The following is an 87,628-nucleotide window of genomic DNA, read 5'->3' as shown; positions in this document are numbered from 1 at the left end:
CCCGGATCCGCTCCTACATCTCCACCGTCCGCAAACACGGCATCAACCCCCTCACCGCCCTACGCGACCTCTTCGCCGGACGGCCATGGATGCTGCCCACAACCAGCGGAAACCCCTAAACAGTTACTACCAGGTAGAGGCCGATCTATTTGCGGCCAATACCTCAGTCGTGTCTATCCCTACCAAGGACCCTCTGATCAGCGTGGGCGAAGGCGTATTCGAGCATGCAGGCAACCTGTCCATGACGGAGATGCTCTCTGTGCAGGAGCTGTACCAGAGCGCATGGGCCGACCAGGCAGTCTCTTACACAGTCAATGTCGACCCCAGTAAGTATTCAGTTGACGAACTCATTGACGCGCTTCGACCATACCTAGCGCAGCTCAAGGGAACCACGGTCTTCCCCGAGATGAGCTTTCGGCAGCCGCCATATGAGCGAATTGATAAGGCTACCTACGACGAGATGATAGCAATGGTGGGAACAGAGACCTCTGATACCTCCTACGACGAAGTTTGCTCGTCGGGAGCCTGTCCTATTTAGCCTTGCCCAAAAAGTTGCTTTTCGGTCCACGCCGAAACGCACCAACCCTGAAGGACGGTACGGATGAGTTTTCCGAGCCCCTTTGACGGCGCCTCCCCGTGGGGCGAAACCGCAGAACCAACCACTTCCAAGGAGAAGCCTATGACTGAGATCAACGACGTCCCCACTGCCCCCTTTGAGGCGGGGGTCACCATCAAGTTTGGTGCTGGCTTTGACGCCCCATGGTGGACGCCTCGGGTGCACGGCAACACTCCGGACGAGGTGGCCAAGGGCACCGTTGCGCTTCTGAAGGCCTTCGTGGATAACGGCGGACCTGAGGCTCTTGTGTTCGTGGCCAACAAGGCGCAGGCAGCCTACGGCCCGCCTGCGGGAGGCTCCGCCCCGAAGACGTTCCAGGGGGGCCGAGTTCAGTCCGCCCCACAGGCGCCGGCCGCTGCGGGGGGAGCTGGCGATAGCTGCCCGCACGGGCGTACACACCGCAAGGGAACGAGTGCGCGGGGCGAGTGGGAAGCGATGTTCTGCTCTGCCCCTCAGAAGCACGAGCAGTGTAAGGCGCTGTTCCTTCAGAAGGACGGTTCTTGGGCCTAGCCAAGTAGTTAGTGACCAGGAGAGGGGCCGGGGAAACTCGGCCCCTCCGCTTTAGGAGGCCAACAGTGCCAATGCAGTTGCGCAGTGACGTGACAGTCAAGCTCATCAAGTCGTCCGCGAATGACATCGACGTTGCCCGAGCGGCGCGAGTCTCCACCCAAGGAGGTCAGTCACTTGGTGACGGAGGTAAAAGCGAAGGGCTTATCAACTATCTGGTTCGAGATCGGCACGGCAGCCCTTTCGAACACAACTCGTTCACCTTCCTGGTGGAAGCGCCGATCTTCGTAGCCCGAGAGCACATGCGCCATCGGGCCGGCTGGTCCTACAACGAAGAATCGGGGCGGTACAAGGAACTCGAAGGAGTCTTCTACATGCCGGACGGAGACCGCCCGCTAGTACAAGTAGGCAAGCCCGGCGCCTACGAGTTCCAGGCGGGTACGCCGGTGCAAAAGCGGGCAGTGGTGGAGAGCTTCTACTCGGCATACACCTGGTCCTATCAGGCGTATCTGTCACTTCTGAAACGTGGTGTAGCTCGGGAGGTAGCGCGAATGGTGCTGCCAGTCGGTCTCTTTACGTCCTACTACGCAACCTGCAACGCGCGCTCGCTCATGCACTTCCTTTCCCTGCGCACCCGCTCCGAAGAATCCACCTACCCGTCATTTCCTCAGCGCGAGATTGAGATGGTGGCTGAGCAGATGGAGGAGTCATTTCGGGATCTCATGCCAAGCACTCACGCCGCATTCCTAAAACACGGAAGGGTCGCCCCGTAGGCCCAGCCGAACGCCGACGAAACTTCTTCTGCTTCTGCTTCGGTGTCACAGCCTCTAACTGCGTCTATATCGGGGTGATGGTTCTTACTCGAAAATTCTAGGAGGGCCCTTGCGCCACATCACTTACCGACTCAAAGGCGAACCAATCAGCATCCGGGTGGTGGAAGACCCTGCGGACATCAGGGCCTTCGCTGACTGGATCTCACGGCAACGGATCGCCGGATTCGACACCGAGACAACCGGACTGGACTGGTGGAACGCAGATAGAGGTTTCAGGTGCCGGCTAGCGCAGTTCGGTACTGGATCTGAAGCGTGGGTGATCCCCGTTGAGAGAGGCTCCGTTTATGTTGAAGCGGTCAGGACAGCCCTCCTTAGTCTTGAGTGGCTTGTAGCGCACAACGGGACGTTTGATCTGCACGTTGCTGAAGCCTGCCTAGGCATTCCGATGGAAGACCTTGCTCAGAAGATGTGGGATACGAGCCTGTTGGCGCATCTCGTTGACCCGAGGGGCGTCAAGGAAAAGGGGCCTGGGCTCAAGCTCGAAGAGCTGACCAAGCACTACATCTGTCCTGTGACAGCCCAAGAGGTCAAGGGCTCCATGACAGAGATAGCCAAGAGGTACAAGACGACCAAGGAGAAGATATGGGCACTCGTTGATTTGCAAGACGAGGAATACAACCGCTACGCGGGCATGGATCCGGCGCTTGCTTATCGGTTGTTCCAAATCCTTTACCGTCTTGTACCGTACCGCTCCAAGGAACGTGGGCTCATCGGGTGGGAACACCGCCTAGCCCACGTCACAGCAAAGCTTGAGCGGTCCGGATACCTGTTGGATGTTCAGTACGCCGAGACGCGGTGTGCGGAGCTGGTCCAGGAACAGCAAAAGTGGGAGTCAGTAGCCCTCTCCTTCGGAGTCGAGAACCCCAACTCAAATCAGCAGCTCATTGAAGCCTTCGCGGGCTTCGGGTTGACTCTGACCAAACGAACGAAGCCCACCAAGAACCATCCAAAGGGCCAGTTGGCCATGGATGACGATGTCCTGTCGTCCCTCAAACACCCCTTGGCTGATGCGGTAATCAGGGCTAAGAAGGCCGGCAAGTGGCGCAAGACCTGGTTTGAGCGGGCCTTGAATGGCCGCGACTCGAATGATCGGGTACACGGAAGTATAAATAGTCTCCAGGCCAGAACATCCCGGATGTCAATTTCGGGGAGCATCCCAGCCCAGACGTTCCCCTCGGGGGACGGTTACGTGAGGCACATGTTCCTTGCTGACGAGGGTCACGTCTCATGCTCCATCGACTTCGGAAACATGGAGCTCCGCTATCTAGCTGCGTTCTCGCGTGACCCCACGATGTTGAACGCCTTCCTCAACAATATGGACCTGCACCAGATTACGGCTGATGCCGCTGGTGTGAGTCGCAAAGTTGGGAAGATGGCGAACTTCCTAACGGTATTTGGTGGCGGTTGGGCAGCCCTTATGGAGCAGGCTGCTGTAGACGAGGCAACCGCTCGCAAGGTATTGGAGGCCTTCGCCGCTACCTATCCCGGCGTAGGTGCCTTCGGTAAGCGTCTGGCGGAAGAGGCAAAGAAGACCGGCTACGTCTGGACAGCAACAGGCCGGCGACTTCCTGTCGACCCCGGTAAGTGGTTCCGCGCACTCAACTACTTCATTCAGGGCGGTTCCCGGGATGTCACTGCCAGGGCAATCTTGGAACTCGACGGAGCAGGCTTCACGCCATACATGAGGCTGCCGATTCACGACGAGATCGTTTTCAGTTTCCCCGAGAAGGAAGCTTCCGAGATGGCTCGCGAAGCGGCCCGCCTCATGCAGTTCCCCGTACAGGGTTTGCTGATTCCGGCTGATGCCGAGATCGGTAAGCGTTCATGGGGAAGCGTTTTGGAACTCGAAGACAGCAAACACTAGGAGAGCTGATGGACGACAATGCGTTTGAAGAGCTTGTAAGTGGCATTGAGGTTCAGATGAACTCGGAGCTGCTTCAGAAGAAGGGGGCCTATGCAGTTACGGCCGCCAAGATTTCCGGACTCGTCTTAACCGAGGCCGTAGCCACTGGTGTGCCGGCTTCCGTGGCGCAGGAGATGGCTTCCGACACCTGGATAGGCCTCATGGGCTTTCCCGTCCTCACCGAGACTGATTCGGAGGACTCGGAGTGAGCCCATTCCCGCGCTTTGACTACGAGGGCGATCCCCAGTATCTCGACCTCAAGAACATCCCTAAGTCGGCAGTCACGGTGACAGTAAATATCAACGACGAGAAACTTCGCACAGCGGTCAATGAACGAATTCGCATGTACGAGGCATCCCGAGAGCAGGCGATCAAGGATGAGTCCTACGGTGTGGCCTTCAGGGTGGAACTCAAGCTGAAGGCTCTCCGGGATGTTCTTCAGGACGCAGGTGTTTCCTGATGTGGGACGACGAGGCTTCGGAAATGGAGAACGACTGTGAGTGACATGCCCACACACCTTATCGAGTCAAGCCGATACGGATACAACAGCGGCCGGCACCGACTGGCCTACGGACATCAGCATGTGAGGAACAGCCTAAAGGGGCTGCGTGCACGTTATCCAAGTGCCGATATGCGGGTTCTCGACCTTGCTGAGCTTGTCGATGTGACGGAGGATTTTATGCTGGGGGTATCCGATGGCTGACGCTCGATGGCGAAACTTCAGTGATGCCGAGATCAAGGAATTGTGTTGGCTCGTCGGACAGGGCGCAGAAGAGTATTACGCCGATGACTACGAACTAGCTTGCTCACTCTCCTACAGCCTGCATGAGGAGTACACGATCCGTGAAGGAAAGTGACCCCAGCCGGCTTCGCTGGGAGGAATTGTTTCCCTCAACCACGAAGCGGCCCCGTTGGGACGAGTGGGCGCTAGGAGTTGCGGACGCTGTGGCAGTTAGGGGGGACTGCACCCGATCACAAGTCGGTGCGGTCCTCCTGGACCGCCGGCGCCGGCTCTGTGCCGCCGGCTACAACGGCACGCCTCCGGGAGAGAAGTCCTGCCTTGCAGACAGCTGGTGCCCACGTGGCCGGCTGACCTATGAACAGATTCCAAGGGGTTCTGATTATGGCAACTGCATCAGCATCCATGCTGAGGAGAACCTACTAATCCATGCAAACCGGGAGGACCTGATGGGCGGCACGGTCTATGTCACCCGGGCTCCCTGCTCCAGATGCAGAACACGCCTTCAGGCGGCCGGGGTATTCCGGGTGGTCTGGCGGACTGAAACTGAGTGGGATGCGAAAGTTTTGAACTAAGAGAGGTAGGGGAGTTGGGAGGGGCATGCTTGGTCGACTTGGAAGAGTGGATTGAAGAGAAAGTGAAAGCTGCCCCTCCTTTGGGGGAGGGGCAGCTAGAAGAGATCAGGAAGCTACTGGGCTAGTGCGGGCGCCTGTAGACAACCTCAATTAGGTTGGGATCGAAAGGCGCACTCCGGGACCGTCCTTCAGGGTATGGGTGAACAATCACCGCCTGAAGGACGGTCTCTATTGCTTTGCCCTTTTGTTTGATGTCGAACGCCCCCCACTTCTCTCGTGTAAACCCAGCCAGGAAGTTTCGAGCAGCCTGCTCTTCCAGGAAGTGCCTTTGATCCTGCTCGGAATCCGAAATCTTGGCGTCGATGTCATCGCGAAACTCAATGTACTCAGCCATGTTGAGAGCCTCGCTCTTGAGGAGAGCCTTCAGCTCCTGCTTGCGAAGTCGCAACTTTTCTAGGGTGGCTAGCCCATACCACTGTTTTTCTTCAGGCTGGGCAGCAGCGTATTGCTGCTCAAGAGTACGGATGACGATCTCTTCTACGATGTAGTCGATCTTATCCATTCGCCGGGACACCCTTCTACAGTCTGTCCCGTTGCAGACGTAGTTTCCAAAGAGGTGGCGCCCGTGTGCCTTTCTTCCGATCATTCCGTGTAGGCAGAGTTCTCCATCCTCTTTCAGCCAACCGCATCTGAGGATTCCGGAGGAAACGTGCTTCCGCAGACTCTTGGCTTTCTTGGCAGGCTTCTCGCCAGGCTCGCCATTCGGGTTGTAGGACTTCCAGAGCCTGACCCACTCTTCCGGTGTTGCAACTGTCTCCCAGCTACCAACAACCGGTTGCCCTGTTATAGGGTCTGTTATCAACTCGCCGTTGAGAATCCTGTATCCGCAAATGGCAGGATTAGTGAGCATGCCCCGTACCGCAATGGCCGTCCACGCAGCAGCACCGCTGACGGTAGGGACGTTTTCCTTTATGTACCAAGTAGCGATGGTGTTCCAGCCCTGACCTGCTAGCCGGCGTTCAATGCCAGCCCGAAGGTACGGCGCCTCGTAGGGGTCCAGCTTCTCATTGCTGAGCCGACCGAACCTGATGTCCTTCCCCAGCCAACCGAAGCGCCGGGGGCCGCCATGAGACTTGCCCTCGATGGCGCGGTCACGCGTGTTGCGAGTGACGCGGCGCTTGACCCTGCGAACTTCGCCTTCGCCAGTAGAGGCCATGACAAGGCCTCGTGTCTGCTCAGACTCGGCATGTACGTCTACAAGCTGCCGCTTGTCTGTGTAGTAGAGGCAGCCCTCCTCATCTACGGTGAGAGCGCGGTAGAGCCTCAGGTAGTCCTCAGGTAGCCGGTAGACGCGCTCATCCTCTACGGCAATGAGCCCCTTGATCGGATAGCCGGCCTCCACGCTTCGTGCCCTGAGGTCACGGACCATCTGTACGAAGGCTGGCCGGGTGATGTCCGGATCGGCTGCTGTGATGTGGTTGTCCGTGTACCGGTAGACCACAGCCCATCCGAGCTTCTCCGCAGCCGGGTCGCAGTGATGCCCGTGCTGCCTCCCCACCCCGATCTGCTCTTTGCCATGCTGCTGCCTGTCCTTGGTTATACGTGCGTAGGAGCAGACAGGCACCCGTCCACCTAGCCACTCTTCGAAGGTCAGACCCTCCTTGAGTGCAGCGGCAAGGCTGGGGTGTATCTCCCACTGTGAGTGTGCTGCCACCGTCCCCCCTCATGTTGTGCGTCTTAGAGATAATGACGTACACGCGCTCCTCGACGAGTACGCCGGGGACGGCGACGGCGAGCGGATCGGCCGCGCGCTCGGCCCGTACAAGGCGCTGATCCTGCGCAACCAGGGGCTGCTGACGGTCGGGGACTCCGTGGACGCGGCGGCCTGGTGGTTCATCGCGGCGGAGCGGGCCGCGCAGGTGCAGTTGATCGCCCGGGCGGCCGGGAAGCCGGTGCCCGTCGACCACCGCGCCGCGGTCGCCACCAGGGAGCGGTTCGGGACGGACCTCGCGGCCTGGGTGAGCTACCAGCCGCTGTGGCAGACCGTCGCGCCGTAGGCCCGTCCCCGCGCCCCCGGACGGGTGACGTCAACATCATGAACGGTTAATCACCTGCTCTGACATCGTGCGCAATCCGGAGCACTGTCGCAGTGGTGCACAATTCGCTGGCATTGCACCGGAGTTCAGAGAGGCGGCACGCACGTGGCTGTCCAAGAGATCCCCAGAAGTACCCACGGCGGCGCCTGCACCTGCGACGACTGCCCCCACGGAGCCCGGGAGGAACACCGCCGGGCGGTGGCCGCCTTCCTGGAGAAGCGCGAGGAGTTCGCCGCCGGCCAAGGCCTGCCCGCCGCACTGTCCCGATCCGCCGGCGCCTCCCGCCAGTGGGTCTCCGACGAGCTGACCCTGTCCGCCCGGGCGGTCGCCGACCGGGGCCGCGAGGCCGGGCACTCCTGGCTGTACCTGCTGTCCCGGCGGGCCGTCCTCGCCCTGTGGATCGCCGCCGGGGTGCTGCTGCTGGTCCAGGTCGGCACCGCGCTGGGCGCCGGCTGGTCGTCGGCGCGCACCGCCGGACTGCTGGCCGCGCTCGTGCTGGTGGCGCTGCTCACCGTCGGGTCCCGCGCCCAGTCGCTGCGCGGCGGACTGCTGGCCCCGCTGGTCGGCGAGGACAACCGGCTGTCCACCTCCAAGGCCGTGCCGAGCGCCTGGCTGGTCCTGATCGCCTTCTCCGCCCTGCTGCCCGCGCTGCGGCTCGCCGTCTCCGCGCCGGGGCCCGAACGCGAGGCCCTGTACGCGGGGCTGGCGCTCGGGCGGGCGCTGCCGCTGCTGGCGGTGCTCGCGCTGACGTCGGGGGTGGCGGTGCTGGTGCGCCGGGTGGTCTCCGTACGGATCATGGGGCAGCGGCTCCAGAAGCTGCCCGCCGACCGACCCTCGGGCGCCGACCTGCTGACGGACGACGCCGGCCGGGGAAGCCTCGCGGACGCCCAGTACGTGCTGGTCTCCACGGTGGTGCTGGCCTTCGCGGCGGTGTCGCTGGCCCGGTTCCCCGACCGGCTGCCCCGACTGCCGTGGGCGCTGGCCCTGCTGGTGGCCCTGTCGGCCGCCGTGTACCTCGCGGCGAAGTACGCGGAGGGCAGCCGTCCGCTGGTGCTGTCTGTGGTGCGCAGACGGGAGCCCGGGGACCTGGACTCGGCCGTCCGCCCCGGGGACGACATCGAGATCCGCGGCGTCGGCTTCGTGCCGCCCGGCGCGCAGACGCCGGAGATGCTGGCCCGGCTGGTGGTGCGGATCGGAACGGTCCACGTGCACGTGCCGTTGGTGCCGGTCGCCGGCGGGTTCACCAACCCGTCCGACGCGGTGCTGACCGTGCCGGTGCCGGCGGAGGTGGAACCGGGGCGCGTCGACGTCCAGGTGGTGACCGCCGCCGGAGTGGAGTCGAACCGCTGCGGCATCGACGTGGCGGAGTGAACGGCGACGGGGTAGACATGGGGCGTGACCCGAACTGACGTCCTTTCCGGTGCCGCCCCCGGGCTGCGGGAACGCGCCGCCCGGCACGCCCTCCTCCCCCTGCGGATCTTCCTCGGCGTGACCTTCGTGTACGCGGGTCTGGACAAGCTGACCGACTCGGCGTTCCTCTCCGCCGCGGGCGACGGCTCCATCGGCGACCTGATGCGCGGGGTCCGCGACACCTCCGCGATCCCCGCCCTGGTCGACCTGGCGCTCAAGGCGCCCGTCGGCTTCGCCGTCACCCTGGCCGTCGGGGAACTCCTGGTGGGCCTCGGGCTCCTGGCCGGACTGCTGACCCGGATCGCCGCCCTGGGCGGTGCGTTGATCGCGCTCAGCCTGTGGCTCACGGTCTCCTGGGCGGTCACCCCGTACTACTACGGCAACGACCTGATCTACCTGATGGCCTGCACCCCGCTGATCCTCGCGGGGGCGCCCTACCTGTCGCTGGACTCCGTGATCCGCTCGCGCCGGTCCCGACGCACCGCGTAGGTCACCACCCCGACGACGGCCGCGAGCGCGAGGCCGCCCGCGGCCATCGGGACCACGGCGAACCAGGGCAGGTCCACCTCGCCTGCCGCGTCCAGCAGGCAGAGCGTGCCCGCGGCGAGCAGCACCAGCCCCGCGATCAGCCGTCCCGGCTGGAACTCATGACGCCGCACGGGCCACCTCCACCTGTCCCACGCCCGCTTCGAGGCGCAGCTCGATCGTTCCCCCGGCCTCGGTGCCGCCGGCGGGGGGCAAGGTCTCCGACCGGTGCTCGCCGCCCCTCTTCACGCGCACCTGCCCGCCCGGCTCACCGGGCAGCCGCAGGTCGCCCCACCGGACCGTCATGTCCGACCGCGCGGTGACCTCGCGGGGCACGACCACCTTCAGCCGGCCCGCGTCGATGGAGGCCCGGACGGACAGCGTGGTGCCCCTCGGCACGTCCAGCCGGCTCAGGTCCAAGGTCGCCAGCCCCGTGCCCGCCTCGTACGAGGGCCGTACGTCGGCCACCGCGGCGGGCCGCCACGAGACGTCCCGCCAGTCCGTGCCGATCTCCTTCGGCAGGGCGCTCGCCCCCGCCAGGAGCCCGGCGGTGATCAGCGACAGCAGGACGGTGCCGAAGCCGGTGCGGCCCTTGACCGAACTGACGGCCAGCCCCAGCCCGAAGACGGCCAGCGCGGCGGCCAGCCCGACCGTGAGGGCGTGCGAGAGGGTGCTGCCCTCCCACACCGAGGCGGTGGCGACGGCCCCGCCGAGCAGCGCCAGCACGAAGACCCGCCCGCCGATGCCACCGCGCCCGACCGCCCGGGAAACCGGCGCGGCGGGCTTCGGCGCCCGGTCCGCGGGGGCCTCCACGTCCGCCGGACCCCACAGGTACCCGGTGGCCCCCACCGGACCGGTCGTGCCGTCCTTGACCAGCGGGTCCCGCCACCAGGAGGGGCTGCCGGGCGCGGGCGGCGCCTGCGTCTCCGGCGGCGGCACCGCCCGGGACGCCGGTGGGGGCTGCGCCTGCGGCGCGGCGCCGGCCCGCCGCCGGGACCAGTACGAGGCCCCGCCGAGCGCCAGGATCACCAGGATCGAGAACACCCCGAGCCCGCCGTTGTCCACCATCGTCAGGAACAGCGCGCAGCCCACCAGCGCCGCGAACAACGCCGCGAGCGTCGCCCCCTCCACCCGGCCCGTCAGCAGCTTCTTCGCCTCGGACTCCTCGTCGCCGTCCTGGGGGAGCAGCAGCCAGGCGAACCCGTAGAAGATCAGACCGACGCCACCGGTGACGGCGAGGACGGCCAGCACGATCCGGAACACCACCGGGTCCAGGTCGAAGTACCGGCCGAGTCCCGCGCACACGCCGGCGAGCACCTTGTCGCGCCTGCCGCGGCGCAGGGGAGGGTGTTCGGGAGGGGCGGGAGCCCCGGAGTCCGCCGGCGGGGCCTCGTGTACGTCGGTCATGGGTCCATGGTGACGGGCCGTCGGCCCCCGAGGCATCCGGCCCGACCCTGGGACAACCCTGATATCCCCCCGATCGAAGTGGGGGGCTGCCCTGATGCCGCGCGACCGCCGACCGTGTGACCATCGGTGCCATGCCCGCAGCAGCAGCCGCCCCCCGCATCCCGCACGTACAGGAGTCCCCGCCGGGCTCCGAGGCACCGCACCGCAAGCTCTACCGCAGCGCCGACGGCCGGATGCTCGGCGGGGTCGCGCGCGGGCTCGCCGGGCACCTCGGGCTGCCCGTCGTCTGGGTCCGCCTCGCGTTCCTCGGCCTGTTCCTGTGGGGGGACGGCCTCGGCGTGCTGCTGTACGCCGCGTTCTGGGTCTTCGTACCGCTCGGCATCGGCGGTCGCACCGGACACCGCTCCTACTTCGAGACCCTCGCCGACGGCAGCCGGCGCCTGCGCAAACCCGACGGGGGGCAGGTCACCGCGCTGATCGCGCTGTGCGTGGGCGCCGGCATCTTCTTCTCCCAGCTGCGGGTCGGCGGCGCCAACGGCCGCTACGTCTGGCCCACGCTGCTCGTCGGCGCCGGCGTGGTGCTGGTCTGGCGGCAGGCCGACAACGCCCGCCGCGCCCACTGGAGCGCCGCCGCCGGACGGCACGGCCGGCTGCTCCAGGCGGCCAGGGCGCTCGCCGGGGTGGCCCTGGTCTGCGTGGGCCTGACCGTGTTCATCGTCGTACGGGGCTCCGCCGCCCAACTGGGCAACGTCCTCACCGCCACCCTCGCCGTCCTCGTCGGCGTCGCCCTGCTCGCCGGCCCCTGGCTGATCCGGATGACCCAGGACCTCTCCGAGGAACGCCTGATGCGCATCCGCGCCCAGGAACGCGCCGAGGTCGCCGCCCACGTCCACGACTCGGTGCTGCACACCCTCACCCTGATCCAACGCAACGCCGAGGACGTCGGCGAGGTCCGCCGGCTCGCCCGCGCCCAGGAACGCGAACTGCGGAACTGGCTCTACAAGCCCGAGGGCACCGGCAAGGACGAGGCCGAGGAACCCACCACGCTCGCCGACGCCGTGAAGCGGACCGCCGCCGAGGTCGAGGACCACCACGGCGTCCCCATCGAGGTCGTCGTCGTCGGCGACTGCCCGCTCGACGAGAAGCTGGCCGCCCAGATCCAGGCCGCACGCGAGGCAATGGTCAACGCCGCCAAGTACGGTGGCGAGGGCGGACCGGTACAGGTGTACGCGGAGGTCGAGGGCCGCACCGTGTTCGTGTCCGTTCGGGACCGCGGCCCCGGATTCGACATCGACGCGGTACCGGACGACCGGATGGGCGTACGAGAATCGATCATCGGCCGGATGCAGCGCAACGGCGGGACCGCGCGGCTGCGGTCCGCGCCCGACGGCGGCACGGAAGTCGAGCTGGAGATGGAGAGGGCGGCGAACGCAGCATGACCGAGGACAACGCGAACACCGGCGCGCCGACCGGGGGAGCCCCCGACGCCGGCCCGGGGAGGGTCCGGGTGGTGCTCGTCGACGACCACCGGATGTTCCGCACCGGCGTACAGGCCGAGATCGGCGAGACCGCGCGGACCGGCGTCGAGGTCGTCGGCGAGGCCGCGGACGTGGACCAGGCCGTCACCGTCATCACCGCCACCCGCCCCGAGGTGGTGCTCCTCGACGTGCACCTGCCCGGCGGCGGCGGGGTCGAGGTGCTGCGGCGCTGCGCCCCCCTGATGTCGGCCGCCGAGAACCCGGTGCGGTTCCTGGCCCTGTCGGTGTCGGACGCCGCCGAGGACGTCATCGGGGTCATCCGCGGCGGGGCGCGCGGCTACGTCACCAAGACCATCACCGGCACCGACCTGGTGAACTCGATCTTCCGGGTGCAGGACGGGGACGCGGTGTTCTCCCCCCGGCTCGCCGGTTTCGTGCTCGACGCCTTCGCCTCCACGGACGCGCCGCCCGTCGACGAGGACCTCGACCGGCTCACCCAGCGCGAGCGCGAGGTGCTGCGGCTGATCGCGCGCGGGTACGCGTACAAGGAGATCGCCAAGCAGCTCTTCATCTCGGTCAAGACGGTCGAGTCGCACGTGTCGGCGGTGCTCAGGAAGCTCCAGCTCTCCAACCGGCACGAGCTGACCCGCTGGGCCACGGCCCGCCGCCTGGTGTGACCCCGAGGGGGCCGCGGGCCGCTGGGTCCGGGCCTACGCGGGTCGGGAGGCGCCCGCCCAGGGCATCGAGTCCACGGGGGCCACCCGGACCGTCGAGCCGGGGCGCGGGGCGTGGATCATCTGGCCGTTCCCGATGTACAGGCCGACGTGGGTCACCCCGGAGTAGAAGAAGAGCAGGTCACCCGGGGCCAGTTGGTCACGGGCGACCCGGCGCCCGGCGTTGATCTGGGTGTAGGTGGTGCGGGGCAGCGAGACCCCGGCGGCCCGCCAGGCGGCCTGCGTCAGGCCCGAGCAGTCGAACGAACCCGGTCCGGTGGCACCCCACACGTACGGCTTGCCGATCGCCCCGTGCGCGAAGGCGATGGCCCGCGCGGCGCGCGAACCGTCGGCCGGCGCCGGCGCGGCGGTCCGCAGGCCGGCCGGTGACGCCACGCCCGCCGGCGATGCCGCCGCGGCGGCGGTGGTCGGCGCCGAGCGGGCCTCGTACGCCGCCCGCTCCTGCGCGGTGAGCCTCGCCAACAGCCGCTTGGCGCCGGCAAGCTTGCCCTCGACGAGGGCCTTGGTCTCGGCGAGCTCGTCCCGCCGCCCGCGCAGGTCCGCCAGCCGCCCGGAGGCCTTCTCGCGCACCTTCGCGACCTGATCCAACTGCGCCCGTACGGAGGCCACCTCGGCGGCGGTGCGGTCACCGGCCCGGCTCAGGAACGCGGCCCGCTCCAGGTACTCCTGCGGGTCCTCGGCCATCGCCAGCTGGACCGCGGGCCCCAGGCTCCCGCTGCGGTACTGGCCGGCGGCGAGGGAACCCAGCGCGCCGCGCGCGGTGTTGAGCCGGTCCGTCCGGCGGGCGGCCTCGTCACGCAGGCCGGTCAGCTCCCGTTCGGCCTCGTCGGCCTTCTCCTTCGCCCCGTTGTACCGCTCCGTCGCCGCCTCGGCCTCCTCGTAGAGCCGGTCCACGTCCGCCGCGACCTGGGCGGGAGTCTGGCGGGGCTCGGCCTGGGAGACGCCTTCGAAGGTGGTGGCGGTGGCAGCGCCCGCGAGGGCGAGGGTGGTGGCCGCCGTTCGTACGGCGGGGCCGGAGAGCGGGCGCTGCCTGGGCTTTCGATGACTTGCCACGGGGGCGTCACGTCCTTCCGTTGGTCTTGGGGGAGGACGTTAAACCTGAAGGTAACGGGCCGATGACGAGATGACCCGAATCGACCGCAGTTGACCGGTCAGTGCCAGAGCAGGGCGATAAAGATATTGGCGATGGTCAGTCCGCCGACCGCGCCGAAGAGGGCCTTGTCCACCCGCTCCTCGTCCCGCTTCACGTAGACCAGCGCCAGGATCACGAAGAGGACGGCGAGCTTCACGCCTATCTTCACCTGGTTGATCGTGCCGCCGTCCATCTCCCGGAAGCCGACCAGCAGCACACCGGTCACGAGCATGGTCAGCGCGCCGTGCAGCATCGCCGGGACGAAGCGGGCGGTGCCCGCTGCCATGGCCTTCATCTGGGTGAGGAACCCGCCGAGGAGCGAGGCGATCCCGATGATGTGCAGGCCGACGAAGACCTTGATCAGTACGTCCATGCCGTCGAGCGTACGGGGCGCCCCCCGAGCCGAATCCGGCAGGTCGACAGGGCGCCGCACAGCCCGGTGAGGCCCGTCCGGGCCTGCGTAGAGTGAGGACATGGCCGCCACTCCCGCCGCTGAACCACCCCACCCCGACGCCGACCGACCGCACGTCGACCACCCCGACGCCGACCGGCCGGAGGTCGACCGGCTGGAACTCGTCGAGGTCCTCGCGGCGCTCGGTCACCCCGTCCGGCTGGAGATCGTGCGCAGGCTCGCCTCCGGCGCGGAGGCGTTCTGCGGCGAGGTGGTCCCCGACCTGCCGCGCTCCAGCGTCACGCACCACCTCAAGACGCTGTACGAGAGCGGAGTGATCACCCGCCGCCCCGCCGGACGCCGGCTCTACCTGGCCCTGCGGCGCGAGGACCTGGAGCTGCGCTTCCCCGGCCTGCTGGCGCTGGTACTGGGCTGACCTGCCCCGGAAGGGCCCCGGAGCCGGGCCGGCAGGGCATGGCGGGCCGGGTGTGGGCGGGCCGGATACGGGCATATGCCGCCGATTTTTCGGGGCCGGGACCGGCTGTCGGTCCGGCCCCCTAAACTCGGAAGGCGATGAGCAGCCTCTTTGACGACAGTTTCCTGGCGGACCTCTCCCCCTCCGACGAGGTCCAGCCGCCGCCCGAGGATCACGCCGCCCCGGAAACGGGCGCGGACGACCTCTTCGGCGGCCGGTTCGACGTACCCATGAGCGGGGACTCCCACTACCGCGACGGGGCGCCCAAACCCGTCATCGACCCGGCGGCGCTCCTGGACGGGCTCAACACCGAGCAGCGCGCCGCCGTGGTCCACGCGGGTTCCCCGCTGCTCATCGTGGCCGGCGCCGGCTCCGGCAAGACCCGGGTCCTGACCCACCGCATCGGCCACCTGCTGGCCGCGCGCGGGGTCCACCCGGGGCAGATCCTGGCGATCACCTTCACCAACAAGGCCGCCGGCGAGATGAAGGAACGCGTCGAGAACCTGGTGGGCCCGCGCGCGAACGCGATGTGGGTCTCGACGTTCCACAGCGCGTGCGTGCGCATCCTGCGCCGCGAGTCGAAGCGCCTCGGCTTCACCTCCTCGTTCTCGATCTACGACGCGGCCGACTCGAAGCGCCTGATGGCGCTCGTCTGCCGCGACCTGGACCTGGACCCGAAGAAGTTCCCGCCGAAGTCCTTCAACGCCAAGATCTCGAACCTCAAGAACGAGCTCATCGACGAGGACGCGTTCGCGGGCCAGGCGGCGGACGGGTTCGAGAAGACGCTGGCCCAGGCGTACGCGATGTACCAGGGACGGCTGCGCGAGGCCAATGCCCTCGACTTCGACGACATCATCATGACCACGGTGCACCTGCTCCAGGCGTTCCCGGAGGTCGCCGAGCACTACCGGCGCCGCTTCCGGCACGTCCTCGTCGACGAGTACCAGGACACCAACCACGCCCAGTACACCCTGGTGCGCGAGCTGGTCGGCACCGGCTACCCGGACCTGCCGCCCGCCGAACTGTGCGTGGTGGGCGACGCCGACCAGTCGATCTACGCCTTCCGCGGCGCGACCATCCGCAACATCCTCCAGTTCGAAGAGGACTACGCGGACGCGACGACGATCCTGCTGGAGCAGAACTACCGCTCCACGCAGACCATCCTGTCCGCCGCCAACGCCGTCATCGAGCGCAACGAGAACCGCCGGGCGAAGAACCTGTGGACCGAGGCCGGCACCGGCGCGGTCATCACCGGCTACGTCTCGGACACCGAGCACGACGAGGCGCAGTTCGTCGCCGACGAGATCGACCGGCTGACCGACGCCGGCGACGCCAAGGCGGGCGACGTCGCGATCTTCTACCGCACGAACGCGCAGTCCCGCGTCTTCGAGGAGATCTTCATCCGCGTCGGCCTGCCCTACAAGGTCGTCGGCGGTGTCCGCTTCTACGAGCGCAAGGAGGTCCGCGACGTCCTCGCGTACCTGCGCGTGCTGGCGAACCCGGAGGACAACGTCCCCCTGCGCCGCATCCTGAACGTACCCAAGCGCGGCATCGGCGAGCGGGCCGAGGCGATGATCGACGCCCTCGCTATGCGCGAGAAGATCACGTTCCCGCAGGCGCTGCGGCGCGTGGACGAGGCCTTCGGCATGGCCGCGCGCTCGACCAACGCCGTGAAGCGGTTCAACGTGCTGATGGAGGAACTGCGGACCATCGTGGAGTCGGGCGCGGGCCCGGCGGTGGTGCTGGAAGCGGTGCTGGAGCGGACGGGCTACCTCGCGGAGCTCCAGGCCTCGACCGACCCGCAGGACGAGACGCGGATCGAGAACCTCCAGGAACTCGCGGCGGTGGCGCTGGAGTTCGAGCAGGCGCGCGCGGCCGGCCCGCAGACCCCGGCGGCCGACGCCGACGCCGGTACTGAGGGCGAGGGCGGTGCCGACGCCGACGCTGATGCCGACGCCCCCGCGGCCGGTCCGGGTCCCGGCACGCTGGCGGAGTTCCTGGAGCAGGTCGCGCTCGTCGCGGACTCCGACCAGATCCCCGACGAGGACACCGACGGCAGCGGGGTCATCACCCTGATGACCCTGCACACCGCCAAGGGCCTGGAGTTCCCGGTGGTCTTCCTGACCGGCATGGAGGACGGGGTCTTCCCGCACATGCGCGCGCTGGGACAGACCAAGGAACTGGAGGAGGAGCGACGCCTCGCGTACGTCGGCATCACGCGGGCGCGCGAGCGGCTCTACCTGACGCGTTCCTCGATGCGCAGCGCCTGGGGCACGCCCTCGTACAACCCGCCGTCACGCTTCCTGGAGGAGATCCCGACCGAGTACCTCCAGTGGAAGCGCACGGGCGCGACCCAGAAGCCGGCCGGACCGATGCGCAGTTCGGGCTACGGCTCGGGCTCCTCGGGCGGCTCCGGTTCCAGGAACTCGTTCGGGACCTCGCCGGAGTCGTTCCTGTCCTCGTCACGCACCAAGTCGGGCCCCTCGGGGTTCGCCACGCGGCGCGCCTCCGACAAGCCCGTCATCACGCTGGTGGTCGGGGACCGGGTCACGCACGACCAGTTCGGTCTGGGCACGGTCATGGAGGTCAAGGGCGCCGGCGCGGACGCCCAGGCCACCATCGACTTCGGGGACGACAAGCCGAAGCGGCTGCTGCTGCGGTACGCGCCGGTACAGAAGCTCTAGCGCGGACGGCGGGGCGGGTCGCCTGCGAGGGGGCGGCCTTCGCCGGACGGCGCGCGGCGGGGCGGCCTGTGGAGGGGGGCCGCTCGCCGGGTGGGAGGGGGCTCGCTCAGCTCGGGTCCAGGCCGTGGCTGCGCAGCCACGCCTGGGGGTCGATCGGGGAGCCGCCGCCGGGCCTGACCTCGAAGTGCAGGTGCGGGCCGGTGGAGTTGCCGGAGTTGCCGGAGTAGGCGATCACCTCACCGGCCTTGACCTTGCCGGACCGGATCTTGGTGCTGCTGAGGTGGCAGTACCAGGTCTCGGTGCCGTCGGGCGAGGTCAATATGGCCATGTTCCCGTAGGCGCTGTTGAACTGGGTGCGCACGGTGCCGTCGGTGGCGGCCATGACCGGAGTGCCGTACGAGACCGGGAAGTCGATGCCGGTGTGCACCGACATCCACATGCCGCCGGCCTGGCCGAAGCCGGCGCTCAACCCGTGCTGGGCGACCGGAACGGCGAACTTGGGGCGGGCGGCCTCCTTGGCCGCAGCCTCCTCGGCGCGCTTCTTCTTCTCTTCCAACTGGCGTTCGCGAAGGTCGATGCGCTCCTGGGTACGGCTCGCCCGGTCGGCGAAGTCGCCCGCGTCGGCGCTGAGCGCGGCCAACTGCGTGTCGAGCTTGTTGTTCGCGGCGACCGGCTTCACCGAGGCCGGGTCGGGTGCCGCCATCGTGACGGGTTCCTCGGCGGGCTTCTCCACACCGCCGGTGAGTCCGCCGACGGAGGCGGCCGCGACTCCCGCGACGCCCATCACGCAGGCGGAGGGAACGGCCACCGTCAACAGGGCGGAACGCTTCGCCGGAGTGCGCCGGCGACTGCTGCCGCCCGCCCTCGCGGAACTCTTGACCGCGCCCTTGGCGGGAGCGCCGGCGCGGCGCGTGGGCCGCGGTTCGTTCTCCGCGCGGGGGGTCACGGGCATGGCCTGGGTGGGCATGTCGTGCACGGCGCCCCGCGGTTGCGGCTCGTCGTCCGGGAGCGCGTCGGTGACGGCCTCGAAGACGGCGGTTTCGGCGGCGTGCAGGTCGTTGTTCGCGTACGGATCGGCGCTCGGGTAAGGATCGGCGACGGTGATCGGGACGACGGTCGTCGCCTCGTACGCGGGCTCGTAGGAGGCCTCGTACGAAAGGGAGTCGGCGGGGGCGGCCTGCATGGTGTCGTACCCGTACGCGTATCCGCCGTCGGGCTGCGACGGGTAGTCCTGGACACTCGCGGTGACCGTCGTCGCGCCGGTGAGGTCGTTCGTGGCGGCCCCGCCGTTCCACGCGGTGGCGTCGTACGCGCCGGTGCCCTGGGGGTAACCGGTGAAAGTGGACCACTGGCCGGTCTGCTCCGCGCCGCCGGACTCGTAACCGAAGGACGACGGTTGGGAGTCGGAGCCGGCGGAGTTCCAGGCGCTCGCGTCCCACTGCCCGGTCGTGTCCTCGGGGGCGCCCTGGGTGGGGACGGTCGACAGGTAACTCTCCTGCGAGGCCCAGGCGGTGGCGTCGTGCGTACCGGTGGACTCGTACGAGCCGTAGGCGTCGTAGGTGCCGGATACACCGTAGTTGTAGCCCTGACCCTGCGTTTCGTAGGAAACGTAGGCCTGGTCACCAGCGAAATTGGTGGTGGAAAGGCCGTCGTACCCGGTTTCGGGGTACTGGCCCGACGGGGGGCGGTCGTTCACCAACTTCTCTTTCGCCTCGGCAGTGGGGGGCCTGGGTGGCCGGTGAACTCGAGATTCACCGGAGGAGAGCAGTGGCGTGACTGTACCCGTCGGTCACAGGCAACGACAATCTTCGGCGGAGGTCGGTATCGCGGGAACCGGGCATTCGGCCGCCTTTCGGTCGCACAAAGACGCAGCCTTGGCCTTGAGTTCGAAATGTGTTCGACTCCAAGGGCGGAATGTGCAAGTCGTCCGCCTCGGCGAAACCGCCCGGTGGGGCGGGCGCCGCGAGGATCGCGACGCCCGCCGTCACCGTGCGTCAGAGCGGACTTACCAGTTCCGGCGGTTGGTGCTCACGGTCCGCCGGTTTCGTCCCGGATCCCGGTGTGTCGTGACCTTGTTCGCCGGAGTTTCAGACGGCCAGGCTCCGACCCTCGGGTCCCGAGTCGGCGGTCCGATCGGCCGCGCGGTCGGTGGTTCGGTCGCCGGCTCGATCGTCGGCTCGCGCGTGGGCGGTGGTGAGGTCGTCGAGGGCTCGACGCACCGCGGCGATCACCGCGGGGTGGACCGCGAGGGCCAGATGTCCGATGCCGGTGACCAGCACGTTCTCCGCGTCGAGGTCCGGATGCTCGATACGGGCGGTCCCGGTCGGCGCCATGATCGCGTCGAACTCGCTCCAGAACGCCACGCACCGGGTCCGGCAGCCGGGCGAGGGCGCGGCCAGTTCGACCATCACGTCGGAGTCGGGTCGCATCTGGCGGACCAGCGGGTGCGCGTCCATGAAGGGGGCCACGCGGGTGCCGGCGTGCGGGGTGCCCAACGTGACGAGGGTCCGCACCCGGGCATCACCGCCGAGCCGCTGGACGTAGTACCGCGCGACCAGCCCACCGAGGCTGTGCCCCACGAGGTCCACGCGCTCCTGCCCGCTGCGCTCGCACAGGTCCTCGACGCGACGGGCGAGATGCCGGGCGGCGGCTCGCAGATCCCGGGTGAAGGGGGAGTAGTTGTACGTCTCCACGCGCCGCAGGCCGTCCGCCCCGAGGGCGCGCCGCAGCAGGACGAAGATCGATCGGTTGTCGTTGAAGCCGTGCAGCAGCAGGACGGGAGGCCGCTGCCCGCAGGCCCCGGCGGCCGGCCTGGCGGCCGGACGCTCCTCCCGCACCCCGGTGGGATACAGCAGCAGGTGCCCCGTGAACACCACGGCCTCCAGCGCGGCGGCGCGCAGGGCGGCCCCGGAGGCGATCAGGGACAGGGGTAAGGACAGGGATGACGGCAGGGGTGGGGACGGGCGTGGGGACGGGGTCGGCGCGGACGGGCGGTTCGGAGCGGATTCCGGGGCCACGTCCGGCGCGGACCCCGCAACGGCGCTCGCGACGGGCCTCGGAGCGGGACTCGTAACCGGCCTCGGCCCGGGAAGTGGGAGGGACGGCGGCGTGCTCGACAGCCCCATGAACGGCCTCCCCTGGGCCTTTTGGGTGGGTGGCTGGGTACGCGGCCGTGATGCCGAGGTGGCCCCACCGCCGCGCCGGGCGGCTGACGGCGCGGTGGCGGGGCGACTCGGTGCGGTGAATCAATGGCGTCCCACGTGTGATTTCCCCCTCCTGGTTGACCGCGAAACGGCGGCGTGCGCGATGCTGTACTTAACGTTCGTTCACTCGGGAGGCAGTGCGATGGGTGTGACCGGTCCGATCCGTGTGGTGGTGGCCAAGCCGGGTCTCGACGGCCACGACCGCGGCGCCAAGGTGATCGCGCGTGCGCTGCGGGACGCGGGCATGGAGGTCATCTACACGGGCCTCCACCAAACCCCCGAGCAGATCGTCGACACCGCGATCCAGGAAGACGCCGACGCGATCGGCCTGTCGATCCTCTCGGGCGCGCACAACACGCTGTTCGCGCGCGTGCTGGAGCTCCTCAAGGAGCGCGACGCGGAAGACATCAAGGTCTTCGGCGGCGGGATCATCCCGGAGGACGACATCGCCCCCCTCAAGGCGAAGGGCGTCGCCGAGATCTTCACCCCCGGCGCCACCACGACGGCGATCGTGGACTGGGTCAACGGCAACGTACGCCAGGCCTAGGCCGGCCCTTTCGGCGTCCGCCGGGTCGCTCGGGTGGTGCCGGACCCGGCACCGCGCCTGCCCGCGCGTTGCCGGACGCCCGTGCACGTCTCCAGGTGCGCCGCGTACGTTCCGTGCGCGGCGCACCGCTCCGCCTTGCCCGGCACGGCGCCGGACCCCGTGGGTCCCCCGGCCCCGGCCGGTGCGACCGGGGGAGCGGGCCCTCGCGGCTCCCCGGCGGACACGACCTCGGGGAGCGGCCCGGCCGACTGCGCTCCGAAAGGCGCCGGGTCCTGCCCGGCCGGCGACCGCCAGGCCCGCCGACCGGCCAGGGAATGCGGATCGGCCGGCGGGGCTTCGCCTGACCCGTTTCGCTGCGCCGTCACCAAGAGGCGTCCGGCGAGGGCCCGGAGAGTCAGTCGGGCGGGGTGAGTTCCGCGAGCATGGCCGCGCGTACGCGCAAGGTGGCGACCAGGCGCTGAAAGGCCTCCGCCCAGTAGGCGGCGGCTCCCGGCGACGTGTCCGGCGGGTCCTGTGACGCCGAGGTGAGCGCCTCCAGCCGACCCGCTTCCGCCGGATCCAGGCAGCGCTCGGCCAGACCCATCACCCCGCTGAAGCTCCACGGATAGCTCCCGGCCTCCCGTGCGGTGTCCAACGCGTCGACCACCGCCCGCCCCAGCGTCCCCGCCCACGGCACCACGCAGACCCCCAGCAGCTGGAACGCCTCCGACAACCCGTGGGCCCGGACGAACTCCGCGACCCACGCGGCCCGTTCCCCGTCGGGCAGGATCGACAGCAGCTTCGCCCGCTCCGCCAGGGACGCCGTACCCGGTCCCGCCGCAGGTGGCGCGGAGGCCGAACCGAGCAGGGCCTTCGACCACGCGGGGTCACGCTGGCGCACGGCCGCCCGGCACCAGGCCGCGTGCAGTTCCTCCGCCCAGCCCTCGGCGACCGGCAAGGCCACGATCCGCGCCGGGGTCAGCCCCCCGAACCTCTCCCGCCAACAGGACAGCGGCGCGGCCTCCACGAGTTGCCCCAGCCACCAGGCCCGCTCCCCGCGTCCGGCCGGCGGTCGTCTCACCACCCCGTCCCGGAGCATGCCCGCGTCGCAGTCGGCCGGTGGTTCCACCCCCTCGGGCCCCACGCAGGCCAGTGCCCGCCGCGCCATCCGGCCGGCCAGCGCCGAACCCGTCAGCGCGGACAGCAGCTCGGCCGCCGTCGCCCGGACGTTGCGGCTCCGATCATCCAGCGCCGACTCCAGAAACGCCTCGTCCGCCGGCGACAGCCCCACCCGCAGCGAATCGAGGAACATCAGCCGGTCCTCGGCCCGCTCGGTGGCCCAGGTGGTCGACAGCAGCCGGGTCGCCGCCGCCGGCTCATGAGCCCGTACGGCGCCCAACAGGGCCACCCGCTCGGCGAACAGGCCCTCTTCCCAGAGGAGTTCCACGCCGGCTCGATCCGTCGCGTCGGGCAGCTCGCCGGCGCCCCCCGCCGCGCCCCGCAGCGCGAACCGCCAGTCCGGGTTCAGTCGGGCCAGCCACAGGCCCCGCGCGCCGGCGAGGGCCAGGGCCGGTGGCCGTAGATCGGTCCGGGCCCGGGCCGCGTCCAGCAATGCCGGTACGAGCGCCGCCGGCGCGCGGTAGCCGTGACGTCCGGCCGCCGCCAGCCATTGCGGCAGCAACTCCGTCAGGTCCGGGGCGGCCCCCCGCCGCCCGCCGGATCCGCCCGCCGCGGTCCGGCCCGCCAGCAGCTGCGCGAGCCGCCGGCGGGCCGCGTCCGGCGGCTCGGGCCGCGGATCGTGCACCGCCGGCTCCGGTCTCGGGGCCGCCTCGGCCGGCCGCAGCCCGGCCCGGCGCCGTACCGTCTGCACAGCCGCCGCGTCCAGCAGGGCTTCCGGCGAGCCGCCCCGGCGCCGACCCGTGCCCAGCAGCGCGGCGCCGACCAGCTCGTCCCAGTCCTCGTGTGCCGTGTCCATGCGACCCCCTCCCTCGTGAATGTCCCCGTGCTCCGGTCCCGCCCCCTCCACGGGACCGGAGCAGTATGTGGATTTGTCGTGTCAATTCATGCTTCAGCTGGCGTGGTTGTCGTCCATCAAAGCCCCCCGGCTTTCTCGTTCACACACGGCGGCGCCCCCGCGCCGCCATTCCCTCCCCGGCGCCGACGCTCCCCCGCGTCGGTCGCCTCCTGCTCTTCCCGCCGGTCCGACCCGGGCCCCCCGGCCCGGTCAGACCAGCGGTATCGGCTCGGCCGATCCCGGCTGCCAGGCCGTCAGGGGCGTGAACCCGCGATGGCCGACCTCGCCGAACACCGTCACCGGCCCCCCGCCCGACAACGCGGCCAACCGCCACAGGCCCGCCCGGGACCCGCTGTCCGACCCCGACAGGGGCACCGGCAGGGCGGACGTCCCCTCCGAGTCCGCCAGTTGCCAGCCCACCTCACCCGGTATCGGCACCACCGGGCCCAGCACCACCGGCCAGGACTCCAGCCAGGGATCCTCCCGCAGAGCGGTCCCGTACGCCTCCAGCGCGGCCGCCGTACCGATCCCGGCCGGCGCCCCGGCGCCCGGCGCCGCCGCCGAGAGACGTTCCCCGAGGTCGACCCGCAACCCCGCGGAACCCGGGCGGAAGCGGGCTTCCGCCTCCCACACCAGGCCGATCGGCAACGCCAACCCCGGAGGCCGCCCCGGCGGACCGAAGTCCAACACCAGTGCCGGACGACCGCTCTCCTGCCCCCGCAGCCAGATCCGGCGGGTGGTGAGCCGCCCGTCCGGGGAAACCGAGTCGTACTGGGCCAGCACGAGCCAGCGATCCCGTACGACCTCGCCCTCCGCGGACACCGGCACGCCCACCCGGCTCCTCGTCGTCGCGGCCAACTGCCCCGGCAGCCCGGACACCCCCAACCAGGCCCTGTTCAGCAGGTGCAGCAGCGCGAACTCCTCAAGCATCCGGGCGGGCCAGCCGGGGCCGCAACCGGGTATTGTCCCCAACTCCCGCACCCGCGCAGCCAGTCCGGGCGCCTGCGCGTCGACCATCCGGGCCGCGGTCTCCTCCCAGCCCGCGTACCCCGCCTGTTCCTGCCCGGCCAGACCGCCGTGCACCAGATCGCCGAGCCGCCGCTCCAACTCGACGACACCCGCGCCCACCCGGGCCGCCCTCCGTTCGGCCCGCCGGCGCGCCCCCTCCTCGTCCACCGGTCCGGCCGTCCCGGCGGACGGCCGCGCGGCCTTCTCCGCCCGCCCGGTCAACCACTCCTGCGCCCAGTCCGGCGCCGGCGCCGGGTCCCCCACCCCTTCCGCTGCCCAGAGCAGCAGCAGTCCCAGAGCGTGCTTGCACGGGAACTTCCGGCTCGGACACGAGCACTTGTACGCGGGTCCCGTCAGATCCACGACCGTCCGGTACGGCCGACTGCCGCTGCCCTTGCACAACCCCCACAGAGAACCGGAAGCGGAACCTCCGATCTGCGACCACGGAGCCGCCTCTCCCAGCCTTCCCCCCGCCTTTCTCGACACGTCGTCAGGAGCCAGAGCCAGTACCTGTTCCGCCGTCCAGCGGACCTCCTGCTCAGTCATGTGTCCCACCGTAGAGACCCCCACTGACAATCGCCCTGACCTGCAACAACCGTCTTCGCGAAGGCCGTTGTCAGTGGTGTGGTGCACCGTGGTCACAGCAGTCCGACGCGGCTGCCGAGCATTGGAGGGGGACCATGACCATGCCCGAGAACGGCACCGGTACCGACGTGCTGCGCCCGCACGCCGAAGACGCCTTCGCGCACGAACTGAAAGCCTTGGCCGCAGCCGACGACCGGCCCCGACCGAGCCGCTGGAAGCTCTCCCCGTGGGCCGTCGCGACGTACCTCCTCGGCGGGGAACTGCCCGGCGGCACGGTCGTCACACCCAAGTACGTCGGACCCCGGCGCATCGTCGAGGTCGCCGTCACCACGCTCGCCACCGACCGCGCCCTGCTCCTCCTCGGTGTCCCCGGCACCGCCAAGACCTGGATGTCCGAACACCTCGCCGCCGCCGTCAGCGGCGACTCCACCCTCCTCGTCCAGGGCACCGCGGGCACCCCCGAGGAGGCCATCCGGTACGGCTGGAACTACGCCCGCCTCCTGGCACACGGCCCCAGCAGGGAAGCCCTCGTCCCCAGCCCCGTCATGCGCGCCATGGCCGACGGCATGACCGCCCGCGTCGAGGAACTCACCCGCATCCCCGCCGACGTCCAGGACACCCTGATCACCGTCCTGTCCGAGAAGACGCTGCCCATACCCGAACTCGGCCAGGAAGTGCAGGCCGTGGGCGGCTTCAACCTCATCGCCACCGCCAACGACCGCGACCGCGGCGTCAACGAGCTCTCCAGCGCCCTCCGTCGCCGCTTCAACACCGTCGTCCTCCCGCTGCCCGCCACCGCCGAGGCCGAGGTCGAGATCGTCGCCCGCCGCGTCGACCAGATGGGCCGCGCCCTCGACCTGCCGGCCGTGCCCGAGGGACTGGAGGAGATCCGCCGCGTGGTCACCGTCTTCCGCGAGCTGCGCGACGGGATCACCGGCGACGGCCGCACCAAGGTCAAGTCGCCCAGCGGCACCCTCTCCACCGCCGAGGCCATCTCCGTCGTCACCGGCGGCCTGGCACTCGCCGCCCACTTCGGCGACGGCGTCCTGCGCTCCTCCGACGTGGCCGCCGGCATCCTCGGCGCCGTCGTCCGCGACTCGGCCGCCGACCGTGTCGTCTGGCAGGAGTACCTGGAGACCGTCGTCCGCGAACGCGACGGCTGGAAGGACTTCTACCGCGCCTGCCGGGAGGTGTCCGCATGAGCCCCGAGGCCGCGGGGCCCCTGCTGTTGGGCGTCCGGCACCACGGGCCGGGCTCCGCCCGCGCGGTGCGGGCCGCGCTCGACGCCGCGACCCCGCGCGCGGTCCTCATCGAGGGACCACCCGAGGGCGACGCCCTGCTGCCCCTGGCCGCGGAGCCGGGGATGAGACCGCCGGTCGCGCTCCTCGCGCACGCCGCGGACGACCCGGGCAGGGCCGCGTTCTGGCCGCTCGCCGGGTTCTCCCCGGAGTGGGTCGCCCTGCGCTGGGCACAGGAACGCGACGTCCCCGTCCGGTTCATCGACCTGCCCGCCGCGCACACGCTCGCCGCCCCCCGGGATCCGCAGGCGTCCGACCCCGACGCCGTACGGATCGACCCGCTCGCGGTGCTCGCCGAGACCGCCGGGTACGACGACCCCGAACGCTGGTGGGAGGACGTCGTCGAGCACCGGGGCAGCGGAGCCGTCCGGGACCCCCGGGCGACCTTCGAGGTCCTCGGCGAGGCCATGGGGGCCCTGCGCGAGGCGTACGGGGACGGCGGACACCCGACCGACCGGGTGCGCGAGGCCCACATGCGGCAGCGTATGCGCGCCGCCCGCAAGGAGTACGGAGACGCCTACGCGGTGGTCTGCGGCGCCTGGCACGTCCCGGCCCTGCGCGCGAGGACCACCGCCGCCGCCGACAAGGCCCTGCTCACCGGGCTGCCCAAGGTCAAGGTGGAGACCACCTGGGTGCCCTGGACCCACCGCCGGCTCGCCCGGGCGGACGGGTACGGGGCCGGCATCACCTCACCCGGTTGGTACGCCCACCTCTTCGAGTCCCGGGACCGGCCCCTCGAACGCTGGCTGACCCGGGCCGCCGGGCTGCTGCGGGCCGAGGACCGGCAGGTCGGCCCGGCCCACGTCATCGAGGCGGTCCGGCTCGCCGAGACCCTGGCCGTCGTGCGGGGACGCCCCGTCCCGGGCCTCGCCGAGACCCTCGAAGCGGTGCGGGCGGTGATGTGCGACGGCTCCGACGTCCCCCTCGCGCTGATCGAGGACCGCCTCGTCGTCGGGGACGTCCTCGGCGAGGTCCCCGACTCGGCGCCCGTCGTCCCGCTCCAACGGGACCTCACCCGATACCAGCGCGGCCTGCGGCTCAAGGTCGAGGCGCAGGAACGGGACCTGGAACTCGACCTCCGCAAGGACACCGACACGGCCAAGTCCCTGCTGCTGCACCGGCTGCGGCTGCTCGGGATCGACTGGGGGACACCCACCGCCTCCCGGGGCAGCACCGGAACCTTCCGCGAGACCTGGCGGCTCCGCTGGGAACCGGAGCTGTCCGTGCGGGTCGCGGAAGCCGGCATCTGGGGCACCACCGTCGTCGGCGCCGCCACGGCCAAGGTCGAGGCCGACGCGCTCGCGGCAACGGAGTTGGGCGAGGTCACGGCCCTGGCAGAGCGGTGCCTGTCGGCCGGGCTGTCCGAGGCGCTGCCCGTCGTGCTGCGGGCCCTCGCCGACCGGGCGGCGCTCGCCACCGATGTGGCGCGGCTCGCCGAGGCACTGCCCGCGCTCGCCCGTTCGCTGCGGTACGGGGACGTGCGCGGCACCGACGCCAAAGCCCTCGGCACGGTCGCGGCCGGGCTCGCGGACCGGATCTGCGTGGCCCTGCCGCCCGCCTGCGCGGCGGGCTTGGACGCCGACGGCGCGGCCGAACTGCGCGGGCACGTGGACGGGGTGCACGGTGCGATCGCGCTGTTGGAGGTGGACGGCCTGCCGGAGCGCTGGGCGGCGGTGCTGCGGACGCTCGCCGGCCGGGACGGCGTGCCCGGGACGATACGCGGCCGCGCCACACGACTGCTGCTCGACGACGGGCGGTTGCCGCCCGAGGAGACGGCGCGGCTCATGGGGCTGGCGCTCTCGCCGGCGGTCGCCCCGGCCGACGCGGCGGGCTGGATCGAGGGCTTCGCGGGCGGCGGCGCGGGCGGCGGGACCCTGCTGATCCACGACGACCGGCTGCTGGGCCTGATCGACGCCTGGCTGGTGTCGGTGCCGGAAGGGGCGTTCATCGACGTCCTGCCCCTGCTGCGCCGGACGTTCGGGGCGTACGAGTCGGGCGTGAAGCGCACGCTGGGCGAACTGGTCCGCCGCGGCCCCGGAGACCGGACCGGGAGGCGCCGGGCCGGTGCGGGCCCCGAGGGCTTCGCCGCCGAGCCGGACCCGATACGGGCCGACGCGGCGGCGGAGCTGGTCCGGCTGATCCTCGCGGCTCCGGCGGGATGACGGCGCCGACGGGACGGGTGGGGCGGCGGGGAACGGGACGGCAGTAGGGGACGGGGACATGGGGGACGGGACGGCAGTGGGGGACAGGGGCATGGAGAGGGCGGGGAACATGACGGCAACGGAGACCGGCACCACGGACACCGGCACGGCGGACGCGGAGCGGCTGCGCCGCTGGCGGTTGGTGCTCGGCGGGGGCGAGGGCGACGGGACGGGCCGCGCCCTCGCCGGGCGGGACGCCGCGATGGACGCCGCGCTCGGCGCCCTGTACGGCAGCACCGGCGGCGCCGGCGACGGCAGGCCGCCGGGCGAGCGGTCCGCCGGTCTCGGCGGGTCGGCGCCCCGGGTGGCCCGCTGGCTCGGGGACATCCGGACGTACTTCCCCGCCTCCGTCGTCCAGGTGATGCAGCGCGACGCGATCGAGCGGCTCGGTCTGGCGTCCCTGCTGATGGAGCCGGAGATGCTGGAGGCCGTCGAGCCGGACGTCCACTTGGTCGGCACCCTCCTCTCCCTGAACAAGGCGATGCCGGAGACGACCCGGGAGACGGCGCGGGCCGTGGTCCGCAAGGTGGTCGAGCAACTGGAGAAGCGGCTGGCGGCCCGCACCAGGGCCACGCTCACGGGCGCCCTGAACCGTTCGGCGCGGATCAGCCGCCCCCGCCACCAGGACATCGACTGGGACCGGACGATCCGCGCCAACCTCAAGAACTACCTTCCCGAGCACCGCACGATCGTCCCCGAGCGACTGATCGGATACGGCCGGGCCGCCCGGTCCGTGAAGAAGGAGGTGATCCTCTGCATCGACCAGTCCGGCTCGATGGCCGCCTCCGTCGTCTACGCCTCCGTCTTCGGCGCGGTGCTCGCCTCGATGCGCTCGATCGCCACCCGCCTCGTCGTCTTCGACACCTCCGTCGTGGATCTGACCGACCGGCTCACCGATCCGGTGGACGTCCTCTTCGGCACCCAACTCGGCGGCGGCACGGACATCAACCGCGCCCTCGCCCACTGCCAGTCCAAGATCACCCGGCCCGCCGACACCGTCGTCGTCCTCATCAGCGACCTCTACGAGGGCGGCATCCGCGACGAGATGCTCAAGCGGGTCGCGTCCATGAAGGCGTCCGGAGTGGAGTTCGTGACCCTGTTGGCGCTGTCCGACGAGGGCGCCCCCGCCTACGACCACCAGCACGCGGCGGCGCTCGCCGCGCTCGGCGCGCCCGCCTTCGCCTGCACCCCCGACCTGTTCCCGGACGTGATGGCCGCCGCGCTGGAGAAACGGCCCCTGCCGATCCCCTGAAGCCCCTGACCGCCGGTGGTCAGGCGGCACACCGGCGGTCCACCGTCCGCCCCACCCGCCGTCCACCCCCGGCGAACACCGCCCGCTCATCCCCGGCCCATCGCGTCCGCACATCGGCAGATCACACGAACGCGCAGTTCAACCGTCAGGCGATCTGTGACAGGTATCACCGCTCAGGTGTGATCTGCGATTTAGGGACCCACGGCCCACGGGGATAACCTGCGGGACGGACATGCCGCGTCCACGGTCACCGTGTGCGCCTTCCTTGTGACAGCGCCGTCACGTTGCCCTCCGCGGCACGCCCACGCAGATAGCAGACAACCGCGAATCACTGCGAATCTTTGAAGACAAGGGACGGACGCGCGTGGACCTGTTCGAGTACCAGGCGAGGGACCTCTTCGCCAAGCACGGTGTACCGGTGCTGGCCGGTGAAGTGATCGACACGCCTGAGGCGGCGCGCGAGGCCACCGAGCGGCTGGGCGGCAAGTCGGTCGTCAAGGCGCAGGTGAAGGTCGGTGGCCGAGGCAAGGCCGGCGGCGTGAAGCTTGCCGCGACCCCGGACGAGGCCGTGGCCCGGGCGACGGACATCCTCGGGATGGACATCAAGGGCCACACGGTCCACAAGGTGATGATCGCCGAGACCGCTCCCGAGATCCTCGAGGAGTACTACGTCTCGTACCTCCTCGACCGCACCAACCGCACCTTCCTGGCCATGGCCTCGGTGCAGGGCGGCATGGACATCGAGGAGGTCGCGGAGAAGACCCCCGAGGCCCTCGCGAAGGTCCCGGTCAACGCCAACGAAGGCGTGACCATCGAGAAGGCCCGCGAGATCGTCGCGCTGGCGAAGTTCCCGGCCGAGGTCGCCGAGAAGGTCGCCGAGGTCCTCGTGACCCTGTGGGACACCTTCATCGCCGAGGACGCGCTCCTCGTCGAGGTCAACCCGCTCGCGAAGGTCGCCAACGGCGACGTCATCGCGCTCGACGGCAAGGTCTCGCTCGACGAGAACGCCGAGTTCCGCCAGCCGGGTCACGAGGAGTTCGTGGACCACGCTGCCGCGAACCCGCTGGAGGCCGCCGCCAAGGCGAAGAACCTCAACTACGTGAAGCTCGACGGCGAGGTCGGCATCATCGGCAACGGCGCGGGTCTCGTCATGAGCACCCTCGACGTCGTCGCGTACGCCGGCGAGGCGTACACGTCGGTGAATGGCGGCGGCGTCAAGCCCGCCAACTTCCTGGACATCGGTGGTGGCGCCTCCGCCGCCGTCATGGCCAACGGCCTGGAGATCATCCTCGGCGACCCGGACGTCAAGTCCGTGTTCGTCAACGTCTTCGGTGGCATCACCGCGTGTGACGAGGTCGCCAACGGCATCGTCCAGGCACTCCAGCTGCTGGCGGACAAGGGCGAGGCGGTCACCAAGCCGCTCGTCGTCCGCCTCGACGGCAACAACGCCGAGCTGGGTCGCAAGATCCTGTCGGACGCCAACCACCCGCTGGTGCAGCGCGTGGACACCATGGACGGCGCGGCCGACAAGGCCGCCGAGCTCGCGGCTGCGAAGTAAGGGCAGAGGTCACAGACTCACATGGCTATCTTCCTCAACAAGGACAGCAAGGTCATCGTCCAGGGCATGACCGGTGCCACGGGCATGAAGCACACCAAGTTGATGCTGGCTGACGGCACCAACATCGTCGGCGGCGTGAACCCGCGCAAGGCCGGCACCACCGTCGACTTCGACGGCACCGAGGTGCCGGTCTTCGGCTCCGTCGCCGAGGCGATGGAGAAGACGGGCGCCAACGTCTCCGTCCTCTTCGTCCCGCCGGCCTTCGCCAAGGCCGCCGTCGTCGAGGCCATCGACGCCGAGATCCCGCTGGCCGTCATCATCACCGAGGGCATCGCGGTGCACGACTCCGCCGCCTTCTGGGCGTACGCGACCGCCAAGGGCAACACCACGCGGATCATCGGCCCGAACTGCCCGGGTCTGATCACCCCCGGCCAGTCCAACGCCGGCATCATCCCGGGCGACATCACCAAGCCCGGCCGGATCGGTCTCGTGTCCAAGTCCGGCACGCTGACCTACCAGATGATGTACGAACTCCGTGACATCGGCTTCTCCTCCGCCGTCGGCATCGGTGGCGACCCGGTCATCGGCACCACGCACATCGACGCCCTCGCGGCGTTCGAGGCGGACCCCGACACCGACCTGATCGTCATGATCGGCGAGATCGGCGGCGACGCCGAGGAGCGTGCGGCGGACTTCATCGCGAAGAACGTCACCAAGCCGGTCGTCGGTTACGTCGCGGGCTTCACCGCTCCCGAGGGCAAGACCATGGGCCACGCCGGCGCCATCGTCTCCGGTTCTTCCGGCACCGCACAGGCCAAGAAGGAAGCCCTCGAGGCCGCGGGCGTGAAGGTCGGCAAGACGCCGACCGAGACCGCCAAGCTGGCGCGCGAGATCCTGAACGCCGCCCAGTAGGCAGTGGCTGTACGCGTGTACGGGCGTGGCCCGCACCCTTCGGGGCGCGGGCCACGCCCGTTTCACGTGTCGGCGCCGGCCGTCACCCCACCGTGGGCGCGAGGCGGTCGGGTCGGGCGGCCGGGTGGAAGCGCAGCGTGTCGTGGAGTTCCTTGCTCCGCTCGGTGAGCGCCTGCGGACCGCTGTGCGGGGGCACCCCGGAGACGTTCGCGCCGGGGGAGACCGGGGGCTCGTACCGGGTGGGCGCGGTCGTCAGCGTGTACGCCGTCGCCACCGCGATCACGGCGGTCAGGCCGATCGCGGCGCGGGACCACAACCGGGCCCGGCGCTCGCACGCCACGCGCACGACGGACGCCTCGCGCGGGTCCAGCCGTACGGGCGGGCGTACCGCGCCCAGGCGCTCGCGCAGCAGGGCGGAGTGCCGCTCGGCCGGTACGGCGGCCAACTCGGGGATCCGGTCGGCGAGGTCGGCGTGCGCGTGGAGCAACCGGACGCCGGCGGTGGGGGTGCTGGCCTCCGTCTCGGCGGCCGTGTCGGGCAGGTCGAGGCCGACACCGTCGTAGAGCAGCACCGTGCGCCGGTGCGTGGGGGGCAGCGCCAGCATCGCGTCCATCAGGATCCGGTCCGCGGGCTCGGCCGGGGCCTGGTCGGGGTTGCGGTGGGCGCGCCGCAGCCGCTGCCAGGGGGACAGGGCGTGCTCGTACGCGGTCGCGCGCACCCAGCCGACCGGATCCGGGTCGGTGGCGACCTCGGGCCAGCGCTCCCAGGCGTTCTGGAACGCCCGCTCGACGGCCTCCAGGGAGAGGGCGCGGCGGCCGGTGAGCAGGTACGTCTGGCGTGCCAGGGCGGGTGCGGCGTACGCGTAGAGCGCGTCGAAGGCCTGGGCGGGGGTGAGGGCGGCGCCCGGGGCCGGGGCCGCCTCGTCCGCGGGGTCCTTCCCGGTCCTGTCCTCCTCGGCCCGCTCGCCCTCGGCCCGCTCGCCCTCGGCCCGCTCGCCCTCGGCCCGCTCGCCCTCGGCCCGCTCGCCCTCGGCCCGCTCGTCCGCGGCCCGATCGTCCTCGGACTTGCCTGCCTCGGCCGTGTCGGGCTCGGCCGTCTCCGGCTCGGGCCTGTCGGTTCCGGTCGTGTCCGGGGTGGCCTGGCCCGTCGTCGTCCCGTCGACCTCGGCCCCGGCCACGGCCTGGCTCGCGGGGGCCGTCGCGACGTCCTCGGCGGGGGCGTCGGGACGGTTCCGGCCCCCCGACGCGGGGGCGTAGGGCGGTTCGGCGCGGCCGGCGCCCCCGGAGCCGGATTTCACCGGGGTCTTGGACTCGTGGCGCGCCAAGGAGGCCGGGGGCTTCGCGGCGCGCTTCGCGGCGACCTTGGGCCGGTGCGAGGGGTTCGCGGGACGCCCCTGACCGCCGGCAGCGAAGGCGCGCACGGCACCGGCCATGCGCCGGGCGGCCCCGGATGCGGGCGTGGCGCCCGCCTCGGTATCCGCTTCCGCGTCGGACCCGGGGTCCGCCTCCGGGGGCGCGGCGGGGGCGGCGCCCCCGGCGGTCGCGGTGGCGATAGTGGTCGCGGCCTCGGCCGTCGGGTGCTCGGCCGTCGCCGCTGCGGGAGCCGCAGGTTCGGTCTGTTCGGTCGGCTCGGCCTGCTCGCTCGGTTCGACCGGGGGGTCGGCGGTCGCGCCCTGCTCGGCGGCGAGGTGGGCGAGCAGCTTGGCGTACGCCTCGCGCTTGCGGCCGCGCGGGCCCGTACGGCCGTTCTCCCAGGAGCGCGCCGTGTTCGTGGTGACGCCCAGGGCCGACGCGAGGTCCTCGTGCGTCAGCTCGGCGGTCTCACGCAGCCTGCGGCGCTCCTTGGGGGAGGGGAGGTCGGTCTCCCCGGTGGCGGAGGCCGTCTCGACGTCCTGTGTCATGCCACACTCCCCGCGACCCGGCAGCCCTGCGCGAAAAAGTACATAAACGTATATTGAGCGACACCACGGACATTCGCCTGTTACCCGCCCATAGCGCGTGTCGTTGGCACCATGGCGGGGTGACCCAAGTGACCGAACGCGGGACCCTGTTGCCGACTGCCCCGCGGGCCGCCGCGCGGCGCCGTTCACCGGCCGCCGCCGCCTGTGTGCTGGGCGGCGCGGTGGCCGCCGGACTGGGGCTCGGCTTCCTGGCCGTGCTCGTGATCGTGCTGTGGATCAGCTCCCCCTACCCCGACAGCGGCCCCGGCGGCGCGCTGCACCTCGCCGCGGGCCTGTGGCTGCTGGCCCACGGGACGGAACTCGTCCGCTACGACACTCTTTCCGGTGTACCGGCGCCCGTCGGAGTGACCCCGCTGCTCCTGGTGGCGCTGCCGGTGCTGTTGATGCGGCGGGCCGCGCGCCTCGGCAGCGCCTCGGGCGACGGCTCCATGGACGACGAGGTACTGCCGCCGAGCGTGGTCTTCTCGGCCGTGACCTGCGGATATCTGACCGTCGGAGCGATGGCCACGGTGTACGCGGCGGGCGGCCCGATGCCGGCCGATCCGCTGAGCGCGGCCTGGCACGTACCGCTGGTCGCCGTACTGGCCGCCGCCGGCGGAGTGTGGGACGCCCGGGGGAGGCCGCCGGTGACGCTCCCGCCCTGGGCGCCGGGATGGGCGGTCGGGGGCGTACGAACGGCAATCGCGCGCCCCCGTTACGCGCTGGCCCTGCGCTCCGGCGCGGCCGGGGCGCTCGTGCTCCTGGGCGGGGGCATCCTGCTCGTCGGCGCCTCGCTGGCGTGGCACGGGCCGGAGGTCCAGGGATCCTTCCTGGCGCTGACCGGGGTGTGGTCGGGACGGTTCGCGGTCCTGCTGCTCGCGCTGACCCTGATCCCCAACGCGATGGTGTGGGGCGCGGCGTACGGGCTCGGGCCCGGCTTCGCGCTGGGCACCGGCGCGACCGCGACACCGCTCGGCTTCGGGGGAACGCCGGCGCTGCCGAGGTTCCCGCTGCTCGCGGCCCTGCCGCCGGAGGGCTCCGGAACACCCCTGACCTGGGCGGCGGTCGCGGTGCCGGTGGCTGCGGGGCTGGGCGTCGGATGGTTCGCCGTGCGGCGGGCGCGGGAGGTCTCGTACGGGGAGACCGCGCTCACCGCAGCGCTGGGATCGGTGGTGTGCGGGCTCGCGATGGCCGGACTCGCGGCGGCGGCGGCCGGACCGATGGGCGCGGCGGCACTGGCGAGCTTCGGACCGGTCTGGTGGCAGGTCGGGGCAGCGGCCACGGGATGGACGCTGGGGCTGGCCGTGCCGCTGGCCGTGGCGGTGCACGCGTGGCGGACGCGGCCTGCGCGGGGGGCCGCGTCCGCGGCCGACGAATGGCACGACTCCGGGGTACGGGAACTGCGCTGGGCGGCGCTGAGGCGGGCGGCCACGCCGATGGTTCCCGTGGCGGTGGCTCCGCCGGTGGCTCCGCCGGTGGCTCCGCCGGTGGTGGCGGTGACGGGGGCGGGGCTCTCGTCACCGCCCGTGCCGGTGGCTCCGCCGGTGGTCTCCGTGGAGCCGGGGGTGCCCGTGGCGCCGGTGGTGCCCGTGGTGGCGCCGGTTGTGGCGGTGGGGCCGGGGGCCGGGCCGGAGGTGCCTGCGGCCGTTGCGGAAGGGGTCGCACCGCTGCTTCCCGGGGTGTCCGGGGCCCGTGTCCTGTCGCGGAAGCCGTCGGAGTAGTCGTCGCGGTGACGGCGCCGTCGCTGCCGGCCCCGGCTGCGCCGGGCGCCTCAAACGCCGGCGGGGCTGGGAGGGCGGGGGTGGCCGGTGCGGTGGGGCCGGGATGGTGTCGCCGGGGCCGGCCGATGGCGTACCCCGGCTGCGCCGGGCGCCTCCAACGCCGGCGCGGCTGGTGTGGTGCGGCGGGGCTGAGATGGCGCGCCCCGGCTGGGATGGCGGGGGTGGCTGCGTCGGAGCCGGATGGTCCGGCCCGGCCGGGATGGTGCGCCGTGGGGGCCCTGACCGCCCCGGTGGGGTGGTCAGGGGGTGGGGTCAGCGTTGGACCTTGAGGACCTTGCCCAGGAAGTTGTCCGGCAGCAGGGTGTTGCACTGGAGTTCCGCGGTCTTCGTCAGCGCGTCCTCGCGGCACACGTAGAAGTCCTTGTAGGCCAGTTGCAGGGCGTACGAGCTCATCGCCAGCAGCAGTGCCAGCGACGCCGTGACCAGGCCGCTGATCGCGGCCGTGCGCTGGGGGCGGGCCGCCGGGCCGAGGGCCGCGAGGCCGCCGGGGGTCGGGGTGGTGGCCGGCGCCGGGGTGGTCGGGGTCGCCGCGGTGGGGTCGGCGGCCGGGGACGCGGTCGCGGCCGGCTCGGCCGGGCGGCCGCGCAGGGCGCTGATGCCCCAGTACATGGCCAGCGCGCCGAGCAGGAGCCCCACCGACGGGATCCCGAAGATCCCGAAGAAGAACCCCCACATGCCCGCCAGCAGGGCGTACCGCGCACGCCGCTGGATCGGGTCGGTGGGGTCCCAGCGGGCCGGACCGTCGGGGCCGGAGGGGTTCGCGTCCCGCTCCCGGTCCTGACCCTGGCCGGGGCCGCCGCCGCGCGGCTGCCACGGCTGGTCGGGCCGGCCCTCCGGGGGAGCCGCGAAGGGGTTGTCGTCGGTCGAGGGGTCGGGCTGACGGCGGTCCGGCATCGAGTGCGTTACTTCCCCTGCTGTCATGCGGCCCAAGGCGTCGCGCCGCGTCGTTTGTGGCTTGTATGCCAGACGCTACCGCCCGGCCGTCCCCCCGTCCCTCGGGGGCGGTCCCGTGTGCCGGTATCGTTGCAGGCGGTCGGTGGCTTCGTATGGTTCCCCGTATACCGGTGCCCCGTAGTTTCATGCGATCGCACAAGACGAACGCCGTATTCACGTGAGAAAGGGCCGTACATGGCCGCCTCCCGCCTGGTCGTGCTGGTCTCAGGGTCCGGCACCAACCTCCAGGCCCTGCTCGACGCCATCGACGCCCACCCCGAAGGCCCCGAGGGTTTCGGTGCCCGCGTGGTCGCCGTCGGGGCCGACCGAGACGGCATCACCGGGTTGGAGCGTGCCGAGAAGGCCGGCATCCCCACCTTCGTGTGCCCGGTCAAGGCGTACGCCACCCGCGCGGAGTGGGACGTCGCCCTCACCGAGGCGACCGCCGCCCACGCGCCCGACCTGGTGGTCTCCGCCGGGTTCATGAAGATCGTGGGCCGGGAGTTCGTCGACCGCTTCGGCGGCCGGTTCATCAACACCCATCCCGCGCTGCTCCCCGCGTTCCCGGGCGCGCACGGCGTGCGCGACGCCCTCGCCTACGGCGCGAAGGTCACCGGCTGCACGGTCCACTTCGTGGACGGCGGCGTGGACACCGGTCCGATCATCGCCCAGGGTGTCGTCGAGATCCGGGACGGGGAAGACGAAGCCGCTCTCCATGAGCGCATCAAGGAAGTCGAGCGCACGCTGCTCGTCGACGTCGTGGGGCGCCTGGCCCGGCACGGCTATCGCATTGAGGGACGAAAGGTAACAATCCAGTGACCGCCGCAGACAGCAGCAGCAACGACCCGACCACGACCCAGCGGCCGATCCGTCGTGCGCTCATCAGCGTCTACGACAAGACGGGACTGGAAGACCTGGCCCGCGGCCTGCACGAGGCGGGCGTCGCGCTCGTCTCGACCGGCTCCACCGCCTCGAAGATCGCCGCGGCCGGGGTGCCCGTCACCAAGGTCGAGGAGCTCACCGGCTTCCCCGAGTGCCTCGACGGCCGCGTCAAGACCCTGCACCCGCGCGTGCACGCCGGCATCCTCGCCGACCTGCGGCTGGAGGACCACCGCAACCAGCTGGCCGAGCTGGGCGTCGAGCCGTTCGACCTGGTGATCGTCAACCTCTACCCCTTCCTGGCGACCGTCCAGTCGGGCGCGACCCCGGACGAGTGCGTCGAGCAGATCGACATCGGCGGTCCGTCGATGGTCCGCGCGGCCGCCAAGAACCACCCGTCGGTCGCCGTGGTCACCAGCCCCGAGCGTTACGCCGACGTCCTCACCGCGGCCCGGGGCGGCGGCTTCGACCTGACCGCCCGCAAGCGGCTCGCGGCCGAGGCGTTCCAGCACACCGCGGCCTACGACGTGGCCGTCGCCTCCTGGTTCACCAACGCCTACGCCCCGGAGCCCGAGGCCGTCCTGCCCGAGTTCCTGGCCGAGGCCTGGGAGCGCAAGTCGACCCTGCGCTACGGCGAGAACCCCCACCAGGCCGCCGCCCTCTACACCGACGGTCAGCCGGGCGGGCTCGCCAACGCCGAGCAGCTGCACGGCAAGGAGATGTCCTTCAACAACTACGTGGACACCGAGGCCGCGCGCCGCGCCGCCCACGACCACGAAGAGCCCTGCGTCGCGATCATCAAGCACGCCAACCCGTGCGGCATCGCCGTCGACAAGGACGTGGCCGCGGCCCACCGCAAGGCGCACGCCTGCGACCCGCTGTCCGCCTTCGGCGGCGTCATCGCCGTCAACCGCCCGGTGACCGTCGAGCTCGCCGAGCAGGTCGCGGAGATCTTCACCGAGGTCATCGCCGCCCCCGACTACGAGGCCGGCGCGGTGGAGATCCTGGCGAAGAAGAAGAACATCCGGATCCTGAAGGTGGCCGGCTCCCCGCACCAGCCCGGGGACCTCAAGCTGATCTCCGGCGGCGCGCTGCTCCAGCAGAGCGACACGTTCGCCGAGGGCGCGGGCCGAGCCGAGGGTGACGACCCGGCGAACTGGACCCTCGCCACCGGCGAGGCCCTCTCCGCCGACGAGCTCGCCGAGCTGTCCTTCGCGTGGAAGGCCTGCCGCGCCGTCAAGTCCAACGCGATCCTGCTCGCCAAGGACGGCGCCTCCGTCGGCGTCGGCATGGGGCAGGTCAACCGCGTCGACTCCGCGAAGCTCGCCGTCGAGCGGGCGGGCGCCGAGCGCGCGCGGGGCTCGTACGCCGCGTCCGACGCCTTCTTCCCCTTCCCCGACGGGCTGGAGATCCTGACCGCCGCGGGCATCAAGGCCGTGGTCCAGCCGGGCGGTTCGATGCGTGACGAGCTGGTCATCGAGGCCGCCAAGGCCGCGGGCGTGACGATGTACTTCACCGGTACCCGTCACTTCTTCCACTGACCGGACCCCGTCCGCACACGACGAAGGCCGCGCCCCGGAAAGGGGCGCGGCCTTCGTCGTGCGGTGTGCGTCAGACGTTGCGCTGACGGTTGAACCAGGCCGAGCCGTCGGACTTGGCGACGAACACGATGACGAGGATCAGCAGCACCAGGTGCACGAGGCTGAGCGGGAAGAACGGGTACAGGCTCAGGACGATGCCCAGACCGGCGTAGACCATGATGCCGATGCGGGCACCGTTGCCGCCCTTGCCGCACTGGATGGCCAGCACGATGGACGCGACCAGGTAGACCACGGCCAGGGCGATGAGCCCGTACAGCACGCCGGAGCCCAGCTTGGCCATGTCCTCGAACTGCGCGTTGCCCTGGAGGTCGGGCTCCTGCTTCAGCCGCTCGATCAGGGCGAGGGCGGCGAAGAGCACGCCGACGCCGACGACCTGGAGACCGGCGATCACGTACAGCATGACGCGGGCGGCCTTCACGCCACCGGGCATCGTCTGCGGAACGCCCGGGTAACCGCCCGGGTAGGCCGGGGCGCCGCCCGGGTATCCGTAGCCGCCCTGGGGCGGGACGCCCTGCGGGGCCTGCTGCGGGTAGCCGTAGCCGGGCTGGCCCTGCGGCTGCTGCTGCTGCTGTCCGTACGGGTTGTTCGGGTCGCCGAAGCTCATCTTGGGGTGTTCCTCCGTGGAAGTGCGGGGACGCACGGCACTATCGGAGGAACTCTGCACTTCTCTGCGGTCCGCCCCCCGGCACTGCCCGCGGCACTCATTGCCCGTCATCGTGGTCCGGCCGACCCCGCGTTGTCCAGCCAGGGCGCGAACGGCGTGCCACTTGTTGTGCAAGTGCAATGAAGCACGTCACCCGCGTGCAACCGACGGTCCACCGGAGAGCCCTTGACTGGAACCCGGGCCACTCCATCCGGGAGGATGGGGGGCATGACCGCCCAGATTCTCGATGGCAAGGCCACCGCAGCCGCGATCAAGTCCGAACTGACCGCCCGCGTGGCGGCGCTGAAGGCCCGGGGCATCACCCCAGGCCTCGGCACCCTGCTGGTCGGTGACGATCCGGGCAGCCGCTGGTACGTCAACGGCAAGCACAAGGACTGCGCCGAGGTCGGCATCGCCTCCATCCAGCGCGAACTGCCCGCGACGGCCTCCCAGGAGGACATCGAGGAGGTCGTGCGGGAACTCAACGCCAACCCCGAGTGCACCGGCTACATCGTCCAACTCCCGCTCCCCAAGGGCATCGACACCAACCGCGTGCTGGAACTGATGGACCCGACCAAGGACGCCGACGGCCTGCACCCCATGTCGCTCGGCCGGCTGGTGCTGAACGAGCCGGGCCCGCTGCCCTGCACCCCGTACGGGATCGTCGAACTGCTCCGCCACCACGGTGTCGAGATCAACGGCGCGCACGTCGTGGTCCTGGGTCGTGGCATCACCGTGGGCCGCTCGATCGGCCTGCTCCTGACCCGCAAGTCCGAGAACGCGACCGTGACCCTGTGCCACACCGGCACGCGCGACCTGTCCGGGCTGCTGCGCCAGGCCGACATCGTCGTGGCGGCGGCCGGTGTCCCGCACCTGGTCAAGCCGGAGGACGTGAAGCCGGGCGCGGCCGTCCTCGACGTCGGCGTGAGCCGCGACGAGAGCGGGAAGATCGTCGGCGACGTGCACCCCGGTGTCGCCGAGGTGGCCGGCTGGATCTCGCCGAACCCGGGCGGTGTCGGCCCGATGACCCGCGCCCAGCTGCTCGTCAACGTCGTCGAGGCGGCGGAGCGGACGACCAGTGCGGGCTGAGCGCGACACGGAACCGGCGGAACCGGCGGAGGCCCCGGCGCCGCGGGCGCCCGAGGACGCCGTCGAGCCGACGAAGGGGCGGCAGCCGCAGCCGCCCCCCGTCGAGAACGAGGCGGACGAGGCGGTGGCCGCCGGTGACGAGAGCGACGGGAGCGGCGAGAGTGATGCGGACGAGGTCGACGGCGACGGGTCGGAGGCGGCGGCGAAGTCCCGGCGCTTCCCCTCCGTCACCCGGGACACCGCCCGCCCCGAGGGCGGCGGCCGGGCCGCGCCCGGGGGCGCGCCCGCCCCGGCGCGTCAGTGGCCGATGCTCAGCGTGTTGGCCGCCACCGCGATCGGGCTGCTCACCACGGCGATCGGATTCCCCCGCATCGGCTGCCTGATCATCGGGGCCGCGCTGATCGCGGGCGCGGTGATGCGCCGGATCCTGCCGTCGGTGGGGATGCTCGCCGTGCGGTCCCGGTTCACGGACATGGTCACGTACGGCCTGCTGGGCGTGTCGATCACGTTGCTCGCGCTGGTCGTGCAGGCGCCCAAGGCGTGGCTGGAGATCCCCTTCCTGACGGACGTGGTCCGCTTCACCGTCCGCTAGGGCCTGTCTCAGGTCCTGGTTCAGCTCCTGTCTCAGGTCCTGTCTTTGGGATCAGGCCGGAGACCGCCCCGTCAGATGCGGCCGCCGAGCGGCGCGCGTACGCCGCTCGGCGCGCCCCGCCCGGTCAGGCACGCCAGCACCGCCGCGACGGCCGGCTGGGCCTCGGTGCCCGCCCGGACCACCGCGTCCAGGGTCCGGCCCCGGCCCGGCAGCTCCACCACGGCGACGCCGGGCGGCGGGGCGTCGCACAGCAGCCTCGGCAGGATCGACACCGTCCGACCGGTGGCCACCAGCGACAGCCCGGCCCGCAGGTCGGCGCACTCGTGCGCGATGTGCGGGGGGAAACCGGCGTTCCGGCAGGCGGGCAGCGTCCCGTGGCGCCCCCTGGGCGAGCTGACCGCGCAGGACGTGCGCGACGGCCTTGAAGGCAAGGCCGTCAGCCGGATCGAGCTGGTCCGCCAGGGAGCGGCGCGGCTGCCCGCGCACGCCCCGTACACGCTGATCACCGGGATCCTGGCCCGCGAACCCCTGCTGACCGGCTCGGTCGCCTCCCTCGTCAACGGCGCGGTCGAGGCCTTCGTGAAGGCGGCCGCCATCGAACTGCCGGGCCGGCAGCGGATCAACGCGGTCAGTCCGACCGTGTTCGTCGAGTCCCTCGACGCGTACGGGGACACGTTCGCGGGCTTCGACGCCGTCCCGGTGGCGCGCGCCGCGCACGCCTACGTCACGTCCGTGGAAGGGCACCGCACCGGCGAGGTCTTCCGGGTGGAATGAGGGCCCCGTCCTCGCCGCCGCCTTCGAACGCCCGGGTCCGTGTGCCCTGCACCACACGGACCCGGGGGTTGGGCGCCCCCCGGGTCGGATAGCCTGATCGACGGATGTCTCTTCACGTCAAGATGTACAGGGTCGGGGAGCGGCGTCCTCCCAGCACAGGGGGCAGGGACGCCCCATCGCCAGCTGTCTAACGGAGAAGGCCATGACCCGCACTCCCGTGAATGTCACCGTCACCGGCGCCGCCGGACAGATCGGCTACGCGCTGCTCTTCCGCATCGCGTCCGGTCACCTCCTCGGCGCGGACGTGCCGGTCAGGCTCCGCCTCCTGGAGATCCCGCAGGGCATGAAGGCCGCTGAGGGCACCGCCATGGAGCTTGACGACTGCGCCTTCCCGCTGCTCGCCGGCATCGACATCTTCGACGACCCGAACAAGGGCTTCGAGGGTGCGAACGTCGCGCTGCTCGTGGGCGCCCGCCCGCGTACCAAGGGCATGGAGCGCGGTGACCTGCTCTCCGCCAACGGCGGCATCTTCAAGCCGCAGGGCGCCGCGATCAACGCGCACGCCGCGGACGACATCAAGGTCCTGGTCGTGGGCAACCCGGCCAACACCAACGCGCTCATCGCGCAGGCCGCCGCCCCGGACGTACCGGCCGAGCGCTTCACCGCGATGACCCGCCTGGACCACAACCGAGCGATCTCGCAGCTGGCCGCCAAGACCGGCGCCGCCGTCTCCGACATCAAGCGCCTGACCATCTGGGGCAACCACTCGGCGACCCAGTACCCGGACATCTTCCACGCGGAGATCGCCGGCAAGAACGCCGCCGAGGTCGTCAGCGACGAGCAGTGGCTGGCCGACACCTTCATCCCGACCGTCGCCAAGCGCGGCGCCGCGATCATCGAGGCGCGTGGCGCGTCCTCGGCCGCCTCGGCCGCCAACGCCGCCATCGACCACGTGCACACCTGGGTCAACGGCACCGCCGCGGGCGACTGGACCTCGATGGGCATCCCGTCGGACGGCTCCTACGGCGTCCCCGAGGGCATCATCTCGTCCTTCCCCGTCACCACCAAGGACGGCAAGTACGAGATCGTCCAGGGCCTGGACATCAACGAGTTCTCCCGTGCGCGCATCGACGCGTCCGTGGCGGAGCTCGTCGAGGAGCGCGACGCGGTGCGCGAGCTCGGCCTGATCTGATCGAACCCGTACGCACGCCAAAGCGCCCCGGCCACACCAGGCCGGGGCGCTTTGGCGTGGATCCGGCGCCGGGCCGCGACCGGCGGGCTCAGTGCTTGAACATGCCCGGCGTGTAGTGCCCCGGCGCGAGGCGGCAGGTCACGCCGAACCGGTTCCAGGCGTTGATCGCCGTGATCACGGCGATCAACTGGGCCAGTTCGGTCTCGTCGAACAGCTCGGCGGCCTTCCCGTAGACCGCGTCCGGGACGAACCCGTCCGTCAGGACGGTCACCGCCTCGGTCAGCTCGATCGCCGCCAACTCCCGCTCGGTGTAGAAGTGCCGGGACTCCTCCCAGGCGCCGAGCTGGATCAGACGCTCGACGCTCTCGCCGGCGGCCAACGCGTCCTTGGTGTGCATGTCCAGGCAGAACGCGCAGTGGTTGATCTGCGAGGCGCGCACCTTGACCAGCTCGACCAGCGTCGGGTCCAGGCCCTTGCGGGCGGCGACCTCCAGGGACACCAGGGCCTTGTAGACGTCGGGGACCAGCTTCGCCCACTGCAGGCGGGCGGGGTGCTCGGGGGCGTACGCGGGGGTTTCGTTCGTCGTCGTCATGTCTCCACCGTAGGAGGCCGGCGGCCCGCCGATATGGTCCATTCCCATGACGGAATCCCGGGCCACTTTCGGCGCCGACCTGCATCTCGACCTCACCGCCGGGCGCGGGCTGAGAGCCGGACTCACCGAGGCGCTGCGCGAGGCCGCGCGCAGCGGTCGACTCGCCCCGGGAACCCGACTGCCCTCCTCCCGGTCCCTGGCCGTCGACCTCGGCATCGCCCGCAACACGGTCGCCGAGGCGTACGGCGAACTCGTCGCCGAGGGCTGGCTGACCGCCCGTCACGGCTCGGGCACCAGGGTGGCTGAACGGGCCGTGCCGCGCCATCCCGCGCGGGCCGCCCGGGTCCGGCCACCGGCCCGGCGGGGGCCCGCGTACAGCTTCAAGCCGGGCTCCCCGGACCTCGGCAGTTTCCCGCGCACCGCCTGGTCGGCGGCGGCCCGGCGGGCCCTCGCGGCCGCCCCGAACGACGCCTTCGGGTACGCCGCGGACGCGCGCGGCCGGATCGAGCTGCGCGAGGCGCTGGCCGACTACCTGGCCCGCGCCCGGGGGGTGGACGCCGATCCCGACCGGATCGTGCTGTGCGCCGGGTTCGTGCACGGGCTGTCGCTGCTCGCCCGGGTGCTGCGGGCGCGCCGGGTCCGCGAGGTGGCCGTGGAGGGGTGGAGCCTCGACGTGCACCGGGACCTGCTCACCGGGGCCGGGCTGCGGACCCGCCCCTTGTGGCTGGACGGCGCGGGCGCCCGTACGGAGGACCTGACGTCGACGTCGGGGGCGGTGCTCCTCACGCCGGCGCACCAGTTCCCGACGGGTGTCGCGCTGACCCCGGCACGGCGGGCGGCGGCCGTGGACTGGGCCAGGACCACGGGCGGGCTCATCCTGGAGGACGACTACGACGGGGAGTTCCGCTACGACCGCCAGCCGGTCGGGGCGCTCCAGGGACTGGACCCGGACCGCGTCGTGTACCTCGGCACCGCGAGCAAGTCGCTGGCGCCGGGGCTGCGCACGGGCTGGATGGTGGTGCCGGCCGGGCTGGTGGACGAGGTACTGGCGGCGAAGGGCCACACCGACTGGATGTCGGGCGCGCCGGACCAGTTGACGCTGGCGGAGTTCATCCGGTCCGGGGCGTACGACCGGCACGTCCGGAGCATGCGGCTGCGCTACCGGCGCCGGCGCGACGCCCTGGTGGAGGCCCTGGCCCCGCGGACGGCGGTGACCGTCTCCGGCATCGCGGCGGGCCTGCACGCGGTGCTCGACCTCCCGGCCGGCACCGAACGCCCCCTGATCCAGGCGGCGCCCTGGCACGACCTGGCCTTGGAGGGGCTGTCCCGCTTCCGGCACCCGGATTCGGCCATGCCCGCGCGGGACGCGGTGGTGCTCGGGTACGGGACCCCGTCGGAGAGCGCGTGGTCGGGCGCGCTGGCGGCGTTGGAGGCGGCCCTCCCGTAGGAGGCGCGTGGGGCGCGGGTCAGGGAACCGGACCGGCCACCGGACCGGCGGGGTCCGCGGGGTCCGCCGGGTCCGCGGGGTCCGCCGGGTCAGTGGAGTCCGCCGGGTCCGCCGGGGGTTCGCCGAAGCGGGCCAGGGCCAGCGAACCTGCCACGGCCACGACGAAACCGAGCACCGCCAACCAGGCGAGCCCCTCGCGGGTGCGGTCCCCGAGCCACACCACCCCCACCACCGCCGGCCCGATCGTCTCGCCCAGCACCATGCCGGCCGTGGCGGCCGTCACCGAGCCGCGCTGCAGGGCCGAGGTGAGCAGCAGGAAGGCGGCGCCGCCGCCCAGCAGGAGCGCGTACAGGGCCGGGTCGGTCAGCGCCGACCAGGAGACCCCGTCGATCAGGCGGACCGCGACCTCCACCACCCCGAAGCCCGTCCCGGCCGCGAAGCCGAGCACCAGCGGCCGGGAGCGGTCCGGCAGGCCACCGGCCGCCGCCCCCACCAGCAGCACCAGGACCGCCACCGCCAACAACCCCCACTCCAGGGCGGGCGGACCGGTCCCGGAGCCCTCCTCCCCGGAGGCGAGCCCCAGCATCAGCAGCCCCGCGCTCACCACCGCGACGGCCGCCCACTCCCTCCGGTTCAGCCGTACGCGCAGCAGCCGGGCCGCGACCACCGCCGTCACCGCCAGGCTGGCCGCCAGCGCGGCCCCCACCGCGTAGATCGGGATGTGCCGCAGGGCGATGATCTGGAGGACGAAGCCGACCCCGTCCAGGCCGAGCCCCGCCAGGTACCGCCACTGGCGCAGGGCCCGCAGCAGGAGTGCGGCGTCCACGCCGGACCCGGTTCCCGGCTCCGCCGCCCGCGCCGCCATGGCCTGGAGGACCGAGGCAGTACCGAAACAGACCGCCGCACCGAGTGCGCAAATCATCCCAACAAGCACGAACCGACTCTAGGTCACCGTCGTGACAAGGGTGTGACGACGGCTGGATTCCATCCCCCGGTCACCCCGCTCTAGTCTGTCGGGAGCACGCCACCCAGGGGGAGCGAACTCACATGGACACCAGCAACACCAATCGGCGCCGGATGCGCTCGGGCGCCGTCGCGCTCGGCGGCATGGGCCTGCTCGCCGCGACCCTCGTCGCCTGCGGCAGCAGCGACGAGCCCGACAAGCGGTGCGCCTCCCGCTCCACGCTGAACCACCTGAACAACAAGGAATGCAAGAGCGGCGGCACCGGCGCCTACTACTACGGCGGCAGCGTCGCCAACGGCAAGGTCGGCGGTGGCAGCTTCGACAAGTCCGCCGTCACCCGCGGCGGCATCGGCAAGAGCCACTCCGGCTCCAGCGGCGGCTGATCCCCGGTGGAGCGGCACACGATCGAGCCACGCCCGAACTGGCAGCGGACCGTCGAGGAGCAGGGGCTGATCTACCCCCTGACCCGGTACCCCGACGACACCCTGCGCCCCTACTGGGACGAGAGCGCGTACTACTCGTTCTCCCTCCCGGAGGTCGAGGCGCTGGAGAACGTCGTCGAGGAACTGCACGCCATGTGCCTCGCGGCGGCGGCCCACATCGTCGAGCACGACCGCTTCGCCGACCTCGGCATCACCGACCCGAAACTGGCCGCCCGCATCGCCGAGTCCTGGCGCCGGCGCGCCGAGCAGCCCTCCCTGTACGGCCGCTTCGACCTGCGCTACGACGGCTCCGGCGGCCCGGCCAAGATGCTGGAGTACAACGCCGACACCCCCACCTCCCTGGTGGAGGCGGCGAGCCCGCAGTGGTTCTGGATGGAGGAGCGGTTCCCCGGCGCCGACCAGTGGAACTCCCTCCACGAGCGGCTCGTCGACGCCTGGCGCCGGCAGGCCGAACTGCTGCCGCCCGGTCCGGTGCACTTCGCGCACTCCGAGACCGACGAACTCGGCGAGGACCTGATGACGGTCGCCTACCTCCAGGAGACCGCGGAGCAGGCCGGCCTGGACACCGTCGCCATGTCCGTCGAGCAGATCGGCTGGGACAGTCTCTCCGGCCGGTTCGTCGACGAGAAGCTCCGCTTCATCCGCGGCATCTTCAAGCTCTACCCGTGGGAGTGGCTGGCCACGGACGAGTTCGGGCCCCAGGTGCTGGGCACCTACGACCACGGCGGCGGCTCCGGCACCACGGCCTGGATCGAGCCGCTGTGGAAGATGCTGCTCTCCAACAAGGCGCTGCTGGCGGTCCTGTGGGAGCTGTTCCCCGAACACCCGAACCTGCTGCCCGCCTACCTCGACGGCCCGCGCGAGCTCGCGGACACCACCGGCTACGTCGCCAAGCCCCTGCTGGGCCGCGAGGGCGCCGGGGTGACCCTGCACGAGGCGGGGGAGGACGGGGAGCCGTTCACCCCGGTGGACGACGAGACGTACGTCTTCCAGGCCCTGGCCCCGCTGCCCGACTTCGACGGCAACCGGGTGGTGCTCGGCGCGTGGGTCGTCGAGGAGGAGGCCGCGGGGCTGGGCATCCGGGAATCGGCGGGGCCGGTCACGGACGAGTACGCCCGCTTCCTGCCCCACGTCATCCTCCAGCCCGCCGGCCCGTGAGGCCGGCGGCGCCCGTCAGGCCGACAGCACCGCCCGCAGCCGGTCCAGGCCCCAGTCCAGGTCCTCCTTGCTGATCACCAGCGGCGGTGCGATGCGGATCGTGGATCCGTGGGTGTCCTTCACCAGCACCCCGAGCCCCATCAGCTTCTCGGAGATCTCCCGGCCGGTGCCGCGCGACGGGTCGATGTCGACGCCCGCCCACAGTCCGCGCCCCCGAACGGCGGTCACCGCGCCGCCGCCGACCAGCAGGTTCAGCTCGTGGTGCAGGTGGTCGCCGAGTTCGGCGGCCCGCTGCTGGTACTCGCCGGAGCGGAGCATCGCGATGACCTCCAGCGCGACCGCGCAGGCGAGCGGGTTGCCGCCGAAGGTGGACCCGTGTTCGCCCGGCCGGAACACGCCGAGCACGTCCCGGTCGGCGACCACCGCGGAGACGGGCACGACCCCGCCGCCGAGCGCCTTCCCCAGGATGTACATGTCGGGGACGACGCCCTCGTGCTCCAGGGCGAAGGTCCTGCCCGTGCGGCCCAGGCCCGACTGGATCTCGTCGGCGAGGAAGAGGACGTTCCGCTCGCGGGTGAGCTCCCGTACGCCCTGGAGGTAGCCGGCGGGCGGCACGAGGACCCCCGCCTCGCCCTGGATCGGCTCCAGCAGCACGGCCACGGTGTTCTCCGTGACGGCGTGGGAGAGCGCGGTGAGATCGCCGTACGGGACGATCTCGAAGCCCGGTGTGTAGGGGCCGAAGTGGTCGCGGGCGTCGTGGTCCGTGGAGAAGGACACGATGGTCGTGGTCCGGCCGTGGAAGTTGTCGGCCGCGACCACGATCTTGGCGTGGCCGTCCGGGACGCCCTTGACCTCGTACCCCCACTTGCGGGCCGTCTTCACCGCCGTCTCCACGGCCTCCGCGCCCGTGTTCATCGGCAGCACCATCTCCTTGCCGCACAGCGCGGCGAGTTCGGTACAGAAGTCCGCGAAGCGGTCGTGGTGGAAGGCGCGGGAGGTCAGCGTGACCCGCTCCAACTGGGCGCGTGCGGCGTCGATCAGACGCCGGTTGCCGTGACCGAAGTTGAGGGCGGAGTATCCGGCGAGCATGTCGAGATACCTGCGGCCCTCCACATCGGTCATCCACGCGCCCTCCGCCGACGCGACGACGACGGGCAGGGGGTGGTAGTTGTGCGCGCTGTGCGCGTCGGCGGAGCGGATGGCATCAGCAGTATTCGACACGGGGTCTCCGATCGTCCGTCAGGCCTGTGACGAGGGTGGCGTCACTGTCCATCCTCGCTCGTACGGTGGACGGAGAAACCTTTCTCGTGGCGCGCCCGCTAAGGTGGGCCCCACGCACGGCGACTGGCGCACGGAGAACGGACTCCGGGGAAGTCGTGCGCGCACGACCGCACACAGGGCCGCTCGCCTGGGCCTCGCGGGGACGAGAGACGACATCGACCCCGGAGGAGCCGCCATGACCGCGCGCCGCCATCCCGCCCTTTTCGCGACCGACCCCGAGTTGGCGTCCTTCGTCGAGGCGGAAGAGGCACTGCAGGCCGAGACCCTGCGCCTGATCCCCAGCGAGAACTACGTGTCCGCCGCCGTGCTGGAAGCCTCCGGCACCGTCCTGCAGAACAAGTACAGCGAGGGCTACCCGGGCCGCCGCTACTACGAGGGCCAGCAGAACATCGACCGCGTCGAGGCACTGGCCGTCGAGCGGGCGAAGGGCCTGTTCGGCGTCGACCACGCCAACGTGCAGCCGTACTCCGGCTCCCCGGCCAACCTCGCCGTGTACCTCGCCTTCGCGAAGCCGGGCGACACCGTGATGGGCATGGCCCTGCCGATGGGCGGCCACCTCACCCACGGCTGGGGCGTGTCCGCGACCGGCTCCTGGTTCCGGGGCGTGCAGTACGGGGTCTCCGCCGACACCGGCCTGATCGACTACGACGCGGTGCGCGACCTGGCCCTGGCCGAGCGCCCGAAGATCATGTTCTGTGGCGGCACGGCCCTGCCCCGCACGATCGACTTCGAGGCCTTCGCGTCGATCGCCAAGGAGGCGGGCTCGATCCTCGTCGCCGACGTCGCCCACATCGCCGGCCTGATCGCGGGCGGCGCGCACCCGTCGCCGGCCGGGCACGTGGACGTGATCTCCACGACCACCCACAAGACCCTGCGCGGTCCGCGCGGCGCGATGCTGATGTGCCGCGAGGAGCACGCGAAGGCCATCGACAAGGCGGTCTTCCCCGGTCTCCAGGGCGGCCCGCACAACCAGACGACGGCCGGCATCGCGGTCGCGCTGCACGAGGCGGCGCAGCCGGCGTTCGTCGCGTACGCCCACGCGGTCGTCGCCAACGCCAAGGCGCTGGCGACGGCCCTGCTGGAGCGGGGCTTCGACCTGGTGTCGGGCGGCACGGACAACCACCTGATCCTGATGGACCTGACCTCGCGCGGGGTCCCGGGCAAGATCGCGGCCAAGGCGTTGGACCGGGCGGGCATCGTCGTGAACTACAACACGGTCCCGTTCGACCCGCGCAAGCCGTTCGACCCCTCGGGCATCCGGATCGGCACGCCGTCGCTGACCTCGCGGGGCCTGACGGTGGACCACATGCCGGTGGTGGCGGACTGGATCTCCCGCGCGGTCGACGCCGCGGCCGCGTCCGACGAGGCGGCCCTGTCCGTGATCCGCGCCGAGGTCACCGACCTCATGTCGGTCCACCCGGCCCCGGGCCTGCCCCTGTCCTGACCAGGTCCCCCGCGGCGCCGCCCCGGTCCCCGACGGCCGGGGCGGCGCCGCGGGTTCCGCTTTCCGGCCGGCCGGAAAGCGGTCGCTCGCTCCGGGCGGGATCCGGCCGGCCGGCTACGCGCGGGTACGGCCGGACACCGCCCGCCGAGAGCGGGGCCGGGATGTGATCCCGCGCTCATCCGGCACCGGATCCGGCCGGCGCAAGGCCCGAGACGGCCATCGCACCTGAGAGAATGGGGCCATGGCTTCTGATCGTCCTCGCGCGCTCTCCGGCATCCAGCCCACCTCCGGTTCGTTCCACCTCGGGAACTACCTCGGGGCCATTCGTCAGTACGTCGCCCTCCAGGAAACGCACGACGCCTTCTACATGGTCGTCGACCTGCACGCGATCACCATGCCGCAGGATCCCCGGGAACTGCGCGCGAACACCCGTCTGTCCGCCGCCCAACTGCTCGCGGCCGGCCTGGACCCCGAGCGCTGCACGCTCTTCATCCAGAGCCACGTGCCCGAGCACGCGCAGCTCGGCTGGGTCATGAACTGCATCACCGGTTTCGGCGAGGCGAGCCGGATGACCCAGTTCAAGGACAAGTCCGCCAAGCAGGGCGCGAACAACGCCACCGTCGGCCTGTTCACGTACCCGATCCTCCAGGTCGCGGACATCCTGCTCTACCAGGCCAACGCCGTCCCCGTGGGCGAGGACCAGCGCCAGCACATCGAGCTGACCCGCGACCTGGCCGAGCGCTTCAACACGCGCTTCGGTCAGACCTTCACGCTGCCCGCCGCGCACATCGTCAAGGAGGTCGCGAAGATCTACGACCTCCAGGACCCCGCGATCAAGATGTCGAAGTCCGCGTCCTCGCCCAAGGGTCTGGTCAACCTCCTCGACGAGCCCAAGGTCACCGAGAAGAAGATCAAGAGCGCGGTCACCGACACCGAGGCGGAGATCCGCTTCGACACCGGGAAGAAGCCCGGCGTCAGCAACCTGCTCACGATCTACTCCACCCTCACGGGCGAGACGATCCCCGAGCTGGAGGCCCGGTACGAGGGCAAGGGGTACGGCGCGCTGAAGACCGACCTGGCCGGCGTGATGGTCGATTTCGTCACACCCTTCAAGAAGCGCACCCAGGAGTACCTGGACGACCCCGAGACCCTGGACGCCGTGCTGGCCAAGGGCGCGGAGAAGGCGCGCGCGGTCGCCGCCGAGACCCTGGCGCAGGCGTACGACCGCCTCGGGTTCCTGCCCGCCAAGCACTGACCGACAAGGACCCTGGCGGTTCGGGGGGTGCTGCCATCACACTGGGCGGCAGCACCCGATCACGGGACAGACGGACGAGACAGACGGAGGAGACAGACGTGGGGACCGTAACGCTCGGCGTTTCGATCGCGGTCCCGGAGCCGTACGGCAGCAGCCTTCAAGAGCTGCGGGTCGGCTTCGGGGACGCCGCCGCGCTCGGCATCCCCACGCACGTCACCCTCGTGCCGCCCACCGAGGTGGACGCGGAGCGGCTGCCGGCGATCCAGGCCCACCTGGCCGAGGTCGCGGCGACGTTCCGCGCCTTCGCGATGCGGCTGGCCGGAACCGGCACCTTCCGCCCCCTCTCGCCGGTCGTCTTCGTCCGGCTCGTCGAGGGAGGCGCCGGCTGCACCCGCCTCCAGGCCCTGCTCCGGGACCCGGACGGGCCGATCGACCGCGAGTTGGCCTTCCCGTACCACCCGCACGTCACGGTCGCCCACGGGATCTCCGAAGAGGCGATGGACCTGGCGTTCACCACCCTCTCCGGGTACGCCGCCGACTGGCTGTGCGAGGGCTTCGCACTCTACGAACAGGGCTCCGACGGGGTCTGGCGCAAGTTGCGTGAATACCCTTTCGGCACGGGCCCGACCGGCGTTCCGGCACAACTGGGCTCACCCACCGATGAGGCGGCCGGCACGCGCGGGCGTCGCTCGTAGCGAAGCGGCCGCAGGGCCTGGAACGTGCGGAATCTGAGCCTTCGCAGGACCAGGGCGTGAAACGGGCGAGCCGTCGGGCGAAAAGTCACAATCGACGACCGTAGCCTTCGAAACCGACAATCCCGGCTATTTCCGGCAGCTCATTTACGGTGACCCCATGGACTGGCTGACGAAACTCCCGGTGATCGGACCCCTGGCGGCCGCGGCGATGCGCACGCACGCGTGGCGGTCGTACCAGCGGCTCGACCGGGTGCACTGGACCCGGCTGGCCGCCGCGATCACCTTCATCAGCTTCCTCGCCCTCTTCCCCCTCATCACCGTCGCCGCCGCCGTCGGCGCGGCGCTGCTGAGCAAGGAACAGCTCGACCGGCTGCAGAAGAGCCTCGCCGAGCAGGTCCCCGGCATCTCCGATCAGCTCGACCTCAACGCGCTGGTCGCCAACGCGGGCACCATCGGGCTCGTCGCGGGCGCCCTGCTGCTCTTCACCGGCATCGGCTGGGTGGGCGCCATGCGGGACTGCCTGCGCGCCGTGTGGGACAAGGACGACGAGGACCTCGGCAACCCGATCGCCCGCAAGGGCAAGGACGCGCTGGTGCTCATCGGCCTCGGCGGCGCCGCGCTGTGCTCGGCGGCCGCCTCGATCCTCGGATCCAGCGCCGTGGGCAAGTTCGGCGGCTGGCTCGGCATCCCGCGCGACGGCGCGGGCGGCGCCCTGCTGAGGTCCGGAGCCTTCGCGGTCGGTGTGGTCGCCGCCTTCCTGCTCCTGCTGTACCTGCTGACCCTGCTGCCCGGGGTGGAGCCGCCGCGCGGCCGCCTGATCCAGGCCGCCCTCATCGGCGCCGCCGGCTTCGAACTGCTGAAGCTCCTGCTGAGCGGCTACATGCGGGAGGTCGCCGCGAAGAGCATGTACGGGGCCTTCGGCGTGCCGATCGCCCTGCTGCTCTGGATCAACTTCACGGCGAAGCTGCTGCTGTTCTGCGCCGCCTGGACGGCGACCCGCGACGACGCGGACGGCGACGGTGTCGAGGACCCCCAGGAACCGCAGGACTCTCAGGACGCGCAGGGGCCGCAGGATGCGCGGGACCCCCGGAACCCGCAGGATCGGTCGGCCGCCCAGCAGACCCCGCGGCGCGGCCGGGACGAGGGCGGCGACACGGGCCCCTCCGCGGGATCCGCGCGCACCGCCTGACCCGCGCCCGCGCCGGCCCCGCGGGGGGTGGCGTCAGCTCTGTACGGTGTCGTCGCCCGTTCCGGAGCCCTCGGTCACGCCCGCCTTCTCGCGCATCCTGCGCACCAGCTCCGCCTTCTGGTCGGCCGCACCCTGGCGGTCGAGGTTGCGGTGCGGGCCGTTGTTCTGCCGTTCGGCGCGCGACTGCCGCTTGCGCTGGCCGCCGCCCTGACCCACGGGGTTGTTGATGTTCTTGCTGACGGTCACGGGTTCTCCCGGTCGTGGTGAAGTGCTCTACGGATTCATCGGTGGGGGACGGGCGGCGACGTCGAAGGACGCCGGCCGAGGCCCGTCACGCGCTCACTCGTGGATCGGCGTCTGGTAGAGCATGACAAAGACGTTACCCGGTTCCGTCGGCCCCGCTCACCACCCTTTCGCCGCACGGGCGCCCGCCGCCCGCCCGGTGCGGGCCCCGGAAGGGGCGGCGGGCCGCCGCGGGCGCATCGGCGGCGCGAGGGATCGTCCCGCCCGCGCCCCGCCGTCAGGGGACGACCGTCAGACCAGGTCCTCGTCGCCCCGGCGACCGCGGCGCGGCCACCGCCGGTTCACCACGAACGCCCCGCCCGCCAGCACGGCCAGCGCCCCGCCCGCGATGCCGAGCGCGGTGCCGACGCCGCTGCTGCCGGAGTCGTCGCCGCCCGCCGACGTCTCCTTCTCGTGCGTCTGGGCGGGGGCGCCGTGCGACTTGGTGTCGGCGCTCTTGGGCGGCACCAGCTCACCGACCGGCTTCACCTTCCCGGCGGCCGAGAAAGCCCAGTCGAAGAGCGCGGCGGTCTCCTCGTACACCGAGTTGGCCCCGTCCGAGCCCGGGTTCATCACCGTGACCAGCAGCTTCTTGTTGCCCTGCTGGGCCGCGCCGGTGAAGGTCGAGCCGGCCATGCTGGTGTTGCCGTTCTTGACGCCGGCGATGCCCTTGTAGGGGGAGAGCCCGTACGCACCCGTCATCAGCCGGTTGGTGTTCTGGATCTCGAAGTAGTCGCGGGGCTTGCCCGCCTCCTGGAGGCCCGGGAACTTCGCGCTCGCCGTGCCGCAGTACTCCCGGAAGTCGGCCTTCTGCAGCCCGGAGCGGGCGATCAGGGTGAGGTCGTAGGCGCTGGAGACCTGCCCCGGCGCGTCGTACCCGTCCGGGGACACCACGTGCGTGTCGAGGGCCTGGAGCTCCTCCGCGTGCGCCTGCATGTCCTTGACGGACTTCTCGATGCCGCCGTTCATGGCCGAAAGCACGTGAACGGCGTCGTTCCCCGACCGGAGGAACACGCCGAGCCACAGGTCGTGGACGGTGTACTCGTGGTCCTCCTTCACCCCGACCAGGCTGCTCCCCGCGCCGACGCCGTCCATCTCCTGCTCGGTGACCTTGTGCACCTGGTCCTTGGGCAGGCTCGGCAGCACGGTGTCCGCGAACAGCATCTTCATGGTGGAGGCCGGGGGGAGCCGCCAGTGCGCGTTGTGTGCCGCCAGCACGGCGCCCGTCTCCGCGTCCGCGACGATCCACGACCGCCCCGTGAGATTGGTGGGCAGTGCGGGCGCGCCCGGCAGCAGGTTCACCTGGGTGCCCGGTTGGCCGAGCGTCGTGCCGCCGACGGTGGACATCGACGCGGGCGGGCCGCCGTCCATCGGCGGGCGCCCCTTCCCGTCGGCGGGCGGGGCCGGGGCGGCGTGCGCGGGGGCGCCGAACATCGCGGGGACCAGCAGTGCGGCGGAAAGGACCGTCAGCGCGGTCTTCTTGGCATACACGCAGGTGAAAGTACAACCCGATGTGCTGTCCACCGTCGCTGAGCGGCCAACCCGCCGCAACCACCGCCGGTCTAGCCCACCCTGGCGCGTCCGTCCCGGGGACGAATCCGATACTGGGGACATGAAACTCAGCCGCACCGCCTCCTGGTTCCTGCTCGCCTTCGGAGTGTGGAGCTGGATCATCTGGGTGTCCTTCGTCCGGAACCTGTGGAAGAACGGCAGCGGTCTGGCCTTCGACACCGCCGGTGACCCTACGACTTACTTCTGGGTCCACTGTGGACTGGCGGTGGCGTCCTTTCTCCTGGGGACGGCCATTGGTGTGATCGGGTTGCGTTCCGTGCGCGCGCTGCGGCGTGAATCACGATGACCGTAATCGTGGTCGCGCTCGTCGCGCTCGCCGTATTGGGCCTGTTGGCCCTGGTCCACCGCTGGCTGTGGGTCCGCCTGGTCCGTGACACCACCCGGCCGGGTGGTCTGCCGCGCCGGGCGGGGACCGCCCTGGCCTTCGTCCTGCCGCTCACGGCCGTCGCGGCCCTGGTCGCCGGGCGCGCCGGGGCGCCGTTCCGGCTCCAGCAGGCGGTGGCGTGGCCGGGGTTCATGTGGCTGGCGGTGCTGCTGTACCTGACCCTGGCGATGCTCGTCGGGGAAGTGGTCCGGGCCGTCTGGCTCCGCCGGGTCACGCCGCGGGCCGGGCCGGCCCCCGTCCCGGTCCCCGCGTCTGCCTCCGCCCATGCCTCCACCCCGGCCTCCACCCCGGCCTCCGCCCCGGTGGATCCGACGGCGGAGCCCGACCCGCCCGCCCCGGCGCCGGCGGACCGGGCCCCGGCCGCCGATCCCGCCACCGCCCCCGAACCCGCCTTCGACGCCGCCGTCCTCACCCGGCGCCGGTTCGTCGCGCGGACCGTCGGCGGCGCCGCGGCCGCGGCCGCCCTCGCGACGGTCGGGTACGGGACGTACGGCGTGCTGCGCGGGCCCCGCGTGAAGCGGGTGCGGGTACCGCTCGCCAAGCTGCCCCGCGCCGCGCACGGCTTCCGGATCGCCGTCGTCAGCGACGTCCACCTCGGGCCGATCCTCGGCAGCGCCCACACCCGGCGCGTCGTCGACGCCGTCAACGGCACCCAGCCCGACCTGATCGCCGTCGTCGGCGACCTGGTCGACGGGAGCGTGCCCGACCTGGGGCGGGCCGCCGAACCGCTGCGCGACCTCCGGGCCCGGCACGGCTCGTTCTTCGTCACCGGCAACCACGAGTACTTCTCGGGGGCCGAGCAGTGGGTCGAGCACGTCCGGGAACTGGGGATGCAGCCCCTGGAGAACGCGCGCCGCGCCCTGCCGTACTTCGACCTCGCCGGGGTCAACGACGTCGCGGGCGAGAGCGAGGGCCACGGCCCCGACTTCCGCGCGGCCCTCGGTGACCGCGACCGGTCCCGGACCGCCGTCCTCCTCGCGCACCAGCCGATCGTCATCCACGACGCCGTCCGGCACGGGGTCGACCTCCAACTGTCCGGGCACACCCACGGCGGTCAGCTCTGGCCCGGCAATCACCTCGCCGAGCTCGCCAACCCGACCGTCGCCGGCCTGGAACGGTACGGCGACACACAGCTGTACGTGTCCCGCGGCGCGGGCGCCTGGGGGCCGCCTGTTCGCGTCGGCGCGCCGTCCGACATCACCGTGGTCGAACTCGCCTCATATCAGGCCTGACCAGGCATAACAGGTCTTCCCGTGGCCGAATTTCCATGATTGAGTGCCCGATAGTCGGATACCGGGTTCGAATATCGGGGTGCAGGGGATGCGGTCAGTCCGCTCGAAGGTGATCGCGGCCGCTCTGGTCCTCGCGGCGGGCGGCGGTGTCGCCGCCTGGCAACTGCTCCCCGCCGAGGGCAACGGCCGGGGCACCGCCATCCGGGTCGGGACGAGCGACGTCGTCTCCGACCTGGACCCCGCCGGTGCCTACGACGCCGGTTCCTGGGCCCTGTTCGGCAACGTCTACCAGTCGCTGCTGACCGTCAAGCCGGGCTCGGAGGCCCCCGTCCCGGACGCGGCCTCCGCCTGCCGGTTCATCGGCGGCAAGCTGACCACGTACCAGTGCGAGCTGCGCCCGGACGCGAAGTTCTCCAACGGCCGCGCGATCACGGCGCAGGACGTCAAGCACTCCTTCGACCGGATCAAGAAGGTCAACTCCGAGCAGGGCCCGGCGCCGCTCTTCAACACCCTGGAGTCGGTCAAGGCCGAGGGGCGGACGGTCACCTTCAACCTGTCCGGGCGCGACGCCACGTTCCCCTTCAAGATCGCCACGGGCGCCGCGTCGATCGTCGACCGGGAGAAGTACCCGGCCGGGGCGCTGCGCCGGGACGGCAAGGTGGACGGCTCGGGCCCGTACGTGCTCGGCGCGTACACGGCCGGCGAGAGCGCCGAGCTGAAGCCGAACCCCGCCTACACGGGGCAGGCGAAACCGGCCCGCACGCCCGTCACGGTGAAGTACTTCGCGGACTCCGTCGGGCTCGACCGGGCGTGGCGCGACCACCGGATCGAGGTCGCCCACCGGGACATGCCGCCCGAGGTGCTCGCGGCCCTCAACCCGGGCCTCGAGGACACCCGGTACCAGGCCTCCGGGGGCACCGAGACCCGCAACCTCGTCTTCAACGTCCGCCCCGGTTCCACCACGGCGAAGCCGGCCGTCCGGCAGGCCGTGGCGGCCGTCCTGGACCGCTCGCAGTTGGCGAGCGAGGTCCACCACGGCACGGTGACCCCGCTCTACTCCCTGGTCCCGGCCGGTGTCGCCTCGCACAGCACGCCGTTCTTCGACACCTGGCCGGCTCCGAACACGGCGACGGCCAGGAAGATCCTCAAGGCGGCGGGCGTCGCCACCCCCGTCCCGATCAGCCTGGGAGCCAACGAGCGCGGCGCGAACCTCGCGGAGGCCGACGCGATCGCCAAGCAGCTCACGGCCACCGGTCTCTTCCGGGTGGACGTCAAGGCGGTCGCCAAGTGGGAGGACTTCCAGAAGCGGTACGCGGCCGGGGACTTCGACGCTTACACCGTCGGGTGGATCGCCGACTTCCCCGACGCGGACAACTTCCTCGCGCCCCTCGTCGGCGCCGGTTCCACGATGAACAACGGCTTCTCCGACAAGGCCGTGGACGCGCTGATCACCCGTACGCAGGCGCACTCCGACCGGGGCGAGGCGGCGGACGACTTCCGCGCGCTCCAGCGGATCGTCGCGCAGCAGGTCCCGATGCTGCCGATCTGGCAGAAGAAGGACTACGTGATGTCCCGCGAGGCCGTCACCGGCGCGCAGTACCTCTCCGACGGCACCGGCGTCTGGCGCCTGTGGGACCTCGACTGGCTGTAGCGCCCCGTTCCGGGGCGACGCCCCGAACGGCGTCGGACCCCTACCCCTTCCCGGAGTCGGGAGCGGGGTCGGGGTCCGAGGCGCGCTTGCGGGACACCGCCGTCTGGGCCATGCCGGGCAGGAAGTCCGCGAACAGCTCGTGCACCTCCCGCACCAGCGGCCGCAGCACCCGGAACCGCGCCAGGATGATGCCGCGGGTCGTCAGCTGCGCGCCGCGCTCGGCGAGCCGGCGGGTCTTCTCGCTGTCCGGCGAGCGGTCGAAGACCCAGTACAGGACCAGCCCCATCTGCGAGAGCCACATCAGCTCCGGCAGCACGTCGGCCAGTTCGTCCGGCACCTTCGTCTTCGCGCCCGCCAGCACCTCGCGGTGCATGTCGATCGCGGCCTTGCGGGCCGGTTCCGATTCGGGGGAGAAGGGGCTGAGGGGGCTCTCCGGATCGGCCGCGTTCTTGAAGAACTGCGAGGCGAACTCGTGGTACGGCGCGGCGATGTCCAGCCAGCTCGTCAGTACGCCCGCGAGCCGCTTCTGCAAGTCGCTCTCGTTGTCCAGGATGGGCCGGACCGCCGCCTGGTGTGCGGCGCCGATCCGGTCGTAGAACCCCTGGACCAGGTGTTCCTTCGAGGCGAAGTAGTAGTACGCGTTGCCGACCGAGACCCCCGCCTCCTTGGCGATGACCCGCATGGTCGTCTTGTCGAAGCCGCGCTCCTGGAAGAGTCGGAGCGCGGTTTCGAGGATGAGCGTGCGGGTTTGCTCGCTCTTGGGAGCCTTCTGATCAGTCACGGTGTCCGACCTTATCGGGGTACGGCGCATCGGTCGTCACAGGCCGCATCCCCGGGCTCCGCTTCGCCGTTGGTACGGACCGCGGATCGCCAGGCGGACGCGGTGTGCATCGCCGCCCGGGCGAAGGGCCGGCCGGCCGGGGTGGCCAGCCAGTTCGCCTTGGGCCGGTGCTCGGCCAGGGCCCACAGGCACACGATGAAGGCGTCGGTGTCGGTCCACACCTGGCCCCGGTCGCCGATCACGGTGATCCGGCGGAGCGTCTCCTGGTGGTCGAGACCGGGGAACAGGCGCCGGGCCTCGTAGGACCCGGCCGGGACGAGCCACAGGGGCGTGAGCCACCGCTGTCCCAGCAGCCAGTGCCGGATGTGGACGCAGAGCGGGCAACCGGCGTCGTACAGCACCGTCAGGTGCTTGGTCGGGGCGGTCGTCTCGGTCATCGGGATCAGGCCCGGGCGGGCGCGGTCCAGCCCTGGGGGGCGACGGGCGGGGTCTGCTGACGCTCCATGATGCCCCGGCGGCGCATCTTGTTGAGGACCCACACGTTGCCGAGGTGCATCACGCCGAGGACGAGCAGGACCACGCCGAGCTTCACCGACAGGGCCTCGAAGAGGCCGCGGGCCTCGGTGATGGTCTCGGCCGAGCGGAGGTAGAGCGTCACGAAACCGATGTTCAGGAGGTAGAAGCCGACCACCAGAAGGTGGTTCACGGCATCCGCGAGCTTCTCGTTGCCCTGGAGGACATCGGCGATGAAGACCCGGCCGTTGCGGGTGAGCGTACGGGCGACCCAGATGGTGAGCCCGATGCTGATGACCAGGTAGATGACGTACGCGACCACGGTGAGGTCCATTGCCCTCAGCCCCCTTGAACGTGTTCAACTGCTGACGTCCATGACTGTAGACCCATTTTTGAACAGGTTCAAGCCTTCGGCCGGGTCCGCCCCCGGCCGTGCGTCAGGACCGGAGCGCCGCCCACCCCAGCAGCAGCGCCGCCGTCTCCTCGGGCCGCTCCAGCGAGGGCAGATGACCCGCCCAGGACAGCTCCACGTGCTCGGCACCCGGGACCAGGGAGGGCAGTTCGGCGGGGAAGTCGCGGAAGTCGGGGATGTCGTGGGCGCCGCCCACGGCGAGGACGGGTGCCGTGATGCCGGCGAGATCGACGGGCGGCTCGGGGAGTTCGAGTTCCCCGTCGGCGGACAGCCCGGCCCCGAGGATGGCGAGCTGCATGTCCCGCACCAGGGCGTGCGCCGCCCCGTCGGCGTCCGGGCCGAGCCACTGGCGGGCGTTCAGCTCGGCCGCGCCCTCCAGGTCACCGGCCTCCAACAGGGCCGCCTCGGCGGCGTTGAAGGCCGTCAGGGCCGCTCCCCGCCGGTGCGCCGGCCGGGCCGGACAGAGCAGGGCCAGGGCGCGGACCCGCTCGGGCGCGTGCGCGGCGAGCCGCAGGGCGACCCGGCCGCCGTACGAGGAGCCGACGAAGGCGGCCCGCCGGATGCCGAGCGCGTCCAACAGGGCGAGCACGTCGCCGTCGTCGCTGTACGGGGCCGTGGCGGCGGGGGACTCGCCACAGGTGCGGAAGTCGGGCCGGACCACCCGGAACCCGGCCTCGACCAGGGGGGCCCACTGCCCTTCCCACATGCGTCGGTCACAGACGGAGGAGTGCAACAACACCAAGGCCGGCCCGTCTTGGGGGCCGGCCACATCATGCGCGAGGATCATGCCCCGATCCTCGCGCCCCCGCCCGCCGCGCCACCACCGGATATCGGGCGCCGGGCGAGCGGCCGTCCCGGGGCGCGGGGCCCCGGGCGTCGCGTCACATGCTGAGCGAGCGCGCGTAGTTGAGCTGGCCCATGACCCACTGGAAGGTGTACGCGTCCGTCGCCGGGATCATCGTGGAGTGGTGGCGGCCGCCGCTGGTGACGGTGACCTGCACGTAGCCCGTGGTCACTTTCTCCTTCATCAGCAGGAACAACAGGCCGACGAGGCAGAACAGCGCGAAGCAGATCGCCAGCACGATCGCGTGCGTCGGGATCTTCTCCTCGGTGCGGGACATGTCCATGGCGTTCCACACCGCGCCCCTGAGCGGCATCGTGCCCGCCGGGGTGATGATCTGGTCGCCCGAGACGGTGATGTCGCCGAGGGACAGGGTCCCCCCGCCGGCGCCGTAACCGGGGGCGCCCATCGGTATCCCGCCCCCGATGGTGGGCTGGTACGCCGAGTAGGGCTGCGGGTAGCCGTAACCGGGGTTCCCGGGGCCCCACCTGTAGTCGTCCTGCGGGCCCTCGGCGCCCGGGTCGTCGGAGTACGGGTTCGGCTGCTGCTCGCTCATGCGCACGATCCTTCCACAGCCGGCCGGCGGCCCGCGCCCCCCTGTCCGCGAAACGGTGCCCGAACGCCGCGGGCCCGCACCCCCGGAGAGGGGGTACGGGCCCGCGGCGGCAGGGCGTCGGATCAGAAGCGGCGCGTGATCAGGGCACGCTTGACTTCCTGGATCGCCTTCGTGACCTCGATGCCACGGGGGCACGCGTCCGTGCAGTTGAACGTCGTGCGGCAACGCCACACGCCGTCCTTGTCGTTCAGGATCTCCAGCCGCTGCTCACCGGCCTCGTCGCGCGAGTCGAAGATGAAGCGGTGCGCGTTGACGATCGCCGCCGGGCCGAAGTACTGGCCGTCGTTCCAGAACACCGGGCACGAGGACGTGCACGCGGCGCACAGGATGCACTTGGTGGTGTCGTCGAAACGCTCGCGGTCCTCCGCGGACTGCAGGCGCTCGCGCGTCGGCTCGTTGCCCTTGGTGACCAGGAACGGCATGACGTCCCGGTACGCCTGGAAGAAGGGCTCCATGTCGACGATGAGGTCCTTCATCACCGTGAGGCCCTTGATGGCCTCGACCGTGATGGGCTTCTCCGGGTTGATGTCCTTGATCAGCGTCTTGCAGGCGAGCCTGTTCTTGCCGTTGATCCGCATCGCGTCGGAGCCGCAGATGCCGTGCGCGCACGAGCGACGGAAGGTCAGCGTGCCGTCGAGGTCCCACTTGATCTTGTGGAGACCGTCGAGCACGCGCTCCTTCGGGTCGATCTCGATCTGGAAGTCCTGCCACTGCGACTCGTCCGAGATCTCGGGGTTGAAGCGGCGGATCCGGAAGGTGACCGTGATGAACGGCGAGGCGGCGGCCGCCGCCTCCATCTCGTCCGTCTTGGACAGGGTGGGGGTGGCCATCAGTACTTACGCTCCATCGGCTGGTAGCGGGTGACGACGACGGGCTTGTAGTCGAGACGGACCGAGTCCGTGCCGTTGTCGTCGACCTCGCGGTACGCCATGGTGTGGCGCATGAAGTTGACGTCGTCGCGGTTCGGGTAGTCCTCGCGGTAGTGACCGCCGCGGGACTCCTTGCGCGCGAGCGCGGACACGGCCATGACCTCGGCCAGGTCGAGCAGGTTGCCCAGCTCGATGGCCTCCAGCAGGTCCGTGTTGAAGCGCTTGCCCTTGTCCTGCACGGACACGTTCTTGTAGCGCTCGCGCAGCTCGGCGATCTTGTCGACCGCGGTCTTGATGGTCTGCTCCGTGCGGAACACCATCACACAGGCGTCCATCGTCTCCTGGAGCTCCAGACGCAGGTCGGCGACCCGCTCGTGGCCCGTGGAGTTGCGCAGGTGCTCGACCAGCTCGACGACCTGCTGCGCCGGGTTCTCCGGCAGCTCGACGTAGTCGTGCGCGTGGGCGTACGCGGCCGCCGCGATGCCCGAGCGCTTGCCGAAGACGTTGATGTCCAGCAGCGAGTTGGTGCCGAGGCGGTTCGCGCCGTGCACGGAGACACAGGCGACCTCGCCGGCCGCGTACAGGCCCGGCACGACGGTGGTGTTGTCGGCCAGCACCTCACCCTCGACGTTGGTCGGGATGCCGCCCATGGCGTAGTGCGCGGTGGGCTGGATCGGGATCGGGTCCGTGTACGGCTCGATGCCCAGGTAGGTGCGCGCGAACTCCGTGATGTCCGGGAGCTTCGCGTCGAGCTGCTCCGGCGGGAGGTGCGTGAGGTCCAGGTACACGTGGTCCCCGGCGGGACCGCAGCCGCGGCCCTCGCGGATCTCCGTGTAGATGGAGCGCGAGACGACGTCACGGGACGCGAGGTCCTTCATGACCGGCGCGTACTTCTCCATGAAGCGCTCGCCGTCCTTGTTGCGGAGGATGCCGCCCTCACCGCGGGCGCCCTCCGTCAGCAGGATGCCCATGCGCCAGATGCCCGTCGGGTGGAACTGGAAGAACTCCATGTCCTCCAGCGGAAGGCCGCGGCGGTAGCAGGCCGCCTGGCCGTCACCCGTGAGGGTGTGCGCGTTGGAGGTCACCTTGAAGAACTTGCCGGTGCCGCCGGAGGCGTAGATGACGGACTTCGCCTGGAACACGTGGATCTCGCCGGTGGCGAGCTCGTACGCGACCACGCCGGCCGACTTCTTGACGCCGTCCTCCTCGACCAGGAGCTGGTCCAGGACGTAGAACTCGTTGAAGAACTCCACGCCCTCCTTGACGCAGTTCTGGTAGAGCGTCTGGAGGATCATGTGACCCGTGCGGTCCGCGGCGTAGCAGGACCGGCGGACCGGCGCCTCGCCGTGGTTACGGGAGTGCCCGCCGAAGCGGCGCTGGTCGATGGTGCCGTCCGGGGTGCGGTTGAACGGCAGGCCCATCTTCTCCAGGTCGAGGACCGCGTCGATGGCCTCCTTCGCCAGGATCTCGGCGGCGTCCTGGTCGACCAGGTAGTCACCGCCCTTGACCGTGTCGAAGGTGTGCCACTCCCAGTTGTCGTCCTCCACGTTGGCCAGCGCGGCGGCCATGCCGCCCTGCGCGGCGCCCGTGTGGGAGCGGGTGGGGTAGAGCTTCGTCAGCACCGCGGTGCGGCTGCGCTTCGTCGACTCGATGGCGGCGCGCATGCCCGCGCCGCCCGCTCCGACGATGACGGTGTCGTACTTGTGGATCTTCATTGGTTTCGCCTCAGCCCCGTTGCCTAGCGGATGTTCGGGTCGAAGGTGAAGATCACCAGCGTGCCCAGAAGGATGGTGAACACCGTGGCGGTGTAGAGCAGGCCCTTCAGCCACAGCCGCGTGTTGGCGCGCTCCGCGTAGTCGTTGATGACCGTGCGCAGGCCGTTGGAGCCGTGCAGCATGGCCAGCCACAGCATCAGCAGGTCCCAGACCTGCCAGAACGGGGACGCCCAGCGGCCCGCCACGAAGGCGAAGCCGATCTTGGAGACGCCGCCGTCCAGCACCAGCTGGAGGAGCAGGTGGCCGATGACGAGCACGACCAGGACGATGCCCGAGAGGCGCATGAAGAGCCACGCGGCCATCTCGAAGTTGCCGCGGGTCGAGCGCGGCGTCTTGCCGGTGCGCTTGCGCGGGGCCTCGATGTACGGCGCCGGGTTCTCGACGTCGTAGAGGGACACGCCCTCCACGTCACCGATGACCTTGGGCGAAGAAGTGTCAGAAGACATGCGCGTCACTTCCCGAACAGTTCGGCTGCGGCGTGACCCAGGACGGGGTACAGGGCCCCGACCATCAGGACGACCCAGATGCCCACGACGGACCAGAGCATCTGCTTCTGGTAGCGCGGGCCCTTGGCCCAGAAGTCCACGGCGATCACACGGAGACCGTTGAGCGCGTGGAACAGGATTGCGGCCACGAGGCCGTACTCCAGCAGCGCGACGATCGGAGTCTTGTAGGTAGCCACGACATCGTCGTACGCCTCAGGGGAGACGCGGACGAGAGCGGTGTCGAGGACGTGTACGAACAGGAAGAAGAAGATGAGGACGCCGGTGACTCGATGAGCCACCCAGGACCACATTCCTTCCCGGCCGCGGTACAACGTTCCAGCCGGCACGGAAAACCCTCCGGAAGTGGGGCGGGGGCCAGCCGGCTTCTTTGTCGGTCGGGCCCGGCCGGGTACGGTCCTCCGGCCCCGGACATCGTAGCGACGCTTTGTCGGTTCCCTTGCGCCGGGTCCATCGGTGTGATCAAACAGGCACGGACGGACTATCCCACAGGGGCGAATAGCCCGAAATCGGCCGCAGACAGCCCATCGGTCGAGGTCAGTCGGTCCAACAGGGCGGGCAGTCGGTCCAACAGACCGGCGAGTCGGGCCCGGGAGAGCCGGCGAAGCTCGTCGGCGGAGATCGAGCGTTCCTCGTCCACCTCGTGAGCCATCCTCCGGCGGATCGCCGCCAACAGCTGGTCCGCCTGCTCCTCCGGGGGGTGCCCGTCCAGGCAGATCACGAAGGCGTGCCCGAAGGTTCGTTCGTACTCCGCCCGGGCCGCGTCGAGGGCGAGCCGGGCGGCGTAGGAGGCCCCGTGGCCGAGTTCCGCCGAGGCCTCGCCGGCCAGGGCCTCGGTCAGGTCGGCCTGGGAGAGGTCGTACGAGGCCTCGTCGGCCGCGGCCAACAGCGACGCGATGTCCGGATACGGTCGGTGCGCGGTCATCCGGTGCGCCCAGCGCCGGCTTCCGCAGCAGAACGACAGCGCCGCGTGCGCCGCTTCGGGCGAGAGGGCGTTGAACCGCGTCAGCCCGGATCCGTGGGAAGGGTCGGAGCCGCCACGAACCTGTGCCGGAAGGTGGCTGGACAGCGGGGGGCTCCTCGGGGCGTGGCGTGGGTGTGTCGCCACGCTAGCGAGGCAAGGCAGGGTGTGTCGTGCCCATTCGGGGATTTCACCCGTAAGTGAGCCGAAAGGATGACATCCGGCGTGTATGACCAGCCCGAAGAGGGGAAGGCGACCGAGGCCGCCACCCCCGGCCGCACTAGTGCGGCGAGGGGCCTCTGACCAGGCATTTTCCTGCTGGTTGGAGGCTCCCCGGCTTCCGTCGGCTGATGCCCCGATCACAGCGTTTCTGGCTGTTTCTGGGTGCTGTTGGTCACGCGTTGGTCATGTGCCCAACGCGTGACCTCGACCTTCGTTTCCTGCATCGATACTGGTCAGCGTGGTGGCCATCGGCGCGAGGGGGAGACCCCCTTCACTCGTCCGTGTGACCTTAGTCACCGACCTCATGCTCGGTGGCATGCGCCAGAGCCCCGGTTCGCGTAGCTCGGGCGAGGGGCGGGCCGGGGCTCTGGCGCCTAGGGCTTTCGGTGTCTGCCCTTTCCGCGGGCTAGCGGCTGGCCTACGGGGTCGGCGGTGGGAGTCGTAGGGGCATTCGCCTCCGGGTGCAGGGCGAATTTGGCCTCGGCCAGGTTGAGCGCGAACCCATGGAGCTCCCAGACGTGCCCGTTCCACCGCTCGATGGCGCGCGGCGCATCAGGGTTTATGTGCGAGCCCTTCGGGTTGTCGCCCGAGGTGATCGGAATGGCCCGCAGTCGGCCGATTCTCGCGTCTCGGCGCTCCGCCCACTTCGACAGAGGTTCCTCGTCGTCCATGAGTCAACCCTAGCGTCGCCGTCATGATCAGTGAGAGACGTCGAGGCGGTGTTCCCAGCGCAGGTCAGGGTGATCGCCGATCCAGTAGGTATGGGCCCTGTCCGTGATCCGGAGTTGGACGGTGGCGATGTCGGGGCTACCTGCTTCCTGCCACGCGATGAGGGACCGTTCAACGTTGTCCCACAGGGCCACGGGGCCGCCCTGCCGGACGACCCCACCCTCGTCGCCGGCCGCGAACTCGGCGAAGGATTCGCGCGCAGGGTCGAAGAGATACAGGAGGCGCGCACCGTTGCTCGTGGATGCGCGGACAAGCTGTGCGCCCGGTGCGGCGAGCTGCGCGAGGAAGGCGGGCATCCACTCCTCCAGCAGAAGGGGTGACACCTTGGCCTCTCGCTTGCTGTCGGCGTACGCGGTGCGAGCTGACAGGTCACCAGCCACGGGGGTCACCGCCTGCGCGCGCGCCTGCATGAAGGAGGAGCGTCCCGTGATGGTGCCCTCGGCGGTTCCGTCGTCACCTACGGTGACCTTTGCGAGGCCCGTTCCCCAGGGCCATGACCCCACCGTGCTTAGGATGATCCCGCCGGGCTTCGTCTGCCTGACCCAGGCGTACGGGATGCGGCGGACCGCACAGGTGGCGATGGTCCGGTCATATGGTGCCCGGCGCGGATGCCCCAGGAGTCCATCGCCCGTCACGGTCCATGTTGAGTAGCCGACACCTTCCAGCGCAGAATCCGCACGTGCCGCTACCTGCGGATCGACCTCGATCGTGGTGACGTTGTCCTCACCGAGGAAGTGGCACATCAGGGCTGTGGAGTAGCCGGTGCCCGTGCCGATCTCCAGGACGCGGTGCCCCGCCTCAAGGTCCAGGGCCTCGATCATGCCGATGACGGTCGTCGGGTCGGTCGAGGAAGAGGTCGGTACGCCGGCGAGGGGCTCGACGACCTGATCGGCAGTGAGGCGGCCGTCGAGCTGCGTGGTGAGGGTATCGACGCTGTATGCGATCTTCAGCCACTCATCGGGTTCGGTGCCGAGGGCCGTGACAGGCCGCCAGGCCCGCCCCTCGTCGATGAAGACCCCAGGGTGAAGGAACTGCTCGCGCGGCACGGTCTCCACGGCCGCGCGCAGCCAGGGGGACGTCAGGACGCCCTTGGCCGAAAGCAGGACTGCCATGCGGCGCCGCTCGGACTGGGAGTGGGTCATCGGCTGTCTCCTTGCGTAAGTAGGTCGGCGAAGGCTGCGGACATCGGCAGGCCGGTCTCCGTCTCCAGCCACCCCCATTGACCGTTGGGGTTCAGCTCCAGCCACCAGTAGTCCCCTGCCCGGTCCACCGCGAGGTCGAAGCTTCCCGATACAAGCCCCAAGTGGTGCAGGTAGGCGTGTAGCCCCTGGTGCACCCGATGCGGGAGGTGTTCGACGCTGTAGGTGAGGGCGCTGTAGTCCTTGCGCCAGTCCAACAGATCGGACTCGATGCGCACAGCGAAGGTGTGCCGACCCACGATGAGAACGCGGAGGTCGGCGACTTTGTCCACCCGGGCCTGGAACAGATGCGGGGTGATGCGAATGCTGTCGTCAATCTCGTCGGCGGTGACGGGGTCAGCCCACCCGGTCACAGGCACGCCTTCACGCGCGTAGGGGGTCCACCGAAGTGTCTTGAAGATTGCGTCCCCTTGGGCGCGGATGAATTTGCGCGCCTCATCCGGATCGTTGGTGACGACGGTGGGAGGGATGATGAAGCCGAGCTGCTGGGCAAGAGCGAGCTGGGCCGGTTTGTAGTCGGCCGCGGCGACCCGCAACGGGTGATTGACCCAGAGCGGCCCGTCCAGGGCGTAGAGCGTGCCTCCAAGCCCGTACCGGACTTGCGCAGCCGCGAACCGGGAGTCGTCCGGAGGCAGGTGGGAGAACGTGGGCCATTCCGGGCGGCGCCAGTACACCGATCGCACGACGGCAAGATCAGCGGTCCTCGACGGGGTACGCACCTGCCCGGCCACTGGGGCCGGGCAGGTGCCGAACCGAGCCGAGACCGTGAGGCCCTCGCCGATGTCGGCGGGATTGAACCTGACCACCGGCACCTTCCGCCGGTTGAGTTCGGTGATCACCATGTCGGCGGTGATGTCGTCCGCCTCGGTGACAACGAGTACCGGCCTCTTCTCGGTCTTGGTCATCAGTCCTGGTTGCTGTCCTGGTCGTGGCCCTGGTCGTTCTTCGAGTCCGAGTTCGTCGTCGTGGACGTCTCGGTCCCGGAGCTCGTGCCGTGCTTGCCCATCTCGACCACGCGGCCGGCACGGTCGCGGTACACACCGACCTGGGTGTCAGGGTCAATGGTGATCGTGGAGTGCGGGCGGTGGCTGGTGGTCGGGTACGGCGCGAGTCGGCCGGCACCCCACGGGCGGGCGGGGGAGAGCTGTGCAATGGAGACGGTCACGAAAGCTCCTCTGAATCGGTTCGAATAATGGGTGGAACGCTGTGAACTACGCGACGAGCAACGCGTAGCCGTCGAGCGGCTCGGCGACGTCGTGGCCGCTCTCATCCCCGGCAGGGGTGTCGCCGTTCGGCTCTTCGGCAAGCTCGGTGTCGCTCATGGTCTCGGGCTCCTCGGGCTTGGATTCGACCTTGGTGGCCATGGGCCCCCTTTCGGTTGACGCTCCAGCGACCGGTTGATCGCGGGACTGCCCGCCCGTCCGTCACGCCGGAGCGGGCATCCGCCCCCGGTTGAGCTGCCGGCCGTAGTGAGTACCGGCGCCCCAGGAAGCCCCTGCCGGGGGGCGGAAGTTCGATGCGGACGGCCCGCTACGGTGTAAGGAAGCGGGCGAGGAGAAGGGCGGAGAGCACGCTAAGGACGGCCAGGTAGGTATAGAGAACGTGGACCAGGACCGGGTTGTCCTTGCGGATGATCCTCAGCGCGGCGAAACCGGTCTTGCCTTGAGCCTCCGCGCGGAAGCCGAACCCGGAGATTCGCAGGTGCGCTCCCTCGGGCGGCAGGTCGGCGGCACCTGCCTCCTCGGCCAAGGAGTCGACGAAGTCGTACGGCTCGAAGCGCCTGTGCATCGCCAGGTAGGCATAGACGCGCCGCGGATTCCAGAATGCCGGCATGGCTGACTGTCCCTCCTTGTACGGAATGAATCGACGCCCCCAGGAGCGGGAGCAGATTCAGGGGTTCTCGGACCTGGTGCTCTCGTCGATGGCCGCTCGTTCGGCGTCACGCTTGTCGGTCTCTACCACCGACTGTCGGATCAGCTCGCGCTGCGCGTCCTTGGCGATGGCGAGTCGAAGGCGCTGAAGACTGCGGGCCTCGTGTTCTGGCGTCCGCCAGTCGGGAGGCATAGTGGCCTCCACATGGGCTCTCATGCCGTCCAGCATCCGGTGCAGCTTCCGGTGACGGACGTGGCGGCTCCAGAGCTCCTCGGTCCACCAGACGGGCCGCATGGCGCGATCCCGTAGCCGAGGGCGCGGAGGGTTCAGGATGCGCTCCAGGTTGCGCTTCACGTTGCGCTGAGCCTCGGTCAGCGGGGGCCCTTCCCGCCCGAACCTCACCGGTCGGTCCGCGGCTCGTACGGCGCATGATGGTCGCCTCGCCACCCCTCGCGCTCCAGAAGGAACAGAAGATCGCGTGCGGTCGCAGCCGCGTCCTGAAGGCAGCCGCAGCCCTCGCTTCGGTCCTCGGTCATCGCATGGGCGCGCTGAACCAGCTCCCGCACCACGATGCGCCCGGTGTCCAGCAGTGCTTCGGCCTCCTGCGCCAGAGCTCCGAGAAAGCCCCGCAGGATCGCATAGGTGTTGGCCAGCTCGGCGACATCGACTTCGTCGAGGTGACCACTCAGCACGTACGCGGTCGTCTGCTCTACAGCCTCAGGGGTAAAGCGCAGGGGCTCGTCAGACTGCTCGGCTAAGAGCTGTCGCTTGAGGCCTTCAAGGCAGCGTTGGAGGATGGCAACTTCCGGGGCCGTCTCGCCCGCGAGGGCAAAGCCAGCTTCCGGGAGCGGTCGTTCCCATGCGGAACCGGGCGCCCGCCGCTCGCTGAAGCTACCTTCGGATCGCGTAGCTCGGGGGAGAATGAGGAACCGCCGTCGCTGCGCCGCATGCTTGCTCATCAGGCCGCCACCGCTCCAGTCGACACGGTGCACCAAGTGCTCGTCTTCGCCCGTCCCCAGTTTTGAGCGAATAAGGCGACGAGCAGCATGCCTCGGCCGTTCTCGGCTTCCGGATCTAGGTGCCGGACCTCAGGGGTGCCGGCCGAATGGTCGTCGACCTCGATGCGTAACTGATCGGACTGCTCGAAGGAGAGCCGGAAGCCGACCTCGGCCGTCTCGCCGTGCACGATGGCATTGGTAACCAGCTCGCTGACAAGGAGCTGTACGACTTCGATCATCTCCGGGCTGAACGTTCCGAAGCAGCCGAGGTAGGCACCTGCGAGGCGGCGCATCTGTTGGACGCGGTGGGGCTCAGCGGAGAACGAGACCGCCATCGGAGCCGGTAGGGAAGCGGCCGTCCTCATGATTCGACCTGGCTGGCGTCACAATCGGTCAGACCCGAGGCGTCGGACCCGTCCAGGTAGATCGCGAACTTGGCGAGGGTCGCGAGCCAAGCGAGGAACTCGTCCCGCTCGACGGGCCCATGGGCGATCTGACTCAGTGACGGCGCGATGAGTCCCTCGACCGCGCCCTCCCGGAGGAGGGCCGAGGCCTTGAACCAGTTCGGCCGCTCGCGGCGATGGCGTGTCGCGGAACCGATGTCGATGAGAACGGCACCCTCCGAGACGACCCAGTCTCGGGCTTCGGCGTACGCCCGGAGCCGGGCGATTACGGGCTCCGGGTCGTCGCAGTCGTCGACGATGGCGTACAGCACCACGCGGGTTCGGTCAGGAAATCCGCTAGCGGCGTCAGCGATGTTACGGCGGCGCTGGTTACTCGCGGGGGTCCGGTTCATGCACCCACCGTGGCGGAGCAGTCGCAGAGCCGGAAGTAACGAGGCGTATCACTCTGGAAAGTTGTCGGCCGCTCGGTGATACGGCGCGTATCACTTCAAGCTGTCAGCGCGGAAAAGTGATACGAGACGTGTTACTTCGGTGCTCACCGAACGCGTCATATGCCATTCTACAGAGCGGTTTTGGCCGTCGCAGGCGCGAAACCGTCGATCGGAACGGCTGGCACACCGATCATCTTCGAGACCCGCCGCAAGCGAGCTGTGGAAGCGCTTCCGATCTTTTGGACGATAACCGCCGGGAGGGCCTGGTGCCGAGACCACTGGGGAGCGTCGTGGAGGACATCCTCCAGTGTGTCGAGCGCCTTGTCGTAGAGCTTGGCGTCTGCCTGAGCCAAGGCCACGTCGAGCCGATACCGGTTACGGGCGGCGTCAGCGAGCCCATCAAGGTGCGACGGCTTCACTGACTCGATCAACTGGAGGGCCTTGCCGGGCTTGCCGATGGTGACGTTGATCCCGACAGCTTGCGTCGTGGCCGTGTGCGGCCCGAAGCGGGCACCGTGGAAGTCCCGTTCGCGGCCGAGGCGGGCGCCGACCGCGTGGAGTTGGGACAGAAAGTCCCCGGTGCGGACCTCGTCCTCCAAACGCGCAGCGGTTACGGCACAGTGGTTCAGCAGGTTGCCGTAGACGGTGAGTCGCTCAGGACTGTGGTCGGAATAGCGGGGCTCGATCGCGGTCGCGGCCTCTTCGGCGACTGCCATCGAGCGCTGTAGCCGGCCGTCACGCAGGTAGACCCAGGAGCGGGCCGAATCGACGCGTGCGGTGCGGAGCGCATCACCTGAGGCGAGAGCTGCATTGCGGGAGTGGCCGATGGAGGAGTAGGCCAGGTCCCGGGCGCCGAAGAGATTAGCGACGCACGCCGCGATCTGGTAGCCGTCAGAGAGGAAGCCGTGAACGGGGTGGGCGGCGTCGCCGTCGAGTACCTGAGCCGTGACGGCAGCGTCTCGCAGTAGGGGCCCCAGGATGGCGCCAAGCTCCTGGTAGTTGCCGCTCCAGTAGAGAGACCATGCCTTCTTGGTAGCGGCGGACAGTTCGGCAACGTCCACTGCCTCGGCGTCCGCGGGAAGGTAGCCAGCCGCCGTGTCATGAACACTCGACGAGATGAAGCGCAGGGTGGTGCGGTCGCTAGGCTCCATGGAACGACGGGGCGCCTGCTGGCCCAGGACAACGCTGGTGTCCACGCTCAACGCGTTGGCGATCTTGAGTAACGTCGGCAGAGAGAGGCGGCGGCCCTGCTCAGCGGCGCGAATGGTGGGCAGGGACAGCTCTGTCATGTTGGCGAGCTGCTGTTGTGAGATGTGCTTACCGCGAAGGATCTTGATCCGTTCGCCAGTACTGTAGTCGCTCCACTGGGGCATTCTCCGACTCCAAGTCCGTTCAAGAACACGTCGCCTGTCCTTGAACGGTACCCGCTCAGAGGGGCACGGCGTGCAGCCAAAGCCCGCAACCCCCTCACGGGCTGCGGGCCTGGCGGCTGCGTTCGAATTCGCCTCAGTCCGCGCCGACTTCGAGGTCCTGATAGCCGTCCACGTACGGAACGCCATTCAGGTGCGCTGCGATCTTGCCCACTCCCCGCTCTCGCCGGTACCGCGCCGCTCTTCCACTCACGCCCTGAAGCGCTCCCGCCTCGTCGTCGTGGATGTCGGCTCCGTATCGGAGCAGAAGGGCCTGGCGCTCGCCCAGCGAGAGGGGAGCAGTCGTCCAGCCCAGACGGATGTCCGCGAGGTGCGCAAACAGGGTTCCTGCGGCCTTCTTGTCGACCGTGCCCTTCGGCATGTCGGCATCGGGAGCGGTGGGGTTGCGGATGCCATACGCGGCCTCCACGTCCCAGACGGCCGGCAGGAGGTGCTCGATGAGGCGCCGGTCGTAGCCGCTCATCGCTCACTCCTTCCGGCTGCCTGCTGGGCGGCCTCGTATGAGGTGTGGCCGGCACGGTGTCGGGCCTCGGTGAGCCAGCGGTCTCGGAGACGCTGGGAGAGCCAGCGGTGCAGCAGGCCGGGGCCGGACTCGAAGAGGATGCGGCGGACGTCGCGAGAGCGCTCGGCGCACACGAGGACGGCCTCCTGGAAGGCGTCGTCGTACTCCAGCGTTAGCCCGTAGTCGCGGGCGAAGCTGCGGGCGACCGCCTTGATCACGCTGTCGACCTGCGGCTCGGCGAGTACGGACCAGTCGACCGCCGTAGCTTCGGCTGATTCGAGATCGGCGAGATTCAGGTTCATCGGACCACCTCCTTGACCGGCACCTGGCCGTTCTTGGTCACCATGACCATGAGGCCGGGCGCCCCGACCGTGCCTGTGCGATGTCGCCACCAGGTCGACTCGGATTCCATGGCCGGTATCTGGATGAAGGTGCGGGGGCCGTCGGTGTCGACGAACTCGTGGTGAAGGTGGCCGGCGAGGAGAACGTCCGCCTGGTGCATGGCCGATGCCTTGCTGAAGGACTGGCCCTTCCACCAGTCGAAGTGCTTGCCGCCCTTCCACTGATGACCATGAGCGTGCGCTACGACGGTTCCCGAGCAGTCGACCACGAGAGTCAGCTCGTCAGTGTCGGGCACGAAGAACTCGACGTGCCGGAACTCCTCGGGCGCCAGCGAGACGGCCTCCTGCACGGCGATCAGGGCATCCGTGTCGTGGGAATCGTCGTAGCGGGTTACGCCCTTGCCGTTGAACCTGACGGCCTCACCGTGGTTGCCCGGGACGGCGGCAACCGTCAGGCGCTCCACGAGGGGTGCCAAGCCGAGAACGGCATGCGCCATGATCCGACGAGTTACGCGGATCTGCTCCGTGAGCGTCAGCGCGGTTCGCCATGCGTTCGCGCCGCCCTGTGACTGGTAGCCCTCGATGTGGTCGCCGAGCCAGGCGAGGTGGACGTGGCCGATAGAGAAGCGTTTCCGGTACTCGGCCAGTAGGGCCGTCGCCTTGTCGATGCAGGTGATCGTCCGGCGCAGCGTGCCAGCCACACCGTCACCGTCGGCCTTGCCGATCTGCATATCCCCGAGGGCAATGATCAGCGTGTGGTCGCCCTGCCGTTCCGCCGTCGCCAGCCGGGGCGGGTCGTAGTTGTCGATGAGGGAGAACAGCTCGTCCAGGTCGGGACGCTCGGCCTCAGTAGTGGGCTGGTGGCGGACAAAGGTGAATCGGGTGCTGACGCCGAGCTCACCGCCGGGCATCGTCCACTCGGAGGAGCGGAAACCCTTTACGTCCCAGTCACTCGGCGCCAGGCCGTGAGCACGCAGTACGTCGGTGGCGCTGGACTCGTGGTCCATCTCGGCGGGGCCGCGCACCGTGACCTCTGCGGCGTCCCCGGCCACCTCGATCTGTCGGGTGAAGTCCTTCTCGGGGTCAAGTTGGCGGGTCGGTAGCGAGGGGCCTACAGGCTTGGCGAGGAGCTCATCAAGCAGGGTGTCGCTCAAGGGCGGTCACCCCTTCCTGGCGCAGTCGGCGCCGGTAGGTACGGATGGTGGAGGCGGATACCTGGTGGCCGTATCGATCGAGAATCCAGACGAGGTCTTCGGCTGCCGTGTCCTGGAGGAGGTGGCGCTCGAAGGCCTCGCGTTCGCGTCCGTCGAGGGCGTTCCAGATCGCCAGAAGGCGGGGGCCGGGGCGTCCCGGCAAGGGGTTGCTCACGCGCTTGCCCGGTCAAGGTGTTCGACGGCGGCCGTGGCAAGTGCGGCCACCTGGATGAGGCCGGCGCGGGCGGCAGCGGGATCTGCGGCGGCGATGGCTGCATTGAGTACGGCCAGGAGCTCGGCGTCCCAGCCGGAGTGGTCGGCCAGCGAGCGGGCGAAGGCGATCTCCGCCCAGCGGTCGGCTTCCCGGCGGTAGTGCAGGCGGGCACGGTCGGGCCGGAGCCCTCCACTCAGCGGGCGGTCCTCATCGGGCAGTGCCTTGCGTTCAGCCCGTATTTCGCCCAGGACTGCGGTGGTCGGGTCCGGCCTGCGGGTCGTCCGCTTCGGGGCTGTCTTCTCGGTCACTTGGACTTTTCCTCTTCGAGCAGGTCGTGTAGGGCTTGGGCGCCTCCGGCCTTGTAGGTCTCGGTCACGTCGCCTGTGCGCAGACGGACGCTCGCGGCGGAGCGAAGAGACCGGGTGACCTTGGCGGTCAGGCGGGCGCCGGCATCGTCCGGGTCGGACCACACCCAGACGCGGGAGAACCCGGCGAGCATGCGGCGGTGTCTGCCGAAGAACATCTCGACGCCGGGAGCCGATACGGCGTGCCAGCCGATCTTCCTTAGGATGATCCTGTCGAGTTCGCCTTCGCCGAGGTGGATGTCGTCTCCGGCCTGGTGGATGGAGTCGACGCCGTAGATGCGGGGCGGGTCGCCCGGCAGGGTGTTGTACTTGCCGTGGCCCAGGGCTCGGTGGTCGTGCTCTTCCAGGCAGCGGAAGCGGATGGTTAGCGTGTGAGCGTCGTGGGCGAGGTAGGGGATCGCCAGCATTCCGCGGTAGCGGCCGTGACCGGGCAGAGGGTCAGCTACGACGCCAAGCCGGTACGTAGCCACCTCCTCCTCGCCGATCCCTCGTTCGGCCAGGTAGCGGGCGGCGTCCGCCGTAAGAGCTGCCTGATAGGCGTTCGTCGCCTCCTCCAGCATCGTCCGCTGGGAGGCCGAGAGAGGCCGCAAGGGTTCGCGCTCCGACAAAGGTGGTGCTCTCCTTCTGCATGATCAGGTTGTATGAATCGCCGCCCTGGCCGCAGCTATGGCATTTCCACAGGCCCTTGTTCTCGTCCACGGAGCAGGAGGGGGTGCGGTCCTCGTGCAGGGGGCATGCGACCATTCCGGTCCGGGTCATCGAGACCCCGTAGTGCTCCAGGACTGCCACCAGGTCGGGCTTCGGCTGGTCCTCGTGGTCATGCCGGCCGATGTCGCGGAGTCTCATGCGACCCTCCGTCCGCGGAAGTGGGCGGCCTGCCCGTCCCATCCGAGGTCGTCAAGCCCTTCGGGGTCCGACTCGCTCGGCAGGTCGGAGAGCTCCCGAGCCAGGCGTCGGTGCTCGGCCATCTCCTCGAACTGCCTCACCGTTCGGCCTCGCGGGAGAGGCCGAAGTACTCGGAAACCGTGGTGAGGACGTAGGCATCGCGCCAGTTCGCGCCCCGACGGCGGACGACGGCCACGGCATCAACGCCGGAGGGAGCCAGCCCGCGATGACGTGCGTAGTTGTCCCGCTCGCGCAGGACCTCGCGGACGAACGTGCTGGGCTCGAACTTCGCGTTCTTGGCTTCGATGATGAGAGGGCGCCCGCCTGGACGCCGGACAACGTGATCGCCCTCGTCATCCTTGCCCGTGAGGCGCAGGCGCTCGATGTCGAAGCCTGCGGAACGCAGTTGGTCGCGGAGCTCCGCCTCCCAGTCGGATCCGCGCCGCTTGTTCCGGCGGTTCCGCGCTGCTACGTCAGTCAATTCTTACATTCCTCACTGCTTGAGCGCATCGAGCGGGGACCACTGGCGTGGCGCGAGCGCGGAAAACCGGGTGATCTCCGGATGGCAACGGAGGGTGGCGTACCGACGGGCGGTGGGGTCGCTCGGCCCCATGCGTTGCTTGATCACCGCGATCCGGTATTCGAGGCTGGACGGGTCCAGCGCTACGGAGAGGCTCAGCTCCGGCTTCTCGCTGAGCCCACCCTTGACCTGATCGCGGGAAGGCGGCGCCCACGGATCGGACTTCGCCTCCCACGACTTGTCGCTTGCGTGGTGCAGGACGATCACGGTCGCGCCGGTCGCGCGGGCCAGTTCGGTCAAGCCGCTCATCACGGCCATCTGCTCCGTGTAGTCCGACTCCGAGTTCTCGAAGTCCATGAGGTTGTCGAAGACCAAGACCTCCGGGTACGCGTCCCAGAGCTCGATGTACGCCTCCAGCTCCTCGTCTACGTTCTTCCACGCGATCGGGCTTCCGAAGGAGAACGTGATACGCGAGCCTGCGAGTGCGGACAGGTACTCCTGTCGATACCGGCCGCCTGCCGCCATGCCCGCCTCGACCATCTCGGTCGTATCGCCGGTCGCCATGCTTGCCAGGCGCGAGGAAGCGGTGAAGGCAGACATGTCCGCCGAGAAGTACAAGGTCGGCAAGTTCATCTGGGCGACCCAGAAGAGCGCCAGGCCCGACTTCTGGGTTCCCGACCGGCCCGCAATCATGATGACCTCGCCCTGCCGGGGGCGGCAGCCGATGTTGTAGAGGGCCTCGAAGGCTGCGATGCGCGGGAGTTCTCGGCCGGCCTCGGCATGGAGGGTCAATGACCTTCCGGGAGTGAGCACTTGATCGGCTCCAATCGTGAAGGGGAGGGGGCAGCGCAGAGGCTGCCCCCTCCTGCTGGCCGATCTGTCAGTCGAAGGTGGGAGCTGCGGTCACCGCGGCTTCGACTGCCTTGTCGCGCTGCTCGGCGTATGCGATGACCTGGGCCCGGATGGCCGGGTCATTGACCTGGCGCCACACCCATGCGGGATTGGCGCCGGGCTTCGTCGGCGGGATCTGGGCAACGGTGACAAGCACCGCGCTGCCGACCATCGTTTCCAGGTCGCGGGCGAGGACTGTCTGTTCGATACGCATCCCCTGCGAGACCTCGGGGGTCAGCGTGGAGAGCTGCTCCGAGGTCCGGAAGATCGATACGTTGCAAAGAGCGCTGTCCTTGGGGCCGTTGGGCGTCGGGCGCTGCCGATCCCACGCCGAGACCTCGACAAGGATCGCGGGAGCGTCGAGCGCCTCCTTCGGCTTGAACCAACCGCCGGCCTGCGTCGGGATGTTCTTCAGGTTCAGGGTCACTAGTGCTGATCTCCACTCTTTCGGTGAACGGGGTAGGGGGTGTGGGGGAGGCGGGGCTTCAAGGGCCCGGCGGCAAGAACCACGGCGACAGCCGCGCCGAGCAGTCGACGGCCCATCACGACGCCTGGAGAGCTCGGCCGCGCGCCTTCCAGGCGTCCATGACGACCGTCTCGGCGAAGGCGGCCTGGTTGGCGGCCCAAAGGCGGCGGAGTTCCTCGGGTGTCTGGCAGGCGGAGATCTGCTCCAGGATGGCGGCGGATGGGCTGCCGGTGGGGGCGGCCTGTGGCGGTGTGGGGGTTGGCGCGGCTACCTGCGGGATGACCTGGGCTCCTAGGCCGGAAATCACGGCCTCGGTGCTCTTGGCGAGCTGGCCGACCTCGGCGAGTAGCTCGTGGAGGGTATGGTTAGTGACACTCTTGCAATCTAGACCGAAGAAAGAGCCGATCTCTTCCCGAAGGTTGTTCGTGGTGCCGGTGAACGTCGCATGCGGCGCGGACTCGCCTTCTCCGCATGGGACCTTGATGGTGATGATCGGCCGAGCCTCTTCGGGCATTACTGTCCCCTCTCCTTGAGCACCGGGCCTCCCCAGTGCGTAGTTACACTATATCAAACGTTCCGCTGAGCTGAGCCAGGGAACTCGACGAGCGCCCCCCGAGTGGATCGCATGCGTCGGATGTCGCGAGCTAGAAGGGCCGCTTCCCAGCCGAGCCGCAGATCGGCCCAGTACAGGGTGCACTGCGCCTCTCCGGCGGGCAGATGGATGATCACGCCCCAGTCATGATTAACACCAGGCGCCTCGGCGTAGGCGGCCTCGGCCTTCTCGCCCGGCACCTCGACCTTCCGCCACTTGGCCAGGGCCTTCTTGTCGTACCCGTCCACCGGAAAGCGCGTGTGGTCGTATTGCTCGCCGTGGGCATAGACGGCAAGCTGACTGGCCATCTTTAGCCCTCCGTACTGCACCGACCCCGTCTTCAGGTCGCCGATCAGCAGGCCTTCGAAGGGGCGGCCGTCGGGGCCTGGGCCCGAGTAGTGCAGAAGCCGGTCGAAGGTGCCACCCACGCCGAGCTCGTCCACGACGACGAACTGCTCGATGGCCACCGTGTCGAAACCGACAGTCGCCATCTTGTAGGCCGCCATGTCGGCCACGTCGGAGTCTGACGTGCCGGCGGGCAGAGGCTCTCCGCGGTCTACGGCTTCGGAGAGCGTGTGCAGATGGGTGCCGTACTCCCGCTTCCTGTTCGCCCCCGCGAGGCTCACGGCCCGCTCGGTGAGCTCGTCGAGCGCGGTCTTGCCCTCGCGACTGTCGGGGTTCAACTCCTTCGCCCGTGCCGCCATGGCAGGGTCGCGTGATGCGCCGACGAGGGTCATACGCGACTTCCAGGCGGTCAGGGCCGCCTTGTCCTCGATGCAGTCGATGTACGTGGTTGTCCTCGTCAGGGGCTTGGGAGTTCCGCCGCCCTTGGGTACGACGAGAGGGCGGCCCCATCCGTCCCGAGGGACAGCAGGGGCCGGGAGGTCGGTGATGGTCAGGGTCAAAAATGGCTCCAGGTGTTAGGCGGCGATTTGAAGGTAGAGACGCACCGAGTCGTCCGCGAGCAGGATCGGCTCGCACTCATCCTGGTCAAGGAGTCCGAGACCGCGCTGTTCGGCGACCTGGAGGATGCGGCGCAGGTAGTCCGGTGCGTGATCGGGGCTGACCGTGATGTGGCAGTCCGACTCGTCCTCGGCGACATGCAGGGCTACGCCCGGCAGGTACAGGACTTCGGCTCGCCTGATCGGCTCGGCTTCACACATGGAGACCGCCCCCTGGCCATGCATCATCCGACGGCTCCTCTCCCCGTGCCGGCGCTTCCCTGCTCCGGCGGTCGAACGTTCGTACGATCCTAGATCCTGCCCGTCGGGCTGCCCTCCGGTCAACCCTTGCAAACCGTACCGGACGCAAAGCTTCCAGACGGCGTGATTTAGGCCCCTTTTCGGGAATTGCAGCAACCCTTCATTTCGTCACGTGAAATGAGCCCGGCCTCGTTTCATCAGGTGAAACGGCGGGCGATGTCGGCGTGTTTCACCAGGTGAAATCACGGTTCGAGCCTTCCTGGGGCGCTCATAAAATGGGGGATACAACGAACCAGAAAAGGATCAACATGCGCGCGATTGTGATGACTCAGGCTGGCGGTCCGGAGGTGCTGCGTGAGATGGAGGTGCCGGACCCGCGAGCCATCGCAGGGCACCACGTGGTGACCGTCTCGCGGTCAGGGGTCAACTACGCCGACATCCACGTGCGGCAGGGGGACTACCTGGCTCAGGTCGAGTACCCGATCGTCCCGGGCAACGAGGTCGTGGGGACCCTGCCGGACGGGCGCCGCGTCGTCGGACTGTGTCAGGGAGGCGGGTACGCGGAAAAGACGCTGGTGCGCCGCCTCCTCACCTGGCACGTCCCGGACGAGATCAGCGACGACCAGGCCGTTGCGCTCACCCTTCAGGGGCAATCCGCCTGGCACCTGCTGCATTCGGTGATCAGGATCACAAAGGGTGACTCCGTCCTCGTGCCGGCCGCGGCAGGCGGTGTCGGATCGCTTGCGGTGCAGCTCGCCAAGCTCGCCGGTGCCCGCGTCATCGCCCTCGCCGGGGGCGCGGACAAGGCGGATCTCGTGCGAGGCCTGGGCGCAGATGCCGTACTCGACACCACGTTGGGCGGGGACCTCGCCGCCCGGATTCTCGAAGCCAACGAGGGGCCTGTGAGCGCCGCCCTGGAGATGGTGGGCGGCTCGGTCTTCGATTCAACTCTCGCCGCCCTCGCGCCTCGTGGCCGCATGGCGGTCTATGGATGCGTCTCGGGGGACCGCCGGTCGCCGTCGATCACGGACCTGATGCAGAAGTCGCAGTCTGTATCGGGGTTTTGGCTTCCCAACCTGTACGGCGTTCGGTACGCCCTGCGTGATTCGATGGCTGCCTTGTTCGAAGCCACGGCGCGTGGGGATCTGCGGCCTGTCATAGGCCCCTGCTACAACAGTGGTGAGGCATCGAGGGCGCACACGGACCTGGAGGCCCGTCTGACGACGGGTAAGGTAATGATCAAGCAAACTCGGCAGTAACATCCTTGAGTCCGCGCTCCGCAAACGCGCTGGCTTGGGACCACAGGTATTCGCGGCGTCGCCGAGGAAGGCGGCGCTGCGTTTTGTTCAGGGGAAGTAATGACCACGGCCAAGGGCACGGCGCACGGCAAGCGAGTTTTTCTGGTTCAGCGGGCTTTCGCTGACCTCGACGGGGATTGTCACGGCCCTGCGGCTATTGCCAAGGCGACCGACCTCGACAGAGCTACCGTTTATCGCGTACTCCAGGACGGGCTTGCCGACGGAAACTTCGTCCAAGTCAAGGAGAACGGTCGGCAGCTCTACCGTCTTGGGCCTGGTGCGTTCCGCCTCTCGATGCAGGCACTTGCCCAGACTCCCGACGAGGAGATGACGCACGCTGTCCTCGACAAGCTCCAGCGTTCGACAGGGGGCCTGGTCGCCTACTACGCGGTCGTGGGGACCCGACGGATCTGCACGGACTACGCGATCGGCGACTTCGACCCCAAGTCCATCGGCATCGACCCGTTTGAGCTAGTCAAGTACAGTCGGTCCCTTCGCACGGGGGCGAGCGGGCGCGTGATCCTCGCGCACATGCCGGCGCCGTTCCAGGAGAGGGTTCTCGCCGAACAGGTCCCCGAGGGTGTCGGCCCCGGTGTAATCCGCGACAACGATCTCCTGGTCGAATCGCTCAAGGACATCATCGAGTGCGGCTTCGCCATTGGCCGCCAGGAGTGCATGAGCGGGTGGGACTCCGTGGCAGTTCCCGTCATGTGGGACGAGACCATTCAGGGATCACTCCTGCTGTGGATTCCAGCGAAGGATATGCCGACGGATACGAGTGGTCTTGTGGCTGCGACCCTCATGGCGGGCGACATGCTCAGCCGTATTGCCTCCGCACCCACCACCACTTCCGCGGCTTAACGGCGGAAACGACGAACCGCCCCAGATGATCTCTGGGGCGGTTCGTACAGATTTCGATCTTCAGCTATCTGTGCTGCGGGGCTTAGCCGGGTCTCCCGGGCGGATCGCGCGCACAATGTCTGTGTCAGAGATTTCCCGAGGAACGAGGAAGAACCCATCGTCCGTCGTGGGATCGTAGTAAACGACCGCATTCGCCTCGGTCAGGTCTCGCTTCCAGGACGCAAGCCGCTTCGCGTCGTAATCCGAAAGCGGCTTGAGATTTGAGTCGCCCTGTTCTACCGCGCGGCGCCTGGCCTCGAAGCGAAGCATGACGAGGTCGTACGACCAGCGATGCCGCTGCTCTACCTGCCAGGGAATTAGGTCATTGTCGCGAGCGATCCGAAGAGGAAGATCGGCGCGATTCCTGTAGACAGCCCAATAGGTGGGCGAGGTGTCGACGCCGTACTTCTCTTTGTACTTCGCGACCATCCAGGCGTAGGACTTGCCCTCACCGAGCCAGCGCTTCGCCTCATCGTGATTCTTGACTTTGCTGGCACGGCCCATGTTGTCCACCCTTCCCTGGTTTGATGGTCCCTGTGAGTGCATGGCCGTTGTCGCGGCAGCAGGCACGGCTCTACAGTCGCATGTAATAGTTGGACGAGTCAAGACGAACAAGGAGACGTAAGGGTTGTGCTGATTGAGGTAGAAGTTTGCGACGTCTGCCGTAGCGTTGGCGTCCCTGTCGTTAGTTACACCATTACGGAGCCGGAGAGTGGCCGCTCACGTACGACGGCTAGGTGCGGCGACCATGCCGCGCCCTTCGAGGAGGTACTGAGGCAGCCGGACGAGCCCGCAAGCCCGATCGAGGCTGAGGCGCCTGGGCCGACCTCCACGACTGCCGACCGCCCGCCCAAGGGGCGGCGGACGCGCAAGGTTGTGACCGTTGCAGAGATCGAGGCCGCGAAGGCGACCGGCAAGGCGTAGAGAAGCAGGAGAAGGCCCCCACCAGCGCTGGCTGGTGGGGGCTTCTTCATTACTCGGCGTCCTCGGTCTCGGATGGGGCCACGACGCCAAGGGCGGTCAGGATCTGGACCATGACCGCGACCTCGGGGCTGTCCGCGTAGACGATGGCCGCGACGCTCACCGCGACGCCGATCGCGGCCAGGATCGCGCCTGCGCGGGTGCGGTAGCGAACGGGTAGCAGGCTTACGAGGGTCGGAGGCTTAGAGCCCGGCATCAGCATCTTGCTCATCGGCGACCAGCTTCCTTCTGGAGCACCGCGAAGCCGCGGCCTCCGATCGTGACGTCTCGGGAAACCCCGGTGGACTTGAGCTCGGTGTGGCGGTCGTGGAATCGGGCCACTGCGCTCTGAGTCGCCGGACCGTAGAAGTCGGTTACCGCGCCCGGGATCGGGCCGTATCCGGTCTGAAGCAGGAGCTGCTGAAGCTCACGGACCTGGGGATGCCGGGCCCCGGGCTTCACGCCTGATGCGAGGGCGACCACGTTGCCGCCGCCTTCGCCCCCGGTCGAGCTGGCCGGCATACCGGCCTGAACCCACGCGTAGAGCCGACCGCCGGGACATTCGGTGGCGAAGCCGTCCTTGTGACCGCGCTTGGCGAGCGTGCGGCCGGTCTTCCGGCACGCTTCGTCGTAGAGCGCGCGTGCTGCGGCGAGTGCCTTCGCCGAGGGCTCCTGGTCGCCGCCAACAGCGATCTGTACGCCGAAGCCCGTGACGTTGTGTCCAGGGCAGTGGGCGCCCTGGAGGCTCCAGCCGCGACCCTCGAAGACGTTGCCGGCCTGGTCGACGACGAAGGAGTAGCCGATCCCCGCCCAGCCCTGGCCGAGATGGCCGCGCTCGATCGCCTGCGGGACAGAGGGGCCGGTTCGATCGATGTGGTCGGCGCCGTCGTAGTGGATGAAGAACTCGGTGCGCTGGCTGAGGGCGACGGAGTTGGGGGTGCCATTCCAGGGCTTCGCGCCCCACTCGGAGCGGGGGGTGATGTTGATGCTCAGGGGAGGGTTCTCCAGACATGCAAGAACCCCTGCACCGACAGGTGTCAGGGGTCGAGGGACCCACCTACTAAGTCAGTAGGTGGGTGGGAAATTCAGGGCGCGAGGTGTGCGTCCAGCCGCTCCGCGACTGCCAAGCGCTCGGCTCGCTCGTGCGCGATATCGCGGCGCAGACTGGCCAGCTCCTCGCCGTGGTGGTCCTGGCTGTCGAGGACGCGATCGAGGCCGTGGATGACCCGGTCGAGGTCGTCGCGGAGGTTCGTCGTGTGGTCGTTTGAGACCTGGTCGCGGGCCTCTTGGGTGTGCTCGCGCACCTCGGCCAGTGCGGCGCCCTGGCGGCGTACGAGCTCGACCAAGACTCCGACGAGGGCCACCGTTATGGCCCCGCCGGTCGAGACGAGGGCGACTTGCACCGATGGCTCCAGGCTCACGGGGACAGCTCCTCGACGAGGGCCTCCAGGCGCTCGATGCGTGCGGCCTGGTCCTTGGCGACGGCCACCAGGGCGACGCCAAGGAGGTCGTATCGCAGGCCGTCGACCTGGCCTTCGTAGTAGTTCACGAGCCAGGGGAGCGTCTGCTCGACCTCTTCGGCGATCAGGCCCACTTCGTTGGTGCGCGGCTCGGGGCGCTCCTCGGTCGGCTTGCGGTCGTAGATCACGGGGCGCAGTGCGAGTACGTCCTCGGGACGGATCTCGTGGGGCCGTACGTTCTCCTTGAACCGGATGCTCGACGTGTTGCGGCAGAACGTCCCGTCGCCCTCTACCCACACCGCGTACCAGGTGCCGGAGCCGGAAGCCGAGTTGTTGTGCGGCATCTTGGAGCCGTTGGCCCAGTTGATGGTGCCGCCGGAGTCGAGGTACTGGCCGTGCCAGTGGTCGGTGGGCGGGAACTGTCCCGGCTTCCCCGCGATGTCGTTCCAGTTGTGCGCGTGGCCCGCAGGCGGATATGTCGCGGGGGTGCCGGTGATGTCTCCCCATGGATGCTTGTGGGTGGTGGGGGGCATCGACGTGGGCGCGCCGGTCACCTCCGCCCAGGGGTGGGAGTGCGCCGAGGCGGGGAACGTGGCGGGCTTGCCGGTGAGACTCGACCATGAAACGGAGGACACCAGGGATGTCCAGGCCGTACCGTTCCAGAACTCCCATGCCGAGGAGTCGTAGTTGTAGCCGAGTTTCCCCAGGCGCGGGGCCGCCGGCCGGGTGGCGTTGACCCATACGCCTACGGACTGTCCGATGAAGGGCCGCTCCTTGGTGACGGCCGCAGAAGCGATGGAGGTCGCATTCGCGGCCACGGAGACCGTTGCGAGCGGCAGCTCGTAGATGCCGGTGTCGGTCTGGGTCGGGGTCGGGACGGTTCCTCCCGCGACGCCCTGAAGGACGACCAATGTGATCTGGTTGACAGCCGGATCGAGTCGGAGGATCACGCGGTCGGATCGCGCGGAGGTGCCGGCCGCCGCGATCGTCAGGGTTTCCACAGCTGTGGACAGCGCCGCGTGTCCGCGTACCACGGCGAAGCCGGGCTGGACCTTGACCGACATGGTGGTGCCGTCCGCGCTGGTGTTGAAGGCGTTGGCCTGGGCGGAGGCCGCGATCCCGGAGTCCGCGAACTCGCGGAAGAGCTGGCTGAACTGGCTCTCGGTGACGGCCTGGCCGTCGAAGGGGTAGGACGTGATCGCCAAGAGGCGACCTCCTTTCAGGGGGTGCGGTCCTCGGCGGCGCGCAGGGTGGGGAACGTGGATTCCAGATCGACGGGGAGGGCGCCGCGGATTGCCGTGACGGCGGCGCGGAGGATCGCCTCGCGCTCGTCGGCGGTGAGGTCCGGGTACGGGGCGTTCGGCTCGCCGATGACGACCTGTACCGCTCCGTAGATCTTCTGGACCTCGCCCGTGGGGTGGAACGGGATGACTGCGGAGATGGCTTTCATTAAGGGGCCGTTCAGCTGAGGCCCACCCAGAAGCGGTTGGCTCCGTTGAGCATGGAGCTGACGTTGATCGAGGCGGGCGCGGTGGCCGCGCCGGAGGCGTAGTAGCCGAAGCGCCGCAGTCCGCCGGGGCCGAAGAAGTTCGGCGGGGAGCCTGCGGACGATTCGCTGGCCAGGAGCATTGGGCCGTCGCCGGTCGTGGCGTTGTACTGCATGCGCCAGGCCACGTAGTACGTGCCGGCCGTCAGGGTCGTGGCGGAGGTCAGCGGGGAGCTGATGGCGGCGCCGCCTCCGGTGTGGACCTCGGCCGGTTCGTACGGGGCGGCCGACAGGTCGCCGGTCGTGGCGACTCTGTCTCCGGCGCCGTTGAAGATCGCCGCCCACGAGCCGGAGGTGAGGCCGCCCGCGTATCCGGTGGCGTGCCAGACAATGCGGCTCACCTGCGCGGACTGGCGCAGGGGAACGGCGGTGACGCGGATCGGGCCGGAGCCGGGATACAGACCAGTCGAGTTGGCCAGGGCCGGGTCGAAGGCCCAGGCGAGGAGTCCATGGTCCTCTGGCCCCCATCCGAGGGCCGAGGCGGCGGGGGTCGCTCCGGGGGTGATGACCGCACCGTCGCCCTGGCGGATCTTGAGAATGCCGCCCTCGGAGTAGACGATGACGCCAGGCGAGGTGGTGGTGGCAGTGGTGGGGACGGTCGCCGCGTCCCTCAGCGCCAGTACGCCCACGCCGCCCCCGGTGTCCGCGAAGGCGTCGCCGAT

At 70.0% G+C, this 87,628-nt stretch carries 96 protein-coding genes and 1 pseudogene (1 of these 97 only partly in view); 38 read left to right on the top strand and 59 right to left on the bottom strand.

The annotated features are described in order from the left end of the window. The first annotated feature begins 202 nt into the window (after positions 1–202). The 6 genes from OTB19_RS05355 to OTB19_RS05330 all read left to right on the top strand — a co-directional run bounded on the left by OTB19_RS05355 (position 203) and on the right by OTB19_RS05330 (position 5,173). Positions 203–538, top strand: a complete 336-nt coding sequence (locus OTB19_RS05355; protein WP_267796819.1) for a hypothetical protein — start codon at positions 203–205, stop codon at positions 536–538. Positions 539–1,197: 659 nt separating this feature from the next. Then, complete coding sequence (gene thyX, locus OTB19_RS05350) at positions 1,198–1,896, top strand: FAD-dependent thymidylate synthase (protein WP_267796831.1); 699 nt, start codon at positions 1,198–1,200, stop codon at positions 1,894–1,896. A gap of 109 nt (positions 1,897–2,005) precedes the next feature. Further along, positions 2,006–3,820 carry a DNA polymerase gene (locus tag OTB19_RS05345; protein ID WP_267796818.1) on the top strand — a complete coding sequence of 605 codons (1,815 nt, stop codon included), beginning with the start codon at positions 2,006–2,008 and terminating at the stop codon, positions 3,818–3,820. A gap of 8 nt (positions 3,821–3,828) precedes the next feature. After that, positions 3,829–4,068 (top strand): hypothetical protein, encoded by a 240-nt coding sequence (locus tag OTB19_RS05340; protein WP_267796817.1) that lies wholly within the window; start codon positions 3,829–3,831, stop codon positions 4,066–4,068. Then, positions 4,065–4,319, top strand: a complete 255-nt coding sequence (locus OTB19_RS05335) for a hypothetical protein (protein WP_267796815.1) — start codon at positions 4,065–4,067, stop codon at positions 4,317–4,319. Before OTB19_RS05340 ends, OTB19_RS05335 begins: the two co-directional genes overlap by 4 nt. A gap of 365 nt (positions 4,320–4,684) precedes the next feature. Further along, positions 4,685–5,173: a deoxycytidylate deaminase gene (locus OTB19_RS05330; RefSeq protein WP_267796814.1), complete on the top strand. Its 489-nt coding sequence runs from the start codon at positions 4,685–4,687 to the stop codon at positions 5,171–5,173. A 121-nt stretch (positions 5,174–5,294) separates the two neighbouring features. On the opposite strand, the gene OTB19_RS05325 is transcribed toward OTB19_RS05330, so the two are convergent. Next, entirely contained in the window at positions 5,295–6,887 is a 1,593-nt protein-coding gene (locus OTB19_RS05325; RefSeq protein ID WP_267796813.1) for a recombinase family protein, read from the bottom strand. A gap of 40 nt (positions 6,888–6,927) precedes the next feature. Between OTB19_RS05325 and OTB19_RS05320 the strand changes: the two are divergent. From OTB19_RS05320 to OTB19_RS05310, 3 genes and pseudogenes are all read left to right on the top strand, one after another. Next, positions 6,928–7,230: pseudogene (locus tag OTB19_RS05320) on the top strand (class II aldolase/adducin family protein); the annotation flags it as partial. 144 nt (positions 7,231–7,374) lie between these two features. Then, on the top strand, positions 7,375–8,640 hold the full coding sequence (locus OTB19_RS05315) for a hypothetical protein (protein WP_267796812.1): 1,266 nt from the start codon (positions 7,375–7,377) through the stop codon (positions 8,638–8,640). Positions 8,641–8,664: 24 nt separating this feature from the next. Further along, on the top strand, positions 8,665–9,168 hold the full coding sequence (locus tag OTB19_RS05310) for a DoxX family membrane protein (RefSeq protein ID WP_267796811.1): 504 nt from the start codon (positions 8,665–8,667) through the stop codon (positions 9,166–9,168). Here the strand turns inward: OTB19_RS05310 and OTB19_RS05305 are convergent. Together OTB19_RS05305 and OTB19_RS05300 are read right to left on the bottom strand one after the other, a co-directional pair. Beyond that, positions 9,114–9,338: a hypothetical protein gene (locus OTB19_RS05305; protein ID WP_267796810.1), complete on the bottom strand. Its 225-nt coding sequence runs from the start codon at positions 9,336–9,338 to the stop codon at positions 9,114–9,116. The genes OTB19_RS05310 and OTB19_RS05305 overlap by 55 nt on opposite strands. Next, positions 9,325–10,611, bottom strand: coding sequence for a PspC domain-containing protein (locus tag OTB19_RS05300; RefSeq protein WP_267796809.1), 1,287 nt, complete (start codon positions 10,609–10,611; stop codon positions 9,325–9,327). Before OTB19_RS05300 ends, OTB19_RS05305 begins: the two co-directional genes overlap by 14 nt. A gap of 131 nt (positions 10,612–10,742) precedes the next feature. Here OTB19_RS05300 and OTB19_RS05295 point away from each other — a divergent pair, with 131 nt between their 5' ends. Both OTB19_RS05295 and OTB19_RS05290 read left to right on the top strand, forming a co-directional pair. Then, positions 10,743–12,050 (top strand): ATP-binding protein, encoded by a 1,308-nt coding sequence (locus OTB19_RS05295; RefSeq protein WP_267796807.1) that lies wholly within the window; start codon positions 10,743–10,745, stop codon positions 12,048–12,050. Beyond that, positions 12,047–12,766: a LuxR C-terminal-related transcriptional regulator gene (locus OTB19_RS05290; protein ID WP_267796806.1), complete on the top strand. Its 720-nt coding sequence runs from the start codon at positions 12,047–12,049 to the stop codon at positions 12,764–12,766. Before OTB19_RS05295 ends, OTB19_RS05290 begins: the two co-directional genes overlap by 4 nt. 33 nt (positions 12,767–12,799) lie before the next feature. On the opposite strand, the gene OTB19_RS05285 is transcribed toward OTB19_RS05290, so the two are convergent. Both OTB19_RS05285 and OTB19_RS05280 read right to left on the bottom strand, forming a co-directional pair. After that, positions 12,800–13,876 carry a C40 family peptidase gene (locus OTB19_RS05285; RefSeq protein ID WP_267796805.1) on the bottom strand — a complete coding sequence of 359 codons (1,077 nt, stop codon included), beginning with the start codon at positions 13,874–13,876 and terminating at the stop codon, positions 12,800–12,802. Positions 13,877–13,974: 98 nt separating this feature from the next. Further along, positions 13,975–14,328 carry a hypothetical protein gene (locus OTB19_RS05280; RefSeq protein ID WP_267796803.1) on the bottom strand — a complete coding sequence of 118 codons (354 nt, stop codon included), beginning with the start codon at positions 14,326–14,328 and terminating at the stop codon, positions 13,975–13,977. A 100-nt stretch (positions 14,329–14,428) separates the two neighbouring features. Between OTB19_RS05280 and OTB19_RS05275 the strand changes: the two genes are divergently transcribed. Both OTB19_RS05275 and OTB19_RS05270 read left to right on the top strand, forming a co-directional pair. After that, on the top strand, positions 14,429–14,782 hold the full coding sequence (locus OTB19_RS05275) for an ArsR/SmtB family transcription factor (RefSeq protein WP_267796802.1): 354 nt from the start codon (positions 14,429–14,431) through the stop codon (positions 14,780–14,782). 137 nt (positions 14,783–14,919) lie between these two features. After that, positions 14,920–17,505: an ATP-dependent DNA helicase gene (locus OTB19_RS05270; protein ID WP_267796801.1), complete on the top strand. Its 2,586-nt coding sequence runs from the start codon at positions 14,920–14,922 to the stop codon at positions 17,503–17,505. A gap of 106 nt (positions 17,506–17,611) precedes the next feature. Here the strand turns inward: OTB19_RS05270 and OTB19_RS05265 are convergent, their stop codons facing one another. Both OTB19_RS05265 and OTB19_RS05260 read right to left on the bottom strand, forming a co-directional pair. Then, positions 17,612–19,201: a peptidoglycan DD-metalloendopeptidase family protein gene (locus tag OTB19_RS05265; RefSeq protein WP_267796800.1), complete on the bottom strand. Its 1,590-nt coding sequence runs from the start codon at positions 19,199–19,201 to the stop codon at positions 17,612–17,614. Between the two features lie 391 nt (positions 19,202–19,592). Next, a complete protein-coding gene (locus tag OTB19_RS05260) occupies positions 19,593–20,522 on the bottom strand; it encodes an esterase/lipase family protein (RefSeq protein WP_267796799.1) in 930 nt (309 codons plus the stop codon). A gap of 328 nt (positions 20,523–20,850) precedes the next feature. Here OTB19_RS05260 and OTB19_RS05255 point away from each other — a divergent pair, with 328 nt between their 5' ends. Then, positions 20,851–21,255, top strand: coding sequence for a cobalamin B12-binding domain-containing protein (locus OTB19_RS05255; RefSeq protein WP_267796830.1), 405 nt, complete (start codon positions 20,851–20,853; stop codon positions 21,253–21,255). 394 nt (positions 21,256–21,649) lie between these two features. Here the strand turns inward: OTB19_RS05255 and OTB19_RS05250 are convergent, their stop codons facing one another. Together OTB19_RS05250 and OTB19_RS05245 are read right to left on the bottom strand one after the other, a co-directional pair. Then, positions 21,650–23,209 carry a DUF5691 domain-containing protein gene (locus OTB19_RS05250; protein WP_267796798.1) on the bottom strand — a complete coding sequence of 520 codons (1,560 nt, stop codon included), beginning with the start codon at positions 23,207–23,209 and terminating at the stop codon, positions 21,650–21,652. Positions 23,210–23,458: 249 nt separating this feature from the next. Beyond that, complete coding sequence (locus OTB19_RS05245; protein ID WP_267796797.1) at positions 23,459–24,802, bottom strand: SWIM zinc finger family protein; 1,344 nt, start codon at positions 24,800–24,802, stop codon at positions 23,459–23,461. Positions 24,803–24,936: 134 nt separating this feature from the next. On the opposite strand from OTB19_RS05245, the gene OTB19_RS05240 reads away from it, so the two are divergent. The 5 genes from OTB19_RS05240 to sucD all read left to right on the top strand — a co-directional run bounded on the left by OTB19_RS05240 (position 24,937) and on the right by sucD (position 32,062). Further along, on the top strand, positions 24,937–26,043 hold the full coding sequence (locus OTB19_RS05240) for an ATP-binding protein (protein WP_267796796.1): 1,107 nt from the start codon (positions 24,937–24,939) through the stop codon (positions 26,041–26,043). Continuing rightward, positions 26,040–28,301, top strand: a complete 2,262-nt coding sequence (locus tag OTB19_RS05235) for a DUF5682 family protein (protein WP_267796795.1) — start codon at positions 26,040–26,042, stop codon at positions 28,299–28,301. The genes OTB19_RS05240 and OTB19_RS05235 overlap by 4 nt, the downstream gene beginning before the upstream one ends. A 109-nt stretch (positions 28,302–28,410) precedes the next feature. Further along, positions 28,411–29,592, top strand: a complete 1,182-nt coding sequence (locus OTB19_RS05230) for a VWA domain-containing protein (RefSeq protein ID WP_267796794.1) — start codon at positions 28,411–28,413, stop codon at positions 29,590–29,592. 364 nt (positions 29,593–29,956) lie between these two features. Beyond that, positions 29,957–31,150, top strand: coding sequence for an ADP-forming succinate--CoA ligase subunit beta (sucC, locus tag OTB19_RS05225; RefSeq protein ID WP_267796793.1), 1,194 nt, complete (start codon positions 29,957–29,959; stop codon positions 31,148–31,150). Between the two features lie 21 nt (positions 31,151–31,171). Continuing rightward, positions 31,172–32,062 (top strand): succinate--CoA ligase subunit alpha, encoded by an 891-nt coding sequence (sucD, locus tag OTB19_RS05220; protein WP_267796792.1) that lies wholly within the window; start codon positions 31,172–31,174, stop codon positions 32,060–32,062. 82 nt (positions 32,063–32,144) lie between these two features. Here the strand turns inward: sucD and OTB19_RS05215 are convergent, their stop codons facing one another. Then, positions 32,145–33,962 carry a helix-turn-helix domain-containing protein gene (locus OTB19_RS05215; RefSeq protein ID WP_267796791.1) on the bottom strand — a complete coding sequence of 606 codons (1,818 nt, stop codon included), beginning with the start codon at positions 33,960–33,962 and terminating at the stop codon, positions 32,145–32,147. A gap of 119 nt (positions 33,963–34,081) precedes the next feature. Here OTB19_RS05215 and OTB19_RS05210 point away from each other — a divergent pair, with 119 nt between their 5' ends. Continuing rightward, positions 34,082–35,722: a DUF6350 family protein gene (locus OTB19_RS05210; protein ID WP_267796790.1), complete on the top strand. Its 1,641-nt coding sequence runs from the start codon at positions 34,082–34,084 to the stop codon at positions 35,720–35,722. 312 nt (positions 35,723–36,034) lie between these two features. Here OTB19_RS05210 and OTB19_RS05205 read toward each other — a convergent pair whose 3' ends face one another. After that, on the bottom strand, positions 36,035–36,676 hold the full coding sequence (locus OTB19_RS05205; protein ID WP_267796789.1) for a hypothetical protein: 642 nt from the start codon (positions 36,674–36,676) through the stop codon (positions 36,035–36,037). Between the two features lie 234 nt (positions 36,677–36,910). Between OTB19_RS05205 and purN the strand changes: the two genes are divergently transcribed. Next, positions 36,911–37,534 (top strand): phosphoribosylglycinamide formyltransferase, encoded by a 624-nt coding sequence (gene purN / locus OTB19_RS05200; RefSeq protein WP_267796788.1) that lies wholly within the window; start codon positions 36,911–36,913, stop codon positions 37,532–37,534. Then, positions 37,531–39,135: a bifunctional phosphoribosylaminoimidazolecarboxamide formyltransferase/IMP cyclohydrolase gene (purH, locus tag OTB19_RS05195; protein WP_267796787.1), complete on the top strand. Its 1,605-nt coding sequence runs from the start codon at positions 37,531–37,533 to the stop codon at positions 39,133–39,135. The genes purN and purH overlap by 4 nt, the downstream gene beginning before the upstream one ends. A gap of 70 nt (positions 39,136–39,205) precedes the next feature. Here the strand turns inward: purH and OTB19_RS05190 are convergent, their stop codons facing one another. Further along, entirely contained in the window at positions 39,206–39,835 is a 630-nt protein-coding gene (locus OTB19_RS05190) for a hypothetical protein (protein ID WP_420716797.1), read from the bottom strand. 231 nt (positions 39,836–40,066) lie between these two features. Here OTB19_RS05190 and OTB19_RS05185 point away from each other — a divergent pair, with 231 nt between their 5' ends. Together OTB19_RS05185 and OTB19_RS05180 are read left to right on the top strand one after the other, a co-directional pair. After that, positions 40,067–40,927, top strand: coding sequence for a bifunctional methylenetetrahydrofolate dehydrogenase/methenyltetrahydrofolate cyclohydrolase (locus OTB19_RS05185; RefSeq protein ID WP_267796786.1), 861 nt, complete (start codon positions 40,067–40,069; stop codon positions 40,925–40,927). After that, positions 40,917–41,519 carry a DUF3017 domain-containing protein gene (locus tag OTB19_RS05180; protein WP_267796784.1) on the top strand — a complete coding sequence of 201 codons (603 nt, stop codon included), beginning with the start codon at positions 40,917–40,919 and terminating at the stop codon, positions 41,517–41,519. Before OTB19_RS05185 ends, OTB19_RS05180 begins: the two co-directional genes overlap by 11 nt. Positions 41,520–41,590: 71 nt before the next feature. On the opposite strand, the gene OTB19_RS05175 is transcribed toward OTB19_RS05180, so the two are convergent. Beyond that, a complete protein-coding gene (locus tag OTB19_RS05175) occupies positions 41,591–41,851 on the bottom strand; it encodes a LysR substrate-binding domain-containing protein (protein WP_267796828.1) in 261 nt (86 codons plus the stop codon). On the opposite strand from OTB19_RS05175, the gene OTB19_RS05170 reads away from it, so the two are divergent. Both OTB19_RS05170 and OTB19_RS05165 read left to right on the top strand, forming a co-directional pair. Next, positions 41,802–42,293 carry a short chain dehydrogenase gene (locus OTB19_RS05170; protein ID WP_267796783.1) on the top strand — a complete coding sequence of 164 codons (492 nt, stop codon included), beginning with the start codon at positions 41,802–41,804 and terminating at the stop codon, positions 42,291–42,293. The genes OTB19_RS05175 and OTB19_RS05170 overlap by 50 nt on opposite strands. Positions 42,294–42,495: 202 nt before the next feature. After that, positions 42,496–43,485 carry a malate dehydrogenase gene (locus OTB19_RS05165; RefSeq protein ID WP_267796782.1) on the top strand — a complete coding sequence of 330 codons (990 nt, stop codon included), beginning with the start codon at positions 42,496–42,498 and terminating at the stop codon, positions 43,483–43,485. A gap of 88 nt (positions 43,486–43,573) precedes the next feature. Here OTB19_RS05165 and OTB19_RS05160 read toward each other — a convergent pair whose 3' ends face one another. Next, entirely contained in the window at positions 43,574–44,077 is a 504-nt protein-coding gene (locus OTB19_RS05160) for a carboxymuconolactone decarboxylase family protein (RefSeq protein ID WP_053682797.1), read from the bottom strand. Positions 44,078–44,123: 46 nt separating this feature from the next. Here OTB19_RS05160 and OTB19_RS05155 point away from each other — a divergent pair, with 46 nt between their 5' ends. After that, positions 44,124–45,524: a PLP-dependent aminotransferase family protein gene (locus OTB19_RS05155; RefSeq protein WP_267796781.1), complete on the top strand. Its 1,401-nt coding sequence runs from the start codon at positions 44,124–44,126 to the stop codon at positions 45,522–45,524. Positions 45,525–45,543: 19 nt separating this feature from the next. On the opposite strand, the gene OTB19_RS05150 is transcribed toward OTB19_RS05155, so the two are convergent. After that, on the bottom strand, positions 45,544–46,446 hold the full coding sequence (locus OTB19_RS05150) for a hypothetical protein (protein WP_267796779.1): 903 nt from the start codon (positions 46,444–46,446) through the stop codon (positions 45,544–45,546). Between the two features lie 125 nt (positions 46,447–46,571). Here OTB19_RS05150 and OTB19_RS05145 point away from each other — a divergent pair, with 125 nt between their 5' ends. Further along, entirely contained in the window at positions 46,572–46,871 is a 300-nt protein-coding gene (locus OTB19_RS05145; RefSeq protein WP_267796777.1) for a hypothetical protein, read from the top strand. A gap of 6 nt (positions 46,872–46,877) precedes the next feature. Then, positions 46,878–48,089, top strand: coding sequence for a glutathionylspermidine synthase family protein (locus tag OTB19_RS05140; protein WP_267796776.1), 1,212 nt, complete (start codon positions 46,878–46,880; stop codon positions 48,087–48,089). Positions 48,090–48,104: 15 nt separating this feature from the next. On the opposite strand, the gene rocD is transcribed toward OTB19_RS05140, so the two are convergent. Next, entirely contained in the window at positions 48,105–49,310 is a 1,206-nt protein-coding gene (gene rocD / locus OTB19_RS05135) for an ornithine--oxo-acid transaminase (protein ID WP_267796775.1), read from the bottom strand. Positions 49,311–49,545: 235 nt separating this feature from the next. On the opposite strand from rocD, the gene glyA reads away from it, so the two are divergent. The 4 genes from glyA to OTB19_RS05115 all read left to right on the top strand — a co-directional run bounded on the left by glyA (position 49,546) and on the right by OTB19_RS05115 (position 53,953). After that, positions 49,546–50,814 (top strand): serine hydroxymethyltransferase, encoded by a 1,269-nt coding sequence (gene glyA, locus OTB19_RS05130; RefSeq protein ID WP_267796774.1) that lies wholly within the window; start codon positions 49,546–49,548, stop codon positions 50,812–50,814. A gap of 241 nt (positions 50,815–51,055) precedes the next feature. Further along, positions 51,056–52,069 (top strand): tryptophan--tRNA ligase, encoded by a 1,014-nt coding sequence (trpS, locus tag OTB19_RS05125; RefSeq protein WP_267796773.1) that lies wholly within the window; start codon positions 51,056–51,058, stop codon positions 52,067–52,069. Positions 52,070–52,167: 98 nt separating this feature from the next. After that, a complete protein-coding gene (locus OTB19_RS05120) occupies positions 52,168–52,764 on the top strand; it encodes a 2'-5' RNA ligase family protein (protein WP_267796772.1) in 597 nt (198 codons plus the stop codon). A 157-nt stretch (positions 52,765–52,921) separates the two neighbouring features. After that, positions 52,922–53,953 (top strand): YihY/virulence factor BrkB family protein, encoded by a 1,032-nt coding sequence (locus tag OTB19_RS05115; RefSeq protein WP_267796771.1) that lies wholly within the window; start codon positions 52,922–52,924, stop codon positions 53,951–53,953. 33 nt (positions 53,954–53,986) lie between these two features. Here OTB19_RS05115 and OTB19_RS05110 read toward each other — a convergent pair whose 3' ends face one another. After that, positions 53,987–54,199 (bottom strand): DUF6243 family protein, encoded by a 213-nt coding sequence (locus tag OTB19_RS05110; RefSeq protein WP_267796770.1) that lies wholly within the window; start codon positions 54,197–54,199, stop codon positions 53,987–53,989. Between the two features lie 288 nt (positions 54,200–54,487). After that, positions 54,488–55,909 carry a D-alanyl-D-alanine carboxypeptidase gene (locus OTB19_RS05105; RefSeq protein WP_420716796.1) on the bottom strand — a complete coding sequence of 474 codons (1,422 nt, stop codon included), beginning with the start codon at positions 55,907–55,909 and terminating at the stop codon, positions 54,488–54,490. Here OTB19_RS05105 and OTB19_RS05100 point away from each other — a divergent pair. From OTB19_RS05100 to OTB19_RS05090, 3 genes are all read left to right on the top strand, one after another. Next, entirely contained in the window at positions 55,848–56,093 is a 246-nt protein-coding gene (locus tag OTB19_RS05100) for an SCO4848 family membrane protein (protein ID WP_267796767.1), read from the top strand. The two genes, OTB19_RS05105 and OTB19_RS05100, sit on opposite strands and share 62 nt — an antisense overlap. After that, the gene (locus OTB19_RS05095) at positions 56,090–57,424 is read left to right on the top strand and encodes a metallophosphoesterase (protein WP_267796766.1); all 1,335 of its coding nucleotides are present in this window, start codon (positions 56,090–56,092) and stop codon (positions 57,422–57,424) included. The genes OTB19_RS05100 and OTB19_RS05095 overlap by 4 nt, the downstream gene beginning before the upstream one ends. Before the next feature lie 88 nt (positions 57,425–57,512). Then, positions 57,513–59,075 carry an ABC transporter substrate-binding protein gene (locus OTB19_RS05090; protein WP_267796765.1) on the top strand — a complete coding sequence of 521 codons (1,563 nt, stop codon included), beginning with the start codon at positions 57,513–57,515 and terminating at the stop codon, positions 59,073–59,075. A gap of 40 nt (positions 59,076–59,115) precedes the next feature. On the opposite strand, the gene OTB19_RS05085 is transcribed toward OTB19_RS05090, so the two are convergent. From OTB19_RS05085 to OTB19_RS04920, 34 genes are all read right to left on the bottom strand, one after another. Then, positions 59,116–59,886: a TetR family transcriptional regulator gene (locus OTB19_RS05085; protein WP_392899372.1), complete on the bottom strand. Its 771-nt coding sequence runs from the start codon at positions 59,884–59,886 to the stop codon at positions 59,116–59,118. After that, on the bottom strand, positions 59,868–60,293 hold the full coding sequence (locus OTB19_RS05080; RefSeq protein WP_267796762.1) for a thiol-disulfide oxidoreductase DCC family protein: 426 nt from the start codon (positions 60,291–60,293) through the stop codon (positions 59,868–59,870). Before OTB19_RS05080 ends, OTB19_RS05085 begins: the two co-directional genes overlap by 19 nt. A 5-nt stretch (positions 60,294–60,298) precedes the next feature. Next, complete coding sequence (locus tag OTB19_RS05075; protein WP_267796761.1) at positions 60,299–60,703, bottom strand: hypothetical protein; 405 nt, start codon at positions 60,701–60,703, stop codon at positions 60,299–60,301. A gap of 103 nt (positions 60,704–60,806) precedes the next feature. After that, complete coding sequence (locus OTB19_RS05070) at positions 60,807–61,568, bottom strand: alpha/beta fold hydrolase (protein WP_267796760.1); 762 nt, start codon at positions 61,566–61,568, stop codon at positions 60,807–60,809. Between the two features lie 94 nt (positions 61,569–61,662). Beyond that, the gene (locus tag OTB19_RS05065) at positions 61,663–62,178 is read right to left on the bottom strand and encodes a hypothetical protein (protein WP_267796759.1); all 516 of its coding nucleotides are present in this window, start codon (positions 62,176–62,178) and stop codon (positions 61,663–61,665) included. A gap of 122 nt (positions 62,179–62,300) precedes the next feature. After that, on the bottom strand, positions 62,301–63,068 hold the full coding sequence (locus OTB19_RS05060; protein WP_053682828.1) for a succinate dehydrogenase iron-sulfur subunit: 768 nt from the start codon (positions 63,066–63,068) through the stop codon (positions 62,301–62,303). After that, a complete protein-coding gene (gene sdhA, locus OTB19_RS05055) occupies positions 63,068–64,822 on the bottom strand; it encodes a succinate dehydrogenase flavoprotein subunit (RefSeq protein WP_267796757.1) in 1,755 nt (584 codons plus the stop codon). The genes OTB19_RS05060 and sdhA overlap by 1 nt, the downstream gene beginning before the upstream one ends. A 23-nt stretch (positions 64,823–64,845) precedes the next feature. Beyond that, positions 64,846–65,328 (bottom strand): succinate dehydrogenase hydrophobic membrane anchor subunit, encoded by a 483-nt coding sequence (locus OTB19_RS05050; RefSeq protein WP_267796755.1) that lies wholly within the window; start codon positions 65,326–65,328, stop codon positions 64,846–64,848. Positions 65,329–65,333: 5 nt separating this feature from the next. Continuing rightward, entirely contained in the window at positions 65,334–65,714 is a 381-nt protein-coding gene (sdhC, locus tag OTB19_RS05045) for a succinate dehydrogenase, cytochrome b556 subunit (RefSeq protein ID WP_267796753.1), read from the bottom strand. A gap of 152 nt (positions 65,715–65,866) precedes the next feature. Beyond that, positions 65,867–66,493 carry a 2-oxo-4-hydroxy-4-carboxy-5-ureidoimidazoline decarboxylase gene (locus tag OTB19_RS05040; protein ID WP_385643401.1) on the bottom strand — a complete coding sequence of 209 codons (627 nt, stop codon included), beginning with the start codon at positions 66,491–66,493 and terminating at the stop codon, positions 65,867–65,869. Positions 66,494–66,942: 449 nt separating this feature from the next. After that, positions 66,943–67,239, bottom strand: a complete 297-nt coding sequence (locus tag OTB19_RS05035) for a DUF6087 family protein (protein ID WP_267796751.1) — start codon at positions 67,237–67,239, stop codon at positions 66,943–66,945. 27 nt (positions 67,240–67,266) lie between these two features. After that, positions 67,267–68,439 carry an ATP-grasp peptide maturase system methyltransferase gene (tgmC, locus tag OTB19_RS05030; protein ID WP_267796749.1) on the bottom strand — a complete coding sequence of 391 codons (1,173 nt, stop codon included), beginning with the start codon at positions 68,437–68,439 and terminating at the stop codon, positions 67,267–67,269. Then, the gene (gene tgmB, locus OTB19_RS05025; protein ID WP_267796747.1) at positions 68,436–69,401 is read right to left on the bottom strand and encodes an ATP-grasp ribosomal peptide maturase; all 966 of its coding nucleotides are present in this window, start codon (positions 69,399–69,401) and stop codon (positions 68,436–68,438) included. The genes tgmC and tgmB overlap by 4 nt, the downstream gene beginning before the upstream one ends. Then, on the bottom strand, positions 69,401–69,661 hold the full coding sequence (gene tgmA / locus OTB19_RS05020; RefSeq protein WP_267796746.1) for a putative ATP-grasp-modified RiPP: 261 nt from the start codon (positions 69,659–69,661) through the stop codon (positions 69,401–69,403). The genes tgmB and tgmA overlap by 1 nt, the downstream gene beginning before the upstream one ends. A gap of 46 nt (positions 69,662–69,707) precedes the next feature. Continuing rightward, positions 69,708–69,860 carry a hypothetical protein gene (locus OTB19_RS05015; RefSeq protein WP_267796745.1) on the bottom strand — a complete coding sequence of 51 codons (153 nt, stop codon included), beginning with the start codon at positions 69,858–69,860 and terminating at the stop codon, positions 69,708–69,710. A gap of 166 nt (positions 69,861–70,026) precedes the next feature. Continuing rightward, positions 70,027–70,329, bottom strand: coding sequence for a hypothetical protein (locus OTB19_RS05010; protein WP_267796744.1), 303 nt, complete (start codon positions 70,327–70,329; stop codon positions 70,027–70,029). A 57-nt stretch (positions 70,330–70,386) separates the two neighbouring features. Next, positions 70,387–70,662 carry a hypothetical protein gene (locus OTB19_RS05005; RefSeq protein WP_267796743.1) on the bottom strand — a complete coding sequence of 92 codons (276 nt, stop codon included), beginning with the start codon at positions 70,660–70,662 and terminating at the stop codon, positions 70,387–70,389. A 104-nt stretch (positions 70,663–70,766) separates the two neighbouring features. Next, positions 70,767–71,327: a hypothetical protein gene (locus OTB19_RS05000; RefSeq protein ID WP_267796741.1), complete on the bottom strand. Its 561-nt coding sequence runs from the start codon at positions 71,325–71,327 to the stop codon at positions 70,767–70,769. Further along, a complete protein-coding gene (locus OTB19_RS04995) occupies positions 71,327–71,701 on the bottom strand; it encodes an ATP-binding protein (RefSeq protein ID WP_267796740.1) in 375 nt (124 codons plus the stop codon). Before OTB19_RS04995 ends, OTB19_RS05000 begins: the two co-directional genes overlap by 1 nt. A gap of 26 nt (positions 71,702–71,727) precedes the next feature. Further along, positions 71,728–72,084, bottom strand: coding sequence for a hypothetical protein (locus OTB19_RS04990; protein WP_267796739.1), 357 nt, complete (start codon positions 72,082–72,084; stop codon positions 71,728–71,730). 245 nt (positions 72,085–72,329) lie between these two features. Further along, complete coding sequence (locus tag OTB19_RS04985) at positions 72,330–73,574, bottom strand: helix-turn-helix domain-containing protein (RefSeq protein WP_267796738.1); 1,245 nt, start codon at positions 73,572–73,574, stop codon at positions 72,330–72,332. A 133-nt stretch (positions 73,575–73,707) separates the two neighbouring features. Then, complete coding sequence (locus OTB19_RS04980) at positions 73,708–74,094, bottom strand: hypothetical protein (RefSeq protein WP_267796736.1); 387 nt, start codon at positions 74,092–74,094, stop codon at positions 73,708–73,710. After that, complete coding sequence (locus OTB19_RS04975; RefSeq protein WP_267796735.1) at positions 74,091–74,435, bottom strand: hypothetical protein; 345 nt, start codon at positions 74,433–74,435, stop codon at positions 74,091–74,093. Before OTB19_RS04975 ends, OTB19_RS04980 begins: the two co-directional genes overlap by 4 nt. Next, positions 74,432–75,628 carry a hypothetical protein gene (locus OTB19_RS04970; RefSeq protein ID WP_267796734.1) on the bottom strand — a complete coding sequence of 399 codons (1,197 nt, stop codon included), beginning with the start codon at positions 75,626–75,628 and terminating at the stop codon, positions 74,432–74,434. The genes OTB19_RS04975 and OTB19_RS04970 overlap by 4 nt, the downstream gene beginning before the upstream one ends. Further along, positions 75,609–75,842, bottom strand: a complete 234-nt coding sequence (locus OTB19_RS04965) for a hypothetical protein (RefSeq protein WP_267796733.1) — start codon at positions 75,840–75,842, stop codon at positions 75,609–75,611. Before OTB19_RS04965 ends, OTB19_RS04970 begins: the two co-directional genes overlap by 20 nt. Next, positions 75,839–76,189, bottom strand: coding sequence for a hypothetical protein (locus tag OTB19_RS04960; RefSeq protein WP_267796732.1), 351 nt, complete (start codon positions 76,187–76,189; stop codon positions 75,839–75,841). Before OTB19_RS04960 ends, OTB19_RS04965 begins: the two co-directional genes overlap by 4 nt. Then, positions 76,186–76,803: a topoisomerase gene (locus OTB19_RS04955; RefSeq protein WP_267796826.1), complete on the bottom strand. Its 618-nt coding sequence runs from the start codon at positions 76,801–76,803 to the stop codon at positions 76,186–76,188. Before OTB19_RS04955 ends, OTB19_RS04960 begins: the two co-directional genes overlap by 4 nt. After that, entirely contained in the window at positions 76,685–76,990 is a 306-nt protein-coding gene (locus OTB19_RS04950) for a CHC2 zinc finger domain-containing protein (protein WP_267796825.1), read from the bottom strand. Before OTB19_RS04950 ends, OTB19_RS04955 begins: the two co-directional genes overlap by 119 nt. A 238-nt stretch (positions 76,991–77,228) precedes the next feature. Beyond that, positions 77,229–77,612, bottom strand: coding sequence for a hypothetical protein (locus OTB19_RS04945; protein ID WP_267796731.1), 384 nt, complete (start codon positions 77,610–77,612; stop codon positions 77,229–77,231). 12 nt (positions 77,613–77,624) lie between these two features. Further along, positions 77,625–78,464: an AAA family ATPase gene (locus OTB19_RS04940; RefSeq protein WP_267796730.1), complete on the bottom strand. Its 840-nt coding sequence runs from the start codon at positions 78,462–78,464 to the stop codon at positions 77,625–77,627. A gap of 67 nt (positions 78,465–78,531) precedes the next feature. Continuing rightward, positions 78,532–78,969 carry a hypothetical protein gene (locus OTB19_RS04935; protein ID WP_267796728.1) on the bottom strand — a complete coding sequence of 146 codons (438 nt, stop codon included), beginning with the start codon at positions 78,967–78,969 and terminating at the stop codon, positions 78,532–78,534. A 115-nt stretch (positions 78,970–79,084) separates the two neighbouring features. Then, positions 79,085–79,522: a hypothetical protein gene (locus OTB19_RS04930; protein ID WP_267796727.1), complete on the bottom strand. Its 438-nt coding sequence runs from the start codon at positions 79,520–79,522 to the stop codon at positions 79,085–79,087. Between the two features lie 53 nt (positions 79,523–79,575). Next, positions 79,576–80,505: a hypothetical protein gene (locus OTB19_RS04925; protein ID WP_267796726.1), complete on the bottom strand. Its 930-nt coding sequence runs from the start codon at positions 80,503–80,505 to the stop codon at positions 79,576–79,578. A gap of 15 nt (positions 80,506–80,520) precedes the next feature. Further along, the gene (locus tag OTB19_RS04920) at positions 80,521–80,790 is read right to left on the bottom strand and encodes a hypothetical protein (protein ID WP_267796725.1); all 270 of its coding nucleotides are present in this window, start codon (positions 80,788–80,790) and stop codon (positions 80,521–80,523) included. 320 nt (positions 80,791–81,110) lie between these two features. Here OTB19_RS04920 and OTB19_RS04915 point away from each other — a divergent pair, with 320 nt between their 5' ends. After that, positions 81,111–82,061, top strand: coding sequence for a quinone oxidoreductase family protein (locus OTB19_RS04915; protein ID WP_267796724.1), 951 nt, complete (start codon positions 81,111–81,113; stop codon positions 82,059–82,061). 99 nt (positions 82,062–82,160) lie between these two features. Next, positions 82,161–82,961 carry an IclR family transcriptional regulator gene (locus tag OTB19_RS04910; protein ID WP_267796723.1) on the top strand — a complete coding sequence of 267 codons (801 nt, stop codon included), beginning with the start codon at positions 82,161–82,163 and terminating at the stop codon, positions 82,959–82,961. A 60-nt stretch (positions 82,962–83,021) separates the two neighbouring features. Here the strand turns inward: OTB19_RS04910 and OTB19_RS04905 are convergent, their stop codons facing one another. From OTB19_RS04905 to OTB19_RS04875, 7 genes are all read right to left on the bottom strand, one after another. Then, complete coding sequence (locus OTB19_RS04905) at positions 83,022–83,504, bottom strand: hypothetical protein (RefSeq protein WP_267796721.1); 483 nt, start codon at positions 83,502–83,504, stop codon at positions 83,022–83,024. 469 nt (positions 83,505–83,973) lie between these two features. Then, a complete protein-coding gene (locus OTB19_RS04900) occupies positions 83,974–84,192 on the bottom strand; it encodes a DUF7439 family protein (protein ID WP_267796719.1) in 219 nt (72 codons plus the stop codon). Next, positions 84,189–84,857 (bottom strand): N-acetylmuramoyl-L-alanine amidase, encoded by a 669-nt coding sequence (locus tag OTB19_RS43555; RefSeq protein ID WP_420716798.1) that lies wholly within the window; start codon positions 84,855–84,857, stop codon positions 84,189–84,191. Before OTB19_RS43555 ends, OTB19_RS04900 begins: the two co-directional genes overlap by 4 nt. Before the next feature lie 188 nt (positions 84,858–85,045). Next, a complete protein-coding gene (locus tag OTB19_RS04890; protein ID WP_267796717.1) occupies positions 85,046–85,381 on the bottom strand; it encodes a DUF2746 domain-containing protein in 336 nt (111 codons plus the stop codon). After that, a complete protein-coding gene (locus OTB19_RS04885) occupies positions 85,378–86,625 on the bottom strand; it encodes a tail fiber domain-containing protein (protein WP_267796715.1) in 1,248 nt (415 codons plus the stop codon). Before OTB19_RS04885 ends, OTB19_RS04890 begins: the two co-directional genes overlap by 4 nt. 14 nt (positions 86,626–86,639) lie before the next feature. Continuing rightward, positions 86,640–86,870 carry a hypothetical protein gene (locus OTB19_RS04880; RefSeq protein WP_267796714.1) on the bottom strand — a complete coding sequence of 77 codons (231 nt, stop codon included), beginning with the start codon at positions 86,868–86,870 and terminating at the stop codon, positions 86,640–86,642. An 11-nt stretch (positions 86,871–86,881) separates the two neighbouring features. Further along, positions 86,882–87,628, bottom strand: partial view of a hypothetical protein gene (locus tag OTB19_RS04875; protein WP_267796713.1) — the 3' portion only. It continues 654 nt past the right edge of the window; 747 of the gene's 1,401 nt are visible here — the last part of the coding sequence; the start codon falls outside the window, past its right edge; it ends in the stop codon at positions 86,882–86,884.

The sequence above is a fragment of the Streptomyces sp. H27-H5 genome, from assembly GCF_026627505.1.
GTDB lineage: Bacteria > Actinomycetota > Actinomycetes > Streptomycetales > Streptomycetaceae > Streptomyces.
Note: the sequence above shows the minus strand (reverse complement) of the source record. Positions and strands in the feature narration are given on the sequence as shown.

Excerpts from the sequence above, each read along its gene's own strand:
- thyX (WP_267796831.1), top strand. The coding sequence starts at position 1,198 with ATGCAGTTGCGCAGTGACGTGACAGTCAAGCTCATCAAGTCGTCCGCG.
- OTB19_RS05340 (WP_267796817.1), top strand. The coding sequence starts at position 3,829 with ATGGACGACAATGCGTTTGAAGAGCTTGTAAGTGGCATTGAGGTTCAG.
- OTB19_RS05330 (WP_267796814.1), top strand. The coding sequence starts at position 4,685 with ATGAGGAGTACACGATCCGTGAAGGAAAGTGACCCCAGCCGGCTTCGC.
- OTB19_RS05300 (WP_267796809.1), bottom strand. The coding sequence starts at position 10,611 with ATGACCGACGTACACGAGGCCCCGCCGGCGGACTCCGGGGCTCCCGCC.
- OTB19_RS05295 (WP_267796807.1), top strand. The coding sequence starts at position 10,743 with ATGCCCGCAGCAGCAGCCGCCCCCCGCATCCCGCACGTACAGGAGTCC.
- OTB19_RS05290 (WP_267796806.1), top strand. The coding sequence starts at position 12,047 with ATGACCGAGGACAACGCGAACACCGGCGCGCCGACCGGGGGAGCCCCC.
- OTB19_RS05280 (WP_267796803.1), bottom strand. The coding sequence starts at position 14,328 with ATGGACGTACTGATCAAGGTCTTCGTCGGCCTGCACATCATCGGGATC.
- OTB19_RS05275 (WP_267796802.1), top strand. The coding sequence starts at position 14,429 with ATGGCCGCCACTCCCGCCGCTGAACCACCCCACCCCGACGCCGACCGA.
- OTB19_RS05270 (WP_267796801.1), top strand. The coding sequence starts at position 14,920 with ATGAGCAGCCTCTTTGACGACAGTTTCCTGGCGGACCTCTCCCCCTCC.
- OTB19_RS05255 (WP_267796830.1), top strand. The coding sequence starts at position 20,851 with ATGGGTGTGACCGGTCCGATCCGTGTGGTGGTGGCCAAGCCGGGTCTC.
- OTB19_RS05250 (WP_267796798.1), bottom strand. The coding sequence starts at position 23,209 with ATGGACACGGCACACGAGGACTGGGACGAGCTGGTCGGCGCCGCGCTG.
- OTB19_RS05245 (WP_267796797.1), bottom strand. The coding sequence starts at position 24,802 with ATGACTGAGCAGGAGGTCCGCTGGACGGCGGAACAGGTACTGGCTCTG.
- OTB19_RS05240 (WP_267796796.1), top strand. The coding sequence starts at position 24,937 with ATGACCATGCCCGAGAACGGCACCGGTACCGACGTGCTGCGCCCGCAC.
- OTB19_RS05235 (WP_267796795.1), top strand. The coding sequence starts at position 26,040 with ATGAGCCCCGAGGCCGCGGGGCCCCTGCTGTTGGGCGTCCGGCACCAC.
- OTB19_RS05230 (WP_267796794.1), top strand. The coding sequence starts at position 28,411 with ATGACGGCAACGGAGACCGGCACCACGGACACCGGCACGGCGGACGCG.
- sucD (WP_267796792.1), top strand. The coding sequence starts at position 31,172 with ATGGCTATCTTCCTCAACAAGGACAGCAAGGTCATCGTCCAGGGCATG.
- OTB19_RS05215 (WP_267796791.1), bottom strand. The coding sequence starts at position 33,962 with ATGACACAGGACGTCGAGACGGCCTCCGCCACCGGGGAGACCGACCTC.
- OTB19_RS05205 (WP_267796789.1), bottom strand. The coding sequence starts at position 36,676 with ATGCCGGACCGCCGTCAGCCCGACCCCTCGACCGACGACAACCCCTTC.
- purN (WP_267796788.1), top strand. The coding sequence starts at position 36,911 with ATGGCCGCCTCCCGCCTGGTCGTGCTGGTCTCAGGGTCCGGCACCAAC.
- OTB19_RS05185 (WP_267796786.1), top strand. The coding sequence starts at position 40,067 with ATGACCGCCCAGATTCTCGATGGCAAGGCCACCGCAGCCGCGATCAAG.
- OTB19_RS05165 (WP_267796782.1), top strand. The coding sequence starts at position 42,496 with ATGACCCGCACTCCCGTGAATGTCACCGTCACCGGCGCCGCCGGACAG.
- OTB19_RS05160 (WP_053682797.1), bottom strand. The coding sequence starts at position 44,077 with ATGACGACGACGAACGAAACCCCCGCGTACGCCCCCGAGCACCCCGCC.
- OTB19_RS05155 (WP_267796781.1), top strand. The coding sequence starts at position 44,124 with ATGACGGAATCCCGGGCCACTTTCGGCGCCGACCTGCATCTCGACCTC.
- OTB19_RS05150 (WP_267796779.1), bottom strand. The coding sequence starts at position 46,446 with ATGATTTGCGCACTCGGTGCGGCGGTCTGTTTCGGTACTGCCTCGGTC.
- OTB19_RS05145 (WP_267796777.1), top strand. The coding sequence starts at position 46,572 with ATGGACACCAGCAACACCAATCGGCGCCGGATGCGCTCGGGCGCCGTC.
- glyA (WP_267796774.1), top strand. The coding sequence starts at position 49,546 with ATGACCGCGCGCCGCCATCCCGCCCTTTTCGCGACCGACCCCGAGTTG.
- trpS (WP_267796773.1), top strand. The coding sequence starts at position 51,056 with ATGGCTTCTGATCGTCCTCGCGCGCTCTCCGGCATCCAGCCCACCTCC.
- OTB19_RS05115 (WP_267796771.1), top strand. The coding sequence starts at position 52,922 with ATGGACTGGCTGACGAAACTCCCGGTGATCGGACCCCTGGCGGCCGCG.
- OTB19_RS05100 (WP_267796767.1), top strand. The coding sequence starts at position 55,848 with ATGAAACTCAGCCGCACCGCCTCCTGGTTCCTGCTCGCCTTCGGAGTG.
- OTB19_RS05105 (WP_420716796.1), bottom strand. The coding sequence starts at position 55,909 with ATGATCCAGCTCCACACTCCGAAGGCGAGCAGGAACCAGGAGGCGGTG.
- OTB19_RS05095 (WP_267796766.1), top strand. The coding sequence starts at position 56,090 with ATGACCGTAATCGTGGTCGCGCTCGTCGCGCTCGCCGTATTGGGCCTG.
- OTB19_RS05090 (WP_267796765.1), top strand. The coding sequence starts at position 57,513 with ATGCGGTCAGTCCGCTCGAAGGTGATCGCGGCCGCTCTGGTCCTCGCG.
- OTB19_RS05085 (WP_392899372.1), bottom strand. The coding sequence starts at position 59,886 with ATGCGCCGTACCCCGATAAGGTCGGACACCGTGACTGATCAGAAGGCT.
- OTB19_RS05080 (WP_267796762.1), bottom strand. The coding sequence starts at position 60,293 with ATGACCGAGACGACCGCCCCGACCAAGCACCTGACGGTGCTGTACGAC.
- OTB19_RS05075 (WP_267796761.1), bottom strand. The coding sequence starts at position 60,703 with ATGGACCTCACCGTGGTCGCGTACGTCATCTACCTGGTCATCAGCATC.
- OTB19_RS05070 (WP_267796760.1), bottom strand. The coding sequence starts at position 61,568 with ATGATCCTCGCGCATGATGTGGCCGGCCCCCAAGACGGGCCGGCCTTG.
- OTB19_RS05065 (WP_267796759.1), bottom strand. The coding sequence starts at position 62,178 with ATGAGCGAGCAGCAGCCGAACCCGTACTCCGACGACCCGGGCGCCGAG.
- OTB19_RS05060 (WP_053682828.1), bottom strand. The coding sequence starts at position 63,068 with ATGGCCACCCCCACCCTGTCCAAGACGGACGAGATGGAGGCGGCGGCC.
- sdhA (WP_267796757.1), bottom strand. The coding sequence starts at position 64,822 with ATGAAGATCCACAAGTACGACACCGTCATCGTCGGAGCGGGCGGCGCG.
- OTB19_RS05050 (WP_267796755.1), bottom strand. The coding sequence starts at position 65,328 with ATGTCTTCTGACACTTCTTCGCCCAAGGTCATCGGTGACGTGGAGGGC.
- OTB19_RS05035 (WP_267796751.1), bottom strand. The coding sequence starts at position 67,239 with ATGGACGACGAGGAACCTCTGTCGAAGTGGGCGGAGCGCCGAGACGCG.
- tgmC (WP_267796749.1), bottom strand. The coding sequence starts at position 68,439 with ATGACCCACTCCCAGTCCGAGCGGCGCCGCATGGCAGTCCTGCTTTCG.
- tgmB (WP_267796747.1), bottom strand. The coding sequence starts at position 69,401 with ATGACCAAGACCGAGAAGAGGCCGGTACTCGTTGTCACCGAGGCGGAC.
- OTB19_RS05015 (WP_267796745.1), bottom strand. The coding sequence starts at position 69,860 with ATGGCCACCAAGGTCGAATCCAAGCCCGAGGAGCCCGAGACCATGAGC.
- OTB19_RS05010 (WP_267796744.1), bottom strand. The coding sequence starts at position 70,329 with ATGCCGGCATTCTGGAATCCGCGGCGCGTCTATGCCTACCTGGCGATG.
- OTB19_RS05005 (WP_267796743.1), bottom strand. The coding sequence starts at position 70,662 with ATGCGGCCCGTCTGGTGGACCGAGGAGCTCTGGAGCCGCCACGTCCGT.
- OTB19_RS05000 (WP_267796741.1), bottom strand. The coding sequence starts at position 71,327 with ATGAGCAAGCATGCGGCGCAGCGACGGCGGTTCCTCATTCTCCCCCGA.
- OTB19_RS04995 (WP_267796740.1), bottom strand. The coding sequence starts at position 71,701 with ATGGCGGTCTCGTTCTCCGCTGAGCCCCACCGCGTCCAACAGATGCGC.
- OTB19_RS04985 (WP_267796738.1), bottom strand. The coding sequence starts at position 73,574 with ATGCCCCAGTGGAGCGACTACAGTACTGGCGAACGGATCAAGATCCTT.
- OTB19_RS04980 (WP_267796736.1), bottom strand. The coding sequence starts at position 74,094 with ATGAGCGGCTACGACCGGCGCCTCATCGAGCACCTCCTGCCGGCCGTC.
- OTB19_RS04975 (WP_267796735.1), bottom strand. The coding sequence starts at position 74,435 with ATGAACCTGAATCTCGCCGATCTCGAATCAGCCGAAGCTACGGCGGTC.
- OTB19_RS04950 (WP_267796825.1), bottom strand. The coding sequence starts at position 76,990 with ATGGTCGCATGCCCCCTGCACGAGGACCGCACCCCCTCCTGCTCCGTG.
- OTB19_RS04930 (WP_267796727.1), bottom strand. The coding sequence starts at position 79,522 with ATGCCCGAAGAGGCTCGGCCGATCATCACCATCAAGGTCCCATGCGGA.
- OTB19_RS04920 (WP_267796725.1), bottom strand. The coding sequence starts at position 80,790 with ATGATGCATGGCCAGGGGGCGGTCTCCATGTGTGAAGCCGAGCCGATC.
- OTB19_RS04915 (WP_267796724.1), top strand. The coding sequence starts at position 81,111 with ATGCGCGCGATTGTGATGACTCAGGCTGGCGGTCCGGAGGTGCTGCGT.
- OTB19_RS04910 (WP_267796723.1), top strand. The coding sequence starts at position 82,161 with ATGACCACGGCCAAGGGCACGGCGCACGGCAAGCGAGTTTTTCTGGTT.
- OTB19_RS04905 (WP_267796721.1), bottom strand. The coding sequence starts at position 83,504 with ATGGGCCGTGCCAGCAAAGTCAAGAATCACGATGAGGCGAAGCGCTGG.
- OTB19_RS04900 (WP_267796719.1), bottom strand. The coding sequence starts at position 84,192 with ATGAGCAAGATGCTGATGCCGGGCTCTAAGCCTCCGACCCTCGTAAGC.
- OTB19_RS04880 (WP_267796714.1), bottom strand. The coding sequence starts at position 86,870 with ATGAAAGCCATCTCCGCAGTCATCCCGTTCCACCCCACGGGCGAGGTC.